This is a genomic window from Chitinophaga sp. (assembly GCF_039596155.1).
Taxonomy (GTDB): domain Bacteria; phylum Bacteroidota; class Bacteroidia; order Chitinophagales; family Chitinophagaceae; genus Chitinophaga.
Map to the genome: position 1 here is coordinate 173,015 of NZ_JBCNKF010000007.1, position 95,312 is coordinate 268,326.

Here is a 95,312-nt window from a genome sequence, read left to right on the forward strand (position 1 = left end):
CAGTACACGACGAAGTAACGCTGGTAGCAGAAAACGCCGTGGATTATGCCAAACAGGAAGCTGCAGCCAAGACTATCCCGCAAATGGAAAAATCAATAGCCAGAATAAAGAAGGATATGGAAAAGGCGGCAAGAGATCTGGACTTTATGGAAGCTGCCAGACTACGTGATCAAATGTTCGCATTACAACGTGAACTCGATGCAATGAAAGATATATAGTAAAAATAATAATAAATAGCTTTTTAAGCATTCCTGTTAAATTTTCTCACCTTCATTCCCCGAAAAGAAGTTTTTGTCTGAAGCAAAACCTTTTTTTCGGGGTTTGTGTTTTAAAAAGGTTCATTTTTGAGGCAAAAATTGGAAGTTGCTTCCTTACAGAAACCATTAAGTAGTGATTTTAATATTATAAAATATAATATGTGTTAGGTGATTTTCAATAGTTTTTATCAACATAACAAAATATAGATAATGTTTATATTGTTGTATTATATTAATTTGTAAGCCTTGTCTTCCAATCGCTGTAATACTCAAAACCCTCTTGTTAGAAAATCGTTAATTTCTACTTAAGTACCAAATAACTTATTGTAAATCATATTTTTATATTTTAATCTTACCACTTCTTCCACTCACAGAATGACGAAAATCATTATTAATATTATTTTTATTTATAATATAGTTAACATTTGACCCACTTTCTCCTGTTTTTATAAGATGATTTCTATTTTTGACCCCTACTATTTGATAAAATAAATTTATCACTACTTTTATTGAAGAAATTTAAAATCGCATTGCTATGAAGAAAACATCATTTCAAGACTATTTACCCTTTATATTTCTGGGATTAGTGGCAATATTTGGTTTATTCATTAAAAACGAGCCGCTTTTTGTGGATGCTGAGGGAAAATACAATTATGGTGACATTGCGTGGATTCTGGTATCAACCTGCCTGGTATTTTTCATGACACCTGGTTTGTCATTTTTCTATGGTGGTATGGTAAACCGTAAAAACGTAATCTCTACCATGATGCAGAGCTTCATAGCTACAGGCCTGATCAGTATATTATGGGTGACTGTTGGCTTCAGCCTGTCTTTTGGTAATTCATACCACGGGATCATTGGAGATCCTACTACCTTCCTCTTCTTTAAAGGAGTCGCTTCCAGCGCGCCATGGAGTGCTGCTCCCACCATTCCTTTACTGCTGTTCGCGCTTTTCCAGCTGAAATTTGCGATCATCACACCAGCACTGGTTGTAGGTGCTACTGCTGAAAGGATCAGGTTTACATCTTACGTATTATTTATGGTGCTTTTCAGCTTACTGGTTTATTGTCCAATTGCACACTGGACATGGCATCCGGAAGGTTTCCTCTTCAAGCTCGGCGTAATTGACTTTGCAGGTGGTACTGTTGTACACATCTCTGCTGGTTGTGCCGCATTGGCTGGTGCCCTGGTACTGAAACGCCGTAAGGATCATATTGAAAAGAAAGAATTGCAACCTGCTAACATTCCATTCGTACTGTTAGGTACTGGTTTGCTGTGGTTCGGCTGGTTTGGTTTCAACGCCGGTTCTGCCGTTGCCGCAAATGGTCTGGCTGCATCTGCTTTCGCTACTACTAATACAGCTGCTGCCGCTGCAGGTCTGTCATGGATCTTCTTCGATGTAGTTCGTGGCCGTAAAGCTTCTGCACTTGGTTTCTGTATCGGTGCCGTAGTTGGTCTGGTAGCTATCACGCCTGCCGCAGGTTTCGTAGGTATCCCACAGAGTATATTTATGGGCTTCATCGCTGCGATCATTTCCAACATGATGGTTCATTACAAATCTAAAACCGCTATCGACGATACACTGGATGTATTCCCTTGTCACGGTGTTGGTGGTATGGTAGGTATGTTGCTGACAGGTGTATTTGCTACCAAAGCGGTGAACGTTGTAGATGGTTGGTTCTATGGTAACTTCGATCTGTTCAAAACTCAGTTCATTGGTCTGGCAATCGTAGTAGTATATAGCTTCGTTGTATCTTATGCTATCTTCAAACTGATTGATGCAATCCACCCGCTCCGTGTAAGCGAAGAAGAAGAAGCACTGGGTCTGGATGCCTCACAGCACAACGAAAGCTACCATCCGCACATGATGAGTGTATACGACAACGGTACACTCAAAGAAGAACCAATGATAGATTAATGAAGATTATATAGTGCGTTTGAATACCCAAAACATTTAGAATAGCTAATAATTAACACGGGAAATTGTAGATAGTATCATTTTATCAACCGAAGTATTTTATCAACCAATTTCTTATTTGTTTCGTGTAAAAATTTTCCTTCCCGAGGTTAATTATTAGCTATTCTTTTTTATTGTCTTATCGGTCCTATCGCTTAAAAGCAGCTACCACGCAGATTTAGCACACTCCTTTTATCATCCAAATTTTACTGCATGAAAAAACTTTTTTTGGCAGCCTTCGCTGCCAGCCAGATTTCTTTTGCCTATTCCCAAACGGCGGATTCTACCAAAAGCCCATTAGTGAATATCTCCGGTTCTGCAGATGTTTATTACAAGTATAATTTCAACGGCAACAGCACAGACAATAAGACAAGCTTTACTAATTCGCAGAATAGTTTTGAACTGGGTATGTTCTCACTGAAGGCAGAACAGTCTTTCCAAAAAGGTAGCATCGTTGCTGATCTTGGCTTTGGCAGAAGAGCGGCAGAGTTTTCATACAATGATCATCCCGTTGATAAGGGAAGTATGGAAATGGCCATCAAACAACTTTATGTTAGCTACCAGGTGCTCGACAAACTCAAGATCAGCATGGGTAGTTTTGCCACCCACATCGGCTATGAACTGGTGGATGCCTATCAGAACAGGAACTATAGCATGAGCTATATGTTCAGCAACGGACCTTTCTTCAATACAGGTTTAAAAGCAGATATCACGATCAATGAACACCTGACTGCCATGCTGGGCGTATTCAACCCGACCGATTTCAAATCGGCTTCCTGGTCGAATAGCAAGTATATCGGTGCACAGATCGGTTATAGCGCCAATACCACCCCGCTTAAGTTATACCTGAACTACCTCGAAGGCCGCGATACTGCTGGTGTACAGAATCATCAGTTAGATTTCGTTGCACTCTACAATGTCAATGATGTGATCGGATTCGGTTACAATGGTACCATCAGTACATATATCAATACCCGTGAAAAAGAAGCAACAGATAATACCGCTAAATGGTGGGGCTCTGCTTTGTACATGAATATTGATTTCAATAAAACACTGGGTGTAACCCTGAGAGGCGAATACTTTGATGACGCTGATGGCCTCAAGACTTTCGCAGGTATCGGCGGTGGCCATGTGATGGCCGGCACGGTCTCCCTGAATTATAAAGTAGGAAACCTGACTATCATCCCCGAATTCAGACTCGACAAAGCCTCAGTAAATATTTTTAATAAACATGATGGAGCCCCGGTAAGCACATCTCCCAACGTTTTGGTAGCTGCCACGTATCATTTCTAAAAGCTATTTTATATTTTGTGGACAAAATCTGATACATGTTACAGCCCACCACGTTGAAATTTTTGAAATCACTGAACAAGAATAACAATAAGCCATGGTTCGAAGACCATAAAGGGGACTATCTGCAGGCCAAATCTGACTATGATAGTGTGGTTCAACAAATCCTGGATGGCCTGTTTAAGCAGGATCCGGCCCTGATCGGATTGCAGGTGAAGGACTGTACATTCCGTATATACAAAGATGTAAGGTTCTCAAAAGACAAAACACCTTACAAAACAAACATGGGAGCTGCATTTGCCCCTGGGGGCCGCAAAACACCCCGCCCCGGTTATTATTTCCATCTGGAACCCGGCGGTAAGAGTTTTGCCGGCGGTGGCCTCTGGATGCCTGAAGCTCCGGTATTAAAGAAAGTAAGACAGGAAATAGACTATAACTTCGAGGAATTCCAGCAGATTATATCCAATAAGGATTTCATCCGCTACTTTGGTAAAATAGAGGGAGAAGCACTCAAGACGGTGCCGCAGGGATACCAGCCGGACAATCCGGCCATAGCTTACCTGAAACTAAAAAGCTTCACTGTATGGCACCACATCTCAGATGATGCTGCCATACAGCCTGCACTTGTTAGAGAAATTTTGAAAATATTTGCTGTCATGCAGCCATTTGTAAAATTCATGGACCGGGCGCTGGACATGGAATAATAGCGCCAGCTTCCACCCAATCTCCGGGCTGACTAAAAAACGGTGTTGATGCACTCCTGTGCTATGACTCTCTTGTGTTTTTTAGTCAGCCCTTTTCCGTACTCATCACCAACTTCAGTAGGACAAAAAATTCTTACCCTGTGCGGTACTTAAGGCACAGGCAATTGACGCTCTCTACAATACACTCTTCGATTTGTAAGACAATCTCCAGCACAAAATAAGCTTGTCTGTAGTCCTATCTGCCGGATGTGCATACCTGACATATACACATACTATAATGACCAACAGATAAATACGGGACAAGTATTTTGCGGGCTAGTTTTTGTGGATCAGGAACTCAAACGGTCTTGCCTTACGATTCTTCAACAGATTTTCTTTGTCTGTTTTAGTGTGTGCAAAACGTTGATTATACACGTTGGCTACCTCAATGATGGGTATAATGCCGTCCAGTGTATCATGTTGATCCACAATGTTCATGATGCGTGATACCTGTGAAGAAAAGTTGTTACTCCACTCCTCAGTAAATTTGTGCATCAATAAAAGCTCACGATTGGCGTTGGTTTTCATAGGACTTAAGGGTGTTTACGGATTTGTGAATTTTAGTTCTGTCAGCACCTTACTTTTTACAAGTTTTTTGACTCTTTTTGAAGAAGTAAGTTGGCATAGGATTATTGATACCAAAATTGAATTTTATCCTTCATTAATCAATACTACTTCTGTGTAATTTTTGTTTCGGTGATACAAATTTCTCCTCAGAATAATACTAAATAATACAAAAAGAGCAAGTGGTAGGTCACTTGCTCTCAATTGTTTATGTTATGACGTATATACGTTTACGGATATCATGGTCATAAAAACTAGATCCATTTCTGTGCATGTAAAAATTCTGCTATTTGCACTGCATTGGTTGCTGCGCCTTTACGTAAATTATCTGCGACAATCCACATGTTTAAAGTCTTCTCCTGGGTCTCATCACGACGCAAACGACCTACAAACACCTCATCTCTCTCATGTGCATCTTTTGGCATCGGATATTTTGCATTTGCAGGATCATCTACTACTATTATACCCGGTGTCTTCTCTAAAATGCTGCGAACTTCACTTAATTCATACTCATTATCGAATGCAACGTTCACAGATTCACTGTGACCACCCATTACCGGAATACGAACAGTTGTAGCAGTGACACGAATGTTACTATCTCCCATGATCTTTACAGTCTCTTTCACCATCTTCATCTCTTCTTTCGTGTAACCGTTATCGAGGAATACATCAATCTGAGGTATCACATTCAGATCTATCTGGTGAGCATACGCTTTAGGCCCTTCTACACCTTTACGCTCATTCATCAGTTGCTCTACAGCTTTTACACCGGTACCCGTTACTGACTGATAAGTAGATACTACTACACGATTGATTTTATATTTTTCGTGCAGTGGGGTCAATGCCAATACCATCTGGATAGTAGAACAGTTAGGATTAGCGATGATCTTATCCTCAGGAGTCAATGTCTTACCATTGATCTCCGGAACAACCAGTTTTTTGGTAGGATCCATTCTCCATGCAGAAGAGTTGTCAATAACAGTAATACCCGCTGCTGCAAATTTAGGTGCCCACTCAAGAGAGGTACTACCACCTGCGGAAAACAGTGCTACTGCAGGCTGCATGGCAATTGCCGTATCTGCGCTGACTACCTTATACTGCTTGCCCTTAAATGTTACTTCCTTACCTACTGACTTCTCAGATGCAACCGGAATAAGTTCTGTAACCGGAAAATTCCTTTCCGTTAACACCTGTAACATTTTTGAGCCTACCAGTCCGGTAGCTCCTACTACGGCAACTTTCATTGTATTTACATTTTAAATTTTTGGAGATGCGAATTTAATACAACCTTATCGGTTTTCAATGTATGTCTATGAATCATAGAAAATCACTAATTTCGGCTACTTTTCATTAGTAAATCGTTAATAAATGAGGTTTCCCATTGTTTGTGTATGCATGCTTTTGTATGCCCTTTCTTCCCGTGCCCAATTCGAAGAATATTTTAATTATCCTGATATGAAAGACGCCACGCGCTGGCACGGCACCGATTCCGCGTGGACTATACTGAATGGACAATTAAAAAGCAGCTTCGAACAAATTAATAGTATTTTCTATATATCAACTGATGTAGCACCTCTACCTGTTAACACCTGGCAATGGTGGATGCAACTCAACTTCAATACATCTTCATTAAACTATGTGGACACTTACCTGTGCGCTGATAAACGCGACCTCCTGGATTCCTTACTCACCGGGTATTTCGTAAGAACAGGTAACACGAAAGATGAAGTGTGTTTATACCGCAAAGATCCACATGCAACACCGGTGCTACTCATCGACGGCAGAGATGGTGTCACCAACCATTCAACAAATACATTAAACGTAAAAGTGACACATAATGCACGGCATGAATGGACACTAATCGTAAATGATATAGTAGAAGGTACCGCAACTGATAGTATGTATACTAAAGGATCAATCATGGGATTTGCCATCCGGCAATCCACTGCATCGTTTATAGGGAAGCATTTCTTTGATAATATTATAGCAGGAGATGCGCACACAGAACCCGAAAATATACATGTCGTGATCAATGAGATATTATATGATGGTGATGTAGAATTTGTAGAGTTATATAATAATGGTACAGATCCGGTATCACTTTCACAGTTATATATTATAAGAGCAAAAACAAACGGCGGGTTTACTGATCGTGTGGCATTTCCCGCAGGCACATTGGCTCCCGGTAGCTATGCTGCATTCACAAGCGACTCCGATGCACTCTGTATACAATATCATTGTGTGAGTCCAGCACAAATCTATAAAATGGCACTACCGTCTCTGACCAACGAAAAAGGCAGTATTTATATAATAAATAATAAAGAGGATACCATTGATGCATTACAATACACAGATGCCATGCATTTCCCTTTGGCAGCAAATACCAAAGGAGTATCGTTAGAAAGACTAGATGTCAATGCCCCCACACAACAATTTTCAAATTGGCATTCTGCATCCTCAACGGTGGGATTTGCGACACCTGGTAGTGCAAACTCCCAGCAGTTAAGCGCAGTAGATTTGCCAGGTACATTCACCCTGACGCCCGAAGTGTTTTCTCCGGATAATGATGGAACCGACGATGTAGCTGTGATCAATTACATGTTGCCCGCTGCAGGAACTGTTGCAGATATATCTATATATGATGCCGCCGGCAGATCAGTCAAAACAGTTTGTAATCATTTTTTATTGTCTTCAAAAGGTTTTTTTACCTGGGATGGTACAGATGATGTGCACAATATAGTCCCATCTGGTATATACGTTGTTTACGCCTCATTCCTTCATCCTGAAGGAGATATGCAGCGCTGGAAGCTCCCGTTGGTATTGGCAAAACGAAAAAATACCTGATTTTGTCAACTTTTTTATTTGCTAAAAGCAAATAAATTTTTAATATATAATTGGTCAGTTTGGTTGATTAGAACGAATAAAAATAAAGTATAGGTCGGATCAATTTGTCGGATAGAAACGATTTTTTATATTTGCGCTTCTTAAAAATTTGAACATGCAGTATAGAGAAATAGTTGCAGTAACCGGTTTGGGCGGTTTATTTCAGTTGATCGCCAGCAAACAGGATGGTGCCATTGTAAGATCTCTGGAAGACAAGAGTACGCGTTTCGTGAGTTCGCGCATCCATAATTTTACCCCCCTGGAAAGCATTGAAGTATTTACCACAGGCGAAAACGTAAACCTGGCGGAAGTATTCAAAGCTATGCAGGACCAAGAAGGTAAAACTGCCCTGGTGGATGCTAAGGCTGACAATAAAGCGATCAAAGCTTACTTCAAAAGCGTATTCCCTGAATTCGATGAAGAAAGGGTGTACGTGAGCGATATGAAGAAGATGGTAAAATGGTATACCATCCTCAAAAATAATGACCTGCTGAAATTCGAAGAACAAACAGAAGATGCAACTGCTGAAGAAGTAGCTGCCGAAACTGCAGTTGTTGAAGAAGAAGCAGAAAAACCTGCTAAAAAGGCAGCTAAACCTAAGAAAGCAGCTGCTAAAGAAGAAGCCCCTGCTGCTGAAGGTGAAGAAGCACCAGCTGCTAAGCCTAAAAAAGCCACCAAAGCTAAGAAGGAAGAAACACCTGCTGCTGAAGGCGAAGAAGCACCTAAAAAGAAGGCTGCTCCTAAGAAAAAGAAGACTGAGGAATAAGATTTCTCTCTCCGGAATAAATTTTTGCCTGGCGGAAAGCGCAAACGCGTTTTCCGTCAGGCATTTTTATTGCTATAAGCCCACGTTTAGTCCAACACCCGTTCGACACTTGTTCGACTCGTCTTCGACTGTTGTTCGACTGTTCTTCGACCGTTGTTCGACGCTTCTTCGACGCTTGTTCGACTAAACTATAATTCAGCTTTAGCCAGACTTCGCCACCAATAGTCCACCTAATGCGCACCAATAGTACACTGTCTGTAGTATAGTCAGACTATCGCTCTGGTATTAATTTCTTATTTTAGTATTATGAAGACTTTAGACGCAAATATTGATAAACAACCCCGTACACTGTTACCCGAAGATTTTAAGGTAACCACATGGGAAGCATTGAAGCCATATTATGATGAGTTGCTGGCAAGACCAATTGAAAGTGTGGCTGCGCTGGAAAAATGGCTGAAAGACATCAGCGAACTGGATGCAGTGATAAGCGAAGACGCCGCCTGGCGACAGATCCGCATGACCTGCGATACAACCGACAAATCCCTGGAAGAAGCCTTCGCCTACTTCTGCATGGAAATACAACCGCAGTTGCAACCCTATACGGATGCACTCAACAAAAAACTCCTCGCAAGTGAATACCTGGGCCAGCTGGACCAGGAACTATATGCCACCTTCCTGCGTAGCGTAAAGAAACAAGTGAAACTGTTCCGCGAGGAGAATGTACCCCTGCTGGCTGAACTCAGCGTGCAATCTCAGCAATATGGCCCTATCGTAGGTAAAATGACCATTAACGTCAATGGACAGGAATATACCCTGCAACAGGCTGCCCGCTTCCTCGAAAGCAGCGACCGCACCCTCAGGGAAGAAGTGTACCGTAAAACCAGCGCCCGCCGCCTGGAAGACAAAGATCAGCTGGATCAACTGTATTCTACCCTGGTGCAAAAACGCGATCAGGTGGCAAAAAACGCCGGTTTCGCCAACTATAGAGACTATAAATTTGAAGACCTGGGCCGGTTCGATTATACCAAGGAAGATTGCTTCCAGTTTCACGCTGCCGTGAAGGAGCATATCCTCCCGCTGGTTAAGAACTTCCAGGAAAAACAACGCCAGAAACTGGGCCTGGATGTGCTGAAACCATGGGATGGAGAAGCTGAACCTGCAGGCGTAAAACCCCTGGAACCTTTCCACACCGGCGAAGAGCTGATCAATAAAGCCATCGCAACCTTCGACGAACTGGGACCTTTCTTTGGTAATTGTCTGCGCGTAATGCAGAAAATGGGACGCCTGGACCTGGAAAGCCGTAAAGGAAAAGCACCAGGTGGTTACAATTGCCCACTGGCAGAAACCGGGGTGCCTTTCATTTTCATGAATGCGGCCGGTCAAATGAAAGACCTTACAACCATGGTGCACGAAGGCGGCCATGCCGTACACTCCTTCCTGAGCCATAACCTGAAACTGAGCTTCTTCAAGGAATATCCAATGGAGATTGCTGAAGTGGCAAGCATGAGCATGGAGCTGTTCACCATGGACAACTGGAATATCTTCTTCAGTAACCCCGATGAACTGCGCCGTGCTAAATTGCAGCAACTGGAAAGAGCGATCGTCATCTTCCCATGGATTGCAACTATCGACAAATTCCAACACTGGGTATATGAACATCCGCAGCATACCGTCGAAGAACGCACAGCTGCATGGGTAGCTATCCTGGAAGAGTTCTCAACAAATACCGTTGACTTTACAGGACTGGAAGAGTCCAGGGCCGCTAGCTGGCAGCGCCAATTGCACCTCTTCGAAGTACCTTTCTACTATATTGAATACGGTATTGCACAACTGGGGGCGATTGCCATGTGGAAACAGTATAAGGAGAATAAACAGCAGGCACTGGATAATTATGTGAAAGCGCTGAGCCTGGGTAGTACCAGAACATTGCCTGAACTCTATAAAGCTGCAGGCATCAGGTTCGACTTCTCCCCTGCTTATGTGAAGGAACTGGCAGATTTCGTGCAGGCAGAAATTGAAAAGATCTAACTAAAATAAAAAAACGCTAATGCGGGAAGCATTAGCGTTTTTTTTATCGGGCATGGCCTGTGGCCTGCTTTGCTTAACTGCTATTTACACTCTTTACATACCCCACTCACCACTACATCTACATTATGCATAGCGTACCCCTTCGGTAGCTGTATCACCGGGATCTCTGTATCATCCAGGCAAATCGTGGTGCCACAATTTTCACATCTGAAGTGAATATGATGATCATGATGATCATGTTCAGAACAATCAGATTTGCACAAGGCATATCTGATGCTCGTATCGGTAGTGGGAATGGTATGAATCAATCCCTTATCAAGGAAAGTTTGTAAAGTGCGGTATACGGTCACGCGGTCAAAAGATTGACCGGCGAGTTTTTCAAAACTACTATGTTCCAGTGCGCCATTACTCTCCATGAACAACTCCAGGATCTTCAACCGCGTATCTGTAATGCTTAGTTTGCTCGCCTTCAGCAGCTCCGTGATATGTGTTTTGTGCGTAAGTTCCATATTTATTCCTTTAGCAGCCTGTCAATATCTGTGATCAGCTTGTCTACGTCAGCAGCTTTGGTGCCTTCATATAATCCCCTGATGCGACCCTGACCATCTACAAGCGCGAACCATTGTGTGTGTACAAAATCTTCATCCCCCGCATAGGTACCATCATCTACAAGATAACCCTGGCGGGCCAGTTTATATAATTCTTTTTTAGAACCGGTCAAAAACCACCAGTTGGACGGATCTGCACCATGCTCTTCTGCATATTTCTTCAATACAGGGACACTGTCATTTTCCGGGTCAACCGTGTGAGAAAGGATCCTGAACTTAGGTTCGTTTTTATATTTAGCATATACTTTCTCCATGTTCTTGTTCATCTTAGGACAGATGCCGGTACAGGTGGTGAAAAAGTATTCCGCTACATAAATTTTGCCTTCCACATCCTGGGCGGTAATGGTACGCCCTTCCTGATTCGTGAACGAAAAGCCACCTACAATATGGCCGTTAGTACCCAGCACTGGCAGTTTTTCCCTGCCGAAGAAATCACCCTGCTCTCCTTTGATCACATAGCCGGAGTATCCCATGAAAGCTATTGCCAATAGCACGAAAAAGGTGATTAAAAAGACGTTCTTCTTTGACATAATCGCCGATCTGTTATTTATATAATGCAAAGGTAGGTGTTTTCTTAATTACCCTATAATTTAGGCTAGCCTAAAAATTATTTCTTGTTAATAAAAAATTAAAAAATATTTTCGTGAAAATTAAACATACATGCTCCGATTACTTACAGCAGTGCTCATACTCTGTAGCATGGCTGCTTTTGCCCAAACCGATTCTTTGCAGACTGCCCACCTGAACGAGGTGATTGTGACAGGGGTGACCCGGGCCACGACCGTCAGGAAGAATCCCGTTCCGATCGCTGTCATTACCAAAAAAGAAATGTCCACTCACCTCAATACCAACCTCATTGATGCTGTCACCAAATCTATCCCCGGTGTATCGGCTGTGACCACCGGGCCAAACATCTCTAAGCCGTTTATCAGGGGACTGGGGTACAACAGGGTCCTGACCCTGTATGACGGGGTGCGGCAGGAAGGACAGCAATGGGGAGATGAACATGGTATTGAAGTAGACCAGTATGGTATAGGGCGGGTGGAAGTAGTAAAAGGCCCGGCAAGTCTCACGTACGGCTCAGACGCCCTTGCCGGTGTTGTCAATATGATCCCGGATCTGCCGGTTGGTGAGGAGGGGCGCCTCAGGGGCAACTTTCTGACCGAGTATCAATCCAATAATGGTATGGCCGGCTCTTCCCTGGGGCTCTCCTATCATAAACATGACTGGCATTATGTTTTTCGCCTGAGCGGCAAGATGGCCCACAACTATCGTAATGCAGTGGATGGCTATGTGTATGGCACTGCCTTCAGGGAGCTAAATGGTACCGCCATGGCCCGTGTGGATAAAAAATGGGGATACTCGCTGCTGGCTACCACCTTATATAATAACCTGCAGGAGATCCCTGACGGTAGCCGTGACTCCCTCACGCGCAAATTTACCATACAGGTAGCGGAGGGGGATAATGATGATATCAGGAACCGGCCGATCGTTCCGGATCACTTATTAAAAACTTATTCCATTGCTGACCTTCACCAGCACATCCGCCATTATAGATTATACAACCGCACAAAGATCGGGAACTTCCTTTCTTCCATCGCTTTACAGCAAAGCTCGCGACAGGAGTACAATCATCCGCTGACACCGAAACAGCCAGGCCTGGACCTGATACTCAATACCCTGAATTACGATTTCCGCTACAACCTCCCAACGGTCAATAATATAGAAATGACAGCAGGGGTCAATGGAATGTACCAGACTAACCGTAGTCAGCATGCGACCGACTTCCCGATCCCCGACTACAACCTCTTTGACGTTGGTGGTTTTTATTTCGTGCGGAAGTCCTTCGGGCCCGTGGAGGTTTCAGGGGGGATCAGGTATGATCACCGCCATATTCACTGGAACGATTTCCGGCAGTTTACAGCCTTTGCCCACAGTTATAATGGAATATCCGGTAGCCTGGGAGCTACTTATAACCTCAGCGAACGGGTATTATTGAAGGCGAATATAGCCAGGGGCTATCGTGCGCCGAACATTACAGAGATCGGATCAAACGGCCTTGACCCGGGTGCACACATCGTGTATTTAGGAAACAGGAACTTTGACCCCGAGTTCAGTCTGCAGGAAGATATTGGCTGGCTGGCCTACCTGGAAGAAGTAGACCTGAGTGTGGAATTGTTTAATAATAATATTACCAACTACATCTACCAGGCCCGCCTCAATGATGTGGTGATCGTGCCGGGTAATGCCACTTATCAGTACCAGCAGTCAAAAGCAAGGTTATATGGTGGAGAGGTCAGTATTAACTTTCATCCCCGTAGCATCGGCTGGTTAAAGATTAACAATAGTGTGGCGTATACAGCGGGATTGAACCGGAATGCCGCATTGATCAGGGAGCATGGCGACCAGGCAAAGTACCTGCCTTTCATTCCACCGCTGCATGCGCGTTCAGAATGGAAAGCGGTATTCCCGAAAATGTATGGGCGGATAGAGGTCGATGGCTACGCAAAGCAGGATCACTTTTACGCAGTGGATAATACGGAGACCGCCACAGACGGGTATGTATTATTGAATCTGGGTGCCGGGGGCACGATTGCCAAAAGGTTCGACCTGTTTTTCCAGGTAGACAATGTATTCAATACAGTATACCAGGCAAACATGAACCGGTTGAAGTATTTCGAATATTACACCGCCTCCCCCAATGGGCGATCAGGTATATATAATATAGGAAGGAATTGTAGTATTAAAGTTTCAGTCCAATTTTAATCCCGAGCTGAATGCTTGGCAGTACACTCACCAGTCTGCCATCATTCGACTGGGCAGCACCATTATTCTCTGTGAAGTTCTGGTAGCGATAGACTTTGGTACGGACCCCTAAGCCAACGTACGGGTCAAAGACGATTTTGTCTTTAGTGATCTGTCGGCCCACCAGGATCTGAAAGGCATAGACATCCTTGGTAGCAGAGCGTTTGTATTTATCGTCGTTGATCGTTACGTCCTCGTTGGGGTAAAAGACCTTCTTATATATTAAGACAGGTTCGAAGTAAGTACCCATAGCCCTGTACAAACCGTCTCTTGCGGAGAACAGGTAGCAGCGCAGGCCAGCCCTGAATCCCAGCCCTCTCCCATCTACATATTGTTCGGTACTGATATCCGGCTTCTTTTGCCCGATGTCTATTTTTTTAGACAGCAGGTAATCAGGATAGTCAGTATAGATACCGGATACACCCACTTCGAGGCTGAGTTTTTCACTCAGCTCCTGTTCGATCGATACATCCAGTTCATTAATAAGCGTTGTAGGGTTCACCTTGATGTAGGTAGACCTGCGAAATGGGGATTTGTTATCCTGTGCAAAGGCATAGGCCGCGCTCAGTAACAACAGGCATGTAACAAGCAGTGGTTGTTTCATAAAGTTTAGTTATCAGCTTCTTAGGCTGAAAGTATGACTGATTATAAAGTCAATAATCGTTCCACAATTAGTGGATAATACTTGTGTTCCAGCACCTGTACCTTCTTTGCGAGGGTTTCCGGGGTATCGTCCGGGGTGATGGTACAACGTTCCTGTAAGATGGTAGCCCCGTCGTCATACTTTTCATTAACGAAATGAATGGTGATACCACTCTCCGTTTCTTTTGCGGAGATCACAGCGTCGTGCACAAAATGGCCATACATACCTTTACCTCCATATTTCGGTAATAGGGCGGGATGTATATTAATAATACGGTCCGGAAATGCCTGAACGAGATTGGCAGGTACTTTCCAGAGGAAACCAGCTAAAACCACCAGGTCAATCTTTGCTTCCTTTAAAAGCTGAATATAATCATCGCTTCGGAAAAAGCGTTCTTTATCTATTAATATAGAAGGAATGTGCTCGTTCTCTGCAATTGTGAAGACACCGGCTCCCGGTTTGTTGCACAGGATGAGCGTAACGGCAGCTTTGTCGGAGCCTTTGAAGTGGTCAATGATCTTTTGCGCGTTACTGCCTGCACCTGAAGCGAGAATGGCTATATTTTTCAAGATGATTCTTTTGTTTGCTTAATAAAGGAAGAAGTTGCAAAATTAGATAAATATAACCAGATGTCCGGTAGTGCCTGTTTTGATCCCAGAATTTTAAGAGTATATTTGAACCATTCACGGGGAAAAGAGGTTAAATAAGGAAGGCACAACTTTGGAAATGATCCCCCCACACTATACCATATTATGATACGTGATAATATGTAGGCCTGCAAGGAAGTGAAGAAACCATTGTGCGGTTTATGACATTTATCATGTTTTTTCTTATGCAAAAGTATCTGATCATTACGCGCTTTGCCGCGTCATATATAGGGAAAAGGAATTAGTGAAGCAAGTAAGATTTTTTTATAATTGTTGATAAATTGTCAATATTGTGTCTTATTTTTGCTGGCACTTTTTAAAGAAACTTAAGGTCAAATCTAAACTAAATAGGCTGTGTATCGTCGTGTTTCCATCCGTATGCGTAAGCATTTTGTGAGTGTTCTTGTCCTATGCGTTGGTATGATTGCTTCCTTCTCAGTAAGGGCTGCCGATCCTTCCAAGGGTAAAGCATTGTTTCAGAGCAACTGCGCATCTTGCCACAATGTCCATAAGAAACTAACTGGTCCTGCCCTGGCGGGTGTTGAAGGTCGTTGGAGTGATAAGAAATTATTACACCAGTGGATTCACAACTCAGCGGCTGTATTGGCCACTGGTGACCAATACGCTAATGCGTTATTCAATGAGTACAAAATTCAGATGACTGCTTTCCCAAGCCTGTCCGACGGTGATATCGATGATATCCTGGCGTACATTGCGCAGGAAGAAAAGAACGATCCAAATGCCAAAGCTGGTACTAATGGTCCTGCTGGTCAGACGGGTACTCAACCTGAAGAAGGTAGCGCTAACAACAGCCTGCTGTTTGGTATCATCACCCTCATTCTCGCAGTAGTCGCACTGATTCTCCTCCAGATCAACAGCAACCTGAACAAGCTTGCTGCTGACAAAGAAGGCGTAGCAGTTCCGGAACCTGTTCCTTTCTACAAAAACAAAGCATACATCGCGCTGGTGATCCTGGTGATGTTCATGGTTGGTGGTTATTTCACTATCAACGGAGCAATCGGTCTGGGTCGTCAGAAAGATTACATGCCTGAGCAACCTATCTTCTTCTCTCACAAAGTTCACCCTGGTATGAACCAGATCAACTGTCTGTACTGCCACGCCGGTGCTGAGAAGAGTAAGCATGCGATGATCCCTTCTGAGAACATTTGTATGAACTGTCACAAGGTGATCAGCGAATACAGTGGTCCTGAGCTGTTCAATGCAGAAGGCAAGAAGATCAACGGCTCTGCGGAAATCGCAAAATTATATGAGTACGTTGGTTGGGATGCAAATGCAAAAGCTTACACTAAACCAGGTAAACCAATTCCCTGGACGAAGATCCACAACCTGCCTGACCACGTTTACTTCAACCACTCTCAACACGTAGTAGCTGGTAAGCAACAGTGTCAGACCTGTCACGGTCCTATCACCGAAGAAGATGAAGTTCATCAGTTCGCGGACCTGTCAATGGGTTGGTGTATCAACTGTCACCGTACTACCAAGGTGCAGTTTGCAGACAACAAATACTATAGCATTTTCGAGAAGTTCCACCAGGATGTTAAAGACGGCAAGATCGACAGCGTAACTGTTGAAATGGTCGGTGGTACTGAATGTCAGAAATGTCACTATTAATATAAGAAGTGAAGATAAATCTGGTGGAGGAAGCAAAGTAGTAGCGTCAAAAACAGATCGTTATAATACCAGCTTCATACATCGTTCTTCATAGTGCTAATTATAATCCGTAACTCGTTAGTATAAATAACATGGAGCAAAAAAAGTATTGGAAAGGCTTGGAGGAGTTGCACAATACCAAGGAACATCAGGAGATTGTGAATAACGAATTCAGAGAGGATCTGCCTTTTGAGGAGAGTGAAAGCCTGTTGAATGCTACTACCCCACGCAGGGACTTCCTGAAATACCTGGGGTTCACCACTGCAGCGGCTACCATCGCTGCCAGTTGTGAGATACCTGTGAAGAAAGCAATACCTTATGTAAATAAGCCTGAAGAAATCACTCCAGGTGTACCTAACTACTACGCTTCTACATATGCCGTTGATGGTGAGTTCGTTCCTTTGGTGGTGAAAACCCGCGAAGGTCGTCCAATTAAAGTGGATGGTAACGAATTGTCTTCTATCACTGGTACTTCCTCTACTGCAAGGGTACAGGGTTCTGTGTTGAGCCTGTACGATGCGGCCCGTCTGCGTTTCCCAACGATCGCAGGCGCTGAAACTACCTGGTCCGAACTGGACAAACAGGTAGGTGCTGCTCTCGCTGGTCTGGGTGGTGCTCCGGTTGTACTGCTGACTTCTACTATCATCAGCCCTTCTACTAAAAAAGTAATCGCTGGTTTCCAGGCAAAATATCCAGGCTTCCGTCATGTAACTTACGATGCAGTTTCTTACTCCGGTATGCTGCTGGCGAACGAAGCTTCTTATGGCAAGCGCACGCTTCCTGCTTACCACTTTGAGAATGCCAAAGTGATCGTGAGCCTGAACGCTGACTTCCTGGGTACCTGGTTAAACCCGGTTGAATATGCGAAGCAATACGGTGCTACACGTAAAATCGATGAGAAGAAGCCGGAAATGAGCAAACATTTCCACTTCGAGAGCATGATGAGTGTAACCGGTGCGAACGCAGACGAAAGATATACACACAAGCCTTCTGAAACCGGTGCTGTTGCCCTCGCCCTGCTGAATGCAGTAGGTGGTGCAGTAAGCGCTCCTGCCATTGCTGACAAGCGCCTGGCAGAAGGTATACAGAAAGCCGCTAAAGCCCTGCAGGCTAACAATGGTAAAGCCATCGTAGTAGCAGGCTCCAACGATGTGAACGTACAGATCATCGTAAACGCGATCAACAGCCAGATCGGTGCGAACGGTACAACTATCGACTGGAACGCTACTGTAAACTACCGTCAGGGTATCGATAGCGACATGGAAACACTGGTGAAAGATCTGAACGCAGGTACTGTGGGCGGTCTGTTCATCTACGGTGTAAACCCTAGCTACGACTACTACAATGCACAGGCTTTCACTGAAGGTCTGAAGAAAACCAAACTGACCGTTTCTTTCAACTCCCACAAAGACGAAACTTCCGAGAACGTTAAGTTCGCAGCTCCTGCTCACCACTTCCTCGAAAGCTGGGGTGATGCTGAAGGCCGCACCGGATATTTCTCCTTCATACAGCCTACCATCGCACCACTGTTCAAAACACGTGCATTCGAAGCAACCCTCCTGGCATGGAGTGGCAACACAACTGCCTGGGAAGATTTCCTGAAGAATGAGTGGATTGCTAAACTGGGTAGCCAGGAAGCATGGGATAAAGCACTGCAGGACGGTGTGATCGAACCTGCTACTGCGCCTGCTTTAGGCGGTGCTGCTTTTGCTGGTAATGTAGCTGATGCAGCTGCTAAGATCAACAGCGCTAAGAAAGGTGGCAAACTGGAACTGGTACTGTACGAAAAAGTAGCAATTGGTAACGGTAAGGAAGCCAACAACCCATGGTTGCAGGAAATGCCTGATCCAATCACCCGTGCTACATGGGATAACTACGCTGTAATCTCTAACACCCTCGCTAAAACTTTCGGTTCTGAGCTGGGTGATGATTACGAAATCAACAACGATAAGACTGTTCTGAAGATAAAAGCAAATGGTAAAGAAGTACTGTTACCATTGCTGATCCTGCCAGGTATTCACCCTGACGTGATCGCTATCGCAGTGGGTTATGGCCGTAACGCCAACGCAGGTAAAGCTGCTGCTGGTGTAGGTAAGAACGTTTACAACTTTGTAAGCTTCAATGGTACCACCCGCGACTACTTCTCTCCTGAAGTAGCAGTAGAAAAAACAAACCAGACTTACGAAATTGGTGTAACTCAAACACACAACAGTTACGAAGGTCGTCCTATCATCAAAGAAACTACCCTCGAAGAGTTCATCAAGAACCCGGAGGAAGTAAATGAAGACAGGAAAGAACTGGATCAATTCGGTTACGATCCGAAAAATCCACACGACTCTACCAGCAACTTCGTTAAGAATGGTACACTCTACCCGGATGTTCACCAATACCAGGGGATCAAATGGGGTATGTCAATTGACCTGAACACCTGTTTCGGCTGTGGTGCTTGTACCATCGCTTGTCAGGCTGAAAATAACGTATCAGTAGTTGGTAAAGAACAGGTGATCAAGGCGCACGAAATGCACTGGATCCGCATCGACCGTTACTTCAGCGGTGATGAGAACAATCCGGAAGTAGTGTTCCAGCCTATGCTGTGTCAACACTGTGACAACGCTCCATGTGAGAACGTTTGTCCGGTAGCAGCCACCAACCATAGCTCTGAAGGTATCAACCAGATGGCTTACAACCGTTGTATCGGTACTCGTTATTGCGCAAACAACTGTCCGTTCAAAGTACGTCGCTTCAACTGGAGAGACTGGAATGGTGCAGATAGCTTCGCTAACAACCTGTATGATGTAGGTGGTATGAACGATGACCTGACACGTATGGTACTGAACCCGGATGTAGTGGTTCGTAGCCGTGGTGTAATGGAAAAATGTTCTTTCTGCGTACAGAAATTACAGGATGCTAAACTGACAGCTAAGAAAGCGGGTCGTCCAATGAAGGATGGCGAAGCAAGAACTGCTTGTCAGCTGGCTTGTTCTGCAGATGCAATCGTATTCGGTAACGTAAACGATAAGGAAAGCCGTATCTATAAAGTGCGTAACGAAGAGCAGAAGAGCAGAATGTACTATGTACTGGAACAACTGCACGTACTGCCTTCCATCAACTACCTGGCTAAGATCAGAAACAAAGATGCTGAGCCTAAGGCAGAAGGTGAGAAGAAAGAAGCTGCTCATCATGAAGCATAGTCAGCGAAAGCTGGCTTTTTGCTAAAGAGAACGAAAGATTAACAGAGAGATAAAGTTTTAAGTTTAGAACAATAAAAGCTCCTTATTCTGAAGCGCAAGTCAAGGTTAGGGGTAAAAGCTTAAAGAATTATGCATTTAAAGTACGAATCCACACTAAGAGAACCATTAGTTGATGGGGAGAAGAATTACCACCAGGTAACTGAAGATATCATCAGTCCTATTGAAGGGAAGCCTGGTAAACTGTGGTATGTAGGCTTTTTCATTTCCGTAGCGCTGTTGTTATGGGGTGTATTCTCCGTAACCTGGGAAGTTTATTACGGTACCGGGGTGTGGAACCTGAATAAAACAATTGGATGGGGTTGGGATATTACCAACTTCGTATGGTGGGTAGGTATTGGTCACGCGGGTACGCTGATCTCTGCGATCCTCCTGCTGTTCCGCCAGGGATGGCGTACCGGGGTAAACCGTGCAGCAGAAGCGATGACGATCTTCGCGGTAATGTGTGCCGGTCAGTTCCCAATCTTCCACATGGGTCGTGTTTGGATGGCCTTCTTCGTATTGCCTTATCCAAATACACGCGGTCCGCTGTGGGTGAACTTTAACTCTCCCCTCCTCTGGGACGTATTTGCGATCTCTACTTACTTTACAGTATCTCTGCTGTTCTGGTATTCAGGTTTGCTGCCTGACTTTGCAACTGTACGTGACAGGGCAAAGACCAAACTGCGCAAGCTGCTGTATGGTGTAGCATCTTTCGGTTGGACCGGTTCTGCAAAACACTGGCAGCGTCATGAGGCACTGTCCCTGGTACTGGCAGGTCTGTCTACTCCACTGGTACTTTCTGTACACACTATCGTATCTTTTGACTTTGCAACTTCGGTTATACCTGGTTGGCATACTACCATCTTCCCTCCTTACTTCGTGGCGGGTGCGATCTTCTCCGGATTTGCAATGGTACAGACACTGCTGATCATTGTACGTAAAGTATTAGGTCTGGAAGATTACATTACCATGGGCCACATGGAAGCCATGAACAAGGTAATCGTACTGACCGGTTCTGTAGTAGGTTGTGCTTACCTGACTGAGCTCTTCATGGCATGGTATGCAGCAGTTCCTTACGAGTTTGCAACATTCTATAAATATCGCGCAGCGGGTCCGCTGGGTTGGTCTTACTGGATCATGATGACCTGTAACGTAATCACACCACAGGTATTCTGGTTCCGTAAAATGAGAAGAAACATCGTTGTAACCTTCGTGATGTCTATCATTGTAAACATCGGTATGTGGTTCGAGCGTTTCGTAATCATCTGTACTTCCCTGTATCGTGACTATCTGCCATCCAGCTGGAGCTACTATCGTCCATCCTGGCCAGAAGTTGGTTTCTACATGGGTACCTTCGGTCTGTTCTTCACCTGCTTCTTCCTGTTTGCTAAATACTTCCCGGTAATTGCAGTAGCTGAAATCAAGTTCGTACTGAAGACTACCGGCGAAAGCTTCAAGAGAGACAACATGGAGAAACTTGAGCCACTGTCCGATGAGCAATTCGCTCACGATCATGCTCATCATCATGACGACCACGGACATGCAGGTCATGCCGTAGCACATGCAGCGCACAATTAATATTGATAGCTGTAAGAAATCTGGACATAGACATTTTAGACTTAGAATTTTTTTAAACATATGGCGGTTAAAAATTTCGTTGTAGCAAGTTTTGATGATGAGGCGGTATTATTTCCGGCAGTTAAAAAAGTAAGAACTGCGGGCTACAAAATCCATGATGTGTACACACCATTTCCGGTGCATGGTCTTGATCATGCAATGGGTCTTCGTGAAACCAGCCTGCATACTGCCGGTTTCATATATGGTATCTGTGGTACTACAACAGCATTATCCTGCATGAGCTGGATCTTTACTTCAGACTGGCCGCTGAACATCGGTGGTAAGCCACACTTCCCATTACCGGCGTTCATTCCTATTACCTTCGAGTTGACAGTATTGTTCGCTGCGGTAGGTATGGTAATGACTTTCTGCTACCTGTGTAACCTAATGCCAGGTGTGAAAAAACACATCTTCCATCCACGTCAGACAGATGACCTGTTCGTAATGGCGATCGAGGTAACTGCTAAAACAAACGCCGAAGAAGTAAAAGCACTTCTTGCACAGGCGGGCGGTTTAGAAATAAACGAGCAGCGTGCAGAAGCAGGATGGTGGTACGGTCGTTTCGATCAGGATGATGAGCCTACCCTGTACAAGAACGCTCAGACTGCTGTAAACGCGTAAACAACGATTTAAGACTTCACTGTAAAGCAGACTTACAGAGAAGTTATACAGAATATAAGCTTGAATTATAATAAACAGATGAAAAGGACTTCCAACATATTGATCGCAGCTGCTTTGGTAAGTGGAGCTTTGGTATCGGTATCATGCAACAGGGGAGAGAATAACAGAAAGCCCGGAAGGATTTACATGCCTGACATGTACGAATCCCGTGCTTATGAGTTCTATAACGAGAAGGTATCATCTATGAAACCTGTAGATGGCACCGTGAAAAGAGGAGAGTTATTGCCTTACCATCTGAAAGCAGAAGATACTGCGTTAGCTAACGGTGTTAAAAATCCACTGATTCTGGCGAAAGCGGATCTGGAGGAAGGAAAACGTTTATTCAATATTTATTGCGGTATTTGCCACGGTACTAAGCTGGATGGTAATGGTCCACTGTATAAGGACGGAACTGGTCCTTATGTAGCAGCTCCTGCCAACCTGGCTAGTGGTGCAAAAGCCAGCTACAGCGAAGGTCGCCTGTTCCACGTAATGACTTATGGTTACAACGTGATGGGTAGCTACGCCAGCCAGCTGGATAGAACACAGCGTTGGAAAATTGCTGCCTATATCCGCAGTGTACAGAACGGCGGTGCAAACCCTCCTACCCTGGTAGATGGTGATGCAACTACCAAACCTGCAGCAGCACCGGCTGAAACTTCAGCAGCGGCGCCTGCTTCAGACAGCACTGCACATAAGTAATTGAATATAATTAGCATTAATCAAGTATTTTAATATACAGTAATGAAGGACCAATTTGTAGTACCGGCAAGATTAAAGACGACCAGCTTCGTGTTAATGGGGATTGGCTTGCTGACTTTGTTGATCGGATTTTTCGCATTTAGTGGTGAGCATGGCTCCACACGTTTCTGGGCTGGCCTCCTCCAGAACAGCTCTTTCTTTCTACTTGTAGTATTAGCCAGTACCTTCTTTATTGGTGCCACTACCCTGGCACATGGTGGCTGGCAGATTGCTTTCCGTCGCGTACCGGAGGCGATCTCAATGGCTGTTCCTGTATTAGGTATTATCTTCTTCGTGATCCTGATGTGCCTGATCTACGGAAAAGCTGGTCATATTTACCACTGGCTTGACAAAGAACACGTAGCTCACGATCCGATCCTGAGCTGGAAATCCGCGTTCCTCAACCCAACTTTCTTCACAGTAGCAGCGGTTCTGACTATCGGTCTCTGGATCCTGTTCACTATCAAGCTCCGCAACATGTCTCTCGAAGAAGATACATGGGATCTCTCTAAAGAAAGCGGCAAACGCATCCTCTGGAGAAATACTGTAATGTGCGGTGGCTTCGTAGTTATCTATGCACTGAGCGTAGGTTCTACTACCCCTTGGTTATGGTTGATGAGTATCGATGCACATTGGTACTCTACTATGTATAGCTGGTATACCTTCGTGAGCAGCTGGGTATCTGGTATCTCCCTGATCGCACTGTGGGTGATCTACCTGAAACGTCAGGGCCACCTGCCTTACGTAAGCGAAGAACACCTGCATGACCTGGGTAAACTTGCCTTCGGTTTCAGCATCTTCTGGACATACCTCTGGTTCTCCCAGTACATGCTGATCTGGTATGCTAACATGCCTGAAGAAATTATTTATTTCAAACCTCGCCTGTGGGGTGAGTGGAGACCTATCTTCTTCCTGAACCTGATCATCAACTTCATCACTCCGCTGTTGTTCCTGATGAGCAAGGATACTAAACGTAACTGGTCTTCTATGACTTTCATCACTGTACTGATCATCGGTGGTCACTGGATGGATTTCTGGCAGATGGTAGGTCCTGGTACTTATCAGCACCTGGTATTCCCTTGGTTCGAATTAGGTATAGGTGTAGGTTTCGTTGGTCTGATCATCTTCCTGGTATCAAGACAGCTGACTAAAGCTCCGCTGGTTCCAAAGAACCACCCTTATCTGAAAGAAAGTATTATACACCAGGCTTAATTGGCAATAATACCGCGAGATAGATTTAGGTAAAATCGTAAAGCATTAGATAACATAATTATTCAAAATAGCAATGTCAGGATATTTAGCAGTCTTAGTAGTTGTGCTCATATTCGTAGTCATCTTCCAGATTGCGAAGGCCAGCGAATATGTGTCGATATTAAAGGGAGAAAAGAAGTCGCGCCAGCAATCTAACAAGGTGAACGGCTTCCTGATGATCGTGTTCCTGGTGGTAGGCCTGATAGGTGTTTACTACTGTAATGAATTACTGAAAGGTAAAATTGGTGTTGAATCAGCATCTGTTCAGGGTGAAGGTATCGACAGCATGATTAAATGGACACTGGTTATCACTGGTATCGTTTTCGTTATCACCCAGATCCTCCTTTTCTGGTTCGCATACAAGTACCAGGAAAAAGAAGGCCAGAAAGCTTTCTATTTCCCGCATAACAATAAACTGGAATTGATCTGGACCGTAATTCCTGCTATCACACTGACCATTCTGGTAGCATTCGGGTTAAGACACTGGTTCCGCCTCACTTCCGATGCACCAAAAGATGCAATGGTAGTAGAAGTAACCGGTAAGCAATTCAACTGGCTGGTTCGTTACCCTGGTAAAGACGGTCAGCTCGGTCGTAAATTCTTCAAAAACATCAATGATGCAAACAATCCTGTAGGTCAGGATTGGGATGATCAGCTGAATAAAGATGACTTCATGGCCACAGAAATTCACCTGGTAGTTAACAAACCAGTGAAGTTCATCATCGGTAGCCGTGATGTAATCCATGACGTAGGTCTGTCTGCTTTCCGTATGAAAATGGATGCTGTTCCAGGTATCCCTACCACCCTGTGGGTAACGCCTAAGTTCACCACCAAGGAAATGAAAGAAAAGACAGACAATCCTGATTACGTGTACGAACTCTCCTGCGACCAGATGTGTGGTAAAGGCCACTACTCCATGAAAGCAAATATCGTGGTGGAAACACAGGAAGAATTCGATGCATGGGCTGCAAAACAGAAAGCGCAATACGATGTAGCGCATGAGAGCACAACTCCAGCTCCAGCTTCAGCACCTGCAGCAGATAGCACCCAAAAAGCAGTGGCTAAGAAATAGTGTAAGCGCAATTTGTAGCCAGAGAAAATATTTTTAGACGCACACAAGACGCACAGGACATTTAAAATAATTGTAAGAAAAACTGAACGCACATCAGTTTTATATAAACAGCACCGATTATGAGTAACGAAGCAACATTGCACGGTCAACAGGAGGTTATGCACGGCGCCCACGCGCACGATCATGGCCATGGTCATGACGATCATGAGCACCATGAAGGCGGCTTCATTTCGAAGTATGTTTTCAGCTTTGATCACAAAACTATCGCAAAGCAGTTTCTGATTACCGGTATCATCTGGGCTATCATTGGTGCTTTCTTCTCCGTACTGTTCCGTTTGCAACTGGGGTTCCCCGATGCTACTTTCCCATGGATGGAAAGCATACTGGGACATTGGGCTAAAGGTGGCCGTATTACAGACGAAGCGTACTATGCATTGGTAACCATGCACGGTACAATCCTCGTATTCTTTGTATTAACTGCCGGTTTGAGCGGTACCTTCTCCAACCTGCTGATTCCTCTGCAGGTAGGTGCCCGCGATATGGCTTCTCCTTTCATGAACATGCTGAGCTACTGGTTCTTCTTCCTGGCCAGCGTGGTGATGATGAGCTCCCTGTTTGTACAGACCGGTCCTGCTTCTGGTGGTTGGACCTCTTATCCTCCACTGAGTGCACTGGGCGATGCTTCTATCGGTTCTAAAATAGGTATGGACCTCTGGCTGGCTGCTATGGCGCTGTTCGTAGTATCTCAGCTGCTGGGTGGTCTGAACTATATCTCTACTATTCTGAACATGCGTACCAAAGGTATGACGATGACCAAGATGCCACTGACTGTATGGGGCTTCTTCTTCACTGCCGTACTGGGTGTACTTTCCTTCCCTGTATTACTGTCAGGTTTCATCCTGCTGCTGTTCGACCGCCACGGTGGTACCAGCTTCTATCTGAGCGAACTGTTCGTAGCAGGTAAAGCACTGAGCAACGAAGGTGGTTCTGCTATCCTGTACCAGCACTTATTCTGGTTCCTGGGTCACCCTGAAGTATATATCATCATCCTCCCTGCAATGGGTATGGTATCTGAAGTAATGGCGGTGAACTCCCGCAAACCTATCTTCGGTTACCTGGCGATGGTGGGTTCCATGTTCGCGATCGTTATCCTGGCCTTCCTGGTATGGGCACACCACATGTTCGTAACTGGTCTGAACCCGTTCCTTGGTGCCTTCTTCGTACTGTTGACATTGCTGATTGCAGTACCATCTGCGATCAAGGTGTTCAACTGGATCACTACCATCTGGAGAGGTAACATCCGTTTTACACCTGGTATGCTGTTCTCTATCGGTTTCGTGAGCACATTCATCTCCGGTGGTCTGACTGGTATCTGGCTGGGTAACTCCTCTATCGATATTCACCTGCACGATACATATTTCGTAATCGCGCACTTCCATATAGTAATGGGTGTATCTGCCTTCTTCGGTACCTTCGCCGGTGTTTACCACTGGTTCCCGAAAATGTTCGGCCGTTACATGAACAATACCCTTTCTTACATCCACTTCTGGATCACCCTGTGCGGTGCTTACCTGATCTTCTGGCCAATGCACTATGAAGGTCTGGTGGGTATGCCAAGAAGGTATTATGACTACTCTACCTGGGAGTCTTTCAAACAGTTCGCTGACCTGAACCACTTCATCTCTATCGTGGTGATCCTGGTATTCGCTACACAGCTCCTGTTTGTATTCAACTTCTTCTATAGCATCTTCAAGGGTCGTAAATTAACTACCCAGAACCCATGGAGCGCAACTACACTGGAATGGACTACTCCAATCAATCCTGGTCACGGTAACTGGCCTGGTGAGATCCCGGAAGTTCACCGTTGGGCTTATGACTACAGCAAGGATGGTCAGGACTTCATTCCGCAGACCGTTCCGCTGACTGATGCTGAAAAAGCTAATGGCGGTCACTAATCCTGACCTGCCGGTTGTCCTCCCCTCCAAAAAGGGAGGACAACTCCAAAACAAAAGTGAAGATTGATATTTTTGGACCCCTGTGAAAGCGCACACATCACAGAATTGGACTAAGAAGAAATGATAAGAGAAAACTCCATAAAATTGTCGTTGTCGTATGCTGTGACCAGTAAAGTGAAGGATTATTCTCAGCTGATGAAGTTTAACCTGACCTTTATGGTTGTGTTCTCCAGTGTAGTAGGATATCTCCTTGTACCTGGAGTGGAGTTTTCGTTAATTAAGATCATTGAATTATTTGCCGGTGGTTTGTTAGTGTCCGGCTCAGCAAATACCATCAATCAGTTAATCGAAGTAGAGACAGACAAGCTGATGAAGCGTACAGCCGTAAGGCCATTGCCTTCAGGTCGTGTGTCAGAAACTGAAGCCAGGGTACTGGCCTTTGTAACAGCTATCTCCGGGGTACTGATCATGGCATGGGCATTCAACTGGCTGAGCGCTGGTTTGAGTCTCCTATCGCTGGTAGTGTATGCATTTATCTATACACCCTGGAAAAAATGGAATTCACTGGCAGTACTGGTGGGAGCTATTCCGGGAGCGATGCCATTATTGATTGGCTGGGCAGCAGGAGCTGATGAACTGGGCGCTGGCGGATGGTCATTATATGCCTTGCAGTTCGTATGGCAGTTCCCTCACTTCTGGGCAATTGCATGGATCGGGCATAATGATTACAAAACAGCCGGTTTCAAATTATTACCAAACGGTTCAGAGCCAAACAGGATGATCGCTATTCAGGCAGTGATGTATACCTTCCTCCTGATCCCATTAGGCTTTCTTCCGTACCTCTTTGGAGTAAGTGGTGGTATTTCGGCAATCATCGTATTGCTGGCTACACTCTTCTTCCTCTACCGTGCAATCAATCTGTACAGGAAATGTGATGCACCCGCAGCGCGTAAGCTGATGTTTGGTTCTTACATTTACCTCACAATAATGCAGCTGGCATTATTAGCAGATAAAGTGCATAACATTTAATAAGGTTTTAAAGACAAAATAGTGATGCAGGCAATGAGTTTACAACAACGCAAAAAGATACATCCACACAAATATTCCCTATGGATCGCTATGGGGAGTATCACCATGATGTTTATTGGTTTTACCAGTGCGTATGTTGTAAAGCGATCGCAAGCAAACTGGATCACGTTCGATCTGCCTATGATCTTCTGGGCAAGTACAGCAGTTATCCTGACTAGTAGTGTAACTATTCAGCTGGCTGTTAGGCAGTTCAGAAACAGACATATGCAGGCATACAAACAGCTGATCACGCTGACCGCCGTATTAGGAATAGCTTTTGCGGTTTGTCAATGGATTGGGTTTTCACAGATGACAGCGAGAGGACTACCTTTGAATGGTCCGGCATCTGCGTCCTTCATTTATGTGATAGTAGGTGTACACCTGCTGCACGTACTGGGCGGTGTGGTTGCTTTACTGATCATGTTTGGCAGGGCTTTCAGAACAAAAGTATTAAGCTATAGTTCAGTTCCAATTGAGGTAGCTTCTACATACTGGCACTTTGTAGACATTCTGTGGATTTACCTCTTGATTTTTCTGAGTATCGCCAGATAAACTTTCTAAAAATTAATTTACAAAACAAACAATGGATACAGCAGTTACAGCGAAGAAAAAATGGTGGTCCGGGGGACATTCTCCTTTTAATGTGAGCTACGGAAAGTTGATGATGTGGTACTTCCTGTTGTCAGATGCGTTCACTTTTGGAGCATTGTTGATATCATATGGAACTATCCGTTTCATGAGTACTTCATGGCCTGACCCTAACGAAGTGTTCCGTTCTTTCCCAGGTATGGGTGAAAGACACATTCCAATGGGATTTGTGAGCTTGATGACATTCATTCTGATCATGAGCTCTGTAACCATGGTTTTGGCTGTACATGCTGGTCACCAGCGTCGTCAGAAAGACGTAGTGAAATGGCTGGTTTGGACAATCATCGGTGGTATTGCGTTCCTGAGCTGCCAGGCATGGGAATGGACACACCTGTGGCACGAAGGTGCATGGTGGGGTCAAAATCCTTTCCTGAATGCTGATGGTACCGCTGCTTCCAGCAACTTCACTAACTTCTTCTTTACAATCACCGGTTTCCACGGTCTGCACGTAACTTCCGGTGTGATCCTGAACATCGTTATCCTGTCCAATGTACTGAAAGGTACTTATGAGAACAGAGGTCACTACGAAATGGTGGAGAAGGTTGGTCTGTACTGGCACTTTGTAGATCTGGTTTGGGTATTCGTATTCACCTGTTTCTACCTGCTCTAATCGGAATTGAGAATTTAGTAAATTGGAATTTTAAAAAGAGAACACATGTCAAATACACATACAGACGCAGGTCAGGACGTTCACGTAGCAGATAGCTCTACCAAGACCATCTGGAGAACGTTTTGGATTTTATTAGGTATCACCGTTTTCGAAATCGCGATCGCTTTGGCGCACATGCAATTTCATTGGCCTAAATTACCGGTAAACTCCCTGTTCATTATCCTGACTATCGTAAAGGCATTCTTTATCGTAGCAGAATTCATGCACCTTGGCCACGAGATCAAGAACCTGATCATGACAGTCCTGATGCCATTGCTGTTGTTTGTCTGGTTTATCATCGCTTTCCTCGCTGATGGTGATTCCTGGAAGAACATGCGTAAAGACCTGGCTCCAGGTACGCCAAAACCAGCAGAGAAAGTGCAGGTGATCGAGCATGAGGGTGGACATCACGAATAATTCAGATTACTGGTATTGCCTCATTTAGTATTTTGATAAAAAATGGCCCGTTGCCTGTTTATGTCTGCGGCCGGCTTTCAATCGAAAATGAGTTAATCACTACTTATACTATTACGCTTTACATGATCCCCAGCGATGCGGATATTGTAAAGCGTAATTTTTTATTCACACTTAATACCATACGCCATCACACAGAAAGGACTTTTAGGATTAGTACTCGCCGTGCTGTTGCCATTGGTGGGCTACCTGATAGTAGATCACTATCGGGAAGATGCAGTACCACTCCCCCGCCATTACGTGGCGGAGCGTGTAGATACGGTGATCAAAGATGGGAAGAAAACATACGATACCATCTACCATACAGTAAAGGATTTCACGTTTACTGACCAGATGGGCAAGCAGGTATCCCTGCATGATGTGCCTAACAAAATGGTGCTGGTCAATTTCTTCTTTACCAGCTGTCCCAGTATTTGCCCTGTTATGATGTCAAATCTGGAAAGGCTGCAGAAAGCGTATATAAAAAGCGATACGCTGCTGCAACTGTTTTCGCTGACAGTAGACCCGGAAAGAGATTCGTCGGAAACCTTACGTCAGTATGGGTTGAAGCATGGTATCAATCCGGACAACTGGTGGTTGCTCACAGGTAGCAAAAAGGATATTTATGATCTGGCCCGACACGAATTTTTTGTGAGCGTAACGGATGGTGATGGCGGACCAGATGATTTTATTCATACAGAAAAGCTGATCTTACTGGACAAGGACCGCCATATCAGGGGATATTATGATGGAACAGATAGTAATGTGATCCGTCAGATAGCAAATGATATCGCAGTATTGCACCTGGAGAAAGCAAAGAATCGTCCTCCCTTCCTGAAGAGGATATTGAATCCAGGCACTGAATAAGTAAATTATAAAAATGAAAAGTAAGTAAGAAAGTGAAATGTGTGGACGCTGAACAATAGCGTTGCCGTTTCACTTTTTTTGCTTTAAATATCCGGATATGAGTCTTACAAACAAAAATCTAAACCTGCCTATTGCAATAGTATCCATCGCAATACCGGTAGTAGTGGCACTCCTGATGTTCCTGCCACGTCAGCATATGGAAGCAGGGTTCAATGTAACGGTATTGCCGCTGTTCCATGCAGCGCTGAATTCAGCAACGGCAGTGTTGCTTTTGGCGAGCCTGTATTTCATTAAAACAAAGCACATAAAGGCACATAAAATAGCCAACCTGATTGCAGTTGCATTGTCAGCAATCTTCCTGGTATCGTATGTGACGTATCACTTCTTCGTGAAGTCTACAATGTTTGGTGATGTGAACCATGATTACATTGTAACAGAAGCAGAGAAAGCCGCCGCAGGTGGATTGAGATATGTATATTTCTTTATTCTCATCACGCATATTGTACTGGCGGGTATTATTGTTCCGCTGGTGTTGTTTACATTGCTGCGTGGATTCCAGAATGACTTTGAAAAGCATAAGAAGATTGCGAGAATCACCTGGCCGATCTGGTTTTATGTGGCAGTGACCGGTGTGATTGTTTATGTGATGATCTCGCCTTATTATTGATTCCGGCAACCTTGTCAGGCAAAAGAATCCTTGTATTTCTTTTCCAATAAAATGCCCCTCCCTTACATCATCTGCCAAAGGCAAATGAAATTAAATTCAGTAAATTCGTGGTATGAAAAAGATTGGACAAATAGCAGTCGTACTCCTGGCCCTGAGCATCAATACCATGGCACAGTGTTCTCTTTGTACCAAGACAGCACAGCAACTAGGAGAAGGACCTGCAAAGGGCCTGAATGCAGGTATTCTGATGCTGGCAGTAACGCCACTCATTATCATCGCATTTCTGGGTATTCGTTATTACAGGAATAACAGACAACAGGCGTAATTACTATTACATTCATCATAAGCAAAGGGCTGATCAGCAATGGTCAGCCTTTTGTGTATCAGGCAACGTACTGTTCTTTACGGCCGGTGGGAAACTATAACTAAAAACCGCCCCTTACAGATGCTTTCGGCATTTGAAAGGGACGGCAGCTACGTAGAATAATGCAAAATGAATAATTTTATAATTCTACCTGCAACCTTCTAATTCGTAAATGTGATAACCCTGCTGCTGAATATTCTTCTCCCAGGAAGGAACAGTCTCCTGCATATGGCAGAACCTGCAATCACGGGAAGAAATAATGGGGGCAGCAAGTGAACGCGATTTCAGATAAGCATTACCAAAAGTGAGGACGCTCTCGTAATTAGTATCGGCAGAGACAATGATATCAAAATGCATATAGCCTCCTTCACGGCGCTTCACATAGGTGTCAAAAATAGCAACTTCCATGGATATGATATTAATAATCAATAACAGTAATCTAGGTCGCACAAAAGTAGGGAGGGGTATATATGGCAGGAAATTTTTAACATGCTATTGACTAGCGACTACTCATTAAAAATGAACAAGCAATTGTCAGTGTAATAATTTTATTATTAGTTTGTAATAAATGAGGAATTAAAATGATCTTAAATAAGTAGTCTTTTTTGTTAACGAGTCATTAACATAATTGGAAGTTAAGAATGAAGAACATAAGCCTGGCTGTGCTTGCTGCGGTGGTTGGAGCGGCAGCTGTACAATGTATCACCCTGATCACCCATGCGGTCAGCTGGATCTGCTTTTTAGGAGTAGTCAGTTTCGAAGCGCCTGATATCAGTGACTCCGGACTGGGTGGATGGATCATCCTGGTGCCTGTGATGGGGGCGATCGCAGGCGTCCTGTTCATAAAGTTCGGGAAAAAAGCAATCACTCCCCTCAGTGGAATCATTATGACCGGAACAGGTATTCCTTTTGGAGCAGAAGGAATCCTGACGAGTGGTTTATTTGTATTGGGGGAAAGGAACTTACTTAAAGCAGTAGTGGTGGCATCTGCACTGGCATGTCTGATGAAGGCACCAGTAGCAGCTGTGGTATTGGTTTTTGAATTGGGCCTGGTAACGTTATCGTTCGCGAATTTGGCGATGGTGGCATTGGCTGCTGCAATAGGTGCCGGATTAATTTTCCTGTGGCGCGGCTGGGAAGCGGTTTTCTATCTGAAGGACCTGCCTCAACTGAACTTACACACATTGTATATTTACTTTGTAGCGGGCATTATCGTATCTCTTTTGGGCATCCTGATGACATGGCTGACGAAGTTGCTGGAGCGGGTAAAGTATCAGCGCGTATGGTTGCCGGCAGTGGCTGCCGTTATTATCGGATACCTGGGCTGGCAGCGACCGGAGGGATTGGGAACAGGCTATAATTTTATTCCGGAATTAGCTGCCGGAACCGTGAATTTGCAGATCCTGCTCGGATTATCGCTGGTACGAATGGCCATGTTGATACTCGCCGCCGGTACCGGTACACCCGGAAGAGAATTGATTATTTCGCCATTGATATTGATTGGTGGCGCATTGGGAATGGGAAGTGTATTCCTGATCTGCCTGGTGACAGGGACGTCTGGCATCACACCAGGCCTGGCTGCAGTAGCAGGTATCGCAGCTTTACTCAGCGGTCGGCTGCCGGTTGTATTTGGAGCGCTTATTCTCTCCCTGGAAATAACGCATCAGTGGATGGTGATTGTTCCGGTCCTGGTAGCGGTCATACCAGCTATTTTGCTCCGTAAGATGCTTGTAAGAAACGATATAAATTAAAGTCTTCTTTTTCCATCGCTGCTTTGATCTGCTGAAACAATTCCTGCCGGTTAAACACCTTCATCCGCTGGCGCTGTAGTAATTGCCATGCCTTTTCAGTGAGCAGCTGCGCATGTTTTTCAGGATGTTGGGTCAGTTGCGCCTGGTGAATATCAATGGCTTGCACCAGTTCTTCCAGGCCTGCGCCGGTAGTTGCGACTGTCTTTAAAACGGCTGTTTCCTGTACCCGGCTATGCGCCAGTATTCGCAGGTTTTTTACGAAGGTATCCGCATTGTCTCTGTCTGCTTTATTGACTACAAAAATGTCTGCGATTTCCATGAGTCCTGCTTTCATGGTCTGTATTTCATCGCCGGCTTCCGGAACCACCACGACGATGGTAGTGGTAGCAATTCCCGCTATTTCAACCTCACTCTGCCCCACCCCTACTGTTTCTATGAAAAGGTAGTCGAAACCCGCGGCTTTCATCAGGTCGCTCACTTCGATGATCCTTGGACTTAATCCGCCCAGCGCTCCCCTGCTGGCCATGGACCGGATAAAGACATGGTCGTTGTTGAAATGCTGGGCCATGCGTACCCTATCGCCCAGTAAAGCGCCATAATTGAACGGAGAACTGGGATCTACAGCAATGATACCTACCTTTTTTCCCTGCTTCAGCAACAATTCGATCAGGCCATTTACAAGCGTGCTCTTACCCGCACCCGGAGGGCCGGTAATACCGATCACCCGGGTATGATGATTGGGAGGAAGGTCTGTCAGCAGCGCTTCATATCCGCTGGCTTCATTTTCCACCAGGGTAATACATCGGGCCAATGCCCTTGGTGAGCCCTGCAATAGGGCTGTCAGTAGAGAACGCATCTTCTAAATTACGAATAACGGATTATCTTCGCAGCCAATATAAGTATTATATGAAAGTAGCCGGATTCACTTTTGTTCGCAATGCCGTAAAATATGACTATCCAGTACTGGCATCTATCAGGTCGATCCTGCCACTGTGCGATGAAGTAATTGTAAGTGTAGGTGATTCTGATGATGGTACACTGGCCCTCATTCAGTCTATTGATTCTCCTAAAATTAAGATCACGCATTCTGTGTGGGATGATTCACTGAAAGAGGGGGGTCGTATCCTGGCTGTGGAAACAGACAAAGCATTTGCGCATGTGAGTTCCGATGCAGACTGGTGTTTTTATATTCAGGCGGATGAGGTGGTGCATGAACAGGATTATCCTGCTATCAGGGCTGCCATGGAAAAATATAAAGATGATAAGAGAGTAGAGGGATTGTTATTCGAATATATGCACTTCTTTGGCAGTTATGATTATATAGGTGACTCCAGGGTGTGGTATAAGCACGAGATCAGGGTGATCAGGAATGACAGGAAGATCTCTTCTTACCGTGATGCGCAAGGCTTTAGAAGGGAGGGAGAGAAACTACATGTGAAGCCGGTTGATGCACACATCTATCATTACGGATGGGTAAAAGACCCGGAGGCGCAGGCAAGGAAATTGAATAATTCATTCCAGTTGTATAATGGATCGAATGATGAGAAGATGAAGAAGCGGGTAAATATTTCAGCATTTGATTACGGAGAGGTAGATAGCCTGCAGGTATTTAAGGGCACACATCCCCAGGTAATGCAGTCAAGAATTGATGAGAAGAACTGGAAGTTTGAACATGATATTAGCAGGAAGAAGTTTGATTTTAAAGACAGTATTCTTTATTGGATAGAGAAGAGGACCGGGAAGAGATTGTTCGATTACAGAAATTATAAGAAGATATAGCCATAAAAAAAACGCTTTTGCCATGAGCAAAAGCGTTTTTTTTATGGCTGCGACCTATGGCCGGCAAGTACCGTATTAGTAGAGTTTTCTATACAGATCAAAGTATGCTTTTGCATTGGCATCCCAGCTAAACTGCAGTGCATGCTTTTTTACCGCACCGGCAAGATCATTGCTGACAAAGTGTTCCAGTCCTTTCGCAAAAACATCCTGCATGGCTTCGGGCGCAAAGTCACGGAAGTAATAGGCTACCTTGCCGCCGACTTCAGGCAGGCTGGTTTTATCAGATAAAAACACCGGTTTACCAAATTGCATCGCCTCTACCACAGGTGCACCAAAGCCTTCTGCCAGCGAAGGAAACAGGAATGCCAGGCACTGACTGTAATACCAGTATTTCTCTTCATCCGAAATGCCTCCTACTAACTTCAATCTATTGCTTACACCCAGTTCCGCAGCAGCAGCTTCAATCTTTTTGATATAGTCTCCCTGTTGTCTGCCGGCAATGATCAACTCATAATCATTCCCTACAAGTAATGATGGCAGTACATGAAAGTTTTTCTTTGGTGTCAGCATCCCGATAGAGAACAGGAAAGGCTTTTGTGGTTTATACGTTGGTGTATCGAACCCGGGAAATTGCTTTACTTCAGAACCCTGGTATACGATCTGACATTTATTGTCTGGTACGTTGATATGCTCCCTGATCACACCAAGTGTAAACCTGGAAATGGACACTACCAGGTCCGATTCATCCACCTGTTGCTGCATCTGCCGCAGGTGATGTTTTTTCTGCCAGTTTTTCAACCGGTCATCCACCAGGAAGTTCAGATCATGAATGGTGACCAATGCGCGCTTTGCCTGCTTTCTGGGCCATACATTACCTGTCTGATGAACGGCGTGAAACACATCCATCTTTGACGGACGGAAAAAGTACCTGTCATACCACTTGTAGGGGATCGTTTCAAATCGTCCGTCGAAAGCTGTGAAGGAGCCAGGCATGTAATACAACAGTTGTTCATCCTGCTGTTGTAATTGCAAAAGTCGCTGTCCTAATTGTAAACAGAAGGTGTAAAGCCCGTTGTGTGGATACTTTAATTTTTCAAAATCCAGACCGATGCGGTGCATAAAAAGTGAAAGTTGAGTTTAATAAAGGCTGCGATATACATTTAGATAGCCCTTGGCTGTATTATCATAGCTAAACAGAGCTGCATGTGCCTTTATTGCTGCTGAAGGATTATTTTTCTGGTAATCCTGCATCCCGTTATTGAAAACTTCCTGCATATGAGCAGGTTCAAAATCCTGGAAATAGTAACTAAGCGGTCCGCCTACTTCAGGCAAACTGGTTTTGTTAGAAAGAAAACATGGTTTTCCCAAGGTCATTGCTTCTATAACTGGCAGTCCAAAACCTTCGGCAATAGAAGGAAACAGGAACCCTGCACAGTGACGAAGGTACCAGTATTTCTCCGGATAAGAAATGGCACCCGTAATTGTTACCCGGTCGGCAACACCATGTTTCTGCGCTGTCACCATTATATGTTGCTTGTAAGACTCATCAAAAACAGGTCCGGCTATGATCAGTTCATAGTCATTACCGACTAGTAATGGTGGTAATACATGAAAGTTCTTTTTGGCATTGACACCGCCGATGGTAAAGAGGAATGGCTGAGCAGGACGGTAAGCCGGTGCATCGAAATCCGGATATGCTTCTATGTGGGCCGCATTCAATACTACGCTGGCAGGTTTGTCTTTCAGATGCAAATGCGTTTTCACATCATCCATTACAAATTGTGAAATGGTTACAACATGATCCGCCCGGTTAATGTTATCCTGTACTGAATGTAGAATACGCTTTATTTTTTGGGGAGGAAATTTTTCATGAATGCAGTTAAGGTCATGAATAGTCAGTACTTTTTTAGACCGGCCTGTTGATGGCATATACCTGGAACTCTGGAAGGTAGTATGCCAGATATCTGGTTTTATATTCGGTGGAATACAGAATTTATGTAGGGAATTTTTCTTTTTATAAGTAGCATTATCTCCAAAGAAGCCCTGGTACTGTTTAGGAACATAATATATCATTTCCTCATCTGCCGCTTTATTTTTCAGTAGCGCAAATCCCAGTTGTTTACAGAATTCAAAAAGTCCTGTATTGGGATTTTTCATTTTCTCACAGTCAAATAACAGTTGTGGCATATAAGTGGATGCGAATATTTGGGGTTAAAGATATATTCTATAATTTAGAAACCATGACGAATTTCATCCCAATATTTCCCTTAGGTATTGTGGTATACCCCGAGGAACAGCTGAATCTGCACATATTTGAACCCAGGTATAAACAGCTGATCCGGGAGTGTATAGCAGAACAAAAACCTTTTGGAATTCCATCTGTAATCGATAATAAGATAGTAGAGTACGGTACCCTGGTAGAAGTGGTACGCGTGGAAAAGTCATACGAAAGCGGCGAGCTGGATGTAGTAACAAGAGGTACCAACGTGTTTCGCGTGCTGGAAGTGATAAAATCTATTCCAGACAAGCTCTATTCAGGCGCCATTGTAAATTACCCGGAGAATCGTATGAACCCGAACGAACGGTTACAGAAACAGGTATTACAGGCTTTGAGAGAGCTGCACAACCTGCTGCAGGTGAATAAGAGCTTTAAAAAGGAAGATGCAGACCTCCTCTCCTACGATATTGCCCACCATGCAGGTTTATCGCTGCATGAGGAGTACGAGTTGCTCCATCTGTTCCAGGAACAGCAGCGACTGGAATACCTGAAAAGACACCTGCTCAAAGTCGTGCCTGTAATGGCAGAAATGGAACGGCTGAAGGATCGGGTGAAATTGAACGGGCATTTCCGAAACCTGTCAGCAGGTGATATGTAGGAATTGTATAATTTTGCTGCCCGAAGTACTTATATGAAGAAAATCATTACGCGTTTAGCGTTTCTATGGGTTCTGATAGCTGCCACATCGTGTGAAAACGATATGCAGGCTGTAATGAACCTGGATAAAAAAGCCACCGCTGTAGAGGAAGGGAAGCAAATCAACTCCCTGTACAGTCAGCATGGCCACGTAAAAGCCAATCTGACAGCCCCTACCATGATTCGTCATCTGGCAGTGCCGGTCTACGTAGAGTTTAATAATGGCCTGAAGGTATTGTTTTACAGCGATAGCCTGACTGTAGAGAGTACACTGACAGCCCGTTATGGAAAATACTTTGAGACTGACGGAAACATTTTTCTCAAAGATCACGTAGTAGTTGTCAATAAGAAAGGAGAGCGGCTGGATTGTGAACAGCTGGACTGGGATTCCAGGACAGCACAATTTATTTCCAAAACCCCGGTGAGGATCAGCACGGAAACAGATACCTTATATGGTACAGGGTTGATTTCCAACCAGGATTTTACTGACTATACCATCCTGCACCCGACAGGTCCTTTTGTGGTACAGGATACGACTATGCTGAATTAACGATACCAAAGCTTACTTAACGACAACGGCCCATCATTGCGTATGCAATGATGGGCCGTTTCGCTTTAACCTATTTTTAACCTAAAATTTTGTCTTTATAAAAACGCAAGAACCATGCCATTAAGTATGTGAATACAACCAAGTTTTTTATAATATAATGATACTCTGACATGTGTGCACAAAATCTCTATATCCTGCATTCACCGGGAAAAATATAACATTCACCAAATGGCAGGTTTTTCTACGAAATTGACGATCTATATTTACAATAGGTTTTTCATAGGATATGGTTAAATTATTAGGCGGTACTCTTACCGCCTTTTTTTTATTATCTTAAGCCTTCAATATCATAATATTATGGAACAGATCACCTGGCAGGATTTCGAGAAGGTAGCCATTCGTGTAGGAACTATTATTGAAGTAGCAGACTTTCCCAAGGCAAAGAACCCGGCTTACCAGTTATTAATCGATTTTGGCCCTGAACTGGGCATTAAGCGCTCGTCTGCACAAATCACCAAATTATATACTGAAGAAACATTAATCGGAAGGCAGGTAGTCGCCGTCGTGAACTTCCCGGTAAAACAGGTAGCCAATTTCTTTTCCGAATGCCTGGTACTGGGTGTAGTAGGAGCGGACAAAGAAGTAGTACTGTTACAGCCAGACAGGACAGTGCAGAATGGTCTACAGGTGGGCTAATGACAGGATTTTAACTAGTAATTAAGAATAATTACAATTTAAAAATTAATTAATATTATATTATTAAACATATATCTGCTGACCTATTCATTCTTACTGTTTTACGAACTATTTTATAACGTTCACGGAAATGGGAAGATAACTCAATTAAGTAGACTATATCTTTGACTTAGGTTTTTCATAGGATATGGTTAAAATTATTACAAGGGCGGTATTCTTACCGCCCTTCTATATTTTAGGCAGGTTCCGCCATACCGGCTCATCTTTTACGTTCACCCCTCCAAAACCTGTTTTCACCTTCAAAAGCAGGTACGTTTAACTTCCTTTTTATTACGTTCCCAAACAAAAATATAGCATTCACCAGAATGGGTTTTGTACGTATGCAAAATAAGCCCACCTTTGGTATAGGTTTTTCAATAAAGATATGGTTAAAATTTTTCGGGGCTGTAGTCTTGCAGCCCCGTTTCTTTTTTTATAACGCTGCCGGGAACGGTTCTTCGAGCAGGTAGCGATAGATAAACCGGTACATTTCCATATCACTATGTCTCATCTTGATACTGGTTCTCCACCCATGACGTTCTCCCGGATATAACATAAATTCAAAATGCTTATTCATGTCTTCCAGCGTATTAATTAGCTGGATACTGTTCTGCATATGCACATTGTCATCCATCGTGCCATGTACGATCCTGATCAGGCCCTTATAGCGATCCAGGTAGTTCATGGGCGAGGTGATCTTATAGCCCTCCGGATTCTCGGCGGGCGAATCCATGTATCTTTCAGTATAATGGCTGTCGTATAGTTGCCAGTCAGTTACTGAATAGTTCGCCATGCCATAATTGAATACAGAAGCGCCGTAGGTCAGGGCCATACAGGTCATGTAACCCCCAAAACTGCCTCCGGTTATACATACCTTGTTTGTATCTACATAAGATTGGCTACGGAGCCATTGGGTGGCGTCCATATAATCCTCGATCTCATAAATCCCCGTCTTACGATGGATGTAGTTCATGCCCATTTTACCCAGTTGTCCCGAGCTACGGTTATCAATCACCACCTGAATGACGCCTTTTTCTGCCCACCATTGTGATGTCAGGTTCAGGTTCCAGCGGTCATATACGGTACCGGCATTAGGTCCTCCATAGATGCTGATCAGCACGGGGTACTTTTTGCCTTCCTGCATATGGAGTGGCATGGTCACCGTCATTGGCAGGGTTAGTCCGTCACGGGTCTTATAAGTCATTAATTTGGGGAGTGCCAGGTTATAATCACCTAACTGAGCGCCTTTGCTGTCACCCAGTTCACGGATCATCTTGCCTTTATTATCCAGCAGTGCTAAGCGGGTAGGCGTTGTGAGGTTGGAATAGCTGGTAATAAAGTAGTCGCCATGTGGGCTTACAGTGGTGGTATGGTGGTAATCTCCGAAAGTAAGACGTGTGATTGCACCATTGTTCATATTCACCTTGTAGAGGTCTGTACGGGTAGAATGTTCTTTGCGTGCTACGAAATAAACCTGTTCCTGTTTAGCATCGAGGGCTACAGTATAGTTCACTGTCCAGTTGCCGGATGTCAGTTGTTTTTTCAGGGAGCCATCCATATTGTACCAATAAAGGTGTGACCAGCCGGTTTTATCACTCTGCAGGATGAAGCCCCTACCCTTTTCAAGGATGGTCATACCATCTTTCCAATCGATCCAGGTGGGTTGTTTTTCGTCGTATACTTCTTTTTTAACGCCAGTGGTCAGGTTGACGTCGTAGATTTTCAGGTTGTCCTGTCCCCTGTTCATCCATTGTAACCACAGGTGATTATCGCTTGTCCAGAACGGGGTACCGAAGTATTGGTCTGCCTTTTCGTCAAAAGCGGCCCAGGTAGTAGCCCCACCTGTTACAGGGACTACGCCTACTTTGACTTCCGGGTTTTTGTCGCCGGCTTTTGGATAACGGGTATTTTCCGTAAAGCCATGCTGACCTTTTTCGCTATAGATAGGAAATACGGGTACCTGTGTGTCGTCGAAACGCATGTAAGCTATATAGCGGCTATCAGGGCTCCACCAGAAAGCACGATAGCGGGAGGCGCGGCCCAGGATCTCTTCATAATATACCCAGGAAGCATAGCCATTGTATACCACGTCACTGGCATCGTTGGTATAGCGGGTCTCCTTTTTAGTGGCTATTTCTACGCTATACAGGTCATTGTGGCGGGTAAAGGCTACATATTTTCCATCGGGAGAGATGGTCGGGTTTTTCTCCGTGAGCGTGTCATTGGTGAGCTGTGTAGTAGTACCATCAGCAGCGGTATAGATAATGTCGTGATTTTGTACGGATACGGAGATGCCACCGGCGGCGTAATCGGCAGCGTCACCGGTCTTTACATCTATTTTGTAAGGTTTGCCGTTGCGTATTTCGATATAGTGGGTGTCATCTGCCCAACCGGTTACATTGGGTAAGGGTCTGGAAACGCCTGAAGGGGCATTTTTCCAGATCTGCTCGAAGGTAAGGTCTTTCTTGTCCTGGGCACACAATGGTGCGGATAGGAGGCCCAGGGCTGCCATGCAGCAGGTGAAGTGACGTAATTGCATAGATCGGATTTGTTGTAAATTAAAAATCCGGCCGCTAGCAGCCGGATTTTCTTGATATAAGGTTCAAAAAGAAGACTACTGGCCTCTCTCTGGTTTCATTTGCGGGAAGAACAATACATCCTGAATGGATGGGTTGTTGGTCATGATCATGGTCAGACGGTCGATACCAATACCGATACCGGAGGTAGGTGGCATACCATATTCCAGGGCACGGAGGAAGTCGTAGTCGATATACATGGCTTCGTCATCACCTCTTTCCATCAGTTTTACCTGGTCTTCGAAGCGCTGACGCTGATCGATAGGGTCATTCAGCTCACTATAAGCATTTGCCAGTTCTTTACCATTTACCATCAGTTCAAAGCGTTCTACCAGACCTGGTTTGCTACGATGTTTCTTGGTGAGCGGGCTCATTTCTACCGGGTAATCGATGATGAAAGTAGGCTGTACATAATTGTGTTCAGCTTTTTCGCCAAAGATCTCGTCGATCAGTTTACCCTTGCCCATACTTGGGGCTACGCCGATACCCAGTTGTTTACAGGTGTCACGCAGTTGTGCCTCATCCATTTCTGAGATGTCGATGCCGGTATGTTCCTTAATAGCATCATACATGCTGATACGTTTGAAAGGCGCTTTGAAGTCGATCACCTTATCTCCTACCTGTACCTGGGTGGTACCATGCAGGGTGAGAGCAATTTTTTCCAGCAGGGTTTCGGTGGTACGCATCATCCATTCGTAGTCTTTGTAGGCAGCGTACATTTCCATTACGGTAAATTCCGGGTTATGGGTACGGTCCATCCCTTCGTTACGGAAGTCTTTGGCAAACTCATACACCCCATCGAAACCACCCACGATCAGACGTTTCAGGTACAGCTCATTGGCAATACGCATGTATAATGGAATATCCAGCGCATTGTGATGAGTCTTGAACGGACGAGCCGTTGCACCACCAGGAATTGCCTGGAGGATAGGTGTTTCTACTTCCAGGTAGCCCAGGTCGTTGTAGAAATCACGGATGGTCTGCATGATCCTGGTACGCTTGATGAAAGTATCCTTTACATCAGGGTTGATGATCAGGTCCACATAGCGCTGACGGTATCTGAATTCAGGATCGGTTACCGCATCGAATACTTCGCCTTCTTTTTCGTTTACTACAGGCAGTACGCGAAGGGATTTAGCGAGGAAATCAAGTTTGTTGATGTGGATGGATGTTTCACCTGTTTTGGTAACAAAGGCAAAGCCTTTCGCACCGATAATATCGCCGATATCAAGGATCTTCTTGACTAAAATATCGTACATGGACTTATCCTCACCATTGCTGATGTCATCGCGGCGTACGTACAGCTGAATATGTCCGGTATGGTCCTGCAATTTGATGAAAGCAGCTTTACCCATGTCACGGATCTTCATAATACGGCCTGCAACGCAGAGGTCCTGCAATTGTTCTTTGGTTTCTTCGCTATATACCGCTTTAATATTTGCAGCGGTATTGTTTACGGGGTATTCTTCCGCCGGATAAGGGTCGATGCCCAGTTTCTCCAGTTCCTGCAGTTTCTCCCTGCGTATGATCTCTTGCTCAGATAGTGATGTCATGTAAATACTGAATTACAATAAATGGAGTGCAAAAATAACTGTTTTCTGCCCTTTGGCATTAATTTTTCTCTTTATTCCATAGGTTCTACATATTCCACACTAAAACAGTAATGAGATGAAAACTATTATTGTTCCTACAGACTTTTCACCGGCAGCATATAACGCGGCCCGCTATGCGTTAGGGTTGGCAGGGCAACTGGAGGCATCGCGGGTTATTTTATACCATGCTTATGAGCTGGTAGTGCCGGTGCCGGATATGCCTTCGGCTATTCCGATGGTGGATTCGGAGGAATTGAAGCTGGCCAGTCAGGAGGGGTTGGAAAAGATGAGAAATGAACTGGCGGCAGTGGTACCGGCTAATGTATTGCTGGATCTGAGGGCGGAGAATCACCTGCTGGCAGCAAATATTGATGGATTCTGTACCGATCAGCAAGCGGATCTGATAGTGATGGGAACAGAAGGTGGCAGTCAGTTTGAAGAAATGCTGATAGGCTCCAATTCAGTCGATGTGGCAAAGCATACTGCCTGTCCGGTGATCATTGTACCTGCAGATGCCGTTTATCATTCTATCCGGAAGATTGTATTTGCGTGTGATTTTAAACATATAGGGGAAAATACGCCCATCGGTCCGCTCAAGAGTTTGCTCAGGGTTTTCAATGCTGAGCTGCATGTCTTGAATATTGATCATTCAGGAAAGGGGCTGGCAGGTGAAACACCTATGGAAAGCTTGCTGCTGGATTCTCTGCTGGAGGGATACCATCCCATTTACCATTTTGTAGACAATGAGAATGTGGCAAATGGTATAATAGAATTCTCTGAAAAGGAAGGCGCCGATCTGATCTTTATTATACCCAGGAAACATGGTCTGTTCGAAGGGATGTTCAGAAGGAGCCGGACCACTCAGTTAGCATTTCATAGTCATATTCCGTTGCTGGCAATACACGAATAGGAAAATACGTTAATTTTATAGTCTGTAGCAGCCCCGGATCGCACGGCGATCCGGGGCTGCTGTGTAAAGAGCTACCCTTCATCACTAATTGAATTGGTAGATTAAATATTGTTATTAATTTGCATGTAAACCACAACTTCAACAATATGTATAAGAAACTATGTCTTCTGTTTTTGGCAGGTATTTCTTTAGGAACGGTATCAAAGGCCCAGATATTAAAGAACTTGAGTAAAGCAGTAAGTAGTGCAGCCAGTGGTACGACCGGCGGTACTGCTGGTGTATCTCAGACAGATGCAGGTAATGCGATCAAGGAAGCATTGGCTAATGGCGTGTCAAAGGGGATTGCTTCTTTGAACAAGACGGATGGTTTCTTTGGCAGTGACGTGTACAAATTATTATTACCACCTGATGCGGTGAAAATTGGGAATACATTGAGAAGTGTAGGGCTGGGCAGCCAGGTAGATAAAGCTATTTTATCTATTAACCGTGCAGCTGAAAAAGCGGTAGGTTTTGCAGCGCCAATTTTTGTGGATGCCATCAAGGAAATGACCATCACTGATGCCCTGAACCTGTTGAAGGGGTCAGATAGTTCTGCTACAGTATACTTCAAGGGTAAGACAACGGCAAAGCTGAAGGCTGCGTTTTCACCTGTGGTGAAGGGTGCGCTGGATAGTACAAGTGCGACAAAGTATTATGGCGATATTGTGACTAGTTATAATAAGCTGCCGACTACCTTTAATAAAGTGAATCCTGATCTGCAGGATTATGTAACAGGGATGGCAGTGAATGCACTGTTTGACCAGATTAAAGTGGAAGAAAAGAATATCAGGGCAAATCCGGCGGCAAGAACGACGGACTTGCTGAAGAAGGTGTTTGGTAGTGCGATCACAACGAAATAAAGAAGTTTTTAAACAGGCCTGCCACCCGGCAGGCCTGTTTAATTATATGGCTAATAAGATCTGCCATGCTGCCGCTACTTTGCCTGCATCGAGCAATCGCTGCGCATATGCATGCAGCTCCCTTTCCATCTCCTCGGGTGTAATACTGTAATACTGGAAGATATTCTTCAGGTGCTCATCTTCAAATGCGGGATCTATCACCGGTTGCTCATGCACATTGGCCAGTTGCCCTAAATGATTCCCCGTCAGAATTTTGCTGTTCCGGATATGCGCGGGCAGGGCATCAATCCCGATTCCCAGCGCTGTATTTGGCTTTGCTACTTCAAACACGGCATCGCCAGAGGCCCTGCAATAGTAATCGCCTCCCATCCTGGCTACCAGATCCAGTTTATGCGGATCAATCGCTCCTTTCTCATTCAGCACTTCATCCTTTATGTGGATCAGGACAGGTTCACAAATCACCAGATTGCCTGCACCGCCTTCTGTACCTGTTTCAATGATCTGCCTGACTATACACTCAATCTGCACCGGGCTTTCCTGTACCCTGAAGGGGCGTACCTTTTCAGCTGCCAAGGGGGTAAATCCCGCTTTCTCAAATTCATTGACAGCTTTGGGGTATTCACAACTGGCCAGGGAAGTTTGCTGAACCATGGCATAGTTCACCATATTAATTACCACTTCTTTCACCTCATAAAGGTTCTCCAGCGTATGTTTGGTAGTATTATCCCTCACCCTGCGTGAAGGTGAAAAGATCAGTGTAGCAGGATTAGTACCGAAAATATTGAAGAAGCTAAAAGGTGATAAATTAGGTCTGCCCTCTTTATCGATGGTGCTTGCAAAACAAATCGGCCTGGGTGCAATGGCCCCCTGTAGATATCCTTGCAGTACGGCAGTTGTTACCTGCCCCGGAATGATCTGCATTTATTTCCTGAGTTTGAGGATCGAGAAATCTGATTCTTCTGCTACAATGGTATTGGTCAGTTTTCCCAGCCCTTCAATTTCCATTTCTACCACATCACCTTCCTGCAGCCATTGCTCAGGGTAATCAGGATTATTGAGTTTACCAGTACCGTTCAGTTCCAGGAAACATCCGGTACCTACTGTACCGCTACCAATAACATCACCGGGCATAATGTTCGCACCATAAGAGCAACGCTGAATGATTTCGGCAAAGGTCCAGTCCATATCCGCCATATTACCTTCGCTTACCTGTACACCATTTACATGACAGGTCATTTTCAGGTTGTATGCCTTGCCGGTATGGCCAGGTTTAGGATCGGTGAGTAAATGCTCCAGTTCATCGGGCGTCACCAGCATCGGGCCGATCACGGTACTGAAATCTTTGCCTTTGCAGGGCCCCATATTCAGTTTCATCTCATCCATCTGCAGGGTGCGGGCACTCATATCGTTCATAATCATGTAACCTCCGATATATTCATCTGCTTCTTCAGCAGGAATGTTGCGGCCTGCTTTACAAATGACGATGGCTGCTTCCAGTTCAAAATCCAGTTTTTCGAAATGATCGGGCATGCAATAAACATTCCCCGGCCCCTGAATAGCATTGTGGTTGGTAAAATAGAAAACAGGGAACTGGTCAAATTCTGCAATCATCTCCACCCTGCGATTGCGGCGTGCAGAGGCAACGTGCTGACGAAAAGCATAACCGTCACGACAGGAATTAGGGAATGGCACAGGCGCCATAAGTGTAACTCTTTCAAGTGGAATGGGGGTAGCGATGCCTACATGTTTGCCAGCTTTGAGTTGTGCGTCGGCCTCTTTTGCGATATCGATCACATCTTCCCACATGAGCAGGAACATCTGCATATTGCTGGGAAGGTTCGGGTGAAGGTCCTGCGTGTTGTAGAGCTGATTGTCTACTAAAATTGCCAGCTGGTCGCTTTCTTCCCGGAGATAAGTAACAAGTTTCATAATGTTAAACGTTCTGGTTGTATGATATGTAAATATAGCTGATACATTTTAATGGTTGCCATACAGGGGTATTCGTCACTCTTAAATAGTAATTCATTTGCATTTTATTGCCTGAAAAGGCAGAATGGCTGGCAGCTGGTTTTAAAATTGCATCACTGTGCTTCATTCATACATGATATATCATCTCAGTCAGAACATCGAAATTGAGACTACAACAAACAATGCTTGTTGGCTGTCTATATAGGTCCATCTACCCTGCTGAGGTAGCAAATCCACATTATGACACGATAACATAAGCTGCGGGGCTATGTTAATTTTTTTTCGTTAAGAACGGTCATAACAGATCGGCATCTTTCATAAACCGGGTCAGTCCTGTCGGTTTCTAATTGGTGTAATTCAGCCAGAATTCATGCTCAGCGCTGTATTCGACATGAATAGCCATGCCATTCTGAATGATAATAAATATAAATATGAGGCTGGAGGGGAGGATTTTTCAGTAAGATATGTGGGTAAAATTGTCAATATGACTGGCGGTTAAATGGTAGCTGGTGAAATCCCTAAACGCACATGAAAAGTGAAGTTAAGATCGGCATAATATTGGTGCATTAGCTCATTGGCGAAAGTTGTACCGGAAGAATCTAAGGAATATTTAAGGCTTTTTACTTGAAAAAAATTTAAAGGAAGTCATGAAGTTTGATAAGATTAAGAACAAAGGACAGGCGAGGTTATTTGAGAGCAGATATCTGGAAATGCTCACTAAAACACATCCGTTAGTAATATGGGGCATGTACTTACCTATTATAGGGTATAGTCTATACTATAGTAATACCTCATTAGGGTTTAACATCACGACGGTGCTAACTGTATTTTTTGGTGCTATGTTATTCTGGACGTTTTTCGAGTATATCATGCACCGGTATTTATTTCACTTTAGTAGTGAGAATCCCAGAGTAAGGCGGTTTATTTACGTAATGCATGGGAATCACCATGAGTATCCGCGTGACAAGCAGCGGTTGTTTATGCCGCCGGTGCCCAGTTTGATACTGGCATCTATGATATTTGGCGTGCAGTATTTTTTCCTCAGACAGTACACTTATATGTTCTTCCCGGGATTTATGTTAGGCTATCTGATTTACGGCAGCATGCACTATGCTATTCATGCATGGAATCCGCCGTTTAAATTTATGAAGCCATTGTGGCGTAATCATCACCTGCATCATTATAAAGCAGAGGAGAAAGGGTTTGGTGTAAGTTCTTCCTTGTGGGATTGGGTGTTCGGATCATCGTTCGAACTGGAGAAAGAGAAGGAAGATAAGGCGAAGGTACGTGAGTTGATGTTTGATAAGTAGTGTTGAATGTTTGTTTGGATCAGTCATTTATCATTTACCAACGTTCTTCGTCGTCATTGTCGTTAATAGGTCTGGTGAAGGTTTTGCGGGAGATGACTTTTTGTTGCTGACGCTCTATGAGTAAGGCGGCGATTTTGCGATAGACGTTTGCCGTTGTATCATCTGCCAGTACCTGGCGTACTTTTTTCTCTGCTACATCAATCTTGTACAACAACAATACGAATTGCTGGAAGTCAGTATTGATCAATGTTTCAAGCCTTGCTGCAAGCAGTGATTCGAGTTGGTCGTACGTGATATGCTCTGGAATAGACAGGGCAGTGTTAGCTGCGATCTGTACTGCGGTTTCAGGTAATAGTTGCATTGTATCAGAATTTGTTCAAATTTATTCCGCAAAAAAATAGCTGCTGCCATTGGCAGCAGCTATTTTTTTATCAGCATCTGACTGTTCATTGCTGTCGGGAAAAGTTCAGATGATATTGAAGATTATTTCATTCTTTTAATCTTGTAAGATGCGTTGGTGACAATCCTTACAGGTACTTTCACATCACTCTTGATCCTCTTCGCTTTATTTGCCTTATAGGTATATGTACCATTCATCTCTGTGTTCTGAGACGCGATACTAGGAAATCCGGAAGAACGATCAATCAGGTAATTCGTCATAATGTCTCCACTGATTTCCGCGGTTGCCTGAATACCATCATCTGTTGTAAACGTCTCTACCTTATTGGTCGTAATCTTACCTGTACCGTTGATCTTAGCGGTTTGAGCGTCCCATGTCTGCAGGTTCCAATAGAGCGAAATATCACCTACCAGTCCTGTGCGGATGGGTACATTTTCTTCCCAGCGTGTACCGGTCTTAATACTACGAACAGGATAGATAACCAGCAGTTGTTCCAGCCAGGTATGGAAGGCATTCGTTCCAAACTGGTCTTTCATCAGCTTTTTATAGGCTGCCTGCTCATCTGATTTCAGGTTAGAGAAAGTAGCCGATGCTTTGTCAAGCAGATCATCCAGGCCTATTACCTTGTTGATATACCCGGAAGACGAGATATCGACAGAGAATGGCTGATCGATAATGCTTTTCAGGGCAGCCTGAAAAGGCTCCTTTTCATTTGGCACAGCAGCATCTACAAGAATGTTCTGGTTGCGTGCATTGAAATTGAACTTCAATTCTTTATATCTGAAAGTCAGGGTGGCATGTCCATCCGACGTTTCGGTCACCTCGATAGCAATGGTATTATTGAAGTCGCGGGTTACGCGTTGCATTACATCATCTACTGTCGTATAGGTTTCGCTGCGGCTTTCCTGTTTCAGCTCGAATTGTTGGCCTGTGAGAAAGTTGTAGCTCAGGTCTACATAGTCTCTTTTATCGTCCTGTTGTTGTGCAAATGCCGGTACGGCCAGGGTAGCGCCCAGGGCCATTGACACAAAAAATCGCTTCATCATTACGCTATATTTATTAAACATATTTTTCTATGACGCCGAGGCCGAACAGGGCGAAGTCGTATTTGGCAGGGTCTTCGGGGTCCAGCTGGCGTAGCTTTTCCGTCAGTTCCAGTGCAGTACTCCAGTCCGCTTTGGCAGTTGATATCAATCCCAGTCTGGTAGCGACTCTGCTTACATGTATATCTACAGGGCATACCAGTTGTGCGGGGCTGATATGCTTCCATAGACCAAAATCCACGCCATTTTCGTCTTTTCTGACCATCCAGCGCAAATACATGTTCAGCCGCTTGCAGGCTGAGTTCCGGGCGGGGGTGGATATGTGTTTCCTGGTCCTTTCCGGGTGCTCCATGGCAAAGAATATTTTATGAAATCCCAACAGGGCTTTTTCGACAGTCAGGTCTTTAGGGGTCAGGTGACCGCTAAAGGCAAATTCCAGGGAAGTGACGTTGCTATAATAATGTTGCAGGAACTCGACAAAATAGAGCAGATCTGTTCCATTGAAGGTCCTGTGGCAGAAATGCATGAGTTTCATCCGTTCTTTGGGCTGGTGGTGCTTAATAAAGTCATAAGGCTCGTTGTCCATCAACTTCATCAGTTCCGTGCATTTATTGATAATGGTGGTTCGGTTGCCCCAGGCAAGTATTGCAGCAAAAAGCCCTGCGATCTCGATATCCTGTAGTTTTGAAAACCTGTGCGGGATCGTGACAGGATCTCCTGGTATAAAATCCGGTGTATTGTAGTACGCCGCTTTGGTATCCAAAAACGCCTTCAGTTGCTGGAATTTCATGGTGGTCATTCGATTAGGTGTGTCTGTAGGCCCGCATAATATTGCAGCATGACGCATTGAAAATAAGTAAAATTGTGAAAACAGCTGTCCCAAAAAGCAAACGCTCCTGCCGCAGGCAGGAGCGTTTGTGATTATCCTATAGCTTTTGAGAGGTCGGCGATCAGGTCGTCTGCATCTTCAATCCCTACACTCAGCCGGATCAGCGAGTCAACCAAACCATTGCTGATACGCTCTTCGCGTGGAATTGATGCATGTGTCATAGAAGCCGGATGTCCTATCAGTGATTCCACTCCCCCCAGCGATTCCGCCAGCGAAAAGAGGTGTGTGCCACTTAACACTTTTGTCGCGGCTTCCAGGCTATCATCTTTCAACGTAAAAGATATCATACCACCATAGCCACGCATCTGCTTTTTAGCGATAGCATGGTTAGGATGGTCTTCAAAACCGCACCAGTATACTTTGGCAACTTTGGAGTGTTGGCGAAGGAAGTGTGCAACGGCAGCGCCATTCTCACAATGTCTTTGCATACGTACGTGCAGGGTTTTCAAGCCACGAAGTACAAGGAAACAATCCTGTGGTCCGGGTACAGCTCCGCAACTATTCTGAATAAAGTAAAGCTGTTTGGCCAGTTCTTCATCTTTTACAATGATGGCACCATGAACAACGTCGCTATGCCCACCCAGGTATTTGGTAGCAGAGTGTACAACGATGTTGGCACCCAGATCCAGTGGATTCTGCAGGTATGGTGAGGCGAATGTATTATCCACCGCGAGCAGTAATTTATGTTCGCCGGCAATCTGTGCACAGGCAGCAATGTCGATAATGTTGAGCAGCGGATTGGTAGGTGTTTCTATCCAGATCAGCTTTGTGTTGGCATTGATATAATTACGGATGTTTTGTGCATCCTGCATGCCAATGAAATGGAATTTGATGCCATAGCGCTCAAATATTTTCGTGAAGATGCGGTAGGTGCCACCATAAAGATCATTGCTGGCAATGACTTCATCTCCGGGGTTAAGAAGTTTCATCACTGCATCAGTAGCGGCCAGGCCACTACCGAAAGAGATACCGAATTTCCCGTTTTCTATAGCAGCCAGTGCATTTTGCAAGGCATCACGGGTTGGATTCTGGGTACGGGCATACTCATACCCTTTGTGTTGGCCGGGGGCACTTTGAACATACGTGGAGGTCTGAAATATGGGGGTCATAATGGCACCGGTAGACGGATCCGGTGTTACACCCGCGTGAATGAGTTTAGTTCCCAGCTTCATGCCTGTGAAATTTTGTAGTTATTAAGGAAAGGCCAAAGGTACGATCCTCCGTACTTACCACAAACGGCAAAATGCGTAGAACTACGTATGCGAAAGGGGATAGGTAGTCAAAAATAGCTTTTCAGTGTAGTTACACGGATGAATTCGCCACGTTCACGAACAAATTTCACACTTTGGGCCTATACCGTAGTATTCCCGCGGTATTTCCGGCTAAATTTGGTGCAGGTTTTTCATAGGATATGGTTAAAATTCGTGGGCGGTACTCTTACCGCCTTTTATTTTTTTACAGGTGCAGTTGTATTGCTAAACTTCACTGGCAGGCTTACACTCACTACATCCCAGGCAATGATCAGGTTTGCACCATAATCAGCTTTTTCAAATACCATAGTGAAAGGTTCCACCGGGGTATCCATTTTGGTTACCGGGATATCTGTTCTTACCACATCCTTTGCTTCGTTGTATTTGAAAGCCCCCCATATGTCAGTATCTCTGTTGATAATGATTGTCCACTTTGATTCGTTAGGAATGGCGTACATGGTATAGCGGCCTTTAGGCACCAGTTTGCCACCGATTGTAACATTGCGGTAGAATTCCACTTCAGTGGCTTCGTTAGCTCCCAGGCGATAGAGTTCACCATACGGTTCCAGGTCGCCGAATATCTTTCTTCCTTTCTTTTGTGGCCGGCTATAGATCACGCGGGCCACGAGGGCGCCGGGTTCTCCTTTTACTTTTACAACGTAGGGATACATTACAGGATAATACGCCATGTCCATAGGGCTGGAATCCAGTGGCGGTAGTTTCTTGTCCTGTGCAAACACAACACTACAGCCAAACAGGGTAATCAGTGCGGCGATGAATACTTGCTTCATTAAACGGTCTTAATTGTTCAAAAATATAGTTGTGCAAACCTACGACTAAAGTTATACAGATGCTAGATCCGGCGGTACATTTTGCACAAAGTTGACAAGGTCAGGGAAAAAGGTCTGGTAACTGGCAGAGAGGGCATCATAATTTTCTTCCAGTGCGGCGAATGGTACATCGGCTGTTACATCAAGGTAACGGCTTCTTCTCACGATGCCACTGAAAGTTTTGTACATCCCATCCCTGAACTGATAACCATACAGCCAGTTTTGTTCCCGCATGTATTTAAATACTTCCTGGAACCCGGATGGTAACAGTTGATGTTGTGCGAGCAATGTGGTATAAACTTCCTGTGCAAAGGCCGCCAGGCTATCCCCGGGAAACCGGGATCTGTCATTGGCGAGAAAATGATCATAGACAATGTCGATGAATACAGCGCTGTATTTGCCACAGCCTGGTTGGAAGAATTTCTTGGCTTCCAGGGTGGCGGGATGTGTATCGGTGAAAGCGTCGATGCGTCTATGCAATCGAATGCCCTTTTGTATACCTGGTTCATAATCCTGCCAATGCTTCCCTTTCACAAAGTCAGCGATCATATTGCCTGTGATAATAGAAGGCTGGTGATATGATAAATATGCATGGGCGAGAAAATTCATGTAGCGAAGATAGATTTTATTTTTCTTGTCCAGTTTAACAAAAGCTTAACGTAGGTGCCTGCAACTTTCCTCCTTCCCGTGCAACTCTTCAGTGGGAAAGCTTGTATATCGTGTACGGAGAAGGAGTATAGCCCCAACCTGACAGAAGATTGCGCACATCTTATCCAGTGAGCTTCCATTTGTAACAAAAGCCTTGACCTACCTACTGATAAGCATGTACCTTTGACTCATCAAACAAAATAAAAGTTTCCGCCATGAAACAATTCAGTTCAACAATCAGTAATCACATTGCACCTGTAGGTGTAAGGCCTTTTGGCCGTTTTAAAAAGCTGTTGCTCCTGGTAGCAATTGCTGTATTTACCTCGATTTATTCTTTTGCAGGTACAGGTACAAAGGAGCTTGAAGCTTCCAGTACGTTGAAATCGGCATTGGATAAAGAATTCACTGGTGCTTCCGGCATCAAATGGTACAGCGATGACAACAAGACCTTTATGGCCCGGTTCACGCTGAATGAGCGTAACGTAACAGCTTACTTTGATGGAGATGGACATTTGCTCGCTACACGTCGTTATGTTGACGCTGCAAACCTGCCATTGGCTGTATCTACAAAACTGGCGCAACGTTATCCAAAGGAAGTTGTCCGTTGGGTAGTGGAGTTCCAGAGTGAAGGTAATACCGCGTATTACATAACACTTGAAGGTGCAAATACCTGGAAAGTGATCAAATCGAATGGTAGCGGCGACCTGAGTGTACACCAGCGTATGAAAAAAGCATAAACTGCTTTTAAGTTAGAGAAGACTATTGTTATTTTTTTGGAACCGGGGCATTTATTTGCCCCGGTTTTGTTTTTTATGCCGGCTACCGGCATCCCGGGTGTCTTTTTACGGGAATAGGGAATCAGGAATGGGCGCCAACTATACTTAGCAAAATGATAATCTGCTCCCCTGCTGCGCCTGAATTGAATTCTTTTCAAAATCCTTACCTTTGCCCCTCTGTTTCAAGATTTAAACTTATTCAACAACGGAAATGAACAAAGGTCCAATTTCTCAATTTATCCAGCACCACTACCGCCACTTCAACGCGGCTGCACTGGTGGATGCTGCTAAAGGATATGAAGCTCACTTACTGGAAGGGGGCAAAATGCTGGTATCTCTGGCGGGTGCAATGAGTACTGCCGAGTTGGGTATCTCCTTCGCGGAAATGATCCGTCAGGGGAAAGTGGACATCATCTCCTGCACCGGGGCAAATCTGGAAGAGGATATCATGAATCTCGTAGCGCATACGCACTATAAGAGAGTTCCGAACTACCGCGACCTGAGCCCTCAGGAAGAATGGGATCTGCTGCAGGATGGTTTTAACAGGGTGACTGATACCTGTATCCCGGAAGAAGAGGCTTTCCGCCGTATTCAGAAGCATATCCACAAGATCTGGAAAGAAGCTGAAGATAAAGGAGAGCGCTATTTCCCTCACGAATATATGTACAAGCTGCTGTTGAGCGGTGTGATGAAAGAACACTATGAGATTGATCCAAAGAATAGCTGGATGCTCGCTGCTGCTGAAAAAAATATTCCTATCGTAGTACCAGGCTGGGAAGATAGTACTATGGGTAATATCTTCGCCTCCTACTGCATTAAGGGTGAGCTGAAAGCTTCTACCATGAAGAGCGGTATTGAGTACATGGTATGGCTGGCTGACTGGTACAGGAACAATTCTGCTGGTAAGGGCGTAGGTTTCTTCCAGATTGGTGGCGGTATCGCTGGTGACTTCCCGATCTGCGTGGTACCGATGATGTACCAGGATCTGGAATGGCATGATGTTCCTTTCTGGAGCTACTTCTGCCAGATCTCTGATTCTACTACTTCTTATGGATCTTATTCAGGTGCTGTACCTAATGAGAAAATCACCTGGGGTAAGCTGGATATTAATACCCCGAAATTTATCGTGGAATCTGATGCTACGATTGTAGCACCGCTGATATTCTCTTATTTGCTGGGTTGGTAATAGTACCACAATGGCAAAAAGGCATCCGGGTTCTTGCCGGCCGAAGGCCATGCCCCCGAAAAAAAGCGCTTACCATTGGTAAGCGCTTTTTTTTTTCGCCTATAGTCAACTCCATGTAATCCAGAAAAGCGTATATTGTACCCTTATAACTTCCAATGCATGAAAAACATTATTCCACTACTCACAGTGGCAGCCGCCGTTAGCTTAAGCGCCTGCCAGTCTGGTACAAAATCCAATAATAATTCAGTAGACAGTATGCAGACCACTCAAGACAGCCTTTCCATCGAAGGGAAGATCCCTGCTGCCCATTTTGACAGCACGGTAGACGGTAAACAGACAAAGTTGTTTTACCTGAAAAGCAAAGGTAATGTGCAGGTTGCCATTACAAATTATGGCGGTAAAATCGTAAGCCTGCTGGCTCCTGATAAATCGGGCAAGCTGGAAGATGTGGAACTGGGATATGACAATATCTCCCGCTACGTAAGCACCAAAGAAAGATACTATGGTGGTATCGTAGGCCGCTATGGCAACCGTATTGCAAAGGGTAAGTTTAAACTGGACGGGAAGGAATATACACTGGCTACCAACAATAACCAGAACCATCTGCATGGCGGTAAGAAAGGGTTTAATGATGTAGTCTGGGATGCAGAACAAACTGCACCTAACTCACTGAAACTGCATTACCTGTCAAAAGACGGTGAAGAAGGTTATCCGGGGAACCTGGATATTACACTGACCTATACACTGACAGACAGCAATGAACTGAAAATCGATTATTCAGCGACTACAGACAAAGCAACTGTCGTTAACTTAACCAACCACTCTTTCTTTAACCTGCACGGTGCTGGTAATGGTGATATCAATGATCATATTCTGACTATCAATGCTGATAAATTTACCCCGGTAGACAGCACACTGATCCCAACTGGTAAATTAGAAGCCGTGAAAGGTACACCAATGGATTTCACTACACCTACTAAGATCGGTGAGAGAGTAGATGCTGATTTTGAACAGCTGAAATTTGGTCGTGGGTATGATCATAACTACGTGTTGAACAAGAAAGGTAATGAACTGTCTCTGGCTGCAAAAGTAGAAGAACCTGTAAGTGGTCGTACATTGGAAGTGTGGACGACTGAGCCGGGTGTTCAGTTCTATGGCGGTAACTTCCTGGATGGTACTGATAAAGGTAAGGATGGTAAGACTTACGTACATCGTGGTGCTTTCTGTCTGGAAACACAGCATTTCCCCGATTCTCCGAATCAGCCGGCGTTTCCAAGTGTAGTGCTGAAACCAGGAGCTACCTATACATCTGAGTGCATTTACAAATTCGGTGTGAAATAAATTTTTCCTATCCCACCCGTCATCCATAGCGGGTGGGATAATTTTTAAAAGAATAACTGCGCAGCAATTCCGTCTGCAAACAGCCTGCCCTCAGGCGTCAATATCAGCTTCTCCCCTTCCTGTCGCATCCAGCCTTTCTTTATAAATTGCTCAGATTCCTTTACAATAACTGATCGCTTGTCATCGCCGAATCTATCTGCAATAATCGCCAGGTCACACCCCGCTGAAGTTCTCAAAGCAGTCATCAGGTACTCGTTCAACATCATTACCGGCGTTAATTCCTCCCGCTCAAAATTCAACTCGCCCTGTTCCAGGCTTTTTATATACAATGCATTATTTGCCACATTCCACTGTCTTGATTGCGTATCAAAACTGTGTGCAGACGGCCCCAATCCCAGGTATGACGCCCCCTGCCAATAACTACTATTATGTCTTGAATGCCATCCTTTCAGGGCAAAGTTTGAAATTTCATATTGCTCATAGCCTGCTTCACCGGTCCATTTCAGCAACTGTTCAAAATGTCTTGCTGCTTTATCCGCATCCACTGCAGGCATTTTCTTCTTTTTAATGAAATGATCCAAAGCAGTTCCCGGTTCTACTGTCAATGCGTAACAGGAGAGATGTGGTACGCCCAATGCTATCGCCTGTTGTACATTATACTCCCAGCCGGTATCTGTTAAGGTAGGACCACCATAAATCAGGTCAATGGTTATATTCTCAAAACCCGCATCCTGCGCATGTAGTATACATTCCTTTGCCTGTTGGGCATTATGTGCTCTATGCATCCATTTCAGGTCTTCTTCATGAAAAGACTGGATACCTATACTTAGCCGGTTCACGCCGGCATTTTTCAGGACGAGCAGTTTCTCAGGAGACAAATCGTCCGGATTCGCTTCCAGGGTCACTTCTGCACCAGCATTTACCGTAAAATTTTTATGAATTGCTTCCAATAAGCGGAGCAGGTCTTTTTCGGGTAGTAAACTCGGGGTACCTCCTCCAAAGTAGATGGTATTAATAGAAGCCCCGGACAGATACTCTTTTTGTATCTCTATCTCTTTTAACAAGGCTGTCACCATTGCCGGTTCCTGCGCCAGTGAAGTAGAAAAATGAAAGTTGCAATAGTAACAAGCCTGCTTACAAAAAGGAATATGCAAATAAATACCCGCCATTTTGCAAAGGTGGGTATTTATCCGCGATTTTAGCGCACAGTCATTTCTCCTTTGCGCTGCCAGTTATTTATGAGCACGGCAATAATAAACCCGGTAAACACCATTACCATGCTGAACATAAAAATATGCCTCATGCCAAAAGTGCTTTCCACAAGGCCAACCAGTGGCCCCGTGATACCCAGCGAAAGATCAATAAACAATCCATATCCACCCAGGGCGGCACCTTTATTAGATGCAGGCACCAGTTTTACTGCTTCCACCCCCAGTGCAGGGAAGACCAGTGAAAAGCCAAATCCTGCAATACAGGCACCGGCCAGTGCAATGTGCGGACTATATGCCTGCCAGAGAATGGCCAAACCTATCGTTTCAGTAACCAGGCAAAAGATCGCTGTTTTCATACCACCATATCTGTTGATATAATCTTCAAAGAAAAGGCGGCCCAGGATAAAGCTGATACTAAAGGTGGAAAGACACATTACAGCGCCCTGCCATCCCAGTTGTGAATAGTATAAAGTGATAAATGTAGAAATGGTTCCAAATCCCAGGCCACCCAGTGCCAGGCACACACCAAACGGGGTAACCAGTTTGAAAACATCTGCAAAAGGTTGTCTTGGCGCCGAAGAATCGGATTTCAGAGGCGTCTTACCTTTGGCATAGTAATACCCGATGGTACCACAGATCATGATTAGTACAGCCATGGCGCTCATGCCGAAATGGTGGTGGAGTATAGCGCCAAAGGGTGCCCCAATCGCCAGTGCGCCATAGCTGCCAATGCCATTATATGAGATCGCTTTGCTGGTATGTTCATCTCCCACCGCCAGGATGGCCCAGTTGATAGGACTTGCGCCAATCATACCTTCGGCAAAACCGGTGGTAAGACGGGTGATGATCAGTAAGGTAAGGCTCAATGAGGGTATGCTTTTGCAGCAATAAGCAATGACCAGGAGGGCCCCACTTACGGCAAAGCCAATCATTCCCATCATGACAGCAGGTTTGGGACCTTTTTTATCAACAATACCACCAGCATATCCCCTGAACAGGAAAGTAGTGACATACTGAAGGCTGATAACCACACCAGCGGTCATCGTACTAAAACCCAGGTCATGATAGATAAAGTAAGGTAATACGGCCAATGCAAGACCTATAGTAAAGTATCCAATAAAGGTAAAAGCGACGAATTCCGCTATGGTAGAACGGACTCTTGACAACGAAACACCAGCATTTTGTGCTGTTTGCATATTTATTTATTTAATTAACAATCGTACTGTAAGTTGTATAGGAAGAAAGCGCTTTACATCCAGGTGCATATACTGCAAAGTTCCTGTAGTATTCTTTGGTGAAAATGGTATATGTAGGAGATATTATTGTAAATTTAATAGATGAAACGGAGACAGTTTGAGCCACTGGAAGTAGATGAAATGGATACAGACGTCTATCATTTACCTGTGCATAGCCATACTTATTACGAGATGATCTATGTATACAGGGGCGGTGGCATTCACCAGCACAACAACAACAGAATTCCTTATGAAACCGGAGATCTGTTTTTGATCTCTCCGGAAGATGAGCATTATTTTGAGGTCAGCGAGCGGAGCCGGTTTATCTTTATTAAGTTTACAGACAGTTATTTTAGTGGAAGGAGTTATCTGTCACTGTCGGCTTCTCCTGAAAAGATCATGCGACTGACGCTGTTGAAAGAAATGAAGCCGGTAATGGATGATGCGGGGAAAGTGGTACTGCGAAACACGATCGATAGCCTCCTCACCTACTGTAAACAGGAAAAAGATGTGTCGAACTCGCCCCTTGTGTATTTCCTGGTATTGTCGGTATTCGGGTTGATCCGGGAAGCCATGGTTCGCATGAATGTAAGGATCGACCAGGGGCAGCCGGACAAAGAAGAGATGATCTCTTACATTCACCAGCACATATATGACCCCTCGATGATTAAAATCCGGCATATTGCGAGCCACTTCAATATCAGTCCTAATTATTTCAGTGCTTATTTCAAACGCAACTTCGATGTCAGTTACCGGGATTATGTGAATGATTACCGGATCAGGCTAATAGAAAACAGGATTGCTGCAGGTGCAGTAACAATGAAACAAATCGCCGATGAGTTCGGGTTTACCGATGCCAGCCATTTATCACATTATTTCAAACAGCGTAAAGGGATACAGCCCGGATCATACAGAAAAGATGCAGAGCACCTATAGACGACGTACTAATTTTATATCTTTGCCAGCAATCATATTTCAGCATAAAAAAATATTTGAGGTGCGAAGCTGGTTATTGTTCCTGTTCATAATACCCTGTTTAAGGCTGGCTGCGCAAGATAGTGCGGCAGTTCATCATACGACCCCTGTGGCGGCAGAGAGCCATAAGGATACAGGACGTGTACAGCCGGTGAAAAAGAAGATACCTGTGGTGAAGAAGGATAGTTCAGGGTTAAAACCTGGTACTGTGAGTGCACCTGCCGGGGCTGCATCCAGGCCTGCCGGCACTAATCCCCCAACAACACCGCTTCAACCAGCGACAATGCACTCCGCTACCGGAGCGACTACAACCCAGGCTAACAATCCCGTCAGTACTGCTGCTCAACCTGCTTCGGCAGTGCCTGCTAACCCTGTAGCAACGGGTACAGACAGCTTACATACTGATTCCATTCCGCAGGCACCGACTGTACCTTTGCGTCAGGAAACGGTTTATGAGAAATATTTAAAGTCGTTGACTGCCAGCAATATTTTTTTAAAGAAAGATAAGCCACACAGACTGGACCTTAACCCGGTACGTGTTTACAGGGACCTCGACTGGCTGGTGTATGTAATGGGAGGTGTGGTTTTATTACTGGGTATAATACGGTTAAGCTATCTGAAATATTTCACAGACCTGTTCAGGGCGTTTATGAACCCAACCCTGAGCCAGCGTCAGTTGAAGGATCAGTTGTCACAAAGCCCTTTCCCCAACTTCCTGTTGAATACCTTTTTCGTGATCAGCCTGGCTATGTATCTCTACCTGCTGATGTACCGCCAGAACTATATTCCGAGCAGCAATGCATGGATGGTAATACCCGCTTTGATAGTTTTAGTGGCATTGGTATACAGCGTAAAATATGTGATGTTGCGGTTTTGCGGGTGGTTATTTGGCAGTTCGGAGTTGGCAGATGCATATATTTTTATTTTGTATCTGATCAATAAAGTGTTGGGGATTCTGCTGGTTCCATTTCTCGTTATTCTGGCCTTTTGCAGGCCTGAAGAGGCAAGAGCCTTTGTGTACATTTCGGTTTTCTTTATAGTAATATTGGTCGCATACAGGTATATCAGGTCTTATTCAGTGGTAAAGCAATACTTATCTTTCAGCAGATTACATTTTTTTCTTTACCTTTGCGCATTCGAAGTAGCACCGGTACTAATAATTACAAAGGTGTTGCTGGTCTGGTTAACTGGCGGTCATTGATCTCCTATTGTTAACACAAGAGCAAAAAACGTATGATTAAAGGCGGGCCAAAAAAAGATTTGCAGGCGAAACAGATTCAGTCAATTCTAATTTCCCAACCTAAGCCTGAAACAGAAAAATCACCATACTTTGAACTAGCGAAAAAATTCAATGTAAAGTTGGATTTTTATCCGTTTATAAGGGTGGAGGGACTGTCCGCGAAAGATTTCAGGAAACAGAAGATTGACATACAGCTTTTTACAGCCGTGATATTTACGAGCCGTAATGCTGTAGACCATTTCTTCCGCATATGCGAAGAAATGAAAATCAAAGTATCGCAGGATTGCAAATATTTCTGCATTACAGAAGCAATTGCTTTGTATCTCCAAAAATTCATCCTTTACCGTAAACGTAAAGTATTCTATGGGGCTGATGGTTCTACCAAAAGTCTGCTGGAAGTGATGAATAAGCATCGTGACAACGAGAAATTCCTCTTCCCAAGTTCTGACAGTCAACGGAAAGATATTGAAGAATGGCTCAAAGCCAATAAATGTGAATATGCTACCGCTACGCTGTACAAGACCGTTTCAAACGATGTAAAGGAAGTACTTTCAGGCAAAGATTACGACATGATCGTGTTCTTTAGCCCATACGGTGTGAAATCGTTGTTTGAAAATATGCCAAAGTTTGAGCAGAATGGCACCCACATTGGCGCCTTCGGACCTACTACCTCTGCCGCAGTGGAAGAAGCCGGGCTTAGATTAGATGTAAAAGCACCTGCACCACAAGCACCCTCTATGGTAGCTGCACTGGAGCAATACCTGGCTACAGCTAACAAGAAGTAAATCCTCCTGCTTTTAGGAAGAATTGGCCCAAATAACAGCGTTCTATCTGTTAATCAGCGTAGTTGGAAAAATAATATGTAAAAAAAACAGGAAATTAATATACCTTAAGGGACAGCAACCGCTGTCCCTTCTTATTTTTGGAAAAGGAATTACTGGAAGACCATAGCCGTGAACAAACTATCTAACGAGACGAGCCCGTATCTGCTACAGCATGCGCACAATCCTGTAGACTGGTACCCCTGGGGCGATGAAGCTTTACAAAGGGCCATAGCAGAGGATAAACCAATATTAGTTAGCATTGGCTATGCCGCTTGCCACTGGTGCCATGTCATGGAACGCGAAAGCTTCGAAGACGAAGCGACAGCGCGGATCATGAACGAGCACTTCATTAATATTAAAATAGACAGAGAAGAAAGACCGGATCTCGATCATATATATATGGACGCCCTGCAAGCCATGACTGGCGCTGGTGGATGGCCGCTGAATATGTTCCTGACTCCGGAGCGACTGCCATTCTATGGAGGTACCTACTTCCCTCCGGTGAAAGCCTATAACCGCCCTTCCTGGCAGGAATTACTGCTGGCCCTGTCAGACGCCTTCAAAAACAGGCGGGAGGACATTGATACACAAGCGATTAACATGCGTGATCACCTGGCGCAGGCCAGCAAGTTTGGTAGCGCCATCAACCTGCTGCCCAAAGAGGAGCAATTCACTCGTAATCAATGTGATATTATTTTCCAGAACATCATGCAACAGGCCGATAAGGAATGGGGTGGATTCGGAAATGCACCGAAGTTCCCGGGTACTTTTATCATTCAATACCTGTTGCGCTACTACCATAGCTTCGGAGATCAGGCTGCGCTGGACCAGGCGCTGCTATCGCTGGACAAGATGATACAGGGTGGAATTTATGATCAGGCGGGAGGTGGTTTTGCACGCTATAGCACGGATGCCAGATGGCTGGCTCCGCACTTTGAAAAGATGCTGTACGACAATGCGCTGCTGGTAGATGTAATGAGTGAAGCGTACCAGTTAACGGGTAATCCGCTTTACTCCGTAACGATAGCCGAGACACTGACCTTTGTGCAACGGGAGATGACAGATGCCGGAGGCGCCTTTTATGCCGCACTGGATGCAGATTCAGAAGGAGTGGAAGGAAAGTTTTATACCTGGAGCAAGGCAGAAATAGACGAAATATTAGGCGCGGATGCGGCATTATTCTCTCGCTTTTATGATATCAGCGAGGAAGGAAACTGGGAGGATACCAATATCTTATGGATCAAACAACCATTATCTGCCTTTGCCGCTGAGCATCAGTTGGATGAAACTGTTTTGAGCGAACAGCTGGCCACCGGCCTTGCTAAACTGATGGAAGTGAGAAGCCAGCGGGTGAGACCGGGATTGGATGATAAGCTCCTTTTAGGTTGGAATGCCCTGATGATCCATGCATGCTGTAAGGCTTTTGCAGCAACGGGGGAAAGCAGCTACAGAGAAATGGCAGTAAAGGCAATGGATTTCTGCTGGACACATTTCAGGAAAAATGAGGAAGAGTCCTTTTATCATACTTATAAGAACGGACAGGCAAAATATCCGGCATTTCTGGATGATTATGCCTGGTTGATCAGGGCGCTGATCGCACTACAGGAGGTGACGGGTGACAAAACTTACCTGGATAAGGCATTTTCGTTAACAACTTTCGTATTGCAGCATTTTTCTGACGAATCGGGTGTATATTGCTTTTATACTGTTGAAAGTCAATCTGATGTGATCGTTCGAAAAAAGGAAGTATACGATGGTGCCACTCCTAGTGGCAATGCGATAATGGCTGCCAATCTCTGGTACCTGAGTATTGTGTTTGATCAGAAAGAATGGGGTGAAAGGGCGTTCAAAATGCAGGCTGGTCAGGCGCAGACGACGGTGAGGTATCCTACATCGCTGGGAGTATGGGCCGGGCTGTTATTACAACGGGTACAGGGAGTAAAAGAAATTGCAATAGTAGGGCCGGATTATAAGTTGAGAATGGAGGATACTAATAAACATTATATTCCGTTTAAGGTACTGCTGGGAGCGAGGCACGATAATCCAGAAATACCCTTACTGTCACACCGGGAGCGGGCGAATGAGACGCTGATCTATGTTTGCGAAGATTATCATTGCATTAAACCTGCTAATTATATAGATGAAATTATTAATTTGAAATAATATTTATGTATCTTGCATGACCATATCTCTGTAAAAAGGAAACGGTAGAAAGGATTTTTTGTCAGATATAATAAAATGTTAAAAAATACGTTTAATTTAATTGTCATCGGTCCTATGAGCGAATGAAAAAGTTGGCTAAAAACTAACTACGGATTAAAATTAATCATTACATTTGTTATCTTACTTAAGATTCAAACGGGTGAGTGATGGGCAAAAGTGCTGATTCTGAGAACACGACCTGATCGGGCAAGATATTTAAGAAACCAACAAGCGAACCACCAGTTATATCTGGAGTTGTCTATAAATCAGCAGCTTTAGAGTCATTTTAAATACAAAAAATGTGAATGGCTGGTTGGCTTATTAGTCTAACCGGGGCGTCCGGGAAGACTTCGGCCATGTTTCAGAACTTAGCGACGGCAAGCAGTGTCATTTCGGCCAATGGAACTGCGTCGCTGTATCGAAATAAATGATTTTCAATGAAAGCTACCCTTATGAAGCTTAATTTTTCAAGTGGTCTGTTAGCAGTATTGCTGGTTAGTCTGCTAGCCAGCTGCGGTGGTAGTAAAACCCCCAAAAATGCACAAGGACAGCTGATTGGAGTTAGTCCCAGACCGAAGTATTTCCCTCCTGTACCCTATGGAATGGTGTATGTACCTTCTGGTACCTTTCACATGGGCCCCAGCGATGAGGATCTGAACTATGCGTACACTGCTCGTAACAAGTCTATTTCTATTTCCGGCTTCTACATGGACGCTACGGAGATTACAAATAACGAGTATCGTCAGTTCGTAAAATGGGTGACAGATTCTATCGCGCACATTTTGCTGAGTCATGTTAAGAGTGATGGCGGGCAGGATGTGATCGACTGGAAGCAGAAGATCAATTACAAGGATAAAGGCACCATGGATAAGCTGGAGCAGATGACGTATGCTCCGGAGGATCGCCTGTATGGTCGTAAAGAGTTCGACGTACATAAACTGGTGTATCACATAGAAACATTTAACTGGGAGCAGGCGAAGCTGCGTGAGAACGCTAACAAGCCACGTTCTAAGTTCATTGTAAAGAAGGATGTAGCTGTTTATCCTGACACCCTGTGTTGGATCAGGGACTTCTCTTACGCTTACAACGAGCCGATGACGAGAATGTACTTCTGGCACCCGGCATTTGATAATTATCCGGTAGTAGGTGTGACCTGGCATCAGGCTAACGCATTCGCAGAATGGCGTAGTAAGTTCTGGGAAGACTACCGTATCTCCAAGAATCTGTTTACTGAAGATAAATTCCAGTTACCTTCCGAGGCACAGTGGGAATATGCTGCACGTGGCGGTAGAGAGCAATCTCCTTATCCATGGGGTGGTTATTATATCCGCAACAAGAAGGGCTGTCTGCTGGCAAACTTTAAACCAGGTCGTGGTAACTATCCTGAAGATGGTGGTTTCTACACTGTAAGGGCAGACGCTTATTGGCCTAACGATTACGGACTGTACAACATGTCTGGTAACGTAGCGGAATGGACACAGGATATTTTCTATGAGAATGCCTACTCCTTCACATCTGACATGAACCCATATCTCCGTATGGATGTTACAGATGATGCGCCACCAAAAATGAAGCGTAAAGCTGTAAGAGGCGGTAGCTGGAAAGATATCGGATATTTCCTTCAAACAGGTACACGCTCTTACGAATACCAGGACAGTGCTAAATCTTACATTGGTTTCAGATGTACGATTGCATTCCTGAGCCGTTCTAAAAATGATTTTGGTCACCATTAATCTGGACATTATTCAATAGTATAATCAGCATTACGGATAGATGGGCAAGGAGACAGGCAGTATCGAAGCAGTACCGGGGAGTTATTTCCGAGTGCCTTTGGGACAGGCATGTAGTGTGTGTTCAACAACTTTAAATATGTTTAACATGACAAACCGTATGATGTACATTGGGAAACCGCAAATCATCGATGAGCAACAACTATTCCATAACAACAATTTAACCTTTAACACTTTAACCAGTAAATTTTGACCTATGGCTATGAATCCTACTACAGCGAAATGGCTTAATTTCTTTGTATGTATCGCTGCATCAGTAGTAATTATCGGTGCGTTGTTTAAGATCCAACACTGGCCAGGAGCGGATATCGCCCTGATCGTTGGTCTGACAACCGAGGCTTTAATCTTCTTTGTATACGCATTCGTACCAGATAGTGGTGGCGGAGATCACGGCGGAGAAACACATGTTTCTGTTGTTGCCGGTGGTAGCCCTGCACTGGCTGGCCTGGACAAGATGCTGGAAGAAGCTGACATCACTCCGGTATCACTGCAGAGGCTGAGCGAGAACTTCCAGAAATTAGGTACCACCGTTGATAAGATGAGGGACATCAGCGACGTTGTTGCAGCTACCGGCGATTACACCCAGAAAACAAGGGAAGCAGCCAGCGCAATTACTAACGTTGCACATGCTTACACTACAGCAGCATCAGCTGTTGCATCATTTAACAGTGCTTCTGAATCAACAAGAAGTTTCCATGAGCAGATGCAGGGTATGACCAAGAACCTGGCTTCTCTGAATGCTATCTATGAACTGGAACTGCAGGACACAAACAATCACCTGAAAGCAATGAACAATTTCTACGGAAATCTGCTCAAAGTTTCTTCAGCAATGACAAGCAGCGTAGACGACGCGCGTAAAACTCAGGATCAAATCTCCCAACTTGCAAAAAATCTGAGCAACCTGAATACCGTTTATGGTAACATGCTCAGCGCTATGCAGGGAAGATAAGGTACGCTTATAGTTTTGGAATTAACAACAGACAATCATTTAATCTGAAAACAAACTATGGCACTACCTAAAGATCCCAGGCAGAAGATGGTCAATATCATGTACCTGGTCTTGACGGCCATGCTGGCATTGAACGTTTCTGCTGAGATATTGAACGCTTTTAATATAGTAAACGACTCTATCGTTAACTCTAACGGGTTAATTACAGAAAAAAACGGCCTCACTTATAATGCATTTGAAGCTAACATGAAAACGGATGCTGAGAAGACAGCTCCGCTGAAAGCCAAAGCAGAACAAGTGAAAGCCATCTCTCAGGAAATGGTTGTTTTCATCGACACGCTGAAAGCAACGATCATCAGAGAGTCCGGTGGTTATGACGAACATGGTGACATCAAAGGTAAATCTGACCAGGACGCTCCTACCCGTGTGATGGAGAACCGCAAACAAGGTCCTGAATTGGAAAAACGTTTGACAGAACTGCGTGCTAAATACCTGTCTTTCTTTGATCCAAAAGAAAGAGCCGTAAAAGAAAAATCATTACCACTGAAAATCGTGGTTGGTGAAAGAAAAGGTGGTCACAGTCCTGCAACGAAAACCTGGACCAGCTACCACTTCGAAATGGTACCTACTATCGCAGCAGTAACCCTGCTGAGTAAGTTCCAGAACGACGTTAAAAACTCTGAAGCTGAAGTTATTGATGACCTGCTGAAACAGATCCATGCCAATGACTTCACTTTCGATAAGATCAGGCCTTTTGTATCCCTGAACTCTAAAAACCTGATGGAAGGTCAGACCCTGACAGCTAACATCGCAGTAGGTGCTTATTCCAGCACTGTAAATCCTGAGATCGTAGTAAATGGTCAGACTATTACCGCACAGGATGGTTTAGGTACTTATACAATGCCTGTATCCGGCATCGGTGAAAAGAGCATCTCCGGTATCGTTAGACTGAAAAAGCCAAACGGTGCGATCGAAGAGTTCCCATTCAACGAAGCTTATAGCGTAGGTGCTTCTACTACATCTATCTCTGCCGACAAGATGAACGTACTGTACATTGGTTTACAGAACCCAATCTCTGTATCTGCAGGTGGTGTACCAGCTGAAGCTATCAACGCAACTATCTCTGGTGGTTCTATCGTTAAGAAAGCTACTGGCGAATACATGGTGACTGTTAGCAGCCCAGGTAAAGCAGTAGTGAACGTTAGCGCTATGATTGATGGTAAAGTAAAAACTTTAGGTTCTAAAGAATTCCGTATCAAATACATCCCTGACCCAGTATTGAAAGTTGGTCTGAGCAAAGGCCCTTCTATGAAGGCTGCTGAGTTCAAAGTACAGGGCGGTCTGCGTGCTGATCTGGAAGACTTCGTATTCGACGGTGTAAAGTACGATGTAGTTAGCTACCGTATCGGTATCCAACCTCGTTCCGGCGATTATGTTGAAGGTGAGGCAAATTCCGCTTACTTCCCTAGTGGTGTAATGGGTGCTATCCGTAGCCTGAAACCAGGCGACCAGGTTTACTTCGATAACGTTCGTGTAAAGGGTCCGGATGGTAAAGTAAGAGATATGAGCAATATCAATTTCAAGATAAACTAATAACGTTCTATGCGAGCAGTCATCCTTAACAAAATTGGTTGGTGTTCCCTCATGCTGGTGATCCTGCTGGCATCTCAGGCTGATGCACAACGCCGTGGAGGTACACGTCGTAAACCGGCGACTCCCGATGCAGCTACCCAGGATGCTTCCGTAGTAAATCCTGCTACAGGTAACAGCGTTGCGCCGCCACCGCCCCCTCCACCAACCACAGGTGCTTCACTGCGCCCTGATGGTATTGGTATACCAGTTGATACCCCGCGTAAATCACAGCGTATCGATGGTATTTCTGAAAAGAATTTCATCAAAGACCGTACGCCTATTGCTTACGATCATATTCGCTCAGATGACGAATTCTGGGAAAAGAAGATCTGGCAGGTAATAGATACCCGCGAAAAGATGAACCTTCCTTTTCAGTATAATGTTGAGGATGAAAATGGTACCAGCCAGCTGTTCATTAACATCCTGCTTGATGCTATCAAGAGCAAGCAGGTAGAAGCCTTCAGCGCTATTGATGACAGATTCACCACTCCGATCGCTTACGAAGAGATCCAGAATAAACTGAGCGGCGAAGAGAAAACCATCCGTAGTATCGACCCTGTAACAGGTGAAGAGAAGATGGTAACCACCCGCGACGAATTCGATCCACGTACTGTTGTGCAGTACAAGATCAAGGAAATCTGGGTATTCGACAAGGAAGCCTCTCAGCTGAAAGTTCGTATCCTCGGTATCGCTCCAATGGTATCTCGTATGAATGAAGATGGTTCTTTCCGTGCAGCTATTCCGCTGTTCTGGGTGTACTATCCTGACATGCGTCCTATCCTGGCTAAATACGATGTATACAACCAGAATAATGACGCGGCTACTATGAGTTGGGAAGATCTGTTCGAAATGCGTTTCTTCACCAGCTACATTACCAAAGAAAACAATACTTATAACCGCGAGATCAAAGATTATATCAAAGACGGTACTATGAGATTGTTGGAAGGTCAGGCTGTGAAGGATAAAATCTTCAATAAAGAACAGGATATGTGGCAGTATTAATAGCTGCTCGCAGATAAAGATTAAAATAAAAAAGGGGATCGCAATTGCGATCCCCTTTTTTATTCCTTATGAAAGTGATTGTATATCAATTTTGCTTTGGACGCTCCTACTTCTTTTACCAGATCATCTTCTGTCAATAACCTGATCTTTGCCACTGACCTGAATGTCTTCAACAACTGTGTCGCCGTGTTCTCCCCTATTCCCTTAATGCCTTCCAGCTCATTCTTAAATGTCCCCTTACTTCGCTTATTCCTGTGGAAGGTGATACCAAATCTATGCACTTCATCACGCACTCTTCTGATTAATTTGAGACTCTCACTATCGTAGGGTAGCTTGATACTATCCTTGTCTCCCGGAAAGAAAATTTCTTCTTCGTTTTTGGCCAGGCCAACGACTGTCATACTACCTACCAGGTCCAATGCCCTGATACTCTCCATCGCTGCTCCCAACTGCCCCTTACCACCATCTATGATCACCAGCTGCGGTAAAGGTTGCTGTTCTGCCAATAAACGGCTATAACGACGAAACACCACTTCTTTCATAGACGCAAAGTCATTGATGCCTTCGACTGTCTTCACATTGAAATGACGATAGTCTTTTTTTGATGCTATCCCATCCTTGAATACCACACATGCGGATACAGGATAAGCTCCCTGGAAGTTCGAGTTATCGAAACACTCTATATGTGTCGGTAATTCTACCAGTTCAAGGTCAGCCTGTAACTGGTACAGCACCTTCTTCTTCTCCATATCACTCTTTCCTTCCAGGTGCAATATCTTCTTACGGTGTAATTCTTCTTTGAAATAATCTACATTCTTTTCGGAAAGCTCCAGCAGTTTCTTTTTATCCCCTCCTTTCGGTACGGTGACGATAATATGCTCTTCAGGATACTCTATTTCTATTGGCACAATGATTTCTCTTGTCACGCTCTTGAATGCATCTCTCAGGTAGCTCACTGCATAGGCAAGCACCTCATCATTTTCTTCTTCCAGTTTTTTCTCCAGCGTTACCGTTTTGGTATCTGCAATCGTGCCGTTCAATACACGCAGGTAATTCACATAGGCATGGTTGCCCTCACTGATGATGGAAAACACATCTACATTGCCCACCTTTGTATTTACAATGGTAGACTTGGATTGATATTCCTGTAGCTTTTCAAGTTTCTTCCGCATCATCTCTGCCTTCTCAAATTCCATGTTCATGGCATACTCCTGCATTTGTGCGCGGAAGAGTTGTAAGATGGGGGAGAGATTACCTTTCAGGATGTTCTTTACCTGAGATAATCCTTCTCTGTAATCATCCTCAGTCTGTAATCCCTCACAGGGTCCTTTACAATTTCCCAGGTGATATTCGAGGCAAACTTTGTATTTACCCCTGGCAATATTCTGTGGGGAAAGATTCAGGTTACAGGTACGCAAAGGAATGTTGGACTTGATCACTTCCATCAGTTCTTTTACTCTCCATACAGAGGTATAAGGCCCCAGATACTCTGAACCATCTTTGATTACATTCCGGGTAAAAAATACCCTTGGGAATGACTCGTGTTTGATCACGAGATAAGGATAGGTTTTATCATCCTTCAGGTTGATATTGAATTTGGGCTGGAATTGTTTAATCAGTGAGTTTTCCAGCAGAAAGGCATCCTGTTCGGAGCCCACAATGGTAAATTCAATATGATGGATGTGTTCAACCAGTTTCCTGGTCTTATAATTATCGTGATTCTTTACAAAATACGAGCTCACCCGTTTCCGCAGGCTTTTTGCTTTTCCTACGTACAGGAGCTCGCCTCCTTCATTGTAGTACTTATAAATACCGGGTTGAAGGGGAATGGTATGTGATATCTGTGAAAACTCCGCTGCTGTCATCTGATCAATAAAGTCATTAAAGGTGCATCATCGCAATCTTAATATCCAGTTCCTTTTCAGGCAGGAAAGCAATACGCTGTCTTGTCGTGATACGGATGTGGTGATTGTGCTGATACTCGAGGTTTTGTTCGTATTCATAAACGAGGTTGCGCACATGCTTGTTCAGCTGTACGGCAGTGATTTGCTGTGCACTATCTAATTCGAGGATAATTTCCTGGGGAAGGGTTGCTTCGTCCTTGGCTTTGTACATCAGGGACCGCTTTCCGGTGAACTGATCTGCCAGCAAAATGGTATCGTAGGCCCCCTGTAAACTGGGTTTGTGAAGGTCTACATCCATAAACGGTGCCAGCATATTATGCAGTTGCAGGGAATCGGGAGCACTGATAGTAACACTATCATGCTTTGTATTCAGTGAAACTGTTTTGAATAACCCGGGTTTCTGTGTTTCCAGTCTGTTGAGCTCTCCCTGAAAGTAACCTTTAAGATCCCTGTATCCGCTGCCGGTTGCAGGAGGGGGGGAAGAATCAATATTACAGGAGCTGATGATTATAATGCCAGTCAGTAATGTCCAGAAAAATTTCATGCAGCAAAGGTAGCGAAGTATGAGGAATTGAAAGGAACAGCAAACTGAACTGCTACTGCGGTAAATGTTAAAAAGATAATGCGCCGTGAAGACGGCGCATCTGATGCATGAGCAAATCTGTCGAGAGCACTAAAAACGTAAAACGGTTTACCAAACAGAATAGTTACAGGTAACGGAAAATAAAAAGGCCGTCCTGTTACTCACAGAACGGCCTTTCGGTGCTGTAGGACCAGCAGTTATATCAGGACATTACCACTCATTTCTTTTGGAATTGGTAACCCCATCAATGTCAGGATGGTAGGTGCTACGTCGCCCAGTTTACCAGGTTTTACTTCGCCTTTGAAATCATTGCTGATGATGAAGTAAGGAACCAGGTTCAGGGTGTGAGCAGTATTTGGTGTACCGTCACCGTTTACCATGAAGTCAGCATTTCCGTGGTCTGCAGTCAGGAATACAGTATAATTGTTTGCCAGGGCAGCTGTAACTACCTTACTAACGCAGGTATCTACAGTTTCTACAGCTTTGATGGCAGCTTCCCATACACCTGTATGGCCCACCATATCAGCGTTCGCGAAGTTAAGAGCTATGAAGTCAGCTGATTGCTGATTGATTTCAGCCACGATAGTATCGGTTACCTCAGGGGCACTCATTTCCGGCTGCAGATCATAAGTCGCCACTTTAGGAGAAGCTACGATGAGGCGGCGTTCGCCATTGAATTCTTTTTCACGGCCACCGGAGAAGAAGAAAGATACGTGCGGGTATTTTTCTGTTTCTGCGATGCGGATCTGGGTGCGGCCATTTTGTTCCAGCACTTCACCAAGGGTATTGGTGAGGTTGTCGTTTTCGAAGATCACATGCACGCCTTTATATGTTTTATCATATTCCGTCATGGTGGTGTAGAACAGGCTCAGTGGTTTCATATCGAAATCAGGGAAAGCCTGTTGTGTAAGTACCTGGGTGATTTCGCGGCAACGGTCAGTACGGAAATTGAAGCACAGAACGGCATCTCCTTCCTGGATGGTGGCCACTGGTTTACCTGCAGCATCAGTGATGATCACTGGCTTGATAAATTCGTCAGTCACACCTGCCTCGTAAGACGCTTTTACAGCAGCCAGTACATCGGTAGCAGGGGTACCTATACCACTTACCATAGCATCATAAGCGAGTTTTACGCGTTCCCAGCGTTTATCGCGATCCATGGCGTAATAACGCCCTGTGATACTGGCTACCTGACCGGTAGTTTGAGCCAGGTGAGGTAACAGATCAGCGAAGTAGCCAAGGCCACCTTTGGGATCTGTATCACGGCCATCAGTGAAGGCGTGAATATATACTTTGGTCAGACCTTTTTCTTTGGCAATCTGGGTCAGCGCCTTCAGGTGAGTAATGTGAGAGTGCACACCACCGTCGCTCACCAGGCCAATCAGGTGAAGGGCTTTATCGTTGTCTTTAGCGTAGTTAAAAGTTTCCTGCAGCACAGCATTGCCCGCCAGTTCTCCGGTACGGATCGCAACATTGATACGCTGCAGTTCCTGGTACACAATACGACCAGCCCCCAGGTTCAGGTGACCTACTTCTGAGTTACCCATTTGTCCATCCGGTAAGCCTACCTGTTCGCCACAAGTTACGAGGGTACTGTGTGGGTACTTTGAATAAAGACTGCTCACGAAAGGTGTCTTGGCATTTGCTATTGCGTCAGCGGAAGGAACCTGTCCTTGTCCCCATCCATCCATGATAACGAGCATGGCTTTTTTCTTTTCCATATATCCGGTTGAGATTTTAAAGCAGTAAGATCGTAAAGTTAACAAGCATCCTTCAATTCCAATAGTCTTTTGATCATTTGGTGTCAAAATTCATATCAGCTTCTATGAAAAGGAGTAGTCATAACATAAACTTAAATTTTACGCTGAATTTATATATTTTTTAATTTGCATTAATTATCAATTGGATGATACAACGATAATTGTATTTTCCGCGTCAACCCGCAATTTGGCATAGTTTTAGCCCATTTCACATTGATGATGAAAACTTTACTTTCTAATAAAATACTGGCAATGAAAAAGTTAATGTATGTGCTGGGAGTAGTGCTGTTAGCAGGCATTGTCACTGCATTTACAATGTCAGCAAGCGCCTTGAATCAAGGTGCTGCCGGACCTTTCGAAGATGTAGTCAGCTCCATCAAATCGGGTGATGCTAGTTCACTCTCCCGCTACCTTGACAATACTGTTGAAATCAACATCTCAGGTAAATCCAGCTCTTATAGTAAATCTCAGGCAGAAATAATATTGAAAGATTTTTTTTCAAAGAATCAGGTAAAATCCTTCGAACTGATCCATCAGGGAGAAGGTGGTGGCGGTTCCCGCTTTGGTATCGGTAATATGGGTACTTCAGGTGGAGCATATCGTACATCCTTTTTCTTACAAAAGAAGGGAGGCTCAATGGTATTGAATGAGCTTCGTTTTGAAAGCAAATAGTAATTGTTAAGATTGATATTGTTTAGTCCGGAGTACATCTCCGGACTTTTTTTGTTTGAAAGCGTGAGTTAAAATTCGCTTACTTTCGTTGTTTCAAAGTAATAGTATGTTACAGGAACCAGCATTAACAAACCTTATTCGCAGCGCACTGGCAGAAGATATCGGAGACGGAGACCATTCAACCCTGGCTTGTATACCGGCAAATGCCAAAGGCGGGGCCAGGTTAAAGATTAAAGAGAACGGCATTTTAGCCGGCATGGAGGTAGCTTCTACCATATTCCACCTGCTGGATCCGGAAACTGTGTTTACTCCCCTGAAGAAAGATGGTGAGGCGATGACTGCAGGCGAGACAGCCTTTGAAGTGCATGCTTCTGTACATACCCTGCTCATGGCTGAAAGACTGGTGTTGAACTGTATGCAGCGTATGAGTGGTATTGCAACCCTCACCAATCAATATGTACAAAAACTCAATGGTTATAGAACTAAATTGCTCGATACCCGAAAAACAACACCCAATTTCCGCCTGCTGGAAAAAGAAGCAGTCAGAATAGGTGGTGGCGTCAATCACAGGATGGGGCTGTACGATATGGTGATGCTGAAAGATAACCATATTGATTTTGCCGGCGGTATTACTGCGGCTGTCAACAGAACCGTTGCTTACCTTGAAGAGAACGGGTTACCTTTGCAAATCGAAGTAGAAACCCGCAATCTTGATGATGTTAAAGAAGCAATGACAGTTGGAAAGATCCATCGCATTATGCTGGACAATTTTACACCCGCACAATTGCATCAGGCATTATTGCTGATAGACGGGAAATATGAAACAGAGGCTTCAGGGGGCATTAACCTGGATACAATCGAAGAGTATGCAAAGACAGGCGTGGATTACGTATCGGCAGGAGCTGTTATTCACCATGCAGTGAGTCTTGACCTGAGTCTGAAAGCTATTTAAAACAGAAATATCCCTAGCGTTGAGAAAGATATTATTTATCATCAACCGGAAAGCCGGTACGGACAGAGAGAAGCGGTTAGAACATGTGATACGGCGATACCTGACTCCTAAAGCCTTTCAGGTAGACATTAAACACCTGGAATACCTGGGGCATGGCGCTGACCTTTCGCGCGAAGCAGTTGCTCAGGGCGTAGATACAGTGGTAGCTGTAGGCGGAGATGGCTCCATCAATGAAATCGCACAGGGATTGGTAGGCACTGACACCGCACTCGCAGTAATACCACTGGGTAGCGGCAACGGCCTGGCCAGAGCGCTGAAAATTCCGCTGAAAGTACCTTTGGCACTGGAACTGATTGCCAATGGAAAACGTAAGCCGATTGATATCGGTTATGCCAACGAACACTTATTCCTTAGCAATGCCGGTGTAGGTTTTGATGCCCTTATCGCCGACCAGTTCAGAAATACAAAGAAAAGAGGATTGTGGGGATATGCCAGGCTGGTGATCAGCAGTTTCAACAAGTACAAGGGACCTAGCTATAAAATCGATATCGACGGGCAGCAACTGGAACAAAAAGCATTTATGTTCACAGTTGCAAATGGTAACCAGTTTGGGTACGAGTTCAAGCTTGCACCAAACGCAAGCGTTTTCGATGGCAACCTCGATGTATGTGTGGTACCACCCATGCCTTTCTTTGGATTACTGCCATTAGGATTCTTTTCACTGATGGGTAATATTGATAAGACCAGTTACATGAACCATTACATGGGTAAACAAATTCTTGTAAAGAGTCCGGAACTGGCCCATTTACAGGTGGATGGAGATGCCGTACCGCTGACCAGTCAGGGCGAGGTCCTCTTCAGGGTAGAACCCGCTTCACTGCAGGTGATTGTAGGATAATTTAAAACCAGTATCATGTCCAAAAAGAGAAATAACACCGGTGGTGGGATCGTTTACTCTACAGATCCTAATTTTACACCAGCAAATGAGGATGACCAGGAAGAGATCAATACCCTCCCCCCTGCTCAGCAGCAGCTACGTGTTAAACTGGATACGAAGCAGCGCGCAGGTAAAGTGGTAACATTAGTAGATGGGTTCGTGGGGAAAGATGAAGATCTTGAAAAACTGGGCAAAGACCTCAAAACAAAATGCGGCACCGGCGGCAGCGCAAAAGATGGCCAGATACTGATCCAGGGAGATTACAAAGAAAAGGTGATCAAATGGCTGCAGGACTGGGGGTATAAAGCCAGGTAACTTACTGCACGCTGAAAGCAAGTGGCCTTCCGTCAAAAAATACACAACTGCTTTTCTGTTTTAAGGGGGAGAATAAGACGTAAACAGTTAATAATTAAAATTATATGTTTCTGTGTTGCATTTTTTAATTTGATAAATTAACAAAGTTTTCACAATTTAGTCCTACCCTTTATCAACCAAAATCTTGTTTTCATCTGGCTTTTTGATGAACTGCTATGAAACATCAACCAACTACCCTCCTCGCAGTAAAAACAAGATATTAGAACGGATTACGTGACCCCGTCATCCACCTATATTCTTAACATGAGCGCGGCACGTAATCCGTATCATTTTAAGTGTTCGCTTTGATCGAAACCGGACATTACTTTGCAAAAATGAACTCAACCTCCCCAAAGCCGAGTTGTAAAATGTTGTTTTCTTTTTCAAGACATAATTTGCCATCTGGAAGTACATCTCTGATGACGCCTTCGAAGATTTCCCCGTCCTTACGATACAAGCCTGGCTTGTTCATGCGCACGAGTCTGCTTTTGTACTCTTCCAGCAGATCTGTATAATATGCCGGGTGCAGCTGTTCAAAACGTACATGCAAAAACTTACATAGATCCTGTGCCAGCTCTGCAGCATCCCAGATCTTCCCGGTTATTTGCCTGAGTGATACAGCGTTCGGTAAATGTGGCGGGAATGACGCCTGGTTAATGTTGAACCCGATTCCTGTTATGGCATATTGCCATGTATTACCACGCAGCACATTTTCGATTAAAATGCCTGCTGCCTTTCTGTCACGCCAATAAATATCATTACTCCATTTAATACCTGTCTCATCACCTGCATATTTGGTAAAGAAATCTGCTGCCCCCAGGGCTACAGCCACGCTCAGCATAAATTGTCTGGAAAGCGGTAGCATGGTGGGTTGCAGCGCTATTGTCAACGCGATGTTTTCCCCTCTGGGTGAGGACCATTGCTTTCCACGCGTACCTTTTCCTGCTGTTTGTTCCATTGCAAACCAGGCTGTTCCAGGTGTCACTAAGCCCGTATTTACCTGCTCCATGGCATAGTTATTGGTGCTGTCTACTGATTCTAAGATATAGAAAGGCTGTCCTGTCATTAGAAAAATTCGTTGATTTATTTTAGAAAGGCAAAGTAAATCATTTTATCTTTTCCTTAACAGTCACAAACAGCCCGCCTCAAGCCGCCGAAAGCCATAGCAAGTGCATGGTTCTTAAGCATTAACACCTGATAAACCTTCGATTATCACCTATTGGTACCTTCGTTTTATTCCGGCGTTTATTTCAGGCTTGTTTAGTAATTTTGACAATTAAAGTTTATTTTTAACCAAAAGAGATTTTTATTGGCACCCTTAACCGTTCTGAGTACGAGAAAGAAAGCGCTTGCGCGCCTGAGTAGAGAAAGCGAGATTTTTTCCACCATCATCAAGGCCATCCAGGAAAAAAAGGGAGAGAACATCGTTTCCCTGGATCTGCGCCAGATTCCTGAAGCTGTGGCTGATTTCTTTGTTATATGTGAGGCTAACTCCAACACACAGGTGCGGGCTATTGCTGACTTCGTGGAAGACCAGGTGCAAAAGTTTACTGGCGAAACCCCTTATAAGCATGAGGGCTTTACCGCACAACAATGGATTCTTGTAGATTATGTGAATGTTGTGGTGCATGTATTCCAACCGGAAACCAGACAATTTTATGGTCTGGAAGATATGTGGAGTGATGCCGAACGAATGGAGCATAATGAGACTAACTAATAACTTTTAACTATTACCCGACATCCGTAAAGGAGCGAAAGATTATGGAAAGAGGCAACAACTTCACAAAGGGGTCAGACAAATCGCCTAAAAAAGGACCAAAGTTCAATATATACTGGGTTTATGCCTTTATAGGTATTGCCCTGCTGGCAATGAACTGGTTTCCCTTTAACCCACCGCCCAGAGATATAAGCTGGCAGGAATTCCAGCTGGACTATCTGAAACCAGGTGACGTAGACAGGCTGGTGGTTGTAAATAAGAAAGCAGTAGAGGTTTACATAAAAAGAGACCGGCTTAATGAACCTAAATTCGATAAAGTATCCAAGGGAAACCTGGGTCGCGTGAATCCAGGTCCTCATTATCGTTTTACTATCGGTAGCGAAGAAAGCTTCAAGAAAGATATGGATCAGGCTGAAGCCAACACCCCACTGGAAGATCAGGTGAAAGTCACCTATGATGAAAGACAGGGTTGGTTCGAACCATTCATTCAATTATTGTTGCCATTGGTACTGCTGATAGGTCTCTGGATCTTGCTGATGCGTAAAATGGGTGGCCCTGCCGGTGGTAGTGGTGGCCCCGGAGGCATCTTCAATATCGGAAAATCCAAAGCCACCCTCTTCGACAAAGGCACCCGTGTCAACATTACTTTCAGTGATGTGGCCGGCCTCGACGAAGCCAAAGTGGAGGTGATGGAAATCGTAGACTTCCTGAAAAATCCGAAAAAATATACCTCCCTGGGTGGTAAAATACCAAAGGGCGCTTTGCTGGTTGGCCCTCCGGGTACCGGTAAGACCCTGCTGGCCAAAGCAATGGCTGGTGAAGCACAGGTACCTTTCTTCTCTATGTCCGGTTCTGACTTCGTTGAACTGTTCGTAGGTGTGGGTGCAAGCCGTGTGCGTGACTTGTTTAAACAGGCACGTGAAAAAGCACCATGTATCATCTTCATCGATGAAATTGATGCGATCGGTCGTGCAAGAGGTAAAAACGTAATGATGAGCAATGATGAGCGTGAAAACACCCTCAACCAGCTGCTGGTAGAAATGGATGGTTTCGGTACTGACAGTGGTATCATTATCCTCGCTGCTACCAACCGTCCGGATGTACTGGATAGTGCGCTGCTGCGTCCTGGTCGCTTTGACCGTCAGATCTCTATCGATAAGCCAGATCTGGCTGGTCGCGAAGCCATCTTCGATGTGCATCTGAAACCAATCAAGACTTCTCCGATCCTCGATATCAAAAAACTGGCATCCATGACACCGGGTTTTGCCGGCGCCGATATTGCCAACGTTTGTAACGAAGCAGCCCTGATCGCTGCACGTAAAGGCAAGACGGAAGTAGAAATGGATGACTTCAACGACGCTGTGGATAGAGTGATTGGTGGTCTTGAAAAGAAAAATAAGATCATTTCTCCTGAAGAAAAAGAAATCATCGCATTCCATGAAGCTGGTCACGCTATCTGTGGCTGGTACCTGGAGCATGCTAATCCGCTGGTGAAAGTAACGATCGTTCCCCGTGGTGTTGCTGCCCTTGGTTATGCGCAGTACTTGCCCAAAGAACAATACCTCTATAATACCGAACAGCTGATGGACGATATCTGTATGACCCTTGGTGGCCGTGCAGTAGAAGAAATCGTATTCGGTAAGGTATCTACCGGTGCCCAAAATGACCTGCAGGTGATCACCCGTATGGCATATGCAATGGTTACCGTATATGGTATGAATGATAAGGTAGGTAACGTATCCTTCTACGATCCGAATAGTGATCAGTCTTTCACAAAGCCTTACTCAGAAGAAACGGCAAAACTGATTGACGAAGAAGTACGTCTCCTGATAGAAAAGGCTTACAAGCGTACTAAAAACCTGCTGACTGAAAAGATTGACAACGTGAGAGCGCTGGCGGGTGAACTACTGAAAAAAGAAGTATTATATCAGGCAGATCTGGAAAGACTGATTGGTAAACGCCCTTATGATGTACATAAAGAGCATATAGCCAACCACGAAGGTATGACTACTGACGGCGTACATCCTACAGACCTGATCAATCCTTCACCAGCTACAGCTAATGCGTAAGTTGATATGAAAGTATCTCCTGCCAAGGAAAATATTCTCAAAAGAGTACGAAATGCATTGAGCCAGTCGGTACAGTTGCCTTTCCCTAACTCGGAAGGTAACAACTCCGTCTTTGTGAAAGAACATGAAGGACTGGAAATGAAATTTGCAGAAGAATTTGCCCGCTTGCAGGGCAAATTCGTTTTTTGTACCAGTAAGGCCGAACTGTTGGAAAACCTGCAGGCACTGGCCGCCACCCGGGAATGGACAGATATCATCTGCCAGACGCCGGCACTGATCAAAGATCTGCAACTGAATCAACTGCCCGGACTGAACAAAGGTGACATGCATTCAGCACAGGCTGCCATCACTGACTGCGAAATGCTGGTAGCCCGCACAGGTACTATGGTATTGAGCGCCGCACAGCATTCCGGAAGAGCATTGCCTGTTTATACACCGGTCCACCTCGTGATCGCTTATACACACCAGCTGGTGTTCGACCTGAAAGATGCCATCGCAAGGATGAAGGAGAAATACCATGGAGACCTCCCCTCCTCTATTCACTTCGCCTCCGGCCCAAGCCGCACGGCAGATATCGAGAAAACACTGGTGGTGGGTATACATGGTCCGAAAGAAGTGTATGTATTTCTGGTAGATGAATAAGTAAATGATCAGTTAATAATATTTTGTACAGCGCGTGACCCCGTCATGCGCTGTTCTTTTAAATAATCCAGCAAGTGACACGGTTTCTGTTATTTATTTCCATTATTGTCATGTGCGCCTCCTGTGGCAATGGAGGCGGTGGTAACTTCAGCGACACTACCAGTACCCTCGTCGTTGCCGATACCTGTGCCGTAATATTCCATCCTGCCGGCAATAAACTGACTTACCTGAAGAATACCTTCAACAAGAATTCTTTCGCTGCTATGGAGCAGACAAACAATGCTACACTGGCAGCAGATAGTACCTATCTGGCTAAACTCGGTATCAAAATTATCAGTACGAGCAGGGTAAAATTGAAGTTTCACAAGAAGAACGGCGAAGATATAGACATTAACCTCATGCATGAGAAGTATGCCTGGGAGATCTTCCTTTTCGACAGTTTCAATGATCCTGTCAAGGCTGACCTCACCGATATCGAAACTGCCGTACAGGAAGCCGGTATCAGGTAATCACATTTTTTCTTCATCTTTGCAGGCGCAATTAAAGGCTCATGCATCATCAAATTCAACTGCCAGCTGGCAAACGTGTTTATTTCGCTTCAGACTTTCACCTGGGTGCACCAGATATGGTACGCAGCAGAGATAGAGAGCGAAAGATCGTTGCCTGGCTGAATGAAGTAGCCAAAGATGCAGGGCATATCTTTCTGGTAGGCGATATATTCGATTTCTGGTTTGAATACAAAGAGGTCATACCCAAAGGCTATACCCGGCTGTTAGGCAAGCTGGCCGAACTGCGTGACAATGGTATTGGGATCTCAGTGTTCATAGGTAATCATGATATGTGGATGGATGGCTATTTTGAAGATGAACTGGATATTCCGGTGTATTACGAGCCGCAGACTTACGAAATTGCAGGGAAACAGTTCTATATTGGTCATGGCGATGGCTTAGGCCCTGGTGACCACGGCTATAAGATGCTGAAAAAGGTGTTTCGTAACCCGGTATGCCGCTGGATGTTTTCCCTGATTCACCCTTCGTGGGGGATCGGATTGGCGAATTACTTCAGCCGCAAAAGCCGCGCTGCTACCGGTGGAGAGCACGATGAGAAATTTCTGGGAGAAGAGAATGAGTGGCTGGCAGTATACAGCAAAGACATTTTAAAAACGACTCACTACGACTACTTTATATTTGGGCATCGTCACCTGCCTTTAGATCTTGCAATAGGGCCCAATAGCCATTATATTAACCTTGGTGACTGGCTGCGTTACTTTACCTATGCAGAATTCGATGGTACGACTACTACCCTGAAGTATCTTAATCAAGAATCTCATGCAAAATAGGCGGGGAATTCATTTCCTGAAAGTCCGGCATATGTAGCTTGAAGAAGTCCAGATAAGCATATAGTAATTTCCTTCTTTTATCTTTATTCATCACGACCTCTCCCAATTGTACCCACTCCTGGCACTGGAACAGGCGATCCGTAATTTCACTGTTCACTGCATCCAGGTAATTGTTATGATGAGGCGGCAGATCTGTAAACGAACCTTCCTGCAAATCAAGGAAAGGTGCATATTCAGAAAAGCGTCCATTCAGGCGGAACCCCAGTTGTTCAGCCAGTTTCAAAGTGAAGTACAATGGAATATTCGCTGCAATACCTAATGGGGCCTGATCAAGCGCTGCCAGTGCCCTCTCTGTAAAATAATAGAGATCAAGGTTTTGCTCCGGTTGTTTCAGGCTTTTCTGTAACAATTCTATGAGATAGAGTGCGACAGTATTCTTAATAATATTGAAGTGCAGAGAAGTATAGATGTAGCCAAGTTTAAATTCAGAAATACGCTGAATAGTTTTTTGCTCATAATGATACACGACAAGCTCCAGTATATTGCCCGGTTGAAACAGGTTACCTTTGGCCTTTGGCTTCGAAGACCGAACCCCATTCACCATATATGACTGAATGCCGAACAGCTCTGTGAAAATAGTTACAATGGCGCTTGTTTCGCCATACTTAACTGTTCTGAGGACTATACCACGTGTTTTGTGTAACATTACCCTGCAAAAATAGGCTAATTAATAAACACTATCTTTGTCACGAGCTGTTCTCCTGCAGTGGCATTAGAAGCAAATACCAGGTAAACTCCGGTTTGAGGCCGGTGTCCTGTATAATCTAATCCATTCCACATAGCAAGTCCACCTTTAGACCAGGTTTGATACACCACCCTGCCGTTTAGGTCCGTAATCTTCACCAACGTATTTCCGGCCAGACCACTGATAGCAATATTCCCGCTGTAGTCATGTGGTACAGGGTTTGGAAATGCCAGTACAGAATCCTGTTTCATCACTCTTCCCTCCGTCGCCGTACCCCTGTAAGACATAAGCCCCTGATTGGTGGCAAAGTATACCTCTCCTGTAGTAGGGTTGATAGTAATGCTATAAATACGGTTGCCGGGTAAAGGACTATTATCAGTGGTGAAGTTTTCAATAATACTGGTGCCGTCATCATTCACCAGCCATACGCCATTGTGTGTACCTATCCATTTGCGGTTGGCGCCGTCAACAGCGATTGCTGTCACCTGTTCATCCTGGAAGAGGTAGCCGGCAAAATTACCCCGTTGAATAACCGGCCATACTGCATCACAGGTACTGCATGGAATGACACCAACACCGGTACCAGTTCCTACCCAGATACTTCCGTTTTTATCTTTTGCCATACAATAGACGTCGTTGGAGGGCAGATTACCTTGTCCACTTCCCTGCCTGTACTGCGTCCATTGATTTGTTGAAGTATTGTATATGAAAACGCCGTTGCTTTGTGGTGATACAATCCATATCTGCCCGGCTTCGTCTGCTATTAACTGGCTGATAGCGTTACCACTTTGCGCATAGCTGCTGCGGAAACTAAGGTAACTACCATCAGGCTTTTTGCACAACAGGTTGTAAGTAGCTCCATAAACGGCTATCCAGAGATTTCCGGAGGCATCCGTGGTAAGACCGCTTATTTTGTTGCCCTGTAGTTCATAAGTACGTGTACCATCACTGGCAATATGAAGGAGGCCATTTCCGAAGGAGCCGGCATACATACCATTGCCGGTAGGATCAGGAGTCATGATCGTAATATCGTGGTGCAGGCTGTCAGTGTATTGATGCCAGTCTCCTTTTTCATAAGTATAGTAAACCCCGGTGTTGTTGTTGGCTGTCCAGCTGTCAGATACCCCACCAGCAGGAGCATACAGGATGTTATTCGTAAAGAGTAACTGCCCTGTAAGAATGCTGGCCGGTCCATTGAGAAGGATAGTGGAAAACTCATGCCCATCATATTGAAGCAATCCGGAAAGTGAGTCCGCCACCCAGGTATACTGGTTATCTCCCGTCGTTTGACGAATCGATTTTAATAGTGCATTTTGAATGGGAGCGCCTGCGACACCATCTTTATCGATATAAACAATACTGGTATCATCGACAACGGTGAGGTAGTCACCTTGTACCGTCATGTTAGCAGCTCCCGTATAATAAGGCTCCCAGGTCCCATTCTTCAAAAGATAAAGCGCCCGGCCTTTTTGGCAAATTATGCTTTCACCTAAAGAGACAATATTATGCACGGTATCGGTGAATTGCCCTACCGTTGACCAGTTTCTGAAATCGGCGGGGTTACTGCCCGTCATAGGAACTGTTTTCACGCCGGTAGCAGTAGCAGCATATAGTTGATTCTTCAGGATCGTAAAACCATATACCGGTCCAAGGGCATAAGTAGCTGCAATCTCAGGTACGCTTGTATTCACCACCACCACTCCCAGTCCGGTACATAGATACTCATAGCTCCCCCCGGCATACATGCGGAAAATGGTTTTGTCCTCCGGAGTTTGTTTCCTGAAAAGGTCAGGCAGGTTGTAGCTGTTACTACCACTCAGAAAGTCGAGGTTGCTGTTGTGATAGGCAATCAGCACCCCATGCTCATTACAGCAGATAGCCCGAATCCCGATATCATGAAGACCGTTGACTTTGCTATACCTGGTGATGGTCTGTTCTGCGCCAGTCGTAAGGGAAAATAGGCCGTAACTGGTAGCACAATATACCTTATCTCCCTGCCGGGCTACGGCGATTGCCGGGAGAGAAGGCAGCCATGACTGCCATTGTCCGATAAGGGTTTGTGCTGGTAACAGCAGCGGACCAAGGCACAAAAGATATAGGGAAAGCAGGAACCGGTACATGCATCAAAAATAGTTATATGTTGTTACTTTATGACAATTACTGTGATATAGGCTGAGTCGCCCATTTTTTTAGACAACTTTGATTACCTTTACGACCTACTAAATTCAACGATGCTTATGTGGCAACGCTTAGCGGGTTTCGTACTAAAATTCAGGCTCCCACTGCTGATAGCACTATTAGCAGCTACCGCAGTAATGGGATATTTCGCCAGCCAGGTCCAGTTATCTTATGAGTCCAACAAAGCCATTCCTACTGACAATCCGAAGTACCAGGAGTACCTGGAATTCACAAAACTCTTTGGTCAGGATGGAAACATGGTCGTACTGGGTGTTCAATCGGACAGTTTCTTTAATGCCGGATTTTTCAACGACTATGTACAACTAAATAATGACCTCAAGAAGGTGCCATATGTAGAGAATGTGCTGAGTGTACCTGTGGCCATTAATCTGTTGAAGAATGACAGCACCCACAAACTGGTAGCGCAGCCGCTGTTCAGAGGTGACATCAAAGACCAGGTGGTACTTGATAGTCTTAGCAATGTATTTCATAACCTGCCTTTTTACAAAGGGCTGTTGTACAACCCTGACACACACGCATATCTTATGATGATCAGTGTGAACAAGGAGGTGATGGCATCAGCTGGTCGTACCAAGGTAGTGAATGATATCATGAAGCTGGGCGATGATTTCGGTGCCAAACACCATACGCAGGTACGTATGAGTGGTCTGCCACTGATCCGCACGATCATGGCGGTGATGGTGGCAAATGAAATGAAGATGTTCCTTGTGCTGTCATTTGTGTTGACCGCCCTGATCCTCTTTGTATTCTTCCGTTCACTGGGATCCGTGCTGATGTCAATGGTCGTGGTAGCAATGGGGGTAGTTTGGTCAGTAGCTACTATCGTATTGTTAGGTTACAAGATCACATTGCTCACTGCCCTGATTCCACCATTGATTGTGGTGATCGGGATACCGAACTGTGTATATTTCCTCAATAAATACCATACTGAATACGCCAAAGATCAGAATAAGACCAGGGCACTGGTACACATGATCCAGCGTATGGGTATTGTGACCCTGTTTACGAACCTGACAGCAGCCATTGGTTTCGGTGTATTCTGCTTTACCAAGAGCTCTCTGCTGAAAGAATTTGGTATCGTAGCAGGTCTGAATATCATGCTGATCTTTGTGATCTCCTTTATCTTCCTCCCTGCTGTACTGAGCTATCTGCCAGCACCTAAGATGAAGCATACCAGCTATATGAATAACCGCTTCTTCCGCGCGTTCCTCGATGGCTTGAATGCACTGGTATTTAAGTACAGACCCGTTGTATATGTCGGTACTGCAATAATGGTGATCGTTGCTGTTTCCGGTATGTTGCGTCTGAAATCAGAAGGCTTTATGCTGGATGATGTTCCGAAGGAAGACAGGTTGTATCTCGACCTTAAATTCTTTGAGCAGAATTTCAAAGGGGTAATGCCGCTTGAAATAGCAGTTGATACAAAGAAAAAGAATGGAGTAATCAATCTACAGACGTTAGATAAACTGGATCAGTTATCTAAATTGTTTGCAGTACAACCCGACTTTGCACAGCCGCTGTCAGTAGTACAGGGTATTAAGTTCGCAAAGCAGGCTTATTACAATGGAGACAGTACTAACTATGCAGTGCCTAACTCATTTGATATCGGTTTCCTGGCTCCTTATCTGCGTATGAAGAATACAGGCAATGCAAGCAAGGAAGCAGCCATGTTTACCAAACTGGTGTCAAACTTTATGGATAGCACCCGTCAGGTAGCAAGAGTAAGTGTGAATATGGCGGATGTAGGTTCCCGTCGTTTGCCAATCCTGTTGGATTCACTGAAGCCGAAAGTAAATGAGATCTTCGATACCACACATTATCAGGTGACTTATACAGGTAGCACCGTGATCTTCCTGGAAGGTAGCCGCTTTATTATCGATGGATTGATGGAAAGTATTTTACTCGCCTTTATACTCATCATCTTCTGTATGCTATACCTGTTCCGTTCATTCAAGATGCTGATTATATCACTGATCCCGAATATCATTCCGCTGGCATTGACAGCAGGTGTGATGGGCTGGGCAGGCGTACCGCTGAAGCCATCTACTGTACTTGTGTTTAGTGTGGCGCTGGGTATTGCAATTGATGTAACGATTCGTTTCCTGGTGAATTTCAAGCAGGAATTACCACATCATAACCTGGATATTTCTGCAACGGTAAAACAAACGATCAATGAAACGGGTTTAAGTATTGTGTATACTTCGCTGATCCTGTTTGCCGGTTTCATGATCTTTGCGTTCTCTCAATTTGGAGGTACAAAGGCATTAGGTTGGTTAACCTCGCTGACATTGATGCTGGCAATGATTACGAACTTAACAATTTTGCCTGCATTGCTGTTATGGATGGAGAAGGGCCTGATTAAAAAGGCACAGAAGAAACAGTTATGGAACACACTGGATGATGAAGAAGATGTAGAGATGTCCAAACTTGGATTAAAAGACCGCGAAGAAGGAAATAAATAGACCAAAAAGAATATCCAAAATAGCAAAAAGCTCAATGCCAGTGCACTGGCATTGAGCTTTTTAGTTTCAAATAATCTAGTGCAAGGCACTCATCCCCCAGTTTTAGCCGCTTGTATAAAAGGGTGTATTATACCCATTAAAAAATAAGAGGTTTAGGATGCCATTCTAACCACTTTTAGTTCATGAAAAACAAATACTTAAAGGGCGCTCATTTATCTGAGCGTAAATTTAAGGAGATACTACGGCTATTTGCCGAGGATCTCACGGCCACTCAGATTGCCAGCATAAGTGGAGTAAGTCGGGTTACTGTTAATAGTTATCTTAAGAAAATCAGACAACAGATAGCCCGGCACTGTGAATCTTTATTGCCAACCGACCCCTTACGTTCAACCACTACTACTGAACGGAAAGCAGTCCCAGCCACTCAAGAATCCGACTCCTCACTTCCCGTAAAGACAGATGTAAGCAGGAATATCAAGCCCGTTGTCTTTGGTATATATCGTGCATCTGATCGCCTGCATACTGAGATTCTGCCCGATGTAAGCCGCTCCATGATTCATTCTGTAGTCAGGAGTAACCGATCAATATTGGAAACCCAGAGTGCAGCTGACAAGATCAGACGTTTTAGCAACGTCGCTGACCTGGGGCAATACAGGCTTTACAATCTTGAAAACGAAGGAGCCAGCAATGCTACCGAAGATGTAGATGCGTTCTGGGGACTGACCAAGCATCGCCTGGCCAAGTTCAAGGGACTAAACCGGAGCACGGTTTATCTTCACCTGAAGGAATGTGAGTTCCGGTATAATAACAGGAATGAAGATATCTATGAAACATTGCTGGAGTTGTTGAAGACACAGCCACTAAGCCTATCTTAGGCAAAAATGAATTTTTAGGGAGGGAGCGCTGCCAGCCTTTATAAAAGGCCGGTTAGCGATGTGCGTGTATGTGGAAGGCAAATCAAATTCCCCTTTTAAACTGTTATCAGACGTAAATTTTTATTTAAATCTGGTTTAACCCGGATTTAGATTTTGGTTGATGAGCGCGCAGGCGGTAATCTTACCGCTTGCCTTAATATTTTCTTTAATATGAAGTAATTCACGATAAGTTTTAGGATTTTTATAACATTATTTTGACAATCCTTTAAAACTTAACTTGGATAAGTAATGCCATAAAACCGCCTATAATAGTCTATCCTTACAATTTTATGACAAAATAAAAGCGACATAACATGAAAATTGTATGTGCGTTTTAACATTTTATTAATTATCTTGCCAACCTATTAAATAATAATAAAGTAACATTACAACAACAGAAATCTAAGCCAAAATCAATTGTAGATGAAAGGAGCTGCTGAGACAGATATGTATTGTGCATACAACCCTACATTATCACTACATCATCTCGTGAAGTGCTTACTGAACAAAAACTAGTGAACTGAATTTTGGTGCCCGAATCTATTGCATGGTAACATGTAGTGTACGAATTATTATTGGTTTTGCTTAGAGATGATCGAATAAAGTCGGAATTTATTATTTGGTTACACAGAATTAGGGGTCGCTTGTATCTTATTTAAACAGCATTGAAGAAAGGGGGAATGAACTTGAGATGTTAAAATGAACAAGAGAATTGCCTGTTTGCTTATGAATTTTTTAACTGCTTTGTTATACGCCGTTAATGGCGTGGGAGAGGTTTTGCTTTTTATCTATTGAATATTGCTTATGAGGAATACTGATATAATTGTTAACAAGTTCATTTTATCAAATCAATTATCTTTTATGAAGAAAGGATTACTCCTATGGCTGTTCGTGGCCATGAGCGTGTTACAGACGTTCGCACAAACACGAACAATTACGGGAAAGGTAACTGATACCAAAGACGGGTCTCCCTTACCTGGAGTGTCAGTAATAGTGAAGGGTACTTCCAAAGGTACTGTAACTAGTGCTGACGGTAGTTACAAGATTGAAGCCGCTTCCAGCGACGCACTGATCTTCTCCTTCATAGGATATGTAAACCAGGAAAAAGCCGTAGGCAGCGCTGCAAATATCTCTGTTGCCCTTGGTACAGATAATAAACAACTGAATGAAGTTGTGGTAACCGCTCTGGGTGTTTCTAAAGAAAAGAAATCCCTGGGTTATAGCGTTCAGAAGATCGGCGCCGATGAGTTGATCAATTCTAACGAACACAACGTTATCCAGGCACTGGCTTCCAAAGCTGCCGGTGTACAGGTAATTGGTTCCGGTGGTACGCCAGGTGCATCTACCAAGATCATCATTCGTGGTAACGCTACCTTCAACCTGGACAACCAGCCACTGATCGTAATCGATGGTGTACCTATCGATAACAGCACAAACTCTACTTCTGCAAGAAACTACCCTTATAACTCAAACTTACAGGGTGTAAATAACTCTAACCGTGCACTGGATATCAACCCTGATGATATCGCTTCAGTTACGGTACTGAAAGGACCAGCTGCCGCTGCCCTGTATGGTGCAAATGCTGCTTCTGGTGCAATCATCTATACGACTAAAAGAGGTCGTGCCGGTGCTACAAGAGTAACTTATAGTTTTAATGCTGGTTGGGATAAAGTAAACAAACTGCCTGAAGAGCAGAAAATTTATAGCCAGGGTGCTCCAGGTACAACACCGGTTTATCAACCAGGTGCTACTCCATATAGCTGGGGACCTGCAGTGAGTTCTATAAGTGGTGCAAGGATTTATGACAACACGAAAGAATTCTTTAAAACTGCTACAAACTTTACACATGATGTATCTGTAACAGGTGGTAACGAGAATACTTCTTTCCGTTTGTCTTTGAACCGCGTAGACCAGAATGGTATTATTCCAACTACTGATCTGCAGAGAACTACTGTACGTATCAATGCTGATTCTAAGATATCCGAAAGACTGACAATGGCTGTTTCTGCATCTTATGTACTGACTGAAGGTACAAAAGCGCAGAACGGTTCTAACATCACTGGCGTAATGCTGCCGCTGATGAGGGCTCCTATCTCCTGGAACCTGGCTGATTACAAGAATGAAGATGGTTCCAGCAAGAACTATTTTGCCGGATACGATAACCCATACTGGAGTTTGTATAACAATCCTTACAGGGATAAAACTGACCGCTTCTACGGTAACTTAAACACAACCTTCAAGATCCTTGACTGGTTATCCCTGACCAACCGTACTGGTGTTGACATGTATACTCAGTTCAGCAAACAGATCTTCGCGATCGGTTCTAACGCTGTGAGTGACTATCTGGGTCAGATTGAAGAGAATACTTTAACAAGCAGAGACATATACTCTGATTTGATTCTGAGTGGTCATAAAACTTTCGCAGACAAACTGGACGTAACTGCTAACCTGGGTGGTAACGTATTCCAACAGCAGAGCCAAAATGATTATGCAAAAGGTACCCAGCTGTCTATTCCTAACTATTACAACCTGAATAACGCTTCTACGCTGTACGCTGATAACTCTACATCTATTAAGAGAACATCTGCACTGTACTATGATCTGGAATTTGGTTACAAGAATCAGTTCTTCCTGACTACTACAGGTCGTAATGAGTGGTCTTCTACTTTTGGTCAATCAAAGAATAACTTCTTCTATCCTTCAGTAAGTGGTAGCTGGGTATTCTCTGAAGTTATTCCAGCTAATAACGTAATCACTTACGGTAAAGTTCGCGCTGCTATCGCTGCTGGTGGTAAGAGCCCTAGCGTTTATTCTACTAACACAGTTTATACTTCTCCTAGCTTTGCGGATGGTTTTACTGATGGTAACTCTTTCCCTTTCAAAGGTCAGAATGGTATGAGCCTGAGCAACACGCTGGGTAACAAAGGTCTGAAACCAGAAAGAAGCGTGGAAAAAGAATTTGGTTTGGATTTCAAACTGTTCTCCCGTGTGAACGTGGAACTGACCTATTACAATAAGACTTCCAGCGACATCCTCGTATACAGACCAATCGCTGGTTCTTCTGGCTTCCAGTACATCCTGGACAACGCTGGTAAGATGCAGAACAAGGGTATAGAAGTATTAGCATCTGCTGATGTGCTGAAGGTGAAAGACTTCACCTGGAATGTGCAGGTAAACTTCGCAAGAAACAAAAACACTGTACTGGCACTGGCTGAAGGTGTTACAGAAAACAGTGTTGAATCTGCCTTCGCTTCTATCGGCTCTTATGCGATCGTAGGTCAGCCATATGGTGCATTATATGGTTCTAAATGGGTGCGTAACGATGCTGGTCAACTCGTAATCGGTGCGAACGGTTTACCTTCAATTGCTGCTGCAAGTGGTAACCTCGGTAATCCATTCCCAGACTGGACTGGTGGTGCAAGAACTACCTTCACTTATAAAAACTTTAGCCTGTCTGCCCTGCTGGATGTAAGACATGGTGGTAAGATCTGGAATGGTACCTATGCAAGAATGAACAACCTGGGTAGAACTAAAGAATCTGGTGATCGCGAAAGAAAATACATAATCGAGGGTGTGGTATTAGGTGCTGATGGTAAATACACGCCTAATACAACTGAAGTTACTGCTCAGCAATACTTCCGCACATACAAAGGTGATGGTCCAGGTGCCGCAGTTGAAAACTCAGTTGAAGATGGATCCTGGGTTCGTCTGCGTGAGCTGAACCTGGGTTACAAATACAACTTCGCCAAATCCAGCCCGATTAAATCAGTAGAACTGACATTGTCTGGTCGTAACCTGTGGTTACATACCAAGTACAAAGGCGTAGATCCTGAAACCAGCTTAACTGGTGCTGGCTCTAACCTGACTGGTTTTGATTACTTCAACAACCCAGGTACTAAAACTTATGCAGTTGGCGTGAGAGTTGGATTCTAAAGTGCATTAAAAGGTATTATTCAAAATAATAACAACGACGAAGTCATGAAAAAAGTCTTGATATTTTTAGCATTACCGCTGTTATTCATGGCGGAAGGCTGCTCAAAATTTACAGAAGGTTATGGTGAAAGCCCTAACAACCCAACCATAGCAACCCCCCCACTGATACTTTCATCAGCAGAACTGGGACTCTACGCTTCTTACACAGGTACGTTGGCAAGGATCTCTGCTATTCTGACACAACAAGCTGGTGGTGTTCAGGGGCAGATGCTGGAGTACGATCAGTACCAACTGCTGAATACAGCTAATACTAACGACTGGAATAACCTCTATAACAACATCGTTCAGCCTGCAAATGACCTGATCGAGAATTATGGAAAGACCAACGAACAGTATGCAGCTGTAATGAAAATCATGAAGGCAATGGCGCTGGGAGCTACCACTGACATATGGGGCGATGTACCTGCTACCGAAGCAGGGATGGGTAACATCACCGGTAACCAGACACCTAAATTCGATACACAGGAAGCGGTTTATACTTACCTTCAGACCCTCCTGAATGAAGCCATTACCACCCTGACCGCTACTGGTGGTACTAATAACTATACCATCGGTTCTGACGACTTCATCTTCGGTGGTGATCTTGAGAAATGGGTAAATACTGCCCGTATCCTGCAGGCACGTTTTGCTAACCACCTCAGCAAAGGTGATGCTACCGGATCTGCAACTAAGGCCCTTGGCTACCTTGCGAATGTAACTGATGCTGGTGATGCAATGGCTCAATATGGTACTGTTACCGCTGAATTGAACCAATGGAATGCTTTCAACGCAGACAGAAAGAACTACCTCAAGATGGGTAAATTCCTGGTTGATCTGTTAGCGTCCTACAATGACCCTCGCTTGCCATATTATGCTGCAAAGACTGCCGCTGGTACCTATGTAGGTGCTGCTCCTTCTTCTGAGGATGTAAACACTTCTGACATTGGTTCTTACATTGCTGGTGAGGGAGCTCCAATTCCTTTGGTAACCTACTCCGAAGCACTGTTTATTAAGGCGGATGCTAACCTGCGCCTGGGTAATACCGCCGAAGCTGCAGCTAACTACAATGCTGCCGTAATCAAGGCTGTAACGCAGGTAACTGGTTCCGCTCCTTCTGCTGCCTATATCGCTGCTCACGCTTCTGCTACAGCTGCTACAATCACAGAAGAAATGATCGCAACCCAGAAATACATTGCACTGTTCACTCAGATCGAGGCATGGTCTGAATGGCGTAGAACTGGTTATCCAGTGCTGACTCCAAATGCAGACAACGTAACCGGTAAGAATGAAATTCCAAGAAGACTCCCTACCGAAAATAACGAACTGCTTTACAACAAAGCAAACGCTATTAACGTAACAGATATCTTCGCGAAAGTTTGGTGGGACTCACTGTAATCCTTTCAACTCTTCATACCAAAAAGGGCGTACATCGTGAGATGTACGCCCTTTTTCTTGTGCGCCATGCATGGCGATAAACTTGACGGTGGAAGTCCGTTATGGGGGTTTGTAATCGCCAACCATTAGCCAAGAGCAAGGGTGTCCACTGCGAAGTGGAATCTGAAGGAAGCTTACGGCAAAGT

Annotated in this window: 83 protein-coding genes (1 of these 83 cut by a window edge); 55 read left to right on the forward strand and 28 right to left on the reverse strand. The window is 44.5% G+C overall.

The window, feature by feature from the left end; genetic code table 11:
* The 4 genes from uvrB to ABDW33_RS09290 form a co-directional block, all read left to right on the forward strand.
* Window positions 1–218 carry the 3' end of an excinuclease ABC subunit UvrB gene (gene uvrB / locus ABDW33_RS09275; protein ID WP_343689860.1) on the forward strand. It extends 1,837 nt beyond the left edge of the window, so only the last 218 of its 2,055 coding nucleotides appear in the window; the start codon falls outside the window, past its left edge; the stop codon is at window positions 216–218.
* Window positions 219–792: 574 nt separating this feature from the next.
* Window positions 793–2,175 carry an ammonium transporter gene (locus ABDW33_RS09280; protein ID WP_343689779.1) on the forward strand — a complete coding sequence of 461 codons (1,383 nt, stop codon included), beginning with the start codon at window positions 793–795 and terminating at the stop codon, window positions 2,173–2,175.
* A 252-nt stretch (window positions 2,176–2,427) separates the two neighbouring features.
* On the forward strand, window positions 2,428–3,507 hold the full coding sequence (locus ABDW33_RS09285; protein WP_343689780.1) for a porin: 1,080 nt from the start codon (window positions 2,428–2,430) through the stop codon (window positions 3,505–3,507).
* Window positions 3,508–3,542: 35 nt separating this feature from the next.
* Window positions 3,543–4,208, forward strand: a complete 666-nt coding sequence (locus ABDW33_RS09290; RefSeq protein WP_343689781.1) for a DUF2461 domain-containing protein — start codon at window positions 3,543–3,545, stop codon at window positions 4,206–4,208.
* A gap of 315 nt (window positions 4,209–4,523) precedes the next feature.
* On the opposite strand, the gene ABDW33_RS09295 is transcribed toward ABDW33_RS09290, so the two are convergent.
* Both ABDW33_RS09295 and ABDW33_RS09300 read right to left on the reverse strand, forming a co-directional pair.
* Window positions 4,524–4,775, reverse strand: coding sequence for a hypothetical protein (locus ABDW33_RS09295; protein ID WP_143708839.1), 252 nt, complete (start codon window positions 4,773–4,775; stop codon window positions 4,524–4,526).
* Window positions 4,776–5,065: 290 nt separating this feature from the next.
* Entirely contained in the window at window positions 5,066–6,055 is a 990-nt protein-coding gene (locus ABDW33_RS09300; protein ID WP_343689782.1) for an aspartate-semialdehyde dehydrogenase, read from the reverse strand.
* A gap of 211 nt (window positions 6,056–6,266) precedes the next feature.
* On the opposite strand from ABDW33_RS09300, the gene ABDW33_RS09305 reads away from it, so the two are divergent.
* The 3 genes from ABDW33_RS09305 to ABDW33_RS09315 all read left to right on the forward strand — a co-directional run bounded on the left by ABDW33_RS09305 (window position 6,267) and on the right by ABDW33_RS09315 (window position 10,488).
* Complete coding sequence (locus tag ABDW33_RS09305) at window positions 6,267–7,655, forward strand: lamin tail domain-containing protein (protein WP_343689783.1); 1,389 nt, start codon at window positions 6,267–6,269, stop codon at window positions 7,653–7,655.
* Between the two features lie 154 nt (window positions 7,656–7,809).
* A complete protein-coding gene (locus ABDW33_RS09310; RefSeq protein WP_343689784.1) occupies window positions 7,810–8,460 on the forward strand; it encodes a DUF5606 domain-containing protein in 651 nt (216 codons plus the stop codon).
* Window positions 8,461–8,766: 306 nt separating this feature from the next.
* Window positions 8,767–10,488 (forward strand): M3 family oligoendopeptidase, encoded by a 1,722-nt coding sequence (locus tag ABDW33_RS09315; RefSeq protein WP_343689785.1) that lies wholly within the window; start codon window positions 8,767–8,769, stop codon window positions 10,486–10,488.
* A gap of 80 nt (window positions 10,489–10,568) precedes the next feature.
* On the opposite strand, the gene ABDW33_RS09320 is transcribed toward ABDW33_RS09315, so the two are convergent.
* A complete protein-coding gene (locus tag ABDW33_RS09320) occupies window positions 10,569–10,997 on the reverse strand; it encodes a transcriptional repressor (protein WP_343689786.1) in 429 nt (142 codons plus the stop codon).
* Window positions 10,998–10,999: 2 nt separating this feature from the next.
* Window positions 11,000–11,626 (reverse strand): SCO family protein, encoded by a 627-nt coding sequence (locus tag ABDW33_RS09325; protein ID WP_343689787.1) that lies wholly within the window; start codon window positions 11,624–11,626, stop codon window positions 11,000–11,002.
* A 130-nt stretch (window positions 11,627–11,756) separates the two neighbouring features.
* Between ABDW33_RS09325 and ABDW33_RS09330 the strand changes: the two genes are divergently transcribed.
* Entirely contained in the window at window positions 11,757–13,862 is a 2,106-nt protein-coding gene (locus tag ABDW33_RS09330) for a TonB-dependent receptor (RefSeq protein ID WP_343689788.1), read from the forward strand.
* Here ABDW33_RS09330 and ABDW33_RS09335 read toward each other — a convergent pair.
* Entirely contained in the window at window positions 13,840–14,505 is a 666-nt protein-coding gene (locus tag ABDW33_RS09335) for a hypothetical protein (RefSeq protein ID WP_343689789.1), read from the reverse strand. The two genes, ABDW33_RS09330 and ABDW33_RS09335, sit on opposite strands and share 23 nt — an antisense overlap.
* A 41-nt stretch (window positions 14,506–14,546) precedes the next feature.
* Entirely contained in the window at window positions 14,547–15,113 is a 567-nt protein-coding gene (purN, locus tag ABDW33_RS09340) for a phosphoribosylglycinamide formyltransferase (RefSeq protein WP_343689790.1), read from the reverse strand.
* 432 nt (window positions 15,114–15,545) lie between these two features.
* Here purN and ABDW33_RS09345 point away from each other — a divergent pair, with 432 nt between their 5' ends.
* The 15 genes from ABDW33_RS09345 (at window position 15,546) to ABDW33_RS09415 (ending at window position 32,065) form a co-directional block, all read left to right on the forward strand.
* Window positions 15,546–16,823: a c-type cytochrome gene (locus ABDW33_RS09345; RefSeq protein WP_343689791.1), complete on the forward strand. Its 1,278-nt coding sequence runs from the start codon at window positions 15,546–15,548 to the stop codon at window positions 16,821–16,823.
* Window positions 16,824–16,954: 131 nt separating this feature from the next.
* Window positions 16,955–20,053: a TAT-variant-translocated molybdopterin oxidoreductase gene (locus ABDW33_RS09350; RefSeq protein ID WP_343689792.1), complete on the forward strand. Its 3,099-nt coding sequence runs from the start codon at window positions 16,955–16,957 to the stop codon at window positions 20,051–20,053.
* A 129-nt stretch (window positions 20,054–20,182) separates the two neighbouring features.
* Window positions 20,183–21,670: an NrfD/PsrC family molybdoenzyme membrane anchor subunit gene (gene nrfD, locus ABDW33_RS09355; RefSeq protein WP_343689793.1), complete on the forward strand. Its 1,488-nt coding sequence runs from the start codon at window positions 20,183–20,185 to the stop codon at window positions 21,668–21,670.
* 60 nt (window positions 21,671–21,730) lie between these two features.
* On the forward strand, window positions 21,731–22,330 hold the full coding sequence (locus ABDW33_RS09360; protein WP_343689794.1) for a DUF3341 domain-containing protein: 600 nt from the start codon (window positions 21,731–21,733) through the stop codon (window positions 22,328–22,330).
* A 78-nt stretch (window positions 22,331–22,408) separates the two neighbouring features.
* On the forward strand, window positions 22,409–23,071 hold the full coding sequence (locus ABDW33_RS09365; protein WP_343689795.1) for a cytochrome c: 663 nt from the start codon (window positions 22,409–22,411) through the stop codon (window positions 23,069–23,071).
* A 42-nt stretch (window positions 23,072–23,113) separates the two neighbouring features.
* The gene (locus ABDW33_RS09370; RefSeq protein WP_343689796.1) at window positions 23,114–24,322 is read left to right on the forward strand and encodes a quinol:cytochrome C oxidoreductase; all 1,209 of its coding nucleotides are present in this window, start codon (window positions 23,114–23,116) and stop codon (window positions 24,320–24,322) included.
* Window positions 24,323–24,395: 73 nt separating this feature from the next.
* Window positions 24,396–25,433 (forward strand): cytochrome c oxidase subunit II, encoded by a 1,038-nt coding sequence (locus ABDW33_RS09375; protein ID WP_343689797.1) that lies wholly within the window; start codon window positions 24,396–24,398, stop codon window positions 25,431–25,433.
* Between the two features lie 119 nt (window positions 25,434–25,552).
* On the forward strand, window positions 25,553–27,388 hold the full coding sequence (locus tag ABDW33_RS09380) for a cbb3-type cytochrome c oxidase subunit I (protein ID WP_343689798.1): 1,836 nt from the start codon (window positions 25,553–25,555) through the stop codon (window positions 27,386–27,388).
* Between the two features lie 120 nt (window positions 27,389–27,508).
* On the forward strand, window positions 27,509–28,417 hold the full coding sequence (cyoE, locus tag ABDW33_RS09385) for a heme o synthase (protein WP_343689799.1): 909 nt from the start codon (window positions 27,509–27,511) through the stop codon (window positions 28,415–28,417).
* 33 nt (window positions 28,418–28,450) lie between these two features.
* Window positions 28,451–29,008 (forward strand): cytochrome c oxidase subunit 3, encoded by a 558-nt coding sequence (locus tag ABDW33_RS09390; RefSeq protein ID WP_343689800.1) that lies wholly within the window; start codon window positions 28,451–28,453, stop codon window positions 29,006–29,008.
* Between the two features lie 31 nt (window positions 29,009–29,039).
* Window positions 29,040–29,714 (forward strand): cytochrome c oxidase subunit 3, encoded by a 675-nt coding sequence (locus ABDW33_RS09395; RefSeq protein WP_343689801.1) that lies wholly within the window; start codon window positions 29,040–29,042, stop codon window positions 29,712–29,714.
* A gap of 45 nt (window positions 29,715–29,759) precedes the next feature.
* The gene (locus ABDW33_RS09400) at window positions 29,760–30,170 is read left to right on the forward strand and encodes a cytochrome C oxidase subunit IV family protein (RefSeq protein ID WP_343689802.1); all 411 of its coding nucleotides are present in this window, start codon (window positions 29,760–29,762) and stop codon (window positions 30,168–30,170) included.
* Window positions 30,171–30,392: 222 nt separating this feature from the next.
* The gene (locus ABDW33_RS09405; protein ID WP_343689803.1) at window positions 30,393–31,073 is read left to right on the forward strand and encodes an SCO family protein; all 681 of its coding nucleotides are present in this window, start codon (window positions 30,393–30,395) and stop codon (window positions 31,071–31,073) included.
* Between the two features lie 97 nt (window positions 31,074–31,170).
* The gene (locus tag ABDW33_RS09410) at window positions 31,171–31,740 is read left to right on the forward strand and encodes a DUF420 domain-containing protein (protein WP_343689804.1); all 570 of its coding nucleotides are present in this window, start codon (window positions 31,171–31,173) and stop codon (window positions 31,738–31,740) included.
* A 112-nt stretch (window positions 31,741–31,852) separates the two neighbouring features.
* A complete protein-coding gene (locus tag ABDW33_RS09415) occupies window positions 31,853–32,065 on the forward strand; it encodes a hypothetical protein (protein ID WP_343689805.1) in 213 nt (70 codons plus the stop codon).
* 186 nt (window positions 32,066–32,251) lie between these two features.
* Here the strand turns inward: ABDW33_RS09415 and ABDW33_RS09420 are convergent, their stop codons facing one another.
* Window positions 32,252–32,512 carry a DUF2024 family protein gene (locus ABDW33_RS09420; RefSeq protein ID WP_343689806.1) on the reverse strand — a complete coding sequence of 87 codons (261 nt, stop codon included), beginning with the start codon at window positions 32,510–32,512 and terminating at the stop codon, window positions 32,252–32,254.
* 233 nt (window positions 32,513–32,745) lie between these two features.
* Here ABDW33_RS09420 and ABDW33_RS09425 point away from each other — a divergent pair, with 233 nt between their 5' ends.
* Entirely contained in the window at window positions 32,746–33,855 is a 1,110-nt protein-coding gene (locus ABDW33_RS09425) for a chloride channel protein (RefSeq protein ID WP_343689807.1), read from the forward strand.
* Here the strand turns inward: ABDW33_RS09425 and meaB are convergent.
* Entirely contained in the window at window positions 33,812–34,711 is a 900-nt protein-coding gene (meaB, locus tag ABDW33_RS09430; RefSeq protein ID WP_343689808.1) for a methylmalonyl Co-A mutase-associated GTPase MeaB, read from the reverse strand. The genes ABDW33_RS09425 and meaB overlap by 44 nt on opposite strands.
* Before the next feature lie 50 nt (window positions 34,712–34,761).
* Here meaB and ABDW33_RS09435 point away from each other — a divergent pair, with 50 nt between their 5' ends.
* Complete coding sequence (locus ABDW33_RS09435) at window positions 34,762–35,634, forward strand: glycosyltransferase family 2 protein (protein WP_343689809.1); 873 nt, start codon at window positions 34,762–34,764, stop codon at window positions 35,632–35,634.
* 75 nt (window positions 35,635–35,709) lie between these two features.
* Here ABDW33_RS09435 and ABDW33_RS09440 read toward each other — a convergent pair whose 3' ends face one another.
* Together ABDW33_RS09440 and ABDW33_RS09445 are read right to left on the reverse strand one after the other, a co-directional pair.
* Entirely contained in the window at window positions 35,710–36,753 is a 1,044-nt protein-coding gene (locus tag ABDW33_RS09440; RefSeq protein WP_343689810.1) for a glycosyltransferase family 1 protein, read from the reverse strand.
* Between the two features lie 18 nt (window positions 36,754–36,771).
* Window positions 36,772–37,821, reverse strand: coding sequence for a glycosyltransferase family 1 protein (locus ABDW33_RS09445; RefSeq protein WP_343689811.1), 1,050 nt, complete (start codon window positions 37,819–37,821; stop codon window positions 36,772–36,774).
* 53 nt (window positions 37,822–37,874) lie between these two features.
* Between ABDW33_RS09445 and ABDW33_RS09450 the strand changes: the two genes are divergently transcribed.
* The 3 genes from ABDW33_RS09450 (at window position 37,875) to ABDW33_RS09460 (ending at window position 39,794) form a co-directional block, all read left to right on the forward strand.
* Window positions 37,875–38,510: an LON peptidase substrate-binding domain-containing protein gene (locus ABDW33_RS09450; protein WP_343689812.1), complete on the forward strand. Its 636-nt coding sequence runs from the start codon at window positions 37,875–37,877 to the stop codon at window positions 38,508–38,510.
* Window positions 38,511–38,543: 33 nt separating this feature from the next.
* Complete coding sequence (gene lptC / locus ABDW33_RS09455; protein ID WP_343689813.1) at window positions 38,544–39,098, forward strand: LPS export ABC transporter periplasmic protein LptC; 555 nt, start codon at window positions 38,544–38,546, stop codon at window positions 39,096–39,098.
* Between the two features lie 357 nt (window positions 39,099–39,455).
* On the forward strand, window positions 39,456–39,794 hold the full coding sequence (locus tag ABDW33_RS09460; RefSeq protein WP_343689814.1) for a tRNA-binding protein: 339 nt from the start codon (window positions 39,456–39,458) through the stop codon (window positions 39,792–39,794).
* 472 nt (window positions 39,795–40,266) lie between these two features.
* Here the strand turns inward: ABDW33_RS09460 and ABDW33_RS09465 are convergent, their stop codons facing one another.
* On the reverse strand, window positions 40,267–42,372 hold the full coding sequence (locus ABDW33_RS09465; RefSeq protein WP_343689815.1) for a S9 family peptidase: 2,106 nt from the start codon (window positions 42,370–42,372) through the stop codon (window positions 40,267–40,269).
* A 75-nt stretch (window positions 42,373–42,447) separates the two neighbouring features.
* Window positions 42,448–43,962 (reverse strand): lysine--tRNA ligase, encoded by a 1,515-nt coding sequence (gene lysS, locus ABDW33_RS09470; RefSeq protein ID WP_343689816.1) that lies wholly within the window; start codon window positions 43,960–43,962, stop codon window positions 42,448–42,450.
* 115 nt (window positions 43,963–44,077) lie between these two features.
* Between lysS and ABDW33_RS09475 the strand changes: the two genes are divergently transcribed.
* Entirely contained in the window at window positions 44,078–44,911 is an 834-nt protein-coding gene (locus ABDW33_RS09475; protein ID WP_343689817.1) for a universal stress protein, read from the forward strand.
* Window positions 44,912–45,135: 224 nt separating this feature from the next.
* Window positions 45,136–45,810, forward strand: coding sequence for a DUF4197 domain-containing protein (locus tag ABDW33_RS09480; protein ID WP_343689818.1), 675 nt, complete (start codon window positions 45,136–45,138; stop codon window positions 45,808–45,810).
* A 42-nt stretch (window positions 45,811–45,852) separates the two neighbouring features.
* On the opposite strand, the gene ABDW33_RS09485 is transcribed toward ABDW33_RS09480, so the two are convergent.
* Window positions 45,853–46,731: a flavin reductase family protein gene (locus ABDW33_RS09485; RefSeq protein WP_343689819.1), complete on the reverse strand. Its 879-nt coding sequence runs from the start codon at window positions 46,729–46,731 to the stop codon at window positions 45,853–45,855.
* Window positions 46,732–47,739 carry a fumarylacetoacetate hydrolase family protein gene (locus tag ABDW33_RS09490; RefSeq protein ID WP_343689820.1) on the reverse strand — a complete coding sequence of 336 codons (1,008 nt, stop codon included), beginning with the start codon at window positions 47,737–47,739 and terminating at the stop codon, window positions 46,732–46,734.
* A gap of 686 nt (window positions 47,740–48,425) precedes the next feature.
* On the opposite strand from ABDW33_RS09490, the gene ABDW33_RS09495 reads away from it, so the two are divergent.
* A complete protein-coding gene (locus ABDW33_RS09495) occupies window positions 48,426–49,088 on the forward strand; it encodes a sterol desaturase family protein (protein ID WP_343689821.1) in 663 nt (220 codons plus the stop codon).
* Between the two features lie 34 nt (window positions 49,089–49,122).
* Here ABDW33_RS09495 and ABDW33_RS09500 read toward each other — a convergent pair whose 3' ends face one another.
* The 6 genes from ABDW33_RS09500 to ABDW33_RS09525 form a co-directional block, all read right to left on the reverse strand.
* Window positions 49,123–49,449 (reverse strand): hypothetical protein, encoded by a 327-nt coding sequence (locus ABDW33_RS09500; RefSeq protein WP_343689822.1) that lies wholly within the window; start codon window positions 49,447–49,449, stop codon window positions 49,123–49,125.
* A gap of 122 nt (window positions 49,450–49,571) precedes the next feature.
* Complete coding sequence (locus ABDW33_RS09505; RefSeq protein WP_343689823.1) at window positions 49,572–50,534, reverse strand: DUF6263 family protein; 963 nt, start codon at window positions 50,532–50,534, stop codon at window positions 49,572–49,574.
* A gap of 13 nt (window positions 50,535–50,547) precedes the next feature.
* The gene (locus ABDW33_RS09510; RefSeq protein ID WP_343689824.1) at window positions 50,548–51,321 is read right to left on the reverse strand and encodes a TIGR02757 family protein; all 774 of its coding nucleotides are present in this window, start codon (window positions 51,319–51,321) and stop codon (window positions 50,548–50,550) included.
* A gap of 131 nt (window positions 51,322–51,452) precedes the next feature.
* Window positions 51,453–52,592, reverse strand: coding sequence for a cystathionine gamma-synthase (locus ABDW33_RS09515; protein WP_343689825.1), 1,140 nt, complete (start codon window positions 52,590–52,592; stop codon window positions 51,453–51,455).
* A 275-nt stretch (window positions 52,593–52,867) separates the two neighbouring features.
* On the reverse strand, window positions 52,868–53,461 hold the full coding sequence (locus tag ABDW33_RS09520) for a DUF2911 domain-containing protein (protein ID WP_343689826.1): 594 nt from the start codon (window positions 53,459–53,461) through the stop codon (window positions 52,868–52,870).
* 51 nt (window positions 53,462–53,512) lie between these two features.
* Window positions 53,513–54,109, reverse strand: coding sequence for an ACP phosphodiesterase (locus ABDW33_RS09525; RefSeq protein ID WP_343689827.1), 597 nt, complete (start codon window positions 54,107–54,109; stop codon window positions 53,513–53,515).
* A 254-nt stretch (window positions 54,110–54,363) separates the two neighbouring features.
* Here ABDW33_RS09525 and ABDW33_RS09530 point away from each other — a divergent pair, with 254 nt between their 5' ends.
* The 3 genes from ABDW33_RS09530 (at window position 54,364) to ABDW33_RS09540 (ending at window position 57,451) form a co-directional block, all read left to right on the forward strand.
* On the forward strand, window positions 54,364–54,885 hold the full coding sequence (locus ABDW33_RS09530; protein ID WP_343689828.1) for a hypothetical protein: 522 nt from the start codon (window positions 54,364–54,366) through the stop codon (window positions 54,883–54,885).
* Between the two features lie 250 nt (window positions 54,886–55,135).
* Window positions 55,136–56,110: a deoxyhypusine synthase family protein gene (locus tag ABDW33_RS09535; RefSeq protein WP_343689829.1), complete on the forward strand. Its 975-nt coding sequence runs from the start codon at window positions 55,136–55,138 to the stop codon at window positions 56,108–56,110.
* A 159-nt stretch (window positions 56,111–56,269) separates the two neighbouring features.
* Entirely contained in the window at window positions 56,270–57,451 is a 1,182-nt protein-coding gene (locus ABDW33_RS09540; protein WP_343689830.1) for an aldose epimerase family protein, read from the forward strand.
* Window positions 57,452–57,495: 44 nt separating this feature from the next.
* Here ABDW33_RS09540 and hemW read toward each other — a convergent pair whose 3' ends face one another.
* Together hemW and ABDW33_RS09550 are read right to left on the reverse strand one after the other, a co-directional pair.
* Window positions 57,496–58,620, reverse strand: coding sequence for a radical SAM family heme chaperone HemW (hemW, locus tag ABDW33_RS09545; RefSeq protein WP_343689831.1), 1,125 nt, complete (start codon window positions 58,618–58,620; stop codon window positions 57,496–57,498).
* Between the two features lie 29 nt (window positions 58,621–58,649).
* A complete protein-coding gene (locus ABDW33_RS09550; RefSeq protein ID WP_343689832.1) occupies window positions 58,650–59,858 on the reverse strand; it encodes an MFS transporter in 1,209 nt (402 codons plus the stop codon).
* A 141-nt stretch (window positions 59,859–59,999) separates the two neighbouring features.
* Between ABDW33_RS09550 and ABDW33_RS09555 the strand changes: the two genes are divergently transcribed.
* From ABDW33_RS09555 to gldN, 8 genes are all read left to right on the forward strand, one after another.
* Window positions 60,000–60,833 (forward strand): AraC family transcriptional regulator, encoded by an 834-nt coding sequence (locus tag ABDW33_RS09555; protein ID WP_343689833.1) that lies wholly within the window; start codon window positions 60,000–60,002, stop codon window positions 60,831–60,833.
* Window positions 60,834–60,894: 61 nt separating this feature from the next.
* Window positions 60,895–62,073, forward strand: coding sequence for a DUF4271 domain-containing protein (locus ABDW33_RS09560; protein WP_343689834.1), 1,179 nt, complete (start codon window positions 60,895–60,897; stop codon window positions 62,071–62,073).
* Window positions 62,074–62,231: 158 nt separating this feature from the next.
* Complete coding sequence (locus ABDW33_RS09565; RefSeq protein WP_343689835.1) at window positions 62,232–62,897, forward strand: uroporphyrinogen-III synthase; 666 nt, start codon at window positions 62,232–62,234, stop codon at window positions 62,895–62,897.
* 168 nt (window positions 62,898–63,065) lie between these two features.
* Window positions 63,066–65,099: a thioredoxin domain-containing protein gene (locus tag ABDW33_RS09570; protein ID WP_343689836.1), complete on the forward strand. Its 2,034-nt coding sequence runs from the start codon at window positions 63,066–63,068 to the stop codon at window positions 65,097–65,099.
* Between the two features lie 491 nt (window positions 65,100–65,590).
* Window positions 65,591–66,871 (forward strand): SUMF1/EgtB/PvdO family nonheme iron enzyme, encoded by a 1,281-nt coding sequence (locus tag ABDW33_RS09575; protein ID WP_343689837.1) that lies wholly within the window; start codon window positions 65,591–65,593, stop codon window positions 66,869–66,871.
* 253 nt (window positions 66,872–67,124) lie between these two features.
* Window positions 67,125–67,877, forward strand: a complete 753-nt coding sequence (gene gldL, locus ABDW33_RS09580; protein WP_343689838.1) for a gliding motility protein GldL — start codon at window positions 67,125–67,127, stop codon at window positions 67,875–67,877.
* A gap of 57 nt (window positions 67,878–67,934) precedes the next feature.
* Window positions 67,935–69,470, forward strand: coding sequence for a gliding motility protein GldM (gldM, locus tag ABDW33_RS09585; RefSeq protein ID WP_343689839.1), 1,536 nt, complete (start codon window positions 67,935–67,937; stop codon window positions 69,468–69,470).
* 9 nt (window positions 69,471–69,479) lie between these two features.
* Window positions 69,480–70,511: a gliding motility protein GldN gene (gldN, locus tag ABDW33_RS09590; protein WP_343689840.1), complete on the forward strand. Its 1,032-nt coding sequence runs from the start codon at window positions 69,480–69,482 to the stop codon at window positions 70,509–70,511.
* Window positions 70,512–70,570: 59 nt separating this feature from the next.
* On the opposite strand, the gene uvrC is transcribed toward gldN, so the two are convergent.
* From uvrC to gpmI, 3 genes are all read right to left on the reverse strand, one after another.
* On the reverse strand, window positions 70,571–72,376 hold the full coding sequence (gene uvrC / locus ABDW33_RS09595; RefSeq protein ID WP_343689841.1) for an excinuclease ABC subunit UvrC: 1,806 nt from the start codon (window positions 72,374–72,376) through the stop codon (window positions 70,571–70,573).
* 16 nt (window positions 72,377–72,392) lie between these two features.
* On the reverse strand, window positions 72,393–72,959 hold the full coding sequence (locus ABDW33_RS09600; RefSeq protein ID WP_343689842.1) for a hypothetical protein: 567 nt from the start codon (window positions 72,957–72,959) through the stop codon (window positions 72,393–72,395).
* 236 nt (window positions 72,960–73,195) lie between these two features.
* Entirely contained in the window at window positions 73,196–74,719 is a 1,524-nt protein-coding gene (gpmI, locus tag ABDW33_RS09605; protein ID WP_343689843.1) for a 2,3-bisphosphoglycerate-independent phosphoglycerate mutase, read from the reverse strand.
* A gap of 291 nt (window positions 74,720–75,010) precedes the next feature.
* On the opposite strand from gpmI, the gene ABDW33_RS09610 reads away from it, so the two are divergent.
* The 4 genes from ABDW33_RS09610 to ABDW33_RS09625 all read left to right on the forward strand — a co-directional run bounded on the left by ABDW33_RS09610 (window position 75,011) and on the right by ABDW33_RS09625 (window position 77,634).
* Window positions 75,011–75,430: a DUF4783 domain-containing protein gene (locus tag ABDW33_RS09610; protein ID WP_343689844.1), complete on the forward strand. Its 420-nt coding sequence runs from the start codon at window positions 75,011–75,013 to the stop codon at window positions 75,428–75,430.
* A 106-nt stretch (window positions 75,431–75,536) separates the two neighbouring features.
* Window positions 75,537–76,382, forward strand: coding sequence for a carboxylating nicotinate-nucleotide diphosphorylase (gene nadC, locus ABDW33_RS09615; RefSeq protein WP_343689845.1), 846 nt, complete (start codon window positions 75,537–75,539; stop codon window positions 76,380–76,382).
* Between the two features lie 19 nt (window positions 76,383–76,401).
* Entirely contained in the window at window positions 76,402–77,280 is an 879-nt protein-coding gene (locus ABDW33_RS09620; RefSeq protein WP_343689846.1) for a diacylglycerol kinase family protein, read from the forward strand.
* Between the two features lie 15 nt (window positions 77,281–77,295).
* Entirely contained in the window at window positions 77,296–77,634 is a 339-nt protein-coding gene (locus ABDW33_RS09625) for a translation initiation factor (RefSeq protein ID WP_343689847.1), read from the forward strand.
* A 361-nt stretch (window positions 77,635–77,995) separates the two neighbouring features.
* Here the strand turns inward: ABDW33_RS09625 and ABDW33_RS09630 are convergent, their stop codons facing one another.
* Complete coding sequence (locus ABDW33_RS09630) at window positions 77,996–78,739, reverse strand: biotin--[acetyl-CoA-carboxylase] ligase (protein ID WP_343689848.1); 744 nt, start codon at window positions 78,737–78,739, stop codon at window positions 77,996–77,998.
* Between the two features lie 243 nt (window positions 78,740–78,982).
* Between ABDW33_RS09630 and rsfS the strand changes: the two genes are divergently transcribed.
* From rsfS to ABDW33_RS09655, 5 genes are all read left to right on the forward strand, one after another.
* Window positions 78,983–79,390, forward strand: a complete 408-nt coding sequence (rsfS, locus tag ABDW33_RS09635; RefSeq protein ID WP_116852791.1) for a ribosome silencing factor — start codon at window positions 78,983–78,985, stop codon at window positions 79,388–79,390.
* A gap of 44 nt (window positions 79,391–79,434) precedes the next feature.
* A complete protein-coding gene (ftsH, locus tag ABDW33_RS09640) occupies window positions 79,435–81,459 on the forward strand; it encodes an ATP-dependent zinc metalloprotease FtsH (protein ID WP_343689849.1) in 2,025 nt (674 codons plus the stop codon).
* Window positions 81,460–81,465: 6 nt separating this feature from the next.
* Window positions 81,466–82,101: a lactate utilization protein gene (locus ABDW33_RS09645; RefSeq protein WP_343689850.1), complete on the forward strand. Its 636-nt coding sequence runs from the start codon at window positions 81,466–81,468 to the stop codon at window positions 82,099–82,101.
* A gap of 74 nt (window positions 82,102–82,175) precedes the next feature.
* The gene (locus ABDW33_RS09650) at window positions 82,176–82,610 is read left to right on the forward strand and encodes a hypothetical protein (RefSeq protein ID WP_343689851.1); all 435 of its coding nucleotides are present in this window, start codon (window positions 82,176–82,178) and stop codon (window positions 82,608–82,610) included.
* 41 nt (window positions 82,611–82,651) lie between these two features.
* Entirely contained in the window at window positions 82,652–83,440 is a 789-nt protein-coding gene (locus tag ABDW33_RS09655) for a UDP-2,3-diacylglucosamine diphosphatase (protein ID WP_343689852.1), read from the forward strand.
* On the opposite strand, the gene recO is transcribed toward ABDW33_RS09655, so the two are convergent.
* Together recO and ABDW33_RS09665 are read right to left on the reverse strand one after the other, a co-directional pair.
* Window positions 83,415–84,146: a DNA repair protein RecO gene (gene recO / locus ABDW33_RS09660; protein ID WP_343689853.1), complete on the reverse strand. Its 732-nt coding sequence runs from the start codon at window positions 84,144–84,146 to the stop codon at window positions 83,415–83,417. The two genes, ABDW33_RS09655 and recO, sit on opposite strands and share 26 nt — an antisense overlap.
* Window positions 84,147–84,163: 17 nt before the next feature.
* A complete protein-coding gene (locus ABDW33_RS09665) occupies window positions 84,164–86,305 on the reverse strand; it encodes a two-component regulator propeller domain-containing protein (protein WP_343689854.1) in 2,142 nt (713 codons plus the stop codon).
* A 117-nt stretch (window positions 86,306–86,422) separates the two neighbouring features.
* On the opposite strand from ABDW33_RS09665, the gene ABDW33_RS09670 reads away from it, so the two are divergent.
* From ABDW33_RS09670 to ABDW33_RS09685, 4 genes are all read left to right on the forward strand, one after another.
* Window positions 86,423–88,846: an MMPL family transporter gene (locus tag ABDW33_RS09670; protein WP_343689855.1), complete on the forward strand. Its 2,424-nt coding sequence runs from the start codon at window positions 86,423–86,425 to the stop codon at window positions 88,844–88,846.
* Between the two features lie 182 nt (window positions 88,847–89,028).
* Window positions 89,029–89,721 carry a LuxR C-terminal-related transcriptional regulator gene (locus ABDW33_RS09675; protein ID WP_343689856.1) on the forward strand — a complete coding sequence of 231 codons (693 nt, stop codon included), beginning with the start codon at window positions 89,029–89,031 and terminating at the stop codon, window positions 89,719–89,721.
* Window positions 89,722–90,621: 900 nt separating this feature from the next.
* A complete protein-coding gene (locus ABDW33_RS09680) occupies window positions 90,622–93,693 on the forward strand; it encodes a SusC/RagA family TonB-linked outer membrane protein (RefSeq protein ID WP_343689857.1) in 3,072 nt (1,023 codons plus the stop codon).
* Window positions 93,694–93,738: 45 nt separating this feature from the next.
* Entirely contained in the window at window positions 93,739–95,127 is a 1,389-nt protein-coding gene (locus ABDW33_RS09685; RefSeq protein WP_343689858.1) for a SusD/RagB family nutrient-binding outer membrane lipoprotein, read from the forward strand.
* Window positions 95,128–95,312: the final 185 nt, after the last annotated feature.

What these genes read in the sequence shown, in the direction of transcription:
- ABDW33_RS09280 (WP_343689779.1), top strand. Translation starts at nt 793, where the DNA reads ATGAAGAAAACATCATTTCAAGACTATTTACCCTTTATATTTCTGGGA.
- ABDW33_RS09285 (WP_343689780.1), top strand. Translation starts at nt 2,428, where the DNA reads ATGAAAAAACTTTTTTTGGCAGCCTTCGCTGCCAGCCAGATTTCTTTT.
- ABDW33_RS09290 (WP_343689781.1), top strand. Translation starts at nt 3,543, where the DNA reads ATGTTACAGCCCACCACGTTGAAATTTTTGAAATCACTGAACAAGAAT.
- ABDW33_RS09295 (WP_143708839.1), bottom strand. Translation starts at nt 4,775, where the DNA reads ATGAAAACCAACGCCAATCGTGAGCTTTTATTGATGCACAAATTTACT.
- ABDW33_RS09300 (WP_343689782.1), bottom strand. Translation starts at nt 6,055, where the DNA reads ATGAAAGTTGCCGTAGTAGGAGCTACCGGACTGGTAGGCTCAAAAATG.
- ABDW33_RS09305 (WP_343689783.1), top strand. Translation starts at nt 6,267, where the DNA reads ATGAAAGACGCCACGCGCTGGCACGGCACCGATTCCGCGTGGACTATA.
- ABDW33_RS09310 (WP_343689784.1), top strand. Translation starts at nt 7,810, where the DNA reads ATGCAGTATAGAGAAATAGTTGCAGTAACCGGTTTGGGCGGTTTATTT.
- ABDW33_RS09315 (WP_343689785.1), top strand. Translation starts at nt 8,767, where the DNA reads ATGAAGACTTTAGACGCAAATATTGATAAACAACCCCGTACACTGTTA.
- ABDW33_RS09320 (WP_343689786.1), bottom strand. Translation starts at nt 10,997, where the DNA reads ATGGAACTTACGCACAAAACACATATCACGGAGCTGCTGAAGGCGAGC.
- ABDW33_RS09325 (WP_343689787.1), bottom strand. Translation starts at nt 11,626, where the DNA reads ATGTCAAAGAAGAACGTCTTTTTAATCACCTTTTTCGTGCTATTGGCA.
- ABDW33_RS09330 (WP_343689788.1), top strand. Translation starts at nt 11,757, where the DNA reads ATGCTCCGATTACTTACAGCAGTGCTCATACTCTGTAGCATGGCTGCT.
- ABDW33_RS09335 (WP_343689789.1), bottom strand. Translation starts at nt 14,505, where the DNA reads ATGAAACAACCACTGCTTGTTACATGCCTGTTGTTACTGAGCGCGGCC.
- ABDW33_RS09350 (WP_343689792.1), top strand. Translation starts at nt 16,955, where the DNA reads ATGGAGCAAAAAAAGTATTGGAAAGGCTTGGAGGAGTTGCACAATACC.
- nrfD (WP_343689793.1), top strand. Translation starts at nt 20,183, where the DNA reads ATGCATTTAAAGTACGAATCCACACTAAGAGAACCATTAGTTGATGGG.
- ABDW33_RS09360 (WP_343689794.1), top strand. Translation starts at nt 21,731, where the DNA reads ATGGCGGTTAAAAATTTCGTTGTAGCAAGTTTTGATGATGAGGCGGTA.
- ABDW33_RS09365 (WP_343689795.1), top strand. Translation starts at nt 22,409, where the DNA reads ATGAAAAGGACTTCCAACATATTGATCGCAGCTGCTTTGGTAAGTGGA.
- ABDW33_RS09370 (WP_343689796.1), top strand. Translation starts at nt 23,114, where the DNA reads ATGAAGGACCAATTTGTAGTACCGGCAAGATTAAAGACGACCAGCTTC.
- ABDW33_RS09375 (WP_343689797.1), top strand. Translation starts at nt 24,396, where the DNA reads ATGTCAGGATATTTAGCAGTCTTAGTAGTTGTGCTCATATTCGTAGTC.
- ABDW33_RS09380 (WP_343689798.1), top strand. Translation starts at nt 25,553, where the DNA reads ATGAGTAACGAAGCAACATTGCACGGTCAACAGGAGGTTATGCACGGC.
- cyoE (WP_343689799.1), top strand. Translation starts at nt 27,509, where the DNA reads ATGATAAGAGAAAACTCCATAAAATTGTCGTTGTCGTATGCTGTGACC.
- ABDW33_RS09390 (WP_343689800.1), top strand. Translation starts at nt 28,451, where the DNA reads ATGAGTTTACAACAACGCAAAAAGATACATCCACACAAATATTCCCTA.
- ABDW33_RS09395 (WP_343689801.1), top strand. Translation starts at nt 29,040, where the DNA reads ATGGATACAGCAGTTACAGCGAAGAAAAAATGGTGGTCCGGGGGACAT.
- ABDW33_RS09400 (WP_343689802.1), top strand. Translation starts at nt 29,760, where the DNA reads ATGTCAAATACACATACAGACGCAGGTCAGGACGTTCACGTAGCAGAT.
- ABDW33_RS09410 (WP_343689804.1), top strand. Translation starts at nt 31,171, where the DNA reads ATGAGTCTTACAAACAAAAATCTAAACCTGCCTATTGCAATAGTATCC.
- ABDW33_RS09415 (WP_343689805.1), top strand. Translation starts at nt 31,853, where the DNA reads ATGAAAAAGATTGGACAAATAGCAGTCGTACTCCTGGCCCTGAGCATC.
- ABDW33_RS09420 (WP_343689806.1), bottom strand. Translation starts at nt 32,512, where the DNA reads ATGGAAGTTGCTATTTTTGACACCTATGTGAAGCGCCGTGAAGGAGGC.
- ABDW33_RS09425 (WP_343689807.1), top strand. Translation starts at nt 32,746, where the DNA reads ATGAAGAACATAAGCCTGGCTGTGCTTGCTGCGGTGGTTGGAGCGGCA.
- meaB (WP_343689808.1), bottom strand. Translation starts at nt 34,711, where the DNA reads ATGCGTTCTCTACTGACAGCCCTATTGCAGGGCTCACCAAGGGCATTG.
- ABDW33_RS09435 (WP_343689809.1), top strand. Translation starts at nt 34,762, where the DNA reads ATGAAAGTAGCCGGATTCACTTTTGTTCGCAATGCCGTAAAATATGAC.
- ABDW33_RS09440 (WP_343689810.1), bottom strand. Translation starts at nt 36,753, where the DNA reads ATGCACCGCATCGGTCTGGATTTTGAAAAATTAAAGTATCCACACAAC.
- ABDW33_RS09445 (WP_343689811.1), bottom strand. Translation starts at nt 37,821, where the DNA reads ATGCCACAACTGTTATTTGACTGTGAGAAAATGAAAAATCCCAATACA.
- ABDW33_RS09450 (WP_343689812.1), top strand. Translation starts at nt 37,875, where the DNA reads ATGACGAATTTCATCCCAATATTTCCCTTAGGTATTGTGGTATACCCC.
- lptC (WP_343689813.1), top strand. Translation starts at nt 38,544, where the DNA reads ATGAAGAAAATCATTACGCGTTTAGCGTTTCTATGGGTTCTGATAGCT.
- ABDW33_RS09460 (WP_343689814.1), top strand. Translation starts at nt 39,456, where the DNA reads ATGGAACAGATCACCTGGCAGGATTTCGAGAAGGTAGCCATTCGTGTA.
- ABDW33_RS09465 (WP_343689815.1), bottom strand. Translation starts at nt 42,372, where the DNA reads ATGCAATTACGTCACTTCACCTGCTGCATGGCAGCCCTGGGCCTCCTA.
- lysS (WP_343689816.1), bottom strand. Translation starts at nt 43,962, where the DNA reads ATGACATCACTATCTGAGCAAGAGATCATACGCAGGGAGAAACTGCAG.
- ABDW33_RS09475 (WP_343689817.1), top strand. Translation starts at nt 44,078, where the DNA reads ATGAAAACTATTATTGTTCCTACAGACTTTTCACCGGCAGCATATAAC.
- ABDW33_RS09485 (WP_343689819.1), bottom strand. Translation starts at nt 46,731, where the DNA reads ATGCAGATCATTCCGGGGCAGGTAACAACTGCCGTACTGCAAGGATAT.
- ABDW33_RS09490 (WP_343689820.1), bottom strand. Translation starts at nt 47,739, where the DNA reads ATGAAACTTGTTACTTATCTCCGGGAAGAAAGCGACCAGCTGGCAATT.
- ABDW33_RS09495 (WP_343689821.1), top strand. Translation starts at nt 48,426, where the DNA reads ATGAAGTTTGATAAGATTAAGAACAAAGGACAGGCGAGGTTATTTGAG.
- ABDW33_RS09500 (WP_343689822.1), bottom strand. Translation starts at nt 49,449, where the DNA reads ATGCAACTATTACCTGAAACCGCAGTACAGATCGCAGCTAACACTGCC.
- ABDW33_RS09505 (WP_343689823.1), bottom strand. Translation starts at nt 50,534, where the DNA reads ATGATGAAGCGATTTTTTGTGTCAATGGCCCTGGGCGCTACCCTGGCC.
- ABDW33_RS09510 (WP_343689824.1), bottom strand. Translation starts at nt 51,321, where the DNA reads ATGAAATTCCAGCAACTGAAGGCGTTTTTGGATACCAAAGCGGCGTAC.
- ABDW33_RS09515 (WP_343689825.1), bottom strand. Translation starts at nt 52,592, where the DNA reads ATGAAGCTGGGAACTAAACTCATTCACGCGGGTGTAACACCGGATCCG.
- ABDW33_RS09520 (WP_343689826.1), bottom strand. Translation starts at nt 53,461, where the DNA reads ATGAAGCAAGTATTCATCGCCGCACTGATTACCCTGTTTGGCTGTAGT.
- ABDW33_RS09525 (WP_343689827.1), bottom strand. Translation starts at nt 54,109, where the DNA reads ATGAATTTTCTCGCCCATGCATATTTATCATATCACCAGCCTTCTATT.
- ABDW33_RS09530 (WP_343689828.1), top strand. Translation starts at nt 54,364, where the DNA reads ATGAAACAATTCAGTTCAACAATCAGTAATCACATTGCACCTGTAGGT.
- ABDW33_RS09535 (WP_343689829.1), top strand. Translation starts at nt 55,136, where the DNA reads ATGAACAAAGGTCCAATTTCTCAATTTATCCAGCACCACTACCGCCAC.
- ABDW33_RS09540 (WP_343689830.1), top strand. Translation starts at nt 56,270, where the DNA reads ATGAAAAACATTATTCCACTACTCACAGTGGCAGCCGCCGTTAGCTTA.
- hemW (WP_343689831.1), bottom strand. Translation starts at nt 58,620, where the DNA reads ATGGCGGGTATTTATTTGCATATTCCTTTTTGTAAGCAGGCTTGTTAC.
- ABDW33_RS09550 (WP_343689832.1), bottom strand. Translation starts at nt 59,858, where the DNA reads ATGCAAACAGCACAAAATGCTGGTGTTTCGTTGTCAAGAGTCCGTTCT.
- ABDW33_RS09555 (WP_343689833.1), top strand. Translation starts at nt 60,000, where the DNA reads ATGAAACGGAGACAGTTTGAGCCACTGGAAGTAGATGAAATGGATACA.
- ABDW33_RS09575 (WP_343689837.1), top strand. Translation starts at nt 65,591, where the DNA reads ATGAAGCTTAATTTTTCAAGTGGTCTGTTAGCAGTATTGCTGGTTAGT.
- gldL (WP_343689838.1), top strand. Translation starts at nt 67,125, where the DNA reads ATGGCTATGAATCCTACTACAGCGAAATGGCTTAATTTCTTTGTATGT.
- gldM (WP_343689839.1), top strand. Translation starts at nt 67,935, where the DNA reads ATGGCACTACCTAAAGATCCCAGGCAGAAGATGGTCAATATCATGTAC.
- gldN (WP_343689840.1), top strand. Translation starts at nt 69,480, where the DNA reads ATGCGAGCAGTCATCCTTAACAAAATTGGTTGGTGTTCCCTCATGCTG.
- uvrC (WP_343689841.1), bottom strand. Translation starts at nt 72,376, where the DNA reads ATGACAGCAGCGGAGTTTTCACAGATATCACATACCATTCCCCTTCAA.
- ABDW33_RS09600 (WP_343689842.1), bottom strand. Translation starts at nt 72,959, where the DNA reads ATGAAATTTTTCTGGACATTACTGACTGGCATTATAATCATCAGCTCC.
- gpmI (WP_343689843.1), bottom strand. Translation starts at nt 74,719, where the DNA reads ATGGAAAAGAAAAAAGCCATGCTCGTTATCATGGATGGATGGGGACAA.
- ABDW33_RS09610 (WP_343689844.1), top strand. Translation starts at nt 75,011, where the DNA reads ATGAAAAAGTTAATGTATGTGCTGGGAGTAGTGCTGTTAGCAGGCATT.
- nadC (WP_343689845.1), top strand. Translation starts at nt 75,537, where the DNA reads ATGTTACAGGAACCAGCATTAACAAACCTTATTCGCAGCGCACTGGCA.
- ABDW33_RS09625 (WP_343689847.1), top strand. Translation starts at nt 77,296, where the DNA reads ATGTCCAAAAAGAGAAATAACACCGGTGGTGGGATCGTTTACTCTACA.
- ABDW33_RS09630 (WP_343689848.1), bottom strand. Translation starts at nt 78,739, where the DNA reads ATGACAGGACAGCCTTTCTATATCTTAGAATCAGTAGACAGCACCAAT.
- ftsH (WP_343689849.1), top strand. Translation starts at nt 79,435, where the DNA reads ATGGAAAGAGGCAACAACTTCACAAAGGGGTCAGACAAATCGCCTAAA.
- ABDW33_RS09645 (WP_343689850.1), top strand. Translation starts at nt 81,466, where the DNA reads ATGAAAGTATCTCCTGCCAAGGAAAATATTCTCAAAAGAGTACGAAAT.
- ABDW33_RS09655 (WP_343689852.1), top strand. Translation starts at nt 82,652, where the DNA reads ATGCATCATCAAATTCAACTGCCAGCTGGCAAACGTGTTTATTTCGCT.
- recO (WP_343689853.1), bottom strand. Translation starts at nt 84,146, where the DNA reads ATGTTACACAAAACACGTGGTATAGTCCTCAGAACAGTTAAGTATGGC.
- ABDW33_RS09665 (WP_343689854.1), bottom strand. Translation starts at nt 86,305, where the DNA reads ATGTACCGGTTCCTGCTTTCCCTATATCTTTTGTGCCTTGGTCCGCTG.
- ABDW33_RS09670 (WP_343689855.1), top strand. Translation starts at nt 86,423, where the DNA reads ATGTGGCAACGCTTAGCGGGTTTCGTACTAAAATTCAGGCTCCCACTG.
- ABDW33_RS09675 (WP_343689856.1), top strand. Translation starts at nt 89,029, where the DNA reads ATGAAAAACAAATACTTAAAGGGCGCTCATTTATCTGAGCGTAAATTT.
- ABDW33_RS09680 (WP_343689857.1), top strand. Translation starts at nt 90,622, where the DNA reads ATGAAGAAAGGATTACTCCTATGGCTGTTCGTGGCCATGAGCGTGTTA.
- ABDW33_RS09685 (WP_343689858.1), top strand. Translation starts at nt 93,739, where the DNA reads ATGAAAAAAGTCTTGATATTTTTAGCATTACCGCTGTTATTCATGGCG.